The organism is Citrobacter sp. Igbk 14, from assembly GCF_028069825.1.
In the GTDB taxonomy this organism is placed as follows: domain Bacteria; phylum Pseudomonadota; class Gammaproteobacteria; order Enterobacterales; family Enterobacteriaceae; genus Citrobacter.
Map to the genome: position 1 here is coordinate 1 of NZ_JANEWM010000012.1, position 92520 is coordinate 92520.

At 51.5% G+C, this 92520-nt stretch carries 84 protein-coding genes, 2 tRNA genes, 3 other RNA genes, 1 pseudogene, 1 riboswitch and 1 other annotated feature; of the genes and pseudogenes, 45 read left to right on the forward strand and 45 right to left on the reverse strand.

The genetic code is table 11. From position 1 onward, the window contains the following. The first annotated feature begins 113 nt into the window (after window positions 1–113). The 7 genes from hutU (at window position 114) to NNN64_RS06715 (ending at window position 9233) form a co-directional block, all read left to right on the forward strand. Window positions 114–1784: a urocanate hydratase gene (gene hutU / locus NNN64_RS06685; protein WP_271440898.1), complete on the forward strand. Its 1671-nt coding sequence runs from the start codon at window positions 114–116 to the stop codon at window positions 1782–1784. A 74-nt stretch (window positions 1785–1858) separates the two neighbouring features. Continuing rightward, window positions 1859–3037 carry a CaiB/BaiF CoA transferase family protein gene (locus tag NNN64_RS06690; RefSeq protein WP_271440899.1) on the forward strand — a complete coding sequence of 393 codons (1179 nt, stop codon included), beginning with the start codon at window positions 1859–1861 and terminating at the stop codon, window positions 3035–3037. Further along, window positions 3027–4166 (forward strand): acyl-CoA dehydrogenase family protein, encoded by a 1140-nt coding sequence (locus NNN64_RS06695; RefSeq protein WP_271440900.1) that lies wholly within the window; start codon window positions 3027–3029, stop codon window positions 4164–4166. The genes NNN64_RS06690 and NNN64_RS06695 overlap by 11 nt, the downstream gene beginning before the upstream one ends. A gap of 125 nt (window positions 4167–4291) precedes the next feature. Further along, entirely contained in the window at window positions 4292–5728 is a 1437-nt protein-coding gene (locus NNN64_RS06700; RefSeq protein ID WP_271440901.1) for a purine-cytosine permease family protein, read from the forward strand. 34 nt (window positions 5729–5762) lie between these two features. Further along, on the forward strand, window positions 5763–6521 hold the full coding sequence (locus NNN64_RS06705; RefSeq protein WP_271440902.1) for an electron transfer flavoprotein subunit beta/FixA family protein: 759 nt from the start codon (window positions 5763–5765) through the stop codon (window positions 6519–6521). 18 nt (window positions 6522–6539) lie between these two features. Next, window positions 6540–7493 (forward strand): electron transfer flavoprotein subunit alpha/FixB family protein, encoded by a 954-nt coding sequence (locus tag NNN64_RS06710; protein ID WP_271440903.1) that lies wholly within the window; start codon window positions 6540–6542, stop codon window positions 7491–7493. A gap of 42 nt (window positions 7494–7535) precedes the next feature. Next, window positions 7536–9233, forward strand: coding sequence for an electron transfer flavoprotein-ubiquinone oxidoreductase (locus NNN64_RS06715; RefSeq protein WP_271440904.1), 1698 nt, complete (start codon window positions 7536–7538; stop codon window positions 9231–9233). A 111-nt stretch (window positions 9234–9344) separates the two neighbouring features. Here the strand turns inward: NNN64_RS06715 and ychF are convergent, their stop codons facing one another. Together ychF and pth are read right to left on the reverse strand one after the other, a co-directional pair. Beyond that, window positions 9345–10439: a redox-regulated ATPase YchF gene (ychF, locus tag NNN64_RS06720; RefSeq protein WP_005122324.1), complete on the reverse strand. Its 1095-nt coding sequence runs from the start codon at window positions 10437–10439 to the stop codon at window positions 9345–9347. A gap of 115 nt (window positions 10440–10554) precedes the next feature. Then, the gene (pth, locus tag NNN64_RS06725; RefSeq protein WP_003020814.1) at window positions 10555–11139 is read right to left on the reverse strand and encodes an aminoacyl-tRNA hydrolase; all 585 of its coding nucleotides are present in this window, start codon (window positions 11137–11139) and stop codon (window positions 10555–10557) included. Between the two features lie 274 nt (window positions 11140–11413). Here pth and ychH point away from each other — a divergent pair, with 274 nt between their 5' ends. Next, a complete protein-coding gene (gene ychH, locus NNN64_RS06730) occupies window positions 11414–11692 on the forward strand; it encodes a stress-induced protein YchH (protein ID WP_048211449.1) in 279 nt (92 codons plus the stop codon). Window positions 11693–11738: 46 nt separating this feature from the next. Here the strand turns inward: ychH and NNN64_RS06735 are convergent, their stop codons facing one another. The 12 genes from NNN64_RS06735 to lolB all read right to left on the reverse strand — a co-directional run bounded on the left by NNN64_RS06735 (window position 11739) and on the right by lolB (window position 23517). Next, the gene (locus NNN64_RS06735) at window positions 11739–12548 is read right to left on the reverse strand and encodes a cytochrome c1 (RefSeq protein ID WP_271440905.1); all 810 of its coding nucleotides are present in this window, start codon (window positions 12546–12548) and stop codon (window positions 11739–11741) included. Window positions 12549–12552: 4 nt separating this feature from the next. Continuing rightward, window positions 12553–13725 carry a cytochrome b gene (locus NNN64_RS06740; RefSeq protein ID WP_271440906.1) on the reverse strand — a complete coding sequence of 391 codons (1173 nt, stop codon included), beginning with the start codon at window positions 13723–13725 and terminating at the stop codon, window positions 12553–12555. 1 nt (window position 13726) lies between these two features. Next, window positions 13727–14278 (reverse strand): ubiquinol-cytochrome c reductase iron-sulfur subunit, encoded by a 552-nt coding sequence (petA, locus tag NNN64_RS06745; RefSeq protein WP_271440907.1) that lies wholly within the window; start codon window positions 14276–14278, stop codon window positions 13727–13729. 24 nt (window positions 14279–14302) lie between these two features. Continuing rightward, window positions 14303–14743 (reverse strand): pseudoazurin, encoded by a 441-nt coding sequence (locus tag NNN64_RS06750; protein WP_202038479.1) that lies wholly within the window; start codon window positions 14741–14743, stop codon window positions 14303–14305. 18 nt (window positions 14744–14761) lie between these two features. Next, window positions 14762–15541, reverse strand: a complete 780-nt coding sequence (locus NNN64_RS06755; RefSeq protein ID WP_271440908.1) for an ABC transporter ATP-binding protein — start codon at window positions 15539–15541, stop codon at window positions 14762–14764. After that, entirely contained in the window at window positions 15538–16602 is a 1065-nt protein-coding gene (locus tag NNN64_RS06760) for a FecCD family ABC transporter permease (RefSeq protein WP_271440909.1), read from the reverse strand. Before NNN64_RS06760 ends, NNN64_RS06755 begins: the two co-directional genes overlap by 4 nt. Before the next feature lie 65 nt (window positions 16603–16667). Continuing rightward, entirely contained in the window at window positions 16668–17720 is a 1053-nt protein-coding gene (locus NNN64_RS06765; protein ID WP_271440910.1) for an ABC transporter substrate-binding protein, read from the reverse strand. Window positions 17721–17931: 211 nt separating this feature from the next. Next, window positions 17932–18161, reverse strand: a riboswitch (cobalamin riboswitch). A gap of 242 nt (window positions 18162–18403) precedes the next feature. Beyond that, window positions 18404–18919 carry a GNAT family N-acetyltransferase gene (locus tag NNN64_RS06770; RefSeq protein WP_271440911.1) on the reverse strand — a complete coding sequence of 172 codons (516 nt, stop codon included), beginning with the start codon at window positions 18917–18919 and terminating at the stop codon, window positions 18404–18406. A gap of 108 nt (window positions 18920–19027) precedes the next feature. Next, complete coding sequence (dauA, locus tag NNN64_RS06775; protein ID WP_137381682.1) at window positions 19028–20707, reverse strand: C4-dicarboxylic acid transporter DauA; 1680 nt, start codon at window positions 20705–20707, stop codon at window positions 19028–19030. A gap of 124 nt (window positions 20708–20831) precedes the next feature. Then, complete coding sequence (gene prs / locus NNN64_RS06780) at window positions 20832–21779, reverse strand: ribose-phosphate diphosphokinase (protein ID WP_001518537.1); 948 nt, start codon at window positions 21777–21779, stop codon at window positions 20832–20834. A 266-nt stretch (window positions 21780–22045) separates the two neighbouring features. After that, on the reverse strand, window positions 22046–22897 hold the full coding sequence (gene ispE, locus NNN64_RS06785; protein WP_271440912.1) for a 4-(cytidine 5'-diphospho)-2-C-methyl-D-erythritol kinase: 852 nt from the start codon (window positions 22895–22897) through the stop codon (window positions 22046–22048). Then, entirely contained in the window at window positions 22894–23517 is a 624-nt protein-coding gene (lolB, locus tag NNN64_RS06790) for a lipoprotein insertase outer membrane protein LolB (RefSeq protein ID WP_271440913.1), read from the reverse strand. The genes ispE and lolB overlap by 4 nt, the downstream gene beginning before the upstream one ends. Before the next feature lie 304 nt (window positions 23518–23821). Between lolB and hemA the strand changes: the two genes are divergently transcribed. From hemA to kdsA, 6 genes are read left to right on the forward strand one after another with little or no spacing between them, the layout of a single operon-like run. Further along, window positions 23822–25078 carry a glutamyl-tRNA reductase gene (gene hemA / locus NNN64_RS06795; protein WP_040233235.1) on the forward strand — a complete coding sequence of 419 codons (1257 nt, stop codon included), beginning with the start codon at window positions 23822–23824 and terminating at the stop codon, window positions 25076–25078. 41 nt (window positions 25079–25119) lie between these two features. Continuing rightward, a complete protein-coding gene (gene prfA / locus NNN64_RS06800) occupies window positions 25120–26202 on the forward strand; it encodes a peptide chain release factor 1 (protein WP_271440914.1) in 1083 nt (360 codons plus the stop codon). Then, the gene (gene prmC / locus NNN64_RS06805) at window positions 26202–27035 is read left to right on the forward strand and encodes a peptide chain release factor N(5)-glutamine methyltransferase (RefSeq protein ID WP_271440915.1); all 834 of its coding nucleotides are present in this window, start codon (window positions 26202–26204) and stop codon (window positions 27033–27035) included. Before prfA ends, prmC begins: the two co-directional genes overlap by 1 nt. Beyond that, window positions 27032–27424, forward strand: coding sequence for an invasion regulator SirB2 (sirB2, locus tag NNN64_RS06810; RefSeq protein WP_271440916.1), 393 nt, complete (start codon window positions 27032–27034; stop codon window positions 27422–27424). Before prmC ends, sirB2 begins: the two co-directional genes overlap by 4 nt. A 3-nt stretch (window positions 27425–27427) precedes the next feature. Further along, window positions 27428–28237 (forward strand): invasion regulator SirB1, encoded by an 810-nt coding sequence (gene sirB1 / locus NNN64_RS06815; protein ID WP_202038490.1) that lies wholly within the window; start codon window positions 27428–27430, stop codon window positions 28235–28237. 35 nt (window positions 28238–28272) lie between these two features. Next, entirely contained in the window at window positions 28273–29127 is an 855-nt protein-coding gene (kdsA, locus tag NNN64_RS06820) for a 3-deoxy-8-phosphooctulonate synthase (protein WP_048211463.1), read from the forward strand. 46 nt (window positions 29128–29173) lie between these two features. Here the strand turns inward: kdsA and bdcA are convergent, their stop codons facing one another. After that, window positions 29174–29887 carry an SDR family oxidoreductase gene (gene bdcA, locus NNN64_RS06825; protein ID WP_137381688.1) on the reverse strand — a complete coding sequence of 238 codons (714 nt, stop codon included), beginning with the start codon at window positions 29885–29887 and terminating at the stop codon, window positions 29174–29176. A 72-nt stretch (window positions 29888–29959) separates the two neighbouring features. Between bdcA and NNN64_RS06830 the strand changes: the two genes are divergently transcribed. Further along, on the forward strand, window positions 29960–30553 hold the full coding sequence (locus tag NNN64_RS06830) for a TetR/AcrR family transcriptional regulator (protein WP_271440917.1): 594 nt from the start codon (window positions 29960–29962) through the stop codon (window positions 30551–30553). A 25-nt stretch (window positions 30554–30578) separates the two neighbouring features. After that, window positions 30579–32270 (forward strand): amidohydrolase, encoded by a 1692-nt coding sequence (locus NNN64_RS06835; RefSeq protein ID WP_271440918.1) that lies wholly within the window; start codon window positions 30579–30581, stop codon window positions 32268–32270. 55 nt (window positions 32271–32325) lie between these two features. Here NNN64_RS06835 and chaA read toward each other — a convergent pair whose 3' ends face one another. Next, complete coding sequence (gene chaA, locus NNN64_RS06840; RefSeq protein WP_061068020.1) at window positions 32326–33426, reverse strand: sodium-potassium/proton antiporter ChaA; 1101 nt, start codon at window positions 33424–33426, stop codon at window positions 32326–32328. A gap of 403 nt (window positions 33427–33829) precedes the next feature. On the opposite strand from chaA, the gene NNN64_RS06845 reads away from it, so the two are divergent. Continuing rightward, on the forward strand, window positions 33830–34525 hold the full coding sequence (locus NNN64_RS06845; protein ID WP_101743259.1) for a gamma-glutamylcyclotransferase: 696 nt from the start codon (window positions 33830–33832) through the stop codon (window positions 34523–34525). A gap of 60 nt (window positions 34526–34585) precedes the next feature. Here the strand turns inward: NNN64_RS06845 and NNN64_RS06850 are convergent, their stop codons facing one another. After that, the gene (locus tag NNN64_RS06850) at window positions 34586–34831 is read right to left on the reverse strand and encodes a DUF1883 domain-containing protein (RefSeq protein ID WP_271440919.1); all 246 of its coding nucleotides are present in this window, start codon (window positions 34829–34831) and stop codon (window positions 34586–34588) included. Window positions 34832–35094: 263 nt separating this feature from the next. Next, the gene (locus NNN64_RS06855; RefSeq protein ID WP_271440920.1) at window positions 35095–35448 is read right to left on the reverse strand and encodes a DsrE/DsrF/TusD sulfur relay family protein; all 354 of its coding nucleotides are present in this window, start codon (window positions 35446–35448) and stop codon (window positions 35095–35097) included. Window positions 35449–35671: 223 nt separating this feature from the next. Between NNN64_RS06855 and NNN64_RS06860 the strand changes: the two genes are divergently transcribed. Beyond that, window positions 35672–37057, forward strand: coding sequence for a YchO/YchP family invasin (locus NNN64_RS06860; protein ID WP_271440921.1), 1386 nt, complete (start codon window positions 35672–35674; stop codon window positions 37055–37057). An 11-nt stretch (window positions 37058–37068) separates the two neighbouring features. Here NNN64_RS06860 and narL read toward each other — a convergent pair whose 3' ends face one another. Then, window positions 37069–37719 carry a two-component system response regulator NarL gene (gene narL, locus NNN64_RS06865; protein WP_061068018.1) on the reverse strand — a complete coding sequence of 217 codons (651 nt, stop codon included), beginning with the start codon at window positions 37717–37719 and terminating at the stop codon, window positions 37069–37071. Further along, window positions 37712–39508 carry a nitrate/nitrite two-component system sensor histidine kinase NarX gene (gene narX, locus NNN64_RS06870; protein ID WP_271440922.1) on the reverse strand — a complete coding sequence of 599 codons (1797 nt, stop codon included), beginning with the start codon at window positions 39506–39508 and terminating at the stop codon, window positions 37712–37714. Before narX ends, narL begins: the two co-directional genes overlap by 8 nt. Window positions 39509–39847: 339 nt before the next feature. On the opposite strand from narX, the gene NNN64_RS06875 reads away from it, so the two are divergent. The 5 genes from NNN64_RS06875 (at window position 39848) to narI (ending at window position 48418) form a co-directional block, all read left to right on the forward strand. Beyond that, on the forward strand, window positions 39848–41239 hold the full coding sequence (locus NNN64_RS06875; RefSeq protein ID WP_271440923.1) for a NarK family nitrate/nitrite MFS transporter: 1392 nt from the start codon (window positions 39848–39850) through the stop codon (window positions 41237–41239). 516 nt (window positions 41240–41755) lie between these two features. Further along, complete coding sequence (locus tag NNN64_RS06880; protein ID WP_271440924.1) at window positions 41756–45499, forward strand: nitrate reductase subunit alpha; 3744 nt, start codon at window positions 41756–41758, stop codon at window positions 45497–45499. Next, a complete protein-coding gene (narH, locus tag NNN64_RS06885) occupies window positions 45496–47034 on the forward strand; it encodes a nitrate reductase subunit beta (protein WP_137381696.1) in 1539 nt (512 codons plus the stop codon). The genes NNN64_RS06880 and narH overlap by 4 nt, the downstream gene beginning before the upstream one ends. Continuing rightward, window positions 47031–47741 (forward strand): nitrate reductase molybdenum cofactor assembly chaperone, encoded by a 711-nt coding sequence (gene narJ / locus NNN64_RS06890; protein WP_271440925.1) that lies wholly within the window; start codon window positions 47031–47033, stop codon window positions 47739–47741. Before narH ends, narJ begins: the two co-directional genes overlap by 4 nt. Continuing rightward, window positions 47741–48418: a respiratory nitrate reductase subunit gamma gene (gene narI, locus NNN64_RS06895; RefSeq protein ID WP_045443634.1), complete on the forward strand. Its 678-nt coding sequence runs from the start codon at window positions 47741–47743 to the stop codon at window positions 48416–48418. The genes narJ and narI overlap by 1 nt, the downstream gene beginning before the upstream one ends. Window positions 48419–48600: 182 nt before the next feature. Here the strand turns inward: narI and NNN64_RS06900 are convergent. From NNN64_RS06900 to NNN64_RS06930, 7 genes are all read right to left on the reverse strand, one after another. Next, a non-coding RNA gene (locus NNN64_RS06900) (RtT sRNA) lies at window positions 48601–48731 on the reverse strand. Between the two features lie 44 nt (window positions 48732–48775). Next, window positions 48776–48907: non-coding RNA, RtT sRNA (locus NNN64_RS06905), on the reverse strand. A 44-nt stretch (window positions 48908–48951) separates the two neighbouring features. Next, a tRNA-Tyr gene (locus NNN64_RS06910) sits at window positions 48952–49036 on the reverse strand. A 34-nt stretch (window positions 49037–49070) separates the two neighbouring features. After that, window positions 49071–49202: non-coding RNA, RtT sRNA (locus NNN64_RS06915), on the reverse strand. 44 nt (window positions 49203–49246) lie between these two features. Beyond that, window positions 49247–49331, reverse strand: a tRNA-Tyr gene (locus NNN64_RS06920). A 157-nt stretch (window positions 49332–49488) separates the two neighbouring features. Then, window positions 49489–50331 carry a formyltetrahydrofolate deformylase gene (purU, locus tag NNN64_RS06925; RefSeq protein ID WP_005126391.1) on the reverse strand — a complete coding sequence of 281 codons (843 nt, stop codon included), beginning with the start codon at window positions 50329–50331 and terminating at the stop codon, window positions 49489–49491. A 55-nt stretch (window positions 50332–50386) separates the two neighbouring features. After that, window positions 50387–50842, reverse strand: coding sequence for a YchJ family protein (locus tag NNN64_RS06930; protein ID WP_271440926.1), 456 nt, complete (start codon window positions 50840–50842; stop codon window positions 50387–50389). A gap of 111 nt (window positions 50843–50953) precedes the next feature. On the opposite strand from NNN64_RS06930, the gene rssA reads away from it, so the two are divergent. The 3 genes from rssA (at window position 50954) to galU (ending at window position 54076) form a co-directional block, all read left to right on the forward strand. Beyond that, entirely contained in the window at window positions 50954–51859 is a 906-nt protein-coding gene (gene rssA / locus NNN64_RS06935; RefSeq protein ID WP_271440927.1) for a patatin-like phospholipase RssA, read from the forward strand. 90 nt (window positions 51860–51949) lie between these two features. Further along, window positions 51950–52963: a two-component system response regulator RssB gene (gene rssB / locus NNN64_RS06940; RefSeq protein WP_271440928.1), complete on the forward strand. Its 1014-nt coding sequence runs from the start codon at window positions 51950–51952 to the stop codon at window positions 52961–52963. 204 nt (window positions 52964–53167) lie between these two features. Beyond that, window positions 53168–54076, forward strand: a complete 909-nt coding sequence (gene galU, locus NNN64_RS06945) for a UTP--glucose-1-phosphate uridylyltransferase GalU (protein ID WP_271440929.1) — start codon at window positions 53168–53170, stop codon at window positions 54074–54076. Window positions 54077–54214: 138 nt separating this feature from the next. On the opposite strand, the gene hns is transcribed toward galU, so the two are convergent. Then, window positions 54215–54628: a histone-like nucleoid-structuring protein H-NS gene (hns, locus tag NNN64_RS06950; protein ID WP_003020723.1), complete on the reverse strand. Its 414-nt coding sequence runs from the start codon at window positions 54626–54628 to the stop codon at window positions 54215–54217. 644 nt (window positions 54629–55272) lie between these two features. Between hns and tdk the strand changes: the two genes are divergently transcribed. Beyond that, on the forward strand, window positions 55273–55890 hold the full coding sequence (gene tdk / locus NNN64_RS06955; RefSeq protein WP_005126397.1) for a thymidine kinase: 618 nt from the start codon (window positions 55273–55275) through the stop codon (window positions 55888–55890). 234 nt (window positions 55891–56124) lie between these two features. Here tdk and adhE read toward each other — a convergent pair whose 3' ends face one another. Beyond that, the gene (gene adhE, locus NNN64_RS06960; RefSeq protein WP_048211477.1) at window positions 56125–58803 is read right to left on the reverse strand and encodes a bifunctional acetaldehyde-CoA/alcohol dehydrogenase; all 2679 of its coding nucleotides are present in this window, start codon (window positions 58801–58803) and stop codon (window positions 56125–56127) included. A 487-nt stretch (window positions 58804–59290) separates the two neighbouring features. On the opposite strand from adhE, the gene ychE reads away from it, so the two are divergent. The 7 genes from ychE (at window position 59291) to NNN64_RS06995 (ending at window position 67330) form a co-directional block, all read left to right on the forward strand. Beyond that, window positions 59291–59938 (forward strand): NAAT family transporter YchE, encoded by a 648-nt coding sequence (ychE, locus tag NNN64_RS06965; RefSeq protein WP_137381703.1) that lies wholly within the window; start codon window positions 59291–59293, stop codon window positions 59936–59938. A gap of 773 nt (window positions 59939–60711) precedes the next feature. Further along, the gene (gene oppA / locus NNN64_RS06970; protein WP_137363867.1) at window positions 60712–62343 is read left to right on the forward strand and encodes an oligopeptide ABC transporter substrate-binding protein OppA; all 1632 of its coding nucleotides are present in this window, start codon (window positions 60712–60714) and stop codon (window positions 62341–62343) included. 233 nt (window positions 62344–62576) lie between these two features. Continuing rightward, entirely contained in the window at window positions 62577–63497 is a 921-nt protein-coding gene (oppB, locus tag NNN64_RS06975; protein ID WP_005126405.1) for an oligopeptide ABC transporter permease OppB, read from the forward strand. Window positions 63498–63511: 14 nt separating this feature from the next. After that, entirely contained in the window at window positions 63512–64420 is a 909-nt protein-coding gene (gene oppC / locus NNN64_RS06980) for an oligopeptide ABC transporter permease OppC (RefSeq protein WP_048211481.1), read from the forward strand. Window positions 64421–64431: 11 nt separating this feature from the next. Beyond that, entirely contained in the window at window positions 64432–65445 is a 1014-nt protein-coding gene (gene oppD / locus NNN64_RS06985) for a murein tripeptide/oligopeptide ABC transporter ATP-binding protein OppD (protein WP_124021107.1), read from the forward strand. Continuing rightward, window positions 65442–66446, forward strand: a complete 1005-nt coding sequence (gene oppF, locus NNN64_RS06990; RefSeq protein ID WP_048211482.1) for a murein tripeptide/oligopeptide ABC transporter ATP-binding protein OppF — start codon at window positions 65442–65444, stop codon at window positions 66444–66446. Before oppD ends, oppF begins: the two co-directional genes overlap by 4 nt. 47 nt (window positions 66447–66493) lie before the next feature. Continuing rightward, window positions 66494–67330 (forward strand): ion transporter, encoded by an 837-nt coding sequence (locus NNN64_RS06995; RefSeq protein WP_137381706.1) that lies wholly within the window; start codon window positions 66494–66496, stop codon window positions 67328–67330. A 37-nt stretch (window positions 67331–67367) separates the two neighbouring features. On the opposite strand, the gene NNN64_RS07000 is transcribed toward NNN64_RS06995, so the two are convergent. Together NNN64_RS07000 and cls are read right to left on the reverse strand one after the other, a co-directional pair. Next, window positions 67368–67697, reverse strand: coding sequence for an HI1450 family dsDNA-mimic protein (locus NNN64_RS07000; protein WP_040233211.1), 330 nt, complete (start codon window positions 67695–67697; stop codon window positions 67368–67370). Window positions 67698–67731: 34 nt separating this feature from the next. After that, window positions 67732–69192, reverse strand: a complete 1461-nt coding sequence (gene cls, locus NNN64_RS07005; RefSeq protein WP_048211484.1) for a cardiolipin synthase — start codon at window positions 69190–69192, stop codon at window positions 67732–67734. A gap of 142 nt (window positions 69193–69334) precedes the next feature. Here cls and NNN64_RS07010 point away from each other — a divergent pair, with 142 nt between their 5' ends. Beyond that, the gene (locus NNN64_RS07010; RefSeq protein ID WP_005126414.1) at window positions 69335–69508 is read left to right on the forward strand and encodes a YciY family protein; all 174 of its coding nucleotides are present in this window, start codon (window positions 69335–69337) and stop codon (window positions 69506–69508) included. Between the two features lie 53 nt (window positions 69509–69561). Here the strand turns inward: NNN64_RS07010 and NNN64_RS07015 are convergent, their stop codons facing one another. Beyond that, a complete protein-coding gene (locus NNN64_RS07015; RefSeq protein ID WP_048211485.1) occupies window positions 69562–69858 on the reverse strand; it encodes a YciI family protein in 297 nt (98 codons plus the stop codon). Window positions 69859–70072: 214 nt separating this feature from the next. On the opposite strand from NNN64_RS07015, the gene tonB reads away from it, so the two are divergent. Further along, window positions 70073–70801, forward strand: coding sequence for a TonB system transport protein TonB (gene tonB / locus NNN64_RS07020; protein WP_271440930.1), 729 nt, complete (start codon window positions 70073–70075; stop codon window positions 70799–70801). Between the two features lie 69 nt (window positions 70802–70870). On the opposite strand, the gene yciA is transcribed toward tonB, so the two are convergent. The 4 genes and pseudogenes from yciA to NNN64_RS07040 form a co-directional block, all read right to left on the reverse strand. After that, on the reverse strand, window positions 70871–71272 hold the full coding sequence (gene yciA, locus NNN64_RS07025; RefSeq protein ID WP_048211486.1) for an acyl-CoA thioester hydrolase YciA: 402 nt from the start codon (window positions 71270–71272) through the stop codon (window positions 70871–70873). 165 nt (window positions 71273–71437) lie between these two features. Continuing rightward, window positions 71438–71977 (reverse strand): septation protein A, encoded by a 540-nt coding sequence (locus tag NNN64_RS07030; protein ID WP_003020667.1) that lies wholly within the window; start codon window positions 71975–71977, stop codon window positions 71438–71440. A gap of 56 nt (window positions 71978–72033) precedes the next feature. Then, a complete protein-coding gene (locus tag NNN64_RS07035) occupies window positions 72034–72777 on the reverse strand; it encodes a YciC family protein (RefSeq protein ID WP_040233207.1) in 744 nt (247 codons plus the stop codon). Window positions 72778–72805: 28 nt separating this feature from the next. Beyond that, a pseudogene (locus tag NNN64_RS07040) lies at window positions 72806–72892 on the reverse strand (YkgJ family cysteine cluster protein); the annotation flags it as partial. 281 nt (window positions 72893–73173) lie between these two features. Here NNN64_RS07040 and ompW point away from each other — a divergent pair. The 3 genes from ompW (at window position 73174) to NNN64_RS07055 (ending at window position 75881) form a co-directional block, all read left to right on the forward strand. Next, the gene (ompW, locus tag NNN64_RS07045) at window positions 73174–73812 is read left to right on the forward strand and encodes an outer membrane protein OmpW (protein WP_040233206.1); all 639 of its coding nucleotides are present in this window, start codon (window positions 73174–73176) and stop codon (window positions 73810–73812) included. Between the two features lie 129 nt (window positions 73813–73941). Next, window positions 73942–74217 (forward strand): hypothetical protein, encoded by a 276-nt coding sequence (locus NNN64_RS07050; RefSeq protein ID WP_271440931.1) that lies wholly within the window; start codon window positions 73942–73944, stop codon window positions 74215–74217. A gap of 191 nt (window positions 74218–74408) precedes the next feature. Further along, window positions 74409–75881 carry a GGDEF domain-containing protein gene (locus NNN64_RS07055; protein WP_271440932.1) on the forward strand — a complete coding sequence of 491 codons (1473 nt, stop codon included), beginning with the start codon at window positions 74409–74411 and terminating at the stop codon, window positions 75879–75881. 32 nt (window positions 75882–75913) lie between these two features. Here the strand turns inward: NNN64_RS07055 and trpA are convergent, their stop codons facing one another. The 6 genes from trpA to trpL form a co-directional block, all read right to left on the reverse strand. Next, window positions 75914–76720, reverse strand: a complete 807-nt coding sequence (gene trpA / locus NNN64_RS07060) for a tryptophan synthase subunit alpha (protein WP_040233200.1) — start codon at window positions 76718–76720, stop codon at window positions 75914–75916. Continuing rightward, window positions 76720–77913: a tryptophan synthase subunit beta gene (trpB, locus tag NNN64_RS07065; RefSeq protein WP_202038508.1), complete on the reverse strand. Its 1194-nt coding sequence runs from the start codon at window positions 77911–77913 to the stop codon at window positions 76720–76722. The genes trpA and trpB overlap by 1 nt, the downstream gene beginning before the upstream one ends. A 10-nt stretch (window positions 77914–77923) precedes the next feature. Then, on the reverse strand, window positions 77924–79282 hold the full coding sequence (trpCF, locus tag NNN64_RS07070; protein WP_271440941.1) for a bifunctional indole-3-glycerol-phosphate synthase TrpC/phosphoribosylanthranilate isomerase TrpF: 1359 nt from the start codon (window positions 79280–79282) through the stop codon (window positions 77924–77926). Between the two features lie 3 nt (window positions 79283–79285). Next, complete coding sequence (gene trpD, locus NNN64_RS07075) at window positions 79286–80881, reverse strand: bifunctional anthranilate synthase glutamate amidotransferase component TrpG/anthranilate phosphoribosyltransferase TrpD (RefSeq protein WP_202038509.1); 1596 nt, start codon at window positions 80879–80881, stop codon at window positions 79286–79288. Beyond that, on the reverse strand, window positions 80881–82443 hold the full coding sequence (locus tag NNN64_RS07080; protein WP_271440933.1) for an anthranilate synthase component 1: 1563 nt from the start codon (window positions 82441–82443) through the stop codon (window positions 80881–80883). Before NNN64_RS07080 ends, trpD begins: the two co-directional genes overlap by 1 nt. 23 nt (window positions 82444–82466) lie before the next feature. Next, window positions 82467–82561: a sequence feature (Trp leader region), on the reverse strand. Then, window positions 82538–82582 carry a trp operon leader peptide gene (gene trpL, locus NNN64_RS07085; RefSeq protein ID WP_212734703.1) on the reverse strand — a complete coding sequence of 15 codons (45 nt, stop codon included), beginning with the start codon at window positions 82580–82582 and terminating at the stop codon, window positions 82538–82540. (Overlaps the previous feature by 24 nt.) Before the next feature lie 135 nt (window positions 82583–82717). Between trpL and rnm the strand changes: the two genes are divergently transcribed. The 3 genes from rnm (at window position 82718) to rluB (ending at window position 85189) form a co-directional block, all read left to right on the forward strand. Then, complete coding sequence (rnm, locus tag NNN64_RS07090; protein ID WP_271440934.1) at window positions 82718–83596, forward strand: RNase RNM; 879 nt, start codon at window positions 82718–82720, stop codon at window positions 83594–83596. Continuing rightward, complete coding sequence (locus NNN64_RS07095) at window positions 83593–84213, forward strand: L-threonylcarbamoyladenylate synthase (RefSeq protein WP_003833336.1); 621 nt, start codon at window positions 83593–83595, stop codon at window positions 84211–84213. The genes rnm and NNN64_RS07095 overlap by 4 nt, the downstream gene beginning before the upstream one ends. A gap of 100 nt (window positions 84214–84313) precedes the next feature. Beyond that, window positions 84314–85189 (forward strand): 23S rRNA pseudouridine(2605) synthase RluB, encoded by an 876-nt coding sequence (gene rluB, locus NNN64_RS07100; protein ID WP_271440935.1) that lies wholly within the window; start codon window positions 84314–84316, stop codon window positions 85187–85189. Window positions 85190–85272: 83 nt separating this feature from the next. Here rluB and cobO read toward each other — a convergent pair whose 3' ends face one another. Together cobO and NNN64_RS07110 are read right to left on the reverse strand one after the other, a co-directional pair. Next, the gene (gene cobO, locus NNN64_RS07105) at window positions 85273–85863 is read right to left on the reverse strand and encodes a cob(I)yrinic acid a,c-diamide adenosyltransferase (RefSeq protein ID WP_271440936.1); all 591 of its coding nucleotides are present in this window, start codon (window positions 85861–85863) and stop codon (window positions 85273–85275) included. Further along, window positions 85860–86621: a YciK family oxidoreductase gene (locus NNN64_RS07110; protein ID WP_271440937.1), complete on the reverse strand. Its 762-nt coding sequence runs from the start codon at window positions 86619–86621 to the stop codon at window positions 85860–85862. The genes cobO and NNN64_RS07110 overlap by 4 nt, the downstream gene beginning before the upstream one ends. 221 nt (window positions 86622–86842) lie before the next feature. Here NNN64_RS07110 and sohB point away from each other — a divergent pair, with 221 nt between their 5' ends. After that, a complete protein-coding gene (gene sohB / locus NNN64_RS07115; protein WP_271440938.1) occupies window positions 86843–87889 on the forward strand; it encodes a protease SohB in 1047 nt (348 codons plus the stop codon). 108 nt (window positions 87890–87997) lie between these two features. On the opposite strand, the gene NNN64_RS07120 is transcribed toward sohB, so the two are convergent. Further along, window positions 87998–88249 carry a YciN family protein gene (locus tag NNN64_RS07120; RefSeq protein WP_003020616.1) on the reverse strand — a complete coding sequence of 84 codons (252 nt, stop codon included), beginning with the start codon at window positions 88247–88249 and terminating at the stop codon, window positions 87998–88000. A gap of 398 nt (window positions 88250–88647) precedes the next feature. Here NNN64_RS07120 and topA point away from each other — a divergent pair, with 398 nt between their 5' ends. Both topA and cysB read left to right on the forward strand, forming a co-directional pair. Continuing rightward, window positions 88648–91245, forward strand: a complete 2598-nt coding sequence (gene topA / locus NNN64_RS07125; RefSeq protein WP_271440939.1) for a type I DNA topoisomerase — start codon at window positions 88648–88650, stop codon at window positions 91243–91245. A gap of 208 nt (window positions 91246–91453) precedes the next feature. Then, on the forward strand, window positions 91454–92428 hold the full coding sequence (gene cysB / locus NNN64_RS07130) for an HTH-type transcriptional regulator CysB (RefSeq protein ID WP_271440940.1): 975 nt from the start codon (window positions 91454–91456) through the stop codon (window positions 92426–92428). The last annotated feature ends 92 nt before the right edge of the window (window positions 92429–92520 follow it).

Below are 92520 nucleotides of genomic sequence, written 5' to 3' on the forward strand. Positions count from 1 at the left end.
ATACAAGTATATATTGATTACATGTTACTCATGTTGCGGAAATGTTGAGCGATATGGGTTGAGCCAACCTGATGTTGATGACCTTACTCATCCGAACACTTAAGGATATCGCTATGACCGCTGAAAACCGTATTCGTCATGTTGATGTACGCGCCCCCCGGGGGACTAAACTCACGGCAAAGAGCTGGCTAACCGAGGCTCCGCTACGGATGCTGATGAATAACCTCGACCCGGAGGTGGCTGAAAATCCTCATGAACTCGTGGTATATGGCGGAATTGGGCGTGCGGCACGTAACTGGGAGTGCTACGACAAAATCGTAGAAACCCTGACTCAGCTAAACGATGATGAGACACTGCTGGTCCAGTCCGGTAAGCCCGTTGGTGTGTTTAAAACCCACAGCCATGCGCCACGTGTCCTGATCGCTAACTCTAACATTGTTCCTCATTGGGCGAACTGGGAATACTTTAACGAACTTGATGCGAAGGGCCTGGCGATGTACGGCCAGATGACTGCGGGTAGTTGGATCTACATCGGTAGTCAGGGCATCGTTCAGGGTACCTATGAAACCTTCGTTGAAGCCGCTCGCCAACATTACAACGGTAGCCTTAAGGGGCGCTGGATCCTCACCGCGGGCCTGGGGGGAATGGGGGGAGCACAACCGCTGGCGGCAACGCTTGCGGGTGCTTGTTCTCTGAACATTGAGTGCCAGCAAAGCCGTATCGATTTCCGCCTTAAGACACGCTATGTCGATGAGCAGGCGACCTCGCTTGACGATGCGTTGGCACGCATCAAACGTTACACCGAACAGGGCAAAGCAATTTCTATCGCGCTGTGTGCTAACGCCGCCGACATTCTTCCTGAACTGGTTCGTCGTAACGTGCGTCCGGATTTAGTCACCGACCAGACCAGCGCGCATGACCCATTGAATGGCTATTTACCACAGGGTTGGCAGTGGTCCGATTATGTAGCACGTGCGAAAACTGAACCTTCTGTTGTTGTTCAGGCAGCCAAACGCTCAATGGCCGAACATGTCAATGCGATGCTGGCGTTCCAGCAACAAGGGATTCCTGTTTTTGACTATGGCAACAACATCCGCCAGATGGCGCTGGAGATGGGGGTGACAAACGCGTTTGATTTCCCCGGATTTGTCCCTGCCTATATTCGTCCGCTGTTCTGTCGCGGGATTGGTCCCTTCCGCTGGGTGGCGCTCTCCGGCGACCCGGAAGACATTTACAAAACCGACGCCATGGTCAAAGAACTCATCCCGGATGACGAACATTTGCACCGGTGGCTGGATATGGCTCGCGAACGTATCAGCTTCCAGGGCTTACCGTCACGTATCTGCTGGGTTGGCCTCGGACAGCGCGCCAAATTAGGTCTGGCATTCAATGAAATGGTCCGCAGCGGTGCGCTTTCTGCGCCTATCGTCATCGGCCGCGATCACCTGGACTCAGGTTCCGTTGCCAGCCCAAACCGTGAAACGGAAGCAATGAAGGATGGTTCTGATGCGGTATCAGACTGGCCGCTACTCAACGCGCTGCTGAATACGGCGAGTGGAGCTACCTGGGTTTCGTTGCATCATGGCGGCGGTGTCGGCATGGGCTTCTCACAACATTCAGGCATGGTGATTGTGTGTGACGGTACAGATGAGGCGGCTGAACGTATTGCGCGGGTTCTGCACAACGATCCGGCTACGGGCGTGATGCGCCATGCTGATGCAGGCTACGAAATAGCGCAACGCTGTGCCCGTGAACAGGGGCTGAACCTGCCAATGGAAAAATAGTGACGTATTTCCCGGTCTGGGCGGAAGTATAAAACGTCCGCTGGAAGCCTCTAACCCACAGGATGCACAGCGATATGAGCAAACAAACACATTATCAGCCGTTATGCGGTGTTCGTGTTCTCGACCTGAGTCGGGTACTGGCTGGACCTTATTGTACGGCGATGCTGGCCGACCTCGGTGCCGAGGTTATTAAAATTGAAGCACCTGGACACGGTGATGATAGCCGCCACCTTGGCCCCTTTGTGAAGGGTGAAAGCGTCTATTACGGCCTGATTAACCGCGGCAAGCGCAGTATTGAACTGGATTTTAAATGTCCGGAGCACCGGCAGCATTTCTATCAACTGGTCGAAGAAGCGGACGTGGTGGTGGAGAACTTTCGCCCGAGCGTGACGCAGCGCCTTGGGATCGATTTTGACACGCTTAAAAAGTATAACGACCGGCTGATCTACGCCAGTATTTCAGGTTTTGGCCAGCACAGCCCGTTGGCCAAACATCCTGCTTACGACATTGTCGCCCAGGCGATGTCCGGCTTGATGAGCGTGACGGGGTTTGCGCAAAGCGGCCCCACACGCAGTGGTGAATCTCTCGGTGATGTCTGTGCCGGGATCTACGCCGCCTGGGCTGTCAGCAGTGCGTTATTTGCCCGCGAACGACATCATCCCGAGGCGCAATATATCGATGTTGCCATGCTGGACGTGTTGGTCAGCATGCAGGTAACAGGGCTATCGAATTTGTTTGCCCACGGGAAAGCGCCGGGATTGATTGGCAATCGCCATCCTGTTTCCACGCCGTTTGATACCTACCGGGCCGCAGATGGGCTGGTGGTGATCGCGGTAGCCAGTCAGCGTCTTTATGCGCGGTTGTGCGAATGCATGGGGCAACCCGCGTTGGCAACGGATAGCCGCTTCATTGATGACATTAGCCGTACGCGAAACGAGCAGCAATTAAAAGCAGCCATTGAGCGCTGGAGCATGACATTTAGCGTGGACGATCTTTGCGAGCTCCTGCTGGAGGCAGGTGTTCCGGCTTCGCCGATTCATAACCTGGAGCAGGTGACACAAAGCGAACATGCACAGGCTCGCCAGTTACTGATTCAGCCATCTGATGAGAGCAACCCTTTAGTTGTACAACCGGTGTTCTTCAATGGCCATAAACCCCATGCGATCGAGAGGGCTCCGGCACTAGGAGAAGCCAACGCGCTCTATGGCGTAGATACCCACTTATTACCAACAGGAGCAGTGCATGAGCTTTGAAATTAATGAAACTGAGCGCGCGATTGTCGACGCGGTGACAAGCGTCGCCCGGGATGTCCTGCAACCACGCGCCCAGCACTATGATGAAACGGAGACTTTCTGCCAGGAGAGTCTTACTGCACTGGGCGAACTCGGCTGCATGGGCATTAACTTACCCGAAGCCTATGGGGGCTTCGGGGTGGGCAGCGTCGCCATGAGTCAGGCGGTTGAAGCGATTGCAGGCGCTTGTGCCTCCACCGCTTCTGCGTTGACCGCCCATTTCCTGGCCACCGACTCTATTCTGATTGGCGGGACAGAAGAACAAAAGCTGCACTGGCTCCCGCGGGCAGCCAGTGGGGAATTGTTGGGGGCGTTTGCGCTAACGGAACCTGCCGCTGGCTCAAACCCCGCTGATATGCGAACGGTTGCAAAGCGTGAGGCTGATGGATGGCGAATTCAGGGGAATAAACACTACATCACGAATGCCCGGGAAGCAGACTTGATTGTGCTGTATGCGAAAACGGCTCCGGCAGAGGGGCATAACGGTATCAGTGCGTTCATTATCCCGAAAGACACCGGCGGCGTCGTGTTCTCCAGCCCGGAAAAAACCATGGGGCTACGTGGCAGTACTATTTATGAACTGTCTTTAGATTGCTGGCTTCCTCAATCCGCGCTGCTGGGTAAAGAAGGCCAGGGATTCGCAACGGCGATGGAAGTGCTTGATCGTGGGCGTGTTGAAGTTGCTGCAATGTCACTGGGTATTGCCAGCGCGGCAATGGAGAGTTGTTTGCAGTGGGTGCATGACAGACAGATCGGTCCGAAACCATTGATGGCCTATCAGGGAACGCAATGGCGACTGGCGGATATGCATACCCAGTTACAGGCGGCACGGATGCTGACCTGGCAAGCGGCGGAAAAGCGCGATAGCGGGCAACGTTTTAGCCTTGATTCAGCGACCGCCAAATTGTTTGCCGCTGAATGCGCCGGTTTTGTCACGGATGCCGCACTTCAGTTACACGGTGGCTATGGCTACATCCGCGATCTTCCCCTGGAACGTTATGTCCGGGATGCCCGCATCCTGCGCATCTTTGAAGGCACGTCGGAAATACAAAAAATCATTATCTCAAGAAGCTTGCTGAACAACCGTTAGGCATGACCAAACGGTAGAGCAAAGTGCGTGCGGGATTGCATGCTCCAGGCTGTTCCCGGCCTGGAAATTCGATGGGTAAAAGCACCATTTCCAGGTTCGTTCTATAACGTGAGGAAGCATGCATCATGAACATTGACGACAGTACACAACAACATGTAAAGCCTGCAGCCGTGGCTCCGCTAATTGAGTCACGCTCCATTGACTACATTCCTGAGGCTGAACGACACGGCAGTTTGTTCAGTCAGTTTACGCTGTGGTTTGGCGCAAACCTGCAAATTACAGCAATTGTTACTGGCGCATTGGCCGTGGTGTTGGGCGGTGATGTGTTCTGGTCGCTGATTGGATTATTCGTCGGGCAGGTACTCGGTGGCGCAGTGATGGCGCTCCATGCTGCGCAGGGACCGAAACTGGGTCTTCCACAGATGATATCGAGCCGGGTGCAGTTTGGCGTATACGGTGCAGTGCTGCCGATAATCCTGGTCTGCATGATGTACGTGGGTTTTTCTGCGGGGGGGACGGTACTCGCCGGCCAGGCCATTGCGCAGCTCGTCAATGTGAGTGACTGGTTTGGTATTCTGATTTTTGGTGTCGTGATTATCACCATTACGGTTTGCGGTTATCGCGTGATCCACGGGCTGGGTAAACTGGCGAGTGTGGTGGGTATCGTCATCTTCTTTTACCTCTTTTTTAAAATTCTCTATGGCTATGATGTCCAGACGTTGCTGGAAAATCGCCACTTTACGCTGACTAATTTCTTGCTGGCGATGTCCCTTTCAGCATCATGGCAGATAGCGTTTGGCCCCTACGTTGCCGACTATTCGCGCTATTTACCGAGCAACACGTCTACAGTAAAAGCATTTTTCGCGGTCGGACTGGGTAGCGTCGTGGGGACTCAGGCATCCATGGTGCTGGGGGTTTTTGCTGCCGCGATAGCAGGGAAACAGTTTGCGGGTCATGAAGTTGCGTATATCGTCGGCCTGGGCAGTACAGGGGTTATTGCCGGTCTGTTATTCCTCGGCATCTTCTTTGGTAAGGTCACTATCACTGCACTGAATGCCTATGGCAGTTTTATGTCACTCGCCACTATTGTCAGCGGCTTCCGTGGAAAACATAACGTATCACCCGGTATGCGTCTGTTTTTCATCATTCTCATGGTGGGGTTCTCTACGCTGATCGGTTTGTTAGGACAGCATGAGTTTCTGAAGTTATTTACAGCATTCTTGTTATTTTTGTTGGCCTTCTTCACCCCGTGGAGTGCGATTAACCTGGTGGATTACTACCTCGTCACTAAAGGGCGCTATGACTTGCCCGCACTCTCTGATCCTAACGGACGCTATGGTCGCTGGAACATGACCGGCATCCTCACTTATCTGTTCGGTATTGTCGTCCAGTTACCGTTTATCGCGACCAGCTTTTATACCGGCTCACTCGTTGAAAGCTTGGGTGGAACTGATATCTCCTGGATTGTTGGCCTGCTGGCAACCGGGGTGGTCTATTTTGTGGCTACGCGGTTTTGGCCGCCCTCTATCGCAGCGGCACTGATTTTGCCTGAAGAGCGCTAGTTTTCTCGCTCATACAAAACAGAAGGAATATGAAATGAAAATCTTAGTGGGCGTGAAACGTGTTATCGACCATAACGTCAAAATACGCATCAAAGCTGATGGAACCGGCGCTGAGCTGGAAAACGTCAAAATGTCGATGAACCCTTTTGACGAAATTGCGCTGGAAGAGGCGGTGCGTCTGAAAGAAGCCGGCGTAGCAAGTGAAGTTGTTGTTGTTTCAGTCGGGGATAATTCCTCTCAGGAAACGCTACGCAATGCGCTGGCCCGCGGCGCTGACAAGGCGCTGTTGGTGGAAACCGAACAGGGGGCGGCATTCGGGTCATTGGACATCGCGAAAATACTCCAGCGACTTGTCGCCCAGCTAGAACCTCAGCTCATCCTGCTGGGCAAGCAAGCGATTGATAATGACGCCAACCAGACCGGGCAAATGCTGGCCGGATTACTGGCGTGCAGTCAGGCAACCTTTGCATCGGCGCTGGATGTGACCGACGACGGACGCATTACTGTCACCCGGGAAATTGACGGTGGTTTAGAGGTGCTCTCCCTGGCATTGCCTGCGGTGGTAACTGCCGATTTGCGCCTGAATCAACCTCGTTACCCAAGCCTGCCGAATATTATGAAAGCGAAGAATAAACCTCTGGAGATTATCTCATTGGCATCTATGGGGTTTCTACCCTCGAAGCAGTTAACCACCCTCAATATCACCGAGCCGAAAAAACGCAATAGCCACTGTCAATGGCTGGAAAATGCGGCCCAACTGGTTGCGGTGCTAAAAGAACACAAAGCCATTTAACTCTTAGAGGATGCCGAAATGAGTCAGACATCAATTCTTGTTATTGCCGAACACGATAATCAGACGCTCAAAAGCAGTACTCTGACTACCCTCACCGCGGCGCAGCACATTGCTGCCGGCAGCGAGGGGAGGGTTCACTTGCTGATTGTGGGCCATCAGTGCCAAAACGTTGTGGATGCCGCGCGAACCCTCGGTGGGATCACGGAAATACTGGTTTGTGACGCCCCTCATTACGCCAGCCTTCTGGCGGAAGAAGTGTGCGCAGCGGTTGTCCCCCTGGTGACTGATTTCACCCATGTACTTTTACCGGCGACCGGATACGGAAAAAATATCGCACCGCGGTTGGCGGCAATGCTGGATGTCGCACAAATTTCTGATATCACCGAAGTCTGCGATGCAAATACGTTTGTGCGTCCAATTTATGCAGGTAATGCCCTGGAAACGGTGCGCAATAATGGCGGACAACTGGTCATTACCGTGCGCGGTTCAGCCTTCACGCCATCGCAACATGCCGGGAATGACGTACGGGTAACGCCGGTTCAACCAACCGCCGCGCTGGCATTGTCACGCCATGTGAGCCAATCACTTACGCCGTTTTCTCGTCCGGAACTGAGTACCTCAAAAATCGTCATTTCGGGGGGGCGCGGACTGAGTGCGAAAGAGAATTTTCAACTTATTGAGACCATTGCCGACAAGCTTGGTGCAGCAATTGGCGCATCCCGTGCCGCCGTTGACGCCGGTTTTGTGCCTAATGATTATCAGGTAGGGCAGACTGGTAAAATTATTGCCCCCGACCTCTATATCGCCGTAGGTATTTCCGGTGCGATACAACATTTGGCGGGCATGAAAGAAAGCAAATTGATTGTCGCCATTAATAAAGATAAAGAGGCGCCGATTTTCCAGATTGCAGATTACGGTATCGAAGGCGATCTGTTCCAGATTTTACCCGAGCTGGAGAAAGCGCTGGCGTAACCCGCCATGCCCCATAACGTTTTTTCTTTCTCAGGAGGAAATATGCATCCAGACAGGTCAGCGCTCGACACCCAAAAGATCCGTGAGGCAATGGAGTTTGATGTCCTGATTGTGGGGGGCGGTCCATCGGGGCTGGCGGCGGCGATTCATCTGAAGCAACTGGCGGCACAGCGCCAGCAAACGCTTTCCGTTTGCCTGATCGACAAAGGAGCCAGCATTGGTGCACATATATTGTCCGGAGCGGTCATTGATCCTGTTGGATTGAATGAACTGCTGCCGGGCTGGCAACAAAAGCTGTCATTACCGCTAACGCCAGTGACGGAAGATCGTTTTTTGTTTTTGGGTGCCCAAAAGCAGATTCGTGTACCGCAAACATTGTTACCTGAATGCTTTAAAAATCATGGCAATGTGATTGGGAGCCTTGGCCTGGTGTGCCAGACACTTGCCCAGCAGGCGGAACAACTGGGCGTCGAAGTCTTTGCCGGATTTACGGGGACTGAGGTGCTTTATGATGAACAGGGTGCAGTAATCGGTGTCGCTACCGGTGATATGGGGCTGGATAAATCAGGTCAGCCAACCGCGCAGTATCAGCAAGGGATCAACCTGCTCGCCAGAACCACGCTTTTTGCTGAAGGATGCCGCGGGCAGCTAGGAAAAACAGTAATTGAGACGTTCGCACTAGACCGGGATAGCGCCCCCCAGACCTACGGACTGGGGTTGAAAGAAGTGTGGCAAGTTCCCCCAGAGCAGCATCAACCGGGGCTGGTGGTGCATTGTGCCGGTTGGCCGTTGGGTGCAGCAACCTACGGCGGTGGCTTTGTCTACCATTATGGCGATAACCTGGTCGCGGTGGGATTGGTTGTTGGGCTGAATTACAGTAATCCGTGGTTGTCACCGTTTGAAGAGTTTCAACGTTTGAAAACGCATCCGGCCATTTCTGCGCATCTGCAACAGGGGAAGCGCCTCAGTTATGGTGCCAGAACGATGGTTGCGGGAGGATTGTCTTCACTGCCGATACTGAGCTTTAAAGGGGGGGCGCTTCTCGGTGATAACGCTGGGTTTTTAAACGCCGCACGAATCAAAGGCAGCCACTGCGCGATTAAAAGTGGAATGTTGGCCGCCCGGGCGACTCTCGAGGCTTTAGACATCGCACAGGCTCAGGGGCAATATCTGGCAGATGAAGCGACTCTGGCCGCGGTTTATCAGCAGGGCTTCCAGGACAGTTGGCTGTACCGCGAACTATACCAAACGCGTAACTTTAAACCCTATATGAAGAAGGGACTGTATACAGGCTCTCTCTTATTTGGTGCGGAACAACTGTTATTGAAAGGCCATACACCATGGACGTTAGCACTGAAACAAAGCGATCATCAGGCTCTCAAACCCGCTTCCAGCGAGGCGAAGATTAACTATCCAAAGCCTGACGGCGTGCTGACATTCGACCGCTCTTCATCGGTGTTTTTGTCGAATACTAACCATGAAGAAGATCAGCCCTGTCATTTGAGGTTGAAAGATGAGCGTATCCCGCTCACGGTCAATCTGCCGTTGTACGCGGCCCCGGAGACACGTTACTGTCCGGCGGGTGTCTATGAAATAGTTGAGTTTGAGCAGCAACCTCATCTGCAAATTAATGCGCAGAACTGCCTGCACTGTAAGGCCTGTGATATTAAGGACCCAACGCAAAATATCACCTGGACGGCTCCTCAGGGAGGAGAAGGTCCACTGTATCAGGGGATGTAAAACGGCTGTTCTGAGTAAACCAGAGAGACAAAAAAACCACGCAATCGCGTGGTTTTTTGTCTCTCTGGACTGATGAGGTTCGATGGAACCTCATCAGACAACAGAAATGATTTAGACGTTGAACAGGAAGTTCATCACATCGCCATCTTTAACGATGTAATCTTTACCTTCTGCACGCATCTTGCCGGCTTCTTTCGCACCTTGCTCACCTTTATAGGTGATGAAGTCTTCAAATGCGATGGTTTGTGCGCGGATAAAGCCTTTCTCGAAGTCGGTGTGGATCTTACCGGCTGCCTGCGGGGCAGTTGCGCCGACAGGGATGGTCCACGCACGAACTTCTTTCACGCCAGCGGTGAAGTAGGTCTGCAGGTTCAGCAGTTCGTAGCCTGCGCGGATAACGCGGTTCAGGCCAGGCTCTTCCAGGCCCAGTTCAGCCATAAATTCGTCACGGTCAGCATCGTCGAGTTCAGCGATGTCCGCTTCAACAGCGGCACAAACGGCAACCACGACAGAACCTTCAGCGTCGGCGATTTCGCGAACTTTATCGAGGTACGGGTTGTTTTCAAAACCGTCTTCGTTCACGTTGGCGATATACATGGTTGGCTTCAGCGTCAGGAAGCTCAGGTATTTGATGGCTGCCTTGTCTTCGTCAGTCAGGTTTTTCAGCGCACGCAGCATACCGGCGTTTTCCAACTGCGGCAGGCATTTTTCCAGTGCAGCCAGTTCAGCTTTAGCGTCTTTATCACCGCCTTTGGCTTTCTTCTGTACGCGGTGGATAGCACGTTCGCAGGTGTCGAGGTCGGACAGCGCCAGTTCGGTGTTGATAACATCGATATCGTCAGCCGGATCCACTTTGTTGTTAACGTGGATAATGTTGTCGTTTTCGAAGCAGCGAACAACGTGACCGATAGCTTCTGTTTCACGAATGTTGGTCAGGAACTGGTTACCCAGGCCTTCACCTTTGGATGCGCCTTTTACCAGGCCCGCGATATCCACGAATTCCATTGTGGTTGGCAGGATACGCTGCGGTTTGACGATTTCGGCCAGTTGATCCAGACGAGGATCGGGCATCGGGACAACACCCGTGTTCGGCTCGATAGTACAGAACGGGAAGTTTGCCGCTTCAATACCCGCTTTTGTGAGCGCGTTGAACAGGGTGGATTTGCCTACGTTTGGCAAACCGACGATACCGCATTTGAATCCCATGTTTAAATCACCTTAATCTTTTGATATTCAACCTGTTATGGAAAACAGATTGTAGAAATGTAAATAACTCTGCCTATTATACACAGCACGCGAGAAAAATGCCGCACATCGCTGCTTATTGCGCTTTAAAGGTGTGTAACCGGCTCGTTGCTTTGGTCAGTCCATCTTTGAATAAAATCTCGGTACAACGTGCCGCTTCGTCAATGGCTTCATCAATTAACTTCTGTTCTGAAACAGGCGGTTTGCCTAAAACAAAACCGACAACTTTATTTTTATCGCCCGGATGGCCGATTCCAACGCGTAAACGATGAAAGTTAGGGTTATTGCCTAACTTGCTGATGATGTCTTTCAGGCCATTATGTCCGCCATGACCACCGCCCAGCTTAAATTTGGCGACGCCAGGTGGCAGATCTAATTCATCGTGGGCGACCAGAATTTCATCAGGGTTAATGCGATAAAAGCTGGCCATCGCGCCAACGGCTTTGCCGCTCAGATTCATAAATGTGGTCGGTACCAGCAGGCGGACATCTTCACCTTCAAGCGTGACTCTGGAGGTGTAACCGAAGAACTTCGGCTCATCGCGCAGGGGCGCACGGAGTCTCTCTGCCAGTAAATCGACGTACCATGCGCCTGCATTATGTCGCGTTGCCGCATACTCTGCGCCGGGGTTCGCCAGGCCGACAATCAATTTAATCGCCACGTAATTTGTCCTGAGTGTGTCTATAACCGGCGTGTAGTTTACTGTTTGCCGACGCGCTTGACAAAAAACTGCGTGCGCCGCCTCGAAAACTGAATAATTGCAGGAATGGACTATTAGAAATTGAGGGTGTTCAGTAGCTTATTTGTAAAGTTTTGTTGCGGTGGTGTTTGTATTTGTGATCACAGGCGCACTTGCGAATGGCAGTGTTGTCTATACTTTACACATAAGGATTAGGGGTATTCCCTGTAACAACCCAAAGTTCCGGAGGTGACACATGAAACGCAAAAACGCTTCGTTACTCGGTAACGTGCTCATGGCTTTAGGGTTGGTGGTGATGGTCGGCGGTGTTGGTTACTCTATTTTAAACCAGTTACCGCAATTTAATCTGCCACAGTTTTTCGCACATGGTGCCGTGCTTAGTATTTTTGTTGGCGGTGTTCTCTGGCTGGCGGGTGCCCGCGTCGGGGGACATGAACAAATCAGCGATCGTTATTGGTGGGTTCGCCATTACGACAAACGCTGCCGTCGTAATGATAGCCAACGCCACAGCTAAGAGCTGACATAACCTGCAGACCAGCCAGCGTTTCGCTGACTGGTCGTTAGTTTTTCTCGTTGCTGCGCGAGCGGGATCGCCTGCGCTGTAACAGTGCTAATAACGCCAGCATACTCGCCAGATATCCCATAACGACCGCTCCCTGATGTTTTCTACTTTCAAGCTGCGGGTCAGCGGCCCACGCCAGAAACGCGGTGACATCTCGTGCGTACTGTTCTTCCGTTTGGGGAACATGCGTTTGCATAGCCCAGGTGATGTCATTGTCAGCCAACGGTTTGGGCATATTAATCATCCCGCCAGGGAAAAAACGGTTGGTTTTCATCTCAGGGTCATCGGTTGCATACCCGGTCAGCAGCGCATAAACGTAATCAGCGCCTTGCTCGGTGTAGGGGGTGAACGCATCCAGTAAAAATCGCGGAAACCCGCGGTCGTAGGTCCGTGCTCGAACGATATAGCTCAGGTCAACCGGCAGCGCGCCATTATTAAGGTATTTTGCTTCCTGTTCATTCAGATAAGGTGACGCGAAAACATCGTTCAGATTGCCTTCCCGTTCGCCGGGTTGACCGTCGTCTTCAATTGTCGCAAAGACGTAGCCGCTGGCCAGTGTTTTGGCCTCCGCCTCACTGAGTTGTGGCCCTCCAGCTTTAGTTAACGTTTTGAAAGTGAGATATTTCATACCGTGGCAGGCCCGGCATTTCTCTTCATAGACCTGCAGCCCGCGTCGCAGTTGTTCGCTATCGTGTTTACCGTTCATGCCGCTAAACGACCATGTCTGCGCGGTGGGTAGCTGTGCGCAAATCGCGTTGCTCAAGAAAAGAGCCAGAGTCAGAGTTACAGTGGTTAGAAATCGCGCCATGATGTCAGTCCTGTCGTTCCAGTAAACGTCGGCACGGCAGCACAAGCAGAAACCATGCAAAATAAATAACTGTTGAAAGCTGAGACGCCGCGCGTGTCCAGCCATCGTCATTGCTAAAACCCTCAACTAAGTCCGGTCCAACCAATGCTTTTGAACCCAACCAACCCAAAAAGAGCGCATTGGCGACCCAAAGCCAAAAAAAGGTTTTAACCAGCCGACTGTTATTGCGAAACCGCGCGTGTGACGTATCCAGCCAGGGGAGAAAATAGAAAATCAGTACCGCAGCGCACATCGCAGTGATGCCTGCCAGTTCATTGGGGAAGCAGCGCAAAATGGAGAAGAAAGGCAGGAAGTACCATTCAGGTGCGACGATAGCCGGTGTGAGTGTCGGGTCTGCTGGAATAAAGTTATCGGCGCTGCTGAGATAGTGCGGCGCGAAAAACAGAAACCAGGCGAACAGCATTAAAAAGAGGGTGAGTTTGATAGCATCGCTTTCGGTGATGCGAAAATCGAACAACAAACGCTGAGACTCTTTGGGCGAAAATGTTTTCTTCCGCGCGTGGGCAAACGCCGACTGGACGGTACGGATGTGCCATATCGTGACCACGACAATGGCGAAGGGAATGATAAAGTGAAGGACATAAAAACGGCCTAATGTCGGCGTGCCGGGCATATAGCCACCGACTAAAAAGGTATATAGCGTATCGCCAATAAACGGTATCGCCCGGGCGAAACTGGTGATGACCGTAGCGGCCCAGTAGCTTTTTTGCCCCCAAATCAGGCTATAGCCGAGAAATGCAGTGATCATCAACAGCACATACAGCGTCACGCTGATTGCCCACATCTTCAGATAGGGTTTGCGGTAAACGTTGTAATACATTGCCCGGAAAATATGCAGATAACAGGCGAAGAAAAAAAGCGACGCGCCAATAGCATGCAGATTGCGCACCAGCTCACCGTGTCTGACCGCGCGCAGAATATGAACAATAGAGTCAAAAGCGGATCCCGCTGTAGGCACATAGAACATAGCCAGCACGATTCCGGAGAGCATTTGCACGCCCAGCATGACCAGCAATATGAGACCGATAGCAAAGATCCACACTCCAGCGACTGAGCGGGGGACGGGAAGACGAAACTGCAGGTGATACCAGGGGGCTGACGGATAAGCGGATTTCATCTCAGGCATCCTTCGTACCAATTCGCAGACTCAGGCCGTCAGCTGACACGCTAAAGTCAGGGATGGCCAGATTCGCCGTCGCCGGGCCTCGCGTTACGCGCCCGGAGGTATCGAACTCGGAACCATGACACGGGCAGACCCAGCCTTGGCCGTTGGGGTTGGCATTGGGTACACAACCAGCGTGGGGGCAGTAACCTTGTACTACCAGCCACTGGGGATGTGCCGCTGCCACCCGCTCGCTATCCGCCTGTGGATCGGTCAGTAGACGCAGGTCAGCTTGCCGCGCCGCGGCGATCTCCTCCGCCGTGCGGTGGCGAATCAGGATCAGTTTTCCCTGCCAGATACGCTTCACCGTCTGGCCTGCTGTTACGCCAGCGAGGGAGACATCAACAGGTTCATTTTCCGCCACCGTTTTATCATCCGGACCCAGCGCGGAAATGAGTGGCCAGACGGCGGCGGTCACGCCCGCTGCGCCGACAAATTTCGTCAGCTTGCACAGGCAATCGCGTCGCTGAGTTTGGATTGTTTCGCTAAGCGTTTTTTTATCCACCACCGTTATTCTCCCTTTATGACCGCGTTACTGTTTATCGAGGCGGGTATAAATTTCCTGAAAACGCTTATCGGCAAGACCAGGGGCTTTGAACGCGCGGTAGCTGTCGGGTAACACGGCGTCGCCGACTTTAATCAGCATGATCATGCCCTGCGCGTAGTGCGGTGAACATTTGATGCCGTAGAAACCTGCATTGTCGTATTTCACTTCAATCTCTTCATCGATTTTTCCAATAAAACCGGGGTATCCGGCGGGAGAGAGTTCGGCAATCGACGCGGCATTGTGGCTCTTATGTTTGCGGATAAACTTCACGCTATCACCAGGCTGGATCGCCAGATAGTCCGGCTCATAAACCATCGGGCCGCCTGTACCGCGGTTTTTCATCAGCACTTCGTAGGTTTGTGCAAAAGCCGTCGAGGTGAAGGCTAACAGGCATAAGATTTGCAAACTTTGCTTAACACGTTTCATTGTGGTTCCTTTCAGTGTTTACGCGGGGCGTTGGTAACGGATAAAACAGCTCATGTCGTCGGGGGCGTGTTCGACAATCGCGTCGATGCCAAACCAGCTGTTAAGATTTTCACGGGTAAAAATGGCGGCAGGATGCCCCTGCATCGCCAGTTGTCCAGCCTTCATCACCATGATGCGATCGCAGAACATCGCCGCATGATTCAGGTCGTGTAGGGCGGCGATGACGGTGAGTTTTTCACGTTTAACCAGATTGAGCAGGCCAATCTGATGCTGGATATCAAGATGGTTTGTCGGCTCATCCATCAGCAGTACCTGCGGCTGCTGTGCCAGCGCTCTGGCGATGTGCAGACGTTGACGCTCTCCGCCGGAGAAGGTATGCCAGCAGCGATGCTGCATGTTTTGTAGGGAGACTTTTTCCAGCATCGTCTGCACAATATCGTCGTCTTTCCTCGACCACGGCGACAGCAGGCTCAGCCATGGCGTGCGACCAAGCGAAACCGCCTGAATAGCGGTAAGACGCTCGCTGGTTTCAGCCTGTTGTTCAACCAGTGCCACCTTTTGCGCCAGATGGCGGCGTGAATAGCGACGAATATCCTGGTGATTTAGCGTAACGTGCCCGGAAGACGGTTTCAGTAATCCCGCCAGGAGCGAAATCAGCGACGTTTTCCCGGAACCATTGGGGCCGATAATACCGACAAACTCACCGTGCGAGACCTGAAAAGAGACATCATTGACGATGGCTTTGCCTTTAACCTCCCAGTACAGATGCTGGGCGTTTACCACAGGATTAGCGGTCATTTCCCCGGATTCCCTCGTATCAAAATGATGGCAAATGCAGGTGCGCCGACCAGTGCGGTAATCACGCCGATCGGCAAGACCTGTCCTGGAAGCAAGGTGCGTGAAATAACATCCGCGACGATAAGGAAAATGGCGCCAATAAGAGCGCTGACGGGCAATAGGCGATGGTGCTGATTTCCCACCAGTAACCGCGCAGCATGGGGAATGACCAGCCCGACAAAGCCAATGGCGCCGACGATTGACACCATGATGGCCGTCATCCCTGTCACGGCGGCAATCAGTACGCCACGGGTGCGTTTAACGGGAATGCCCAGCGATGCCGCCGATTCCGCGCCAAATGAGAATGCATCCAGATGGCGGGCGTAGCAAAAGCAAACGACGATGCCAATCAGCGCAGTAGGGATGGCCAGCACGACATCTGGCCAGCGTACCCCGCTGAGATTGCCCAGCAGCCAGAACATGATGCCCCGAGCCTGTTCGGCATTGGCTGAACGCGTAATGATGAGTGAGGTAATGGCATTGAATAGCTGCGAACTGGCAATCCCGGCGAGAATGATTTGCGTGGTGGCCGAGCCGCTTTTGCCCCTTGCCGCCATGGCTAATAGCGCGACAAACAAAAATGCCGTCAGCGCGCCAATAAACGCGCCAAGCGACATGGAAATGATCCCTGCGCCAAGTCCGGTCAGAGCAATGAGCACCGCGCCCGTTGAGGCTCCGGCAGAAATCCCCAGCAGGTAAGGTTCGGCCAGCGCATTGCGCAGCAGCGATTGGAGAACCACGCCTGAGACCGCCAGACAGGCTCCGCAGCAGGCGGAAACCAGCGCACGGGTCAGGCGGTAGTTCCAGATAATCCCGGCATCAAGCGCATCCACCGTATACTGTGTATCAAACAAGCGGTTTGCCAGCGTATGGCTGACATGCCGCCACGGGATAACCGTCTCACCGATTGAAATGCCCGCCAGAAGGACGCCGCACATCACCATGCTGACCCATAGCGCGTGGAACAGCGTCCGGCCAGCAAGCTGGCTCATGGCATGGCGCGTCCTGCGTAATTCGCTCATTATTTACGACTTCCCGGGATACGAAAGGGCGCTATGCCCGCATAAGGCATAACGCGCGACGAGAGTTAGTGAGTCGTCTGAGGGTGCGCCAGGCCATATTGCACCAGCGCATCGGCGAGTTTTTCCAGCCCGTCAATGGTTCTGATACCCGCGTTCATGGTCTGCACGTCGATCACCGGCAGGTGGTTTTCTTTCACTGCCGGGATCAGCCGGGTAACAGGATCGGATGTGAGGTATTCCATTTTGACTTTCCAGTCATCGGCCGGGAAGCGGCGACGGCCCATCTCGCCGAGGACGATGACCGATGGGTTGGCTTTGGCAATGGTTTCCCAACCTACCGTTGGCCACTCCTCAGCGGAATCAATGACATTTTTCACCCCAAGAGATTGCGCTATCCACGCCGCGGGGCCAAATTTCCCGGCGACATAGGGGTCAAGCTGCAGGTCGGCGCTGGAGAACCAAAAGACGGCAGATACGTGGTTGTCCATACCGGCAATCTTCGCTTTCGCGGCGGCTTCACGTGCTTTCAGGCTGGCAATCAGCTCATTGCCTTTATCCTGTACATCAAAAATTTTCGCCAGGTCGGCAATTTCCTGATAGACCATGGCGATATCAAACATGCTCTTACGCACGCCGTCACCGCCGTCTTCGTTGTCTTTGGCGCAATCGGCTGGGGCGGTATAAACCGGAACGTGTAATTCGCTAAATTGTTCGTAAGAGGCAACTGTGCCCGCAGGGCCAATCTGCCATTCAAACTGACTGGCCACCAGATCCGGTTTTTTCGCAATAATCCCTTCGAAACTCGGGATGTTTTGTGCAATGACCGCAATCTTGTCATTCGCCGCTTTGTACTGTTCAGGTACCGGACCAAACCACAGTGATGTCCCAACAACACGATCGGCAAGACCCAGGGAATAGAGGATTTCAGTACTGTTTTGTCCAACGGTAGTCACGCGTTTTGGCGCATGATTAAACGTAATATCCCTACCACAGTTTTTGATCGTCAGTGGATATTCTGTTTTAGCCGCAGAAGCCATATTGCTGGTCAGGAAGAGTGCTGCGCCAGTCAGTGCCAGAAGTGAAAGTTTGCAATAAGCAGAAGTTATTTTTGCGTGCATTAGTGTTGTCCCGTTCATACCAGAATCTGAACGTCTGGTCATGGTTCATTTCGTTCCATAAATTCGGGACAGGCACATGACGATAGATGACATCTAATCGTGAACTGCGGGCAAGATAATATGAAAATAAAGCATATTGTTGCCAATTTGTTCAGAAATTATATTATACATTCGTCAAATAAATCACCCCATGGACCATCCCGTCCACTCAATGTATACAACCTTGACAGCAGGTCTCCTGGCTCGCGGCAATCTGAATATCGGCCTTCCCATAAATGCGTTCTTTACAGTGACCGGTCGTGGATAATCCACGACACAGTGATATTCAGTTTCCGCTTACAGTTGCGGGGGCAGCTATGGCATAAGATTAAAATAATCCGCACCATATTCCGTTTCAAAATGATCAATAGATTCTGAAATACTGTCGGTGGGGACTTTATCGGTATCGAATAGCCCCGTCAACCGCTTGAATAAGTAGGGTTGATATCACTTTTAGTTTTTAATTCAATAAAATCAATGCGTTGATTTTATGCTTGTGACATTAATTATGTGGAAAACACAAATGTCGATAAACTAAATGAGAATTGTTTGATGTTGATCAATTAATGTTTTCTTTGCCGAGAAGACTACGATTAATAACGAAATTAATTGTGGTATTTAATTATTTGCGCGGCGTCACATTTTTATTGATGTTTTTCCATGTGCACGATTTGCTGTTCTCCACCTTCATCAAAATAGACGGTAAAGTGATTTCGCAACCAAAATTGATAGCCGCCAGGTAAAAAATGATGGGTGTGCAGATAGCGTGTTTTATATTGTTGTCGGTCGCAAAATTGTTCCGCCAGCAGGACAAGTTGGCTGCCTATGCCTTGCCGACGATATTCCTGTGCGACATAGCAGCGACAAATTTCAGCGGTTGAGGATAATTGATAGCGTCCACGCAGTGCCGGTATTCGGTCATCGTATTGGCAGACCGCCAGCGTAGCGATAAGTTGCTGTCGGTTATTCCATGCACCGATCAACAGATTTCGCGGTTGATGGAGGTAGTGTGAGCGCAGATTTAATACATCTGTATGCGGTTCAGGTGCCGGTCGGTTAGCGTTAAAATAGAGATTTAAATGGTGGATAATAAACGACTGAACGGCCGAAATATCAGCCTCGGTTATCTCACGGAATATAAATGTAGTATCAGCGTTCATCGTTGCAGATATCATCAGAACCAGGGAAACTGGATAATAGCAACTCAGACACGTTTACAGAAGAGAAGTGTTACCGGCAAGCCTGCGCAAGCCGGTAACATAGTATGATTAAATATCTGCCAGCGCGGCATCGCGGTTCGGGAAGAACGTCAGACGACCTGGGATGGGTTGGATACCCGCGCGCGCCATGGTGCGTAGCGGCTGAAACTCCAGGTTACTGATACGCAGCTCACAACCTTCCGGCAGACGTTTAACAAAACGCTGGAAGGCGTCCAGACCACCGGCATCCAGTACCGGGACCGCGTCCCACTTCAGCACCACAATGCGTTTGCCTGCTATACGCGACTCGAGATCGGTAAATAATCCTTCCGCAGCGGCAAAGAACAGCGGCCCAATAACGCGTAGTACCAGTACGTCGTCTGGTACGTCTACGTTGACCGGAGCCAGACGCGTCATGCGCGCAATACGGCGCATAAACAGCAGCGAAGCGAGAACAATACCGACGCTGATGGCGATAACCATATCGAACAGCACCGTCAAAGACATACACATCAGCATGACGATGATGTCGTCTTTCGGCGCGTGGCGCAGCAGATCCACAACTTTATGCGCTTCGCTCATGTTCCATGCCACCATCAGCAGCAGGGCAGCCATTGCCGAAAGGGGTAGCCAGGAGAGCAGCGGGGCCAGCACCAGCAGTGCAAGGATCACCAGAATCGCGTGAATGACCGCAGAAATTGGCGAGGTCGCCCCGGCACGAACGTTAGCTGCTGAACGGGCAATCGCGGCGGTGGCGGTAATACCACCAAAGAACGGGGCGACAATATTACCCAGGCCCTGACCAATCAGTTCACTATTGGCTTTATGCTTCGTCCCTGTCATTCCATCAAGCACGACAGCACACAGCAGGGATTCAATCGCCCCCAGCATCGCCATCGAGAAGGCGGCTGGTAGCAGCGCCTGCAATGAACTCCAGCTCAGCGTAAAGTTTGATTCTGGCATATTCCACGGCAATACCAGTTGGGGTAGCAACTGCGGAATACCGTTGCCTTGCGAACCATCGGCCAGAATGTAGTGAAACTGGGAACCGATAGTGGCGACATGCCCACCGCTCAGGTTAACAATACCCATTACCGCACAGCCAGCCAGCAGCGCCGGAAGGTGGCCTGGCAGACGGATCCCCAGCCGCGGCCAGAAAATCAGTATCCCCAGCGTGACCACGCCAATGGCGGCGTCGCCGAAGTTAATGGTTGGCAATGCCATAAACAGTGCACCGACCTTCTGCAGGTAGTGCTCCGGGACATGAGCCATCTGTAAACCGAGAAAATCTTTAATCTGCATGGTACCGATGGTAATACCAATACCCGATGTAAAGCCTAACGTGACTGACACGGGAATATATTCGATCAGGCGGCCAAAGCGAGCGAGGCCGAAAAGGATCAGGAATATCCCGGACATTAGCGTGGCGACCAGCAGACCTGCCAGCCCAAACTGTTGCGACACCGGATACAAAATCACCACGAAGGCGGCGGTAGGGCCAGATACGCTAAAGCGTGAGCCCCCGGTGAGGGCGATAACAATCCCAGCCACGGCCGAGGTGTACAGGCCGTACTGTGGTGCAACGCCACTACCGATTGCCAGTGCCATTGCCAGCGGAATCGCAATGATCCCAACGGTAATCCCGGCGATCAGGTCACGAGTAAAACGTGAGGCGGTATACTTTTCTTTCCAACAAGCGTCGATGAGGGCGCGGAAAGGCATCACATGTGAGGAAAATAGTCTGTTCACAATAATGTTTCATCCATGAGCGCATCATCTATCTAAAAAACGATAGTTGAAGTTGGCATAAATCATACAAATAAATAAAACGGATAAAAAAACCCGCCGCAGCGGGTTTTTGAGCCGGGCTCGATTAATGCTCGAACATAGCAGAGATGGATTCTTCGTTGCTGATACGACGAATCGCTTCGGCCAGCATACCCGACAGAGTCAACGTACGCACGTTTGGCAGTGCTTTGATTTCGTCGGTCAGTGGAATGGTGTCACAGACAACGACTTCATCAATTACTGAGTTGCGCAGGTTGTTTGCCGCATTACCTGAGAAGATCGGGTGAGTTGCATAAGCAAATACGCGTTTGGCACCACGTTCTTTCAGCGCTTCAGCTGCTTTACACAGCGTACCGCCAGTATCGATCATGTCATCAACCAGCACGCAGTCACGGCCCGCAACGTCACCAATGATGTGCATCACCTGAGAAACGTTCGCACGTGGGCGACGTTTATCGATGATAGCCATATCGGTATCGTTCAGCAGTTTAGCGATAGCGCGGGCACGCACGACGCCACCGATGTCTGGAGAAACCACAATCGGGTTGTCCAGATTCAGCTGCAGCATGTCTTCTAACAGAATCGGGCTACCGAATACGTTATCAACCGGCACATCAAAGAAGCCCTGGATCTGTTCAGCATGCAGGTCAACGGTGAGGACGCGGTCAACGCCAACGCTGGACAGGAAGTCCGCGACGACTTTAGCGGTAATCGGAACACGAGCAGAACGTACGCGACGATCCTGACGTGCATAGCCGAAGTAAGGGATAACGGCGGTGATACGGCCTGCGGAAGCACGGCGCAGCGCATCAACCATAACGACCAATTCCATCAGGTTGTCGTTAGTCGGGGCACAAGTGGACTGGATGATGAAAATATCACCACCGCGTACATTTTCATTAATTTGTACGCTGACTTCGCCGTCGCTAAAGCGACCTACAGCGGCGTCGCCGAGTGAAGTGTACAGGCGGTTGGCAATACGTTGTGCTAGTTCCGGGGTGGCGTTACCAGCAAAAAGCTTCATATCAGGCACGAGAAGAACCTCAGGCATGCGTCCATTGGTGGAAAGAATCTGCCGAAAACTGTGCGGGCCAGGCAGTATCCTCTCCAGGCGGTGTATTAAAGAGCGCGATGCAACGTCTGGAACAGGGTGACGTTGTCACCGCAACTCAGCTTGCCCGGCTTACTCGTCATCATTCACGTTTCATGTGCGCTGGCATCAATTTCTCACACCAGTCACATACTTTTGTATGTGTCTGGCGATTCGTCATTTCGCCATCTTCCTGAAACCCAAATGATTTAGAGTAGCGCTCTGTGCAATGGGGAGAGGTTTACACCTTTCGCCACAAAGCCTTTGAGCCAATCCGGGGCTTGCTCAAGCACCTGGCGAGCACGGAACTCAGTGTCAAATTCAGCAAAGACACAAGCCCCTGTACCAGTCAGGCGCGACGGCGCGTATTCTAACAGCCAGGAAAGCGCCGCATCAACCTCGCGAAAACGTTTTCTTGCGATAACCTCGCAATCATTGCCGAATTCACATTTTAGTAACGTTTCTATTGACCTTTTTGGCGTGTTACGGGGGAGGTCTGGATCTTTAAAAATCACCGGCGTTGGAATACTGACTCCCGGATGGGCGACCAGGTACCACTTTTCTGCTGGATTGACCGGCGTCAGGATTTCTCCTACGCCTTCAGCAAAGGCTGCATGACCGCGTACGAAAACCGGTACGTCGGCACCCAGCGTTAAGCCCATTATCGCCAGTTCATCTACAGACAACCCACACTGCCATAGGTGATTCAGTGCCACTAACACGGTGGCGGCATTCGATGAGCCACCGCCCAGACCACCACCCATCGGCAGCCGCTTGAGAATGCTGATGTCTGCACCACTGCCGGCTGGCAGGCGACCGCGTTCCGCGGCGGTTTTCATGAGCAAGCGTGCGGCGCGCACAATCAGGTTGTCTTCATGCTCAACACCATCAACAGGCGTTAACAGGTGAATTTCACCGTCATTGCGTACGTTGATACTCATCTCGTCGCCATAATCGAGAAACTGGAACAGCGTTTGTAGCGTGTGATAACCGTCCGCACGTTGTCCGGTGATGTATAAAAACAGATTCAGTTTCGCCGGAGAGGGCCAGTGGGTCATCATTTCACAATCCAGTTATCCATTTTCAGCTTAATGCGCTGGTCACCGTCGGACAGCTCCATATTTGCAGGCATCGCCGGCTGCGTTTTGCTGTCGTAGGCGCTGTACACGACTTTCCAGCTTTTACCCTCTTTACTGTAATTCACTTCGCTCAGACGGTATTGATCGTCGAGTTTGTAATCTGTTGCATCGCCTGGCAAACCAAGGATCCACTGGCGCAGGCTGTTCAGCGGGATGGGCATTCCGGTCAGTTTGCCGATCATTTCTTCAGCGTCGTCAGCGGTGTAGTGCTTCCCTTTGTTGTCGACGAGCTCCACGTTGCCCGGTTGCGCGTTCAGTTCCAGTTCGGTACTCCCCAGCGGATTGGTCAGCAGAAGGCGATAGCGATCCTGGCCAGTTTGCTGCCAGAAAAAGCGGGCATACACTTTCTGCTGGTCGGAAATATAGGCAAACGCACCGCGTGTCTGATATTGGTTCAGTGCGCGCACTTCCTGCTGGTGCTGGCGCCACTGTGGAGAGTCGGGGCTTTTGCCGGGGCCTTTCGGCGCGTTGAGCGCACAGGCGGTGAGAACCAGGCTTGCCAGCGGCAACAGACGGATCAGGCGAAAATCAGGCAGGGTCATAATGATGACAAATCCTTGTAATACGGTGCATTAATTGCCTGATGGCGCGGCGCTTATCAGGCCTACAAACTGAATCCGCAGGTCGGGTAAGACGCGTTTTTCGCCATCCAGCAAAATCATGCCAGCGGTTGCAGTTATAACCCTTAATGCTAGCGCCGACCGTGAATATCGTCTACGGTCACGTTATCTTAATTTAAACCGTAAGCTATTACTCCAAAAGGGGGCAGTCTCTTTTATTGGCCGCACGCATCCTGTATGATGCACGCAGTCTAACCTTATCAACGCTGGTACTATTCCCGCACACATGACCCTTTTAGCGCTTGGTATTAACCATAAAACGGCACCTGTATCGCTGCGAGAACGCGTAACGTTTTCGCCGGACACGCTCGATCAGGCGCTGGACAGCCTGCTTGCGCAGCCAATGGTGCAGGGCGGGGTAGTGCTGTCGACGTGTAACCGCACAGAGCTGTATCTCAGCGTAGAAGAGCAGGATAACCTGCAGGAAGCGCTGATTCGCTGGCTGTGTGAGTACCACAATCTGAACGAAGAAGATCTGCGCAGTAGCCTCTACTGGCACCAGGACAACGATGCTGTCAGCCATCTGATGCGCGTTGCCAGTGGTCTGGATTCACTGGTGCTCGGTGAACCACAGATTCTCGGTCAGGTGAAAAAAGCGTTTGCGGATTCGCAAAAAGGCCACCTGAACGCCAGTGCGCTGGAACGTATGTTCCAGAAATCATTCTCCGTCGCGAAACGTGTACGCACAGAAACAGATATCGGTGCCAGCGCGGTGTCAGTCGCCTTTGCTGCCTGTACGCTGGCGCGTCAGATCTTTGAATCCCTTTCAACGGTAACGGTGTTGTTAGTGGGTGCCGGCGAGACCATCGAACTGGTGGCGCGACATCTGCGTGAGCACAAAGTGAAGAAGATGATCATCGCTAACCGCACACGTGAGCGTGCGCAGGTGTTGGCCGATGAAGTCGGCGCCGAGGTGATTTCTCTGAGCGATATTGATGCCCGCTTACAGGATGCCGATATTATTATCAGTTCTACCGCCAGCCCGCTGCCGATAATCGGCAAGGGGATGGTCGAACGTGCGCTAAAAAATCGCCGTAATCAGCCTATGCTGCTGGTTGATATTGCGGTACCGCGCGACGTTGAACCGGAAGTGGGCAAACTGTCCAACGCCTATTTGTACAGTGTTGACGACCTGCAAAGCATCATTTCGCATAACCTGGCGCAGCGCAAAGCGGCCGCCGTGGAAGCGGAAACCATCGTGGCGCAGGAAACCAGCGAGTTTATGGCCTGGCTGCGAGCACAAAGCGCAAGCGAGACCATCCGCGATTATCGCAGTCAGTCTGAACAAATCCGTGATGAACTGACCGCCAAAGCGTTGGCTGCTCTGGAACAGGGCGGTGATGCGCAAGCCATTATGCAGGACCTGGCGTGGAAACTGACTAACCGCCTGATCCACGCACCAACCAAATCACTTCAACAGGCCGCCCGTGACGGGGACAGTGAACGCCTGAATATTCTGCGCGACAGCCTCGGGCTGGAGTAGCAGTACACCAATCTCATTTTTTACAGGGTGCATTTACGCCTATGAAGCCTTCTATCGTTGCCAAACTGGAAGCCCTGCATGAACGCCATGAAGAAGTTCAGGCGCTGCTCGGTGATGCGGGAACCATCGCAGACCAGGAACGTTTTCGTGCATTGTCGCGCGAATATGCGCAATTAAGTGATGTTTCCCGTTGTTTTACGGACTGGCAACAGGTTCAGGAAGATATCGAAACGGCACAGATGATGCTCGACGATCCTGAAATGCGTGAAATGGCGCAGGATGAACTGCGCGAAGCAAAAGAAAAATGTGAACAACTGGAACAGCATCTGCAGGTTCTGCTGTTGCCAACCGATCCTGATGATGAACGTAACGCCTTCCTTGAAGTGCGTGCGGGAACCGGTGGTGATGAAGCGGCACTGTTTGCGGGTGATTTGTTCCGCATGTACAGCCGTTATGCTGAATCGCGTCGCTGGCGGGTAGAGATCATGAGCGCCAACGAAGGCGAACATGGTGGCTACAAAGAAATTATTGCTAAAGTCAGCGGCGACGGTGTCTACGGTCGACTGAAATTTGAGTCCGGTGGTCATCGCGTACAGCGCGTTCCGGCGACCGAATCTCAGGGACGTATCCATACTTCTGCCTGTACAGTAGCGGTGATGCCGGAACTGCCGGACGCAGAGCTGCCGGATATCAATCCAGCCGATCTGCGAATTGATACTTTCCGGTCATCGGGGGCGGGTGGTCAGCACGTTAACACCACCGACTCAGCAATCCGTATTACTCACTTGCCAACTGGTATCGTGGTGGAGTGTCAGGACGAACGTTCGCAGCATAAAAACAAAGCGAAAGCGATGTCGGTGTTGGGGGCGCGTATTCGTGCCGCCGAAGTGGCCAGACGTCAACAGGCGGAAGCCTCTGAGCGGCGTAACCTGTTGGGCAGCGGCGATCGTAGCGATCGCAATCGTACCTATAACTTCCCGCAGGGGCGTGTGACCGATCACCGCATCAACCTGACGCTGTACCGTCTGGATGAAGCGATGGAAGGTAAACTGGATATGCTTATTGAGCCGATTGTCCAGGAATATCAGGCCGATCAGTTGGCGGCGTTGTCCGAGCAAGATTAATGGATTATCAGCAATGGTTGCGTGAAGCAATCAGCCAATTACAGGCAAGCGAAAGCCCGCGCCGTGATGCCGAGATCATACTTGAGTTCGTCACAGGCAAAGGGCGAACCTATATTCTGGCTTTTGGCGAAACGCAATTAACCGAAGCGCAGTGTGAACAGCTGAACGCGCTGGTGGCGCGCCGTCAGCGGGGGGAACCCGTCGCGCACTTAACCGGTGTTCGTGAATTCTGGTCGCTGCCGCTGTTTGTTTCACCCGCCACGCTCATTCCGCGTCCGGATACCGAGTGTCTGGTTGAACAGGCATTGGCGCGTTTGCCTGCCTCGCCGTGCCGTATTCTTGATCTGGGCACTGGTACTGGTGCCATCGCGCTGGCGCTGGCGTCTGAGCGTCCGGATTGCACGGTGACAGCAGTTGACCGCATGCAGGATGCCGTAGAACTGGCAAACCGCAATCGACTGAATCTGGCCATCGACAATGTGCGAGTGTTGCAAAGCGACTGGTTCAGCGCCTTGTCGGGACAACAGTTTGAGATGATCGTCAGTAACCCGCCATACATCGATGAGCAGGATCCGCATCTGGCACAGGGCGATGTGCGCTTTGAGCCACTGTCGGCGCTGGTCGCAGGCGAGAATGGTCTGGCGGATATAATGCTTATCATCGACCAGTCCCGCCGTGTGTTGACCACTGGCGGTTATCTGTTGCTGGAGCATGGCTGGCAGCAGGGCGAGGCCGTCCGTGATGCCTTTACCCGCGCGGGTTACCAGGCGGTTGAAACCTGTCGTGACTATGGCGGCAACGAGCGGATTACGCTCGGGCGCATCCCATCATGAATTCGTTCAGCACGCTACTCACTGTTCATCTCGTTAGCATCGTGCTTTCTGTCGGGCTACTCACGTTGCGTTTTTGGTGGCGTTCTACCAATACACGCCTGGCATCAGCGCGCTGGACGCGTATTCTGCCACCGATCATTGATACCGTTTTACTTCTCAGCGGCGTGGCGTTGATCGCTAAAACGCACATCCTGCCATTCACCGAACAGGGGACATGGCTGACTGAAAAGCTGTTTGGGGTTATCATTTACATCGTTTTGGGTTTTATTGCGCTCGATTACCGTCGGGCGCGCAGCCAGCAGGCGCGATTAATCGCATTTCCGCTGGCGCTGGTGGTGCTGTACATCATCATTAAACTCGCCACCACAAAAATACCGTTACTGGGGTAAGTCATGAGGTCGTTAGCTGATTTCGAATTTAATAAAGCGCCGTTATGTGATGGGATGATCCTGGCGTCGGAGTCAATCCGTCTGGATTTTCCAACACAAACTGTCTACGACGAACTGGAACGTCTGGTTAGTCAGGCGCAAGAAGAAATTAGCCAGCTCCTGTCTCAGGATGAGCAACTGGAAAAACTGCTGGCACTTTTTTATGGCGAATGGGGGTTTACGGACACCCACGGCGTCTACCGTCTTTCTGATGCACTATGGCTCGACCAGGTCCTGAAAAATCGTCAGGGCAGTGCGGTTTCACTCGGTGCCATCTTATTGTGGATTGCTAACCGACTGGATCTGCCGTTGGTTCCGGTGATTTTCCCGACGCAGCTGATCCTGCGTATTGAATCGCTGGAAGGTGAGATGTGGTTGATCAACCCGTTCAATGGCGAAACGTTAAATGAACACACGTTGGAAGTGTGGCTGAAGGGTAACATTAGCCCGGTTGCTGAACTGTTCAACGAGGACCTTGACGAAGCGGATAACGCGGAAGTGATCCGTAAACTGCTCGACACGCTGAAATCTTCGCTAATGGAAGAGAGGCAAATGGAACTGGCGCTGCGAGCCAGCGAAGCATTACTGCAGTTTAATCCTGAGGATCCGTATGAAATACGCGATCGCGGATTGATTTACGCGCAGCTGGAATGTGAACATGTTGCGCTGACAGATTTAAGTTATTTCGTTGAGCAATGTCCGGAAGACCCGATCAGCGAAATGATCCGTGCGCAGATTAATACTATTTCGCACAAGCAAATTGTATTGCATTGATTAATAACACTTTACCTACCGTTTAAGGCGATCCTATGAAACAAAAAGTGGTTAGCATTGGCGACATCAACGTGGCAAATGACCTGCCGTTCGTGCTGTTTGGCGGAATGAACGTGCTGGAATCCCGCGATCTGGCGATGCGCATTTGTGAGCACTACGTAACCGTTACTCAAAAGCTGGGTATCCCTTACGTGTTCAAAGCCTCCTTTGATAAAGCCAACCGTTCTTCCATCCACTCTTACCGTGGGCCAGGCCTTGAAGAAGGGATGAAAATCTTCCAGGAACTGAAGCAGACGTTTGGCGTAAAAGTGATCACCGACGTTCATGAAGCCAGCCAGGCACAGCCTGTTGCTGATGTGGTGGATGTGATTCAGCTTCCGGCATTCCTCGCACGTCAGACCGATCTGGTCGAAGCGATGGCGAAAACGGGCGCTGTTATTAACGTGAAAAAACCGCAATTCGTGAGCCCGGGCCAGATGGGCAATATCGTGGATAAATTCCATGAAGGCGGTAACGACAAGGTTATCCTGTGCGACCGTGGTGCGAACTTTGGTTATGACAACCTGGTTGTCGATATGCTGGGCTTTAGCGTGATGAAGAAAGTTTCCGGTAACTCTCCGGTGATTTTTGACGTCACCCACGCGCTGCAGTGCCGCGATCCGTTTGGCGCAGCAAGCGGCGGCCGTCGCGCACAGGTTACCGAACTGGCTCGTGCCGGTATGGCGGTAGGCCTGGCGGGTCTGTTTATTGAAGCGCACCCGGATCCAGCCCATGCCAAATGCGACGGTCCGTCCGCGCTGCCGTTGGCGAAACTGGAACAGTTCCTCACGCAGATTAAAGCAATCGACGATCTGGTGAAAAGCTTCGATGAGCTGGACACTGAAAACTAAGAGCGTTGAACAGGCCGGGGGATATTCCTCCGGCCTGTTATTCCCATCAGGCGCCAAACGCGCCGTCAATAGTATGCATTGCGCCTGTCACAAACCCTGCTTCAGGGCCAGCAAGCCAGGCAACCATTCCGGCAACTTCTTCCGGTCGCCCATGCCGTTTTAGCGCCATAAAGCTGTGCATCAGCTCTTTCAACGGACCTTCTGCCGGATTGGCATCGGTATCAATCGGGCCGGGTTGCACAACGTTCACCGTAATACCACGTGGACCAAAATCACGAGCCAACCCTCTTGCCATTCCTTGTAGTGCCGACTTGCTTAACGCATAAGAAGCCATACCGGCAATGGGCATACGGTCACCGTTTACTGAACCGATAATGATGATTCGTCCACCCTCAGGCATCTGGCGTGCAGCCTCCACCGCGGCGTAGTAGGGGGCGTGAATATTAATGCGGAACAGGCGCTCAACTTCATCAGGATCCTGATCCAGCGCGTCGCCGAACAGGATAATCCCGGCGTTAACGACCAACACATCTAACGGGCCACTTTCCCGCACCCGTGCGATAACGTCCTCGCGTCTGGCGCTGTCGGTTTGCGCCGTGCGGGTGCCAGTCTCATCGGCCAGCGCTTTGGCGGCGTCAGGAGAGCCGGAATACGTGAAGGTGACGGATGCCCCCTCCGCGGCAAAGCGGCGTACAATTGCCGCGCCGATCCCACGACTACCACCAAGAACCAGCACCGATTTACCCTTGAATGAAGACATCAGATACTCCTTGAACAATTATGTAGTGATCGATATATAATGGCCGCATGGTTTTCTGTCAATGGATTTATAATGATCACTACAAAATGTTCGCGTGCGCCGGGGCGACCGCGTAATTTTGACCCGGAACAGGCGGTTGCGACGGTACAACGTTTATTTCACGCCCACGGCTACGATACTGTTAGTGTGGCGGATGTCACTCAGGTTCTGGGTATCAAACCCCCCAGTTTCTACGCGGCTTTCGGGAATAAGCTCGGCCTCTATCAGCGAGTATTGAGCCGTTACGTGCAAACCGATGCGATCCCTTTTGACGATATTTTACGTGCGGACAGGCCCGTTGCTGACTGTCTGGCAACGCTGCTTGAGGAGGCGGCACGTCATTACGCTGCTGATCCTGATGCGGCAGGATGTTTAGTGCTGGAGGGAACACATTGCAATGATCCTGAGGCGCGCAATGCCGCCCGCGCGTTCTACTCGATTGCTGAAAATAAGATCCATAACTTTATTGCCCAGCGTTACCCCGCGGAGGCGAAAAGTATGACTGATTACGTCTGTACCACGATGTTGGGTTTGTCGGGAAAAGCGCGTTGCGGACACTCGCTTGAACAACTGGTATCCAGCGCGCAACTTGCCAGCCTTGCGTTTCGGCACAGGTTTCCTGATTAGCTATGCACAAAAAAGGAAGATAAACATGATGAGTAAAATGGGCCTTTGCTTCAAAACGCCTCCTCCTGCTATTCGTAATATGGCGTTGGCTGCAATGCTGATGGGAACATCCTCTTTGGCTTCTGCACAGGATAAGGCTGATGTTATTTTGTATAACGGCCAGCTTATTACCATGGACGAACAACAGCCAAATGCGCAGGCTCTGGCGGTAAAAGGGCAACACATTATTGCTGTCGGAAATAATGACGAGATTAAAAAATGGTCAGGACAAAATACGCGAAAAATTAATCTGGCGGGTAAAACGGTTATCCCAGGATTAATTGATACCCATCTGCATGGTATTCGCGGAGGAAGGACGTTCTTATTCGAAACCTACTGGTTTGATGCCAAAACGTTACCTGATGCCCTGCGCAAATTGTCGCAATCAGCAGAAGAGAAAAACGCGGCGCAGTGGGTGGCCGTGGTGGGATCGTGGATACCTGAACAATTTGCCGAAAAGCGAGATCCAACCCTTCAGGAACTTAATCAGGCGCTGCCTGCAAATCCTGCGTATGTTCAGAGCCTTTATGACTATGCGTTGTTAAATCAACACGCTATTGATGTTCTCAAGCTTAACAGCCCTACGCCAGCTATCCCCGCTGGGATAGTTATAGAGCGCAACGATAAAGGTTTTGCCACGGGGAAATTACGCGGCACCATTGGCAGTTTTAACCAACTTTTCGCTCAGATCAGTCAGGATAATAATGTAGGAGAAAACCTCAATGCCTTTATTCACTATTTAAATAAACGGGGCGTCGTGGGTTTTATTGACCCTTCAGCTGGGCAAGAACAGGCCTATCGTGATTTCTTTAAATTTCAGCAACAGCCGCCAATGAGGATGCGTGTTGGATATCGCTTGTCTGCACCGCCCGGTAACGAGGCCGAGTGGTTTAAACAGCGTCTGGCGTTTCGTCCGGCAGTGCATGATGATGGGAAAATATCCTTCTTAGGTTTTGGTGAAAGCCTGGTGCTGGAAATGAATGATGGTGTGCGGATGTCATCCGGATTTAGTTCATCGCCAGATGCCAAAAATGAACAATATAAGGTGTTACAGCTGGCGGCGCAGGAAGGAGTTCCCGTTGAAATACATGCTTATACCGATGATAGCGCAGACGCAATTTTGGATGTCATTAGCGAGGTGGCGAAATCACATGATATTTCCCAGCTTCGCTGGTCAATTGCCCATTTAAATACCGGTACGGCAGAGACGATAGCCCGGATGAAGCAATTAGGTTTAGCCTATTCTGTACAGATGGGGCCGTATTTTGAATCTCCCGCCATTGAACGCGCCAATGGCAACGCCGTTGCAGCACAGTCATCCCCCATTCAACCCGCACTTGAGCAAGGCGTGATCGTTGCCGGGGGGACGGATGCGACAAGAATTGGTGTTGCGGGTGTGTGGCACGCCATTGAATACCATGTGACGGGGAAAGCGCTCGGCGGCTCTGTGCGTGACGAGAAACGCCGGGTCAGCCGGGAAGAAGCGTTAAAAATGTATACGCTAAATGCCGCCTGGCTGGCATTTGCCGAACAGCAGAGAGGGAGTTTACGCGCTGGCAAGCTCGCTGATTTTGCCGTTCTGGATCAGGATATTCTGGCCGTTGCAGCAGATAAACTGCACCAGACACAAGCGCTATTCACGTTTGTGGATGGCCAGCAGGTTTATCCAGAGCAATAAGCATGGATAAAAAAACGGCCCTGTAAAGGGCCGTGGGTTGCACCTGAGTCGATTATCAGGCGAATATCGTCATCAGGTAGGCGATAAACAGTGCCAGATGCGCTGCACCGTTGAGCACATTGGTGCGTCCGGTGGAGAAGGAGATATGGCACAGCACCAGCGAAGAAACCATGACAATCATCTCTGGGGCGCCCAGCGCGAACACCAGGTCATTCCCCGTTGCCCACGCAATCAGTGTGACGACAGGTACGGTCAGTGAGATGGTGGCAAGTACCGAGCCGAAGAATAAATTCATCGCTCGCTGCACCTGGTTGTTCAGCACCGCTTTCAGCGCACCTAAACCCTCTGGGGAGAGAATGAGCAACGCTACCAGGAAACCGGTAAATGCCACTGGTGCATTCAACTCAGTGAGTAATGTTTCCAGCGGATTGGCATTCATTTTGGTAACGGCAATAACGGCAATCAAATGGATCACAAGCCAGGCGGCGTGCCACAGATTGCTGTGCGCTGAAGGTTTACCGTGATGTGGGTCGTCGCCGTCCCCCTCATCTTCATGCTCGTAAATGAACAGGCTCTGGTGTGTTTTGGTCTGGATCAGCAAAAATACGCCGTACATTGCTGCTGAAATTAACGCTACCAGCAGTGCCTGCGCGGTGGTGAAATTCGCTCCCGGTAATGCCATCGGGAATACCAGCACGATAATGGCCAGCGGGAATAAAGCGATTAAATACTGCTTAATACCGAACAGGTTCATATACTGGGTAGCAAATTTTCGGCCGCCCAACAGTAATGAAAACCCGACCAGTCCACCGGTGACGATCATAATGATGGAATAGAGCGTATCGCGCATTAGCGTGGGCGCGGCGTCACCGGTTGCCATTAATGCGGAAATTAAACTGACTTCGAGAATAACCACCGAAAGGCTGAGAATCAGCGAGCCATAGGGTTCACCAAGTCGGTGAGCTAATACGTCTGCATGACGGACAACGCTGAATGCGCTACTTAATATACCAATAAGGGCTAGTGCGTTAATGCCGATGACCACTGGTAGTGACTGACTGCTCCCCCAAAAGAACAGTACTACCAGCGCCAAAATCGGAAAGGCGAGTGAGGTCTCCTTGTGGCGGGTTTTTACCGCCTCATGTGCATGTGTCATGTCATTAATTCTCCATCTCTGCAGGTGCTTATAATTATAAATGTATTAAAGAATGTAAAAAATAACAGATCTTTCGGTATTTCCGATCTGATTTTACGTAATTTTACGGCATGGACCATTTTTTGCATCAAAGCGAACAAAATGGTGTGTCTTGTTTAGAGAGCATTTAAATAACAAGATGTTAGGTTTCTGAATCAATCAAAATATCACACGATGATATGCTAACGGTCGCGCCAGATCGGGACATAAAAAGAGGATATAAAGTGCCGTTGAGCCTTTGTTGCCTTGCATGCAGCCGGTGAATTGCCTATTGTCCTGGTATTGGTTTCAAAATGAGCAGTAAAAAAGCCTGGAAGGCGTCAAAAAAGTTGTCGCAGGGAAGTTGCAGTGGCGGAGGTGTAAGGTGTTAACGCGTGATTTTTTATTGAATGCTGACTGTAAGACGGCATTTGGTGATATTGAAGAATCACTACTCTGGTCGGCGGAACAACGGGCAGCCTCACTGGCCGCCACGCTTGCCTGCCGTCCAGATGATGGACCGGTGTGGATCTTTGGTTATGGATCGTTGATGTGGAACCCGGCGTTAGAGTTTGAAGAGTCCTGTACCGGGACGTTAGTCGGCTGGCATCGCGCATTTTGTTTGCGCCTGACGGCAGGGCGAGGAACGGCGTGTCAGCCGGGACGGATGTTGGCCCTGAAAGAGGGGGGGCGCACTACGGGTGTGGCTTACCGTTTACCGGATGCCTCGCTGGAGCAAGAGCTGTCCCTACTGTGGAAACGTGAAATGATCACCGGATGTTATCTTCCAACCTGGTGTCAGCTCACGCTGGATGATGGCCGAACGGTGAGTGCGCTGGTCTTTATTATGGATCCGCGACATCCATTGTTTGAGTCCGATACCCGTGCTCAGGTTATCGCGCCGCTTATTGCTTCTGCCAGTGGACCATTGGGAACCAACGCGCAATATCTGTTCTCGCTGGAACAGGAATTGGTGAAGTTGGGGATGCAGGATGACTGTCTTAACGATCTGGTGATTACGGTCAAAAGATTGTTGGGAGAGAACCTGCCGGAAGGCGTCATGCGACCAGGATTTGCCTAAGCGTTGCCGGGTTATCTGTTGTGTGCCCGATAAGCGTAGCTGCTTTCGGGCATTACATCATCAGGCTGCAATATAACTGATTGAATGCTCCAGAGACTGGCTGTGGCTGTCGATCAGCACGTTCCAGATGCCGGTATACGGTACGGTCAGCCATGCGTTATCACGATTCTGCACGCTTAAAATGTCGGTCTGCGTGTCTTTGACGTGATTTTTCTCGCTCATCAGATGGATGTGACAACGCTCTGAGCAGCGTACCACCACCGTATCTCCACCAAATAATTTCAAACTTGCCTTCACTAATGCCATTTTTCACCCCGTTCTTGAAAACAACGTACTTTCTGTCGAAAGTGCTGCGTGATGTTGTTCACATTTCACTCATTGCATAACACCAAAGGGGAGGGCGTGGGATGCTGATTTTGATCAAAAAATGGCATAACGGTTAAACAAAAATGACAAAATCCCTTAAAAGGGTTGAAAGGGCGAGCTTACGTTTAACGAAACCGCGCCCATCTGAGATTAAATCGGGAAATTTCCGGCACTTTCAGTACGCTTGCCTGAAAGGGTTGGCATCAGAAGGTCAAAACCTTATCTGCTGCCAGCGTCCACTGAGCCAGTTCTACCAGCGTACCGACTTCAACGCCATCAATTAACGGCAGGGCAGTGATCCCGCGGCCATCGGTACAGGTTTTGCAGAGTTTTACCGGAACGTTTTGTGCTGTCAGGATTTCCAGCATTTGCTGAATATTATAACCTTCTGCGGGTTTCTGCCCGCGCAACCCTGCAGTGACGGCATCCGACATTAAAAACAGACGCAGGTCGAGGTTGCCCTCCTGCTCGCGCAGAGCAATGGCCAGACGCAGACTGTTGAATAACGACTCACTTCCATAGGCTGCACCGTTCGCGATGATCACTATCTTTTGCATTTTGACTCCTGTTGTCGAATGGGAGGGATAATTACCAGCGGCTATGTTACTCCGTGTTGTCTGCTGTGGAAAATAACGGAGGGGTAAATCGGTAAGTACCCCTTTTTTTCCGGGTCAGAATAGCCTGAAAACGGGGAAAAGGGCTGTAAATCAGGGCCGAAGGCGTTATGGTTTAGGTTAAGTACTACGCCATAATTTATTGATGTAAGAAACAACTGACGATTTGAGCCGTTATTATCACGCTTTTTGTGCTGTATTCACACTCTTGCTACTGGCAGGAGGTACTGCCAGTGCGCAGTCTTCCTTCATGCAGCGCGCTGAAAACCCTTTCGATAACAACAATGATGGCTTGCCAGACCTCGGTATGGCGCCAGAATCCCGCGCGGGCGAAAAACAGTTTGCTGAAGTGGTCAAAGCCTTTGGTGAAGCCAGCATGATCGATAACGGACTTGATACTGGCGAACAAGCCAAACAGTTTGCATTTGGTCAGGTTCGCGACACGGTCAGTGAGCAGGTAAATCAACAGCTTGAATCCTGGCTTTCTCCGTGGGGGAATGCCAGCGTTGGGCTGCAGGTGGATAATGAAGGCAGTTTTACCGGCAGTCGGGGAAGCTGGTTTATTCCGTGGCAGGATAATCAACGCTTTCTGACCTGGAGTCAGTTGGGGCTCACCCAACGTGACGAAGGGCTGGTGAGTAATGCGGGGATTGGACAACGCTGGGTACGCGACGGTTGGTTGCTGGGCTATAACACCTTTTACGATAACCTGCTGGACGAGAATCTGTCGCGCGGCGGGTTTGGCGCCGAGGCGTGGGGAGAGTATCTGCGGCTATCCGCCAACTACTACCAGCCGTTTTCCTCGTGGCAGAATCGTTCTTCAACACAGGAACAAAGGATGGCGCGGGGCTACGACCTTACCGCGTTGATGCGGCTACCCTTTTATGAGCATCTCAATACCAGCGTCAGCGTCGAGCAATATTTTGGTGATCGGGTGGACCTTTTCCACTCGGGAACGGGCTACCGCAACCCGGTGGCGGTAAATTTGGGACTGAGCTATACGCCAGTACCGTTGATTACGGTGACCGCGCAGCATAAACAAGGCGAAAGCGGGATAAGCCAAAATAATCTGGGATTGACCCTCAATTATCGTTTTGGCGTTCCGCTAAAAAAACAGCTAATGGTGAGTGAAGTCGCAAGCAGCCGATCGCTGCGCGGGAGCCGTTATGACGATCCTCAGCGTAACAGCCTGCCAACGCTGGAATATCGCCAGCGTAAAACCTTATCTGTATTTCTGACGACACCGCCGTGGGATCTGAAACCCGGCGAGACGGTAGCGTTGAAATTACAGGTGCGTAGTCGGTATGGCATCCGCCATCTGACATGGCAGGGAGACACGAAAGCATTGAGTTTAACGGCCGGAAGCCATCCTCGCAGTGCGCAGGGCTGGACGATTATTATGCCGAAGTGGGATAGCAGTGAAGGCGCAACCAACCGTTGGCGGCTGTCCGTCGTCGTGGAAGATGAGCAGGGCCAGCGTGTCTCTTCCAATGAGATCACGCTATCACTGACCGAACCGTTTAATACCGTTTCGGGAAATGATCCTCGCTAATACTCGCGTTATCAGAAGATGCGTTCCTGGTGCACCCATACCGCGGCTTCAACGCGTGATTTAAGCTTCATTTTCTTCAGCATATGCTTCACATGCACTTTTACCGTGCTTTCGGTGATGTCGAGGCGGCGCGCAATCATCTTGTTAGGCAGCCCCTGGGCGATGAGCTTCAGAATATCGCGTTCACGCGGCGTCAACTGAGTCACATCACGATCGGAGGTCGCACGGTTAGCGCGCAGGCTGGCGGCCAGCACAGGGGTTAAGGCTTCACTTAGTACCATTTCGCCGGCGGCAGCTTGTTGCAATGCTTTCAGTAGATCTTCTGGCTCCATGTCTTTCAACAGATAGCCGTCAGCACCGCGTTTCAGGGCGGTCACTACGTCTTCTTCATGGTTGGAAACACTGAAAACGACGATGCGTCCGGACAGAGATTTCTCTCGTAGCTTATCCAGCGTTTCCAGACCGTTCATGCCGGGCATGTTGAGATCTAACAGGATCAGATCGGGATCAAGGGATTCAGCCAGCTCGATACCCTGCTCGCCATTACTGGCTTCGCCGACCACGGTGATATCGGACGCCATGCTGACAAGCTGTTTTACACCGGTGCGCAGCATCGGATGATCGTCGATCAACAGGATGGTTGCCGGTTCCAGATTACTCATGGGTATCTCCTTGGACTTCTGTGAGGTTTGTTTCGGGAATAAAAGTGACAGCAACTTCAGTACCGCCCGTCTCTCGACGGCGTACACGGCAATCGCCGCGCAAGCTCTGCGCACGGTCGCGCATTATAATCATGCCGTAGTGGTTACTGCGTTCGGCGTTTTCCGGTACGCCGCAGCCGTTATCTTGAACGGTCAATTTGACCTGTTTGCCATTTTGCACCACCGTCACGATCACTTCATTGGCCTGAGAGTGTTTAAGCGCATTGCTCAGGGCCTCACGGGCAATCTGCAACAGGTGGATCGCCTGATGGGATGGAACCAGGCGCGGCGGCAGCTGATAATCTAGCTTCACCGTAAAACCAAAGCGAGCGCTGTATTCCTGGCAACTGGCTTCCAGCGCAGGCCGCAACCCAGGCTCAGTCAACTGCAAACGGAAGGTGGTCAACAATTCACGTAGCTGTGCCCAGGAGGCGTTCAGCTCGTTACGAATCTGACTTAGCAACTCACGACTGTTCTCAGGGAGTGCGTCGCCCTGCATCTGCAAACAGCTGACCTGCATTTTCATACAGGAGAGCGATTGTGCAATAGAATCATGCAGTTCGCGAGCAATGGTGGCACGCTCTTCCATGACGATCAACTGCTGCTGACGTTCCTGGTGCCTGTCCAGCGCCAGTGTTGCGGTGAGTTGCTCTACCAGAGTATCGACCAGTTGCTGCTGATCGTGACTGAGATGACGCCCGTACGGCAAGGTGGCGAGCAGAATACCGTACTGGGTATGTGCATCGGTCAGCCGCCATTTCAGCGTAGTGCCACCCTCAATGGCGGGCAGTGTACCTCGAGGACACAGATGACAACCTTTTTCATCGCAACTGGCACTCGACTGGCAGGTAAATTCCTGATGATTATCTTCATCTTCCAGGTCATAAACCCGCAACTCAATATCGTGCAGTAGCGTTAAATTTTGCAACCCGTTGAGTACCGGTGAAAGCCGCTCACACAACGGTATCTGTGAGTGCAGACGGCGGTTGGCTTGCCACAGGAAAGAGAGGATCTGGTTTTTATGTTCCAGACCTGCGGTTTTTTCCTGTACCCGCTGTTCCAGTACGGCGTAACTTTCGGCCAGTTCTTCTGACATATTGTTCAGTGCCGAACCCAGTGCCGCCATCTCATTACGCCCGCTGATATGCGCACGTTGCGTAAAATCACGCTGGCTGACGGCGCGCGCCATCGCCAACAGCTGTTTCCATGGCTGCAGCAGGCGTACGCGCAGCCAGATAATCGTAAAGACCAGCAGCAGAGCCATAAACACCGCCATCAGGCGATGCAGCATAACGACGCGTTCAATACGCAACTCCGTGGTATGGTCAAAGGCGGTAACCAGCTTATCCAGCCCGGTCACAAAGCGCGAAACGTCATCGGCGACCGCATCACCCGTTTGTGCATGTTTAAGCCCCGGTGCCAGTTCGGTGTGCCAGTAATCCTGCAATGCTTTTAACTGGGCCTGCTGGCCGTCGCGTTTTGCGGCGCGAGTCAGTTCAGGGCTAAACGCTGTTTGTTCCATTTCATCCAGCAGCGGTTGATCGCTGGCATCCAGCGGTACGGCAGCCAACAAACGGTAGCTCTGCATACGTAGCGAGCCGGCTTTATTGATTGCGTGAGCGCTACCCTGAATGCCTTGTACCAGCCAGCCGGAGACAGCCATACCCGCCACGCCAAGCGCGGTAGACAGTAAAACAATCAGCGCCACCTGGTTAACCAGCGTAAGCGGGGAAAGACAACGTTTAAACATGTGACTTCTTCCTTCGGGTTTTCAGTGAGCAGAAAACCTTATTGAATGACGAATCTGCTGCAGGCAGTGCCGCTATTCTCAGCGATACACTGGAGTATACCCATACCTCAAACGGGCTACCCCTTAATTGCCGACGGGGGGAGAGATCCCGGACGTTGGGGAGTAGGGTGCGACAGAAGCGTGAAAAACCACATCTTTTTTACCGAAGTTATGTACTCATTTAGGGTAATGATAAATTTTAGGCGTTAATAATGACACCTTTTCCTTTGATTTATATCAACTTACCCCCGGCTGTAAACCCTAATGTTGCAGGCATCGAAACAAGTATCAGAGGTGTCTATGAGTCACTCATCTGCCCCGGAAAGGGCATCTGGAGCTGTAATCACAGAATGGCGGCCGGAAGATCCCGCCTTCTGGGAACAGCGTGGTCAACGAGTTGCCAGCCGTAACCTGTGGATTTCAGTCCCTTGCCTGCTGCTGGCGTTTTGCGTATGGATGTTATTTAGCGCAGTGGCGGTGAACTTACCGAAAGTGGGATTCGATTTTACCACTGAGCAGCTGTTTATGCTGACGGCATTGCCTTCAGTTTCCGGCGCACTGCTGCGCGTACCGTACTCCTTTATGGTTCCTCTGTTCGGCGGTCGTCGCTGGACGGCATTCAGCACAGGTATCCTGATAATCCCCTGCGTGTGGTTAGGCTTTGCTGTGCAGGATACCACCACGCCGTTCAGTACCTTTATTATTATCTCCCTGCTGTGCGGCTTTGCCGGTGCAAACTTTGCGTCCAGCATGGCAAACATCAGCTTCTTCTTTCCAAAGCAGAAGCAGGGTGGTGCGTTGGGGCTGAACGGTGGTTTGGGCAACATGGGCGTCAGCGTGATGCAGTTAGTTGCGCCGCTGGTGGTCTCACTGTCCATCTTCGCCGCTTTTGGCAGCCACGGCGTTGAACAACCGGACGGCACGCAGCTGTATCTGGCCAACGCCGCCTGGATTTGGGTACCGTTCCTTGCGATTTTCACGCTGGCGGCATGGTTTGGTATGAACGAACTGGCAACGTCGAAAGCGTCGCTGAAAGAGCAATTGCCGGTGCTGAAACGCGGACATCTGTGGATTATGAGCCTGCTGTATCTGGCAACCTTCGGCTCTTTTATCGGCTTCTCCGCAGGTTTCGCGATGCTGTCAAAAACGCAGTTCCCGGAAGTGCAGATCCTGCATTACGCCTTCTTTGGCCCGCTGATTGGTGCACTGGCGCGTTCTGCCGGCGGGGCAATTTCCGACCGTCTGGGCGGGACTCGCGTGACATTGGTTAACTTCGTGTTGATGGCCGTCTTCAGCGCCTTACTGTTCCTGACCCTGCCAACCGATGGGGTAGGTGGTAACTTTATTGCCTTCTTCGCGGTATTCCTGGCGCTGTTCCTGACGGCTGGTCTGGGTAGTGGCTCAACTTTCCAGATGATCTCTGTCATCTTCCGTAAGCTGACAATGGACCGGGTGAAAGCGGAAGGCGGTTCTGAAGAGAAAGCGATGCGTGAGGCAGCGACTGACACAGCAGCGGCTTTGGGTTTTATCTCAGCGATTGGCGCGATTGGCGGCTTCTTTATTCCGAAAGCGTTTGGTACGTCTTTGGCATTAACGGGCTCGCCGGTTGATGCAATGAAAGTGTTTCTGATCTTCTATGTCGCCTGCGTGGTCATCACCTGGGTGGTATACGGCCGTCATTCTAAAAAGTAAAAAAGTTGTATACACAAAATCAATCGAGCTGCATCAAGGCAGGCAAGTGAGAAATCCCCAGGCGCTTACTGAAGTGAGTGACTGGGGAGAACGAGCGCAGCCAACGCAGAAGCAGTTTGAATGATGAAGTGTAGGTTGATTATCCATTGCGCGGTGTTAGACCGCGCTTTTTTTTGCCTTAAATTAGTTACAACATACTTTTGTATTGTGACATAACAACAGCCTGTGAGAGTGGTGCCAAGAATATGCTAAGCAGGGGGGATACCCCTTAATACCCACTTGTAAAGAATTTAACATTTGCACGAGAAGTTGTTTTTGGAATCTGCTTATAAATCAATTAATTATATTTAAAATCAATATCCTACTTAAGGGGTATACGAAAATTAACCACCTATTTTCATCCCTGTCTGCCTTGATCGTTATCAATTATCACGCCCTTTCAGAGCGTTACCTTCACTCCCAATCAAGCAATGTCGATTTATCAGAGAGCCGTCAGGCTCCTACAGGAGAAAACCGATGAGTAAATTCCTGGACCGGTTTCGTTACTTCAAGCAGAAGGGCGAAACCTTTGCCGATGGGCACGGCCAGCTTCTCAACACCAACAGGGACTGGGAGGATGGATACCGCCAGCGTTGGCAGCATGACAAAGTCGTGCGTTCAACCCACGGCGTAAACTGCACCGGCTCATGCAGTTGGAAAATCTACGTGAAAAATGGTCTGGTAACCTGGGAAACCCAGCAAACTGACTACCCGCGTACTCGTCCTGATCTGCCAAACCACGAACCTCGCGGCTGCCCGCGTGGTGCGAGCTATTCCTGGTATCTCTACAGCGCTAACCGCCTCAAATATCCGCTGATGCGCAAACGTCTGATGAAGATGTGGCGTGAAGCGAAAAGACTGCACAGTGATCCCGTTGACGCCTGGGCCTCCATCATCGAAGACGCCGATAAAGCAAAAAGCTTCAAACAAGCGCGTGGTCGTGGCGGGTTTGTCCGTTCTTCCTGGCAGGAAGTCAACGAACTGATTGCGGCATCTAACGTCTATACCGTGAAAACCTATGGTCCTGACCGCGTTGCGGGTTTCTCACCGATCCCGGCAATGTCGATGGTTTCTTATGCGTCCGGTGCTCGTTACTTGTCACTGATTGGCGGTACCTGCCTGAGCTTCTACGATTGGTACTGCGACCTGCCGCCTGCCTCTCCGCAGACCTGGGGCGAGCAGACTGACGTGCCGGAATCTGCTGACTGGTACAACTCCAGCTACATCATCGCCTGGGGTTCTAACGTACCGCAGACCCGTACTCCGGATGCGCACTTCTTCACAGAAGTTCGCTACAAAGGGACCAAAACGGTCGCGATTACGCCGGACTACGCAGAAATCGCCAAGCTTTGCGACCTGTGGCTGGCACCGAAGCAGGGGACTGATGCCGCAATGGCGCTGGCGATGGGCCACGTTATGCTGCGTGAGTTCCATCTCGACAACCCAAGCCAGTACTTTACCGATTACGTGCGCCGTTACACCGACATGCCAATGTTGGTCATGCTTGAAGAGCGTGACGGATACTATGCTGCCGGTCGTATGCTGCGTGCGGCGGATTTGGTCGATTCTCTGGGCCAGGAAAACAACCCGGAATGGAAAACTGTCGCGATTAACAGCAACGGTGAGATGGTTGCGCCGAACGGTTCAATCGGTTTCCGCTGGGGCGAAAAAGGTAAATGGAATCTGGAGCAGCGCGACGGTACGTCTGGTGCCGAAACCGAACTGCAACTCAGCCTGCTGGGTAGCCAGGATGACATCGCGGAAGTCGGTTTCCCGTACTTCGGTGGCGAAGGAACTGAACACTTCAATAAAGTCGAACTGGAAAACGTTCTGCTGCATAAACTGCCGGTTAAACGACTGCAGTTGGCTGATGGTTCTACGGCGCTGGTGACCACCGTTTACGATCTGACCATGGCTAACTACGGCCTTGAGCGTGGTCTGAATGATGAAAACTGCGCGACCAGCTACGATGACGTAAAAGCGTATACCCCTGCGTGGGCAGAAAAAATCACCGGTGTTTCACGTTCTCAAATTGTGCGCATTGCCCGTGAATTTGCGGATAACGCCGATAAAACCCACGGACGTTCGATGATCATCGTCGGTGCGGGTCTGAACCACTGGTATCACCTCGATATGAACTATCGCGGCCTGATCAACATGCTGATTTTCTGCGGCTGTGTCGGTCAGAGCGGCGGCGGCTGGGCACACTATGTGGGCCAGGAAAAACTGCGTCCACAGACCGGCTGGCAGCCACTGGCGTTTGCACTTGACTGGCAGCGTCCTGCGCGTCACATGAACAGTACGTCCTACTTCTATAACCACTCCAGCCAGTGGCGCTATGAGACGGTAACAGCGCAAGAATTGCTGTCGCCGATGGCGGATAAATCCCGCTATAGCGGTCATCTGATCGACTTCAACGTGCGCGCCGAGCGTATGGGCTGGTTGCCGTCCGCACCGCAGTTGGGGACTAACCCGCTGTACATTGCGCGTGAGGCGGAAAAAGCGGGGATGACACCCGTCGATTACACCGTTAAATCGCTGAAAGAAGGTTCTATTCGCTTTGCGGCAGAACAACCAGAAAACGGTAAAAACCATCCACGTAACCTGTTTATCTGGCGCTCTAATCTGCTGGGTTCATCCGGTAAAGGCCATGAATACATGCTGAAGTATCTGCTGGGTACTGAGCACGGTATTCAGGGACTGGATCTGGGTAAACAGGGCGGCGTGAAACCAGAAGAAGTGGAATGGCAGGATAATGGTCTCGACGGCAAGCTGGATCTGGTGGTGACACTGGACTTCCGTTTGTCGAGCACCTGTCTGTATTCCGACATCGTGCTGCCAACGGCCACCTGGTATGAAAAAGACGACATGAATACCTCGGATATGCATCCGTTTATTCATCCGCTGTCTGCTGCTGTTGACCCGGCCTGGGAATCGAAAAGCGACTGGGAAATCTACAAAGCCATCGCCAAGAAATTCTCTGAAGTTTGTGTCGGTCACCTTGGCAAAGAAACCGACGTGGTGACACTGCCTATCCAGCACGACTCCGCCGCTGAACTGGCGCAACCGCTGGACGTGAAAGACTGGAAAAAAGGCGAATGCGACCTGATCCCTGGCGTCACCGCACCGCACATCATGACCGTCGAGCGTGATTACCCGGCAACTTACGAGCGCTTCACCTCTATCGGCCCGTTGATGGACAAAGTCGGTAACGGTGGTAAAGGGATTGCCTGGAATACTCAGAGCGAAATGGATCTGCTGCGTAAGCTCAATTACACCAAGGCAGAAGGTCCGGCGAAAGGCCAGCCTTGTCTTAATACAGCCATTGATGCCGCTGAGATGATCCTGACGCTGGCACCGGAAACGAATGGCCAGGTCGCCGTTAAAGCCTGGGCTGCGCTGAGTGAATTTACCGGCCGTGACCATACGCATCTGGCGCTGAATAAAGAAGACGAGAAGATTCGCTTCCGCGATATTCAGGCGCAACCGCGCAAAATCATCTCCAGCCCGACCTGGTCAGGTCTGGAAGATGAACATGTTTCTTATAACGCCGGTTACACCAACGTTCATGAGCTAATCCCATGGCGCACGTTGTCTGGTCGCCAGCAGCTGTATCAGGATCACCAGTGGATGCGTGACTTCGGTGAAAGCTTGCTGGTCTATCGTCCGCCAATCGATACCCGTTCGGTGAAAGAGGTGATGGGCGAGAAGTCCAATGGCAACCCTGAAAAAGCGCTCAACTTCCTGACGCCGCACCAGAAGTGGGGTATCCACTCTACCTACAGTGACAACCTGCTGATGCTGACGTTAGGTCGCGGCGGTCCGATTGTGTGGATGAGTGAAGCCGATGCGAAAGATTTGGGCATCGAAGATAACGACTGGATCGAAGTTTTCAACAGCAACGGTGCCTTAACTGCCCGTGCCGTTGTCAGCCAACGTGTGCCGGCCGGGATGACCATGATGTACCACGCGCAGGAACGTATTGTGAACCTGCCTGGTTCAGAAATTACCCAGCAGCGTGGCGGGATCCATAACTCGGTAACGCGTATTACGCCGAAACCGACCCACATGATCGGCGGCTATGCACATCTGGCCTACGGCTTTAACTACTACGGCACCGTAGGGTCGAACCGTGATGAGTTCGTTGTGGTACGTAAGATGAAGAACATTGACTGGTTGGATGGTGAAGGCAATGACCAGGTACAGGAGAGCGTAAAATGAAAATTCGTTCACAAGTCGGCATGGTGCTGAATCTCGATAAGTGCATCGGTTGCCACACCTGTTCAGTAACCTGCAAAAACGTCTGGACTAGCCGTGAAGGTGCCGAATATGCCTGGTTCAACAACGTTGAAACGAAGCCGGGAACGGGGTTCCCGACTGACTGGGAAAACCAGGAAAAATGGAAGGGCGGTTGGATCCGTAAAATCAACGGCAAGCTGGTGCCGCGCATGGGTAACAAAGCGCTGCTGCTGGGTAAAATCTTTGCTAACCCGCATCTGCCGGGCATTGATGATTACTACGAGCCGTTTGATTTCGACTACCAGACGCTGCACAACGCGCCCGCTGATAGCAAGGCGCAGCCGATCGCCCGTCCGCGCTCGCTGATTACCGGTCAGCGTATGGACAAAATCACCAAAGGTCCGAACTGGGAAGATGACCTGGGCGGTGAGTTTGAGAAGCTGGCGAAAGACCAGAACTTCGAAAATATGCAGAAGGCGATGTACGGGCAGTTTGAAAATACCTTCATGATGTATCTGCCCCGTCTGTGCGAGCACTGTCTGAACCCGGCGTGCGTGGCGACCTGTCCAAGTGGTGCCATCTACAAACGTGAAGAAGATGGCATCGTGCTGATTGACCAGGACAAGTGCCGCGGCTGGCGTATGTGCATCACCGGGTGTCCGTACAAGAAGATCTACTTCAACTGGAAGAGCGGTAAATCTGAGAAGTGCATCTTCTGCTATCCGCGTATTGAAGCTGGCCAACCGACGGTATGTTCTGAAACCTGTGTCGGTCGTATTCGTTATCTCGGCGTGTTGCTGTATGACGCCGATGCTATCGAAAGCGCTGCAAGCACCGAGAACGAGAAGGATCTGTATCAGAGTCAGTTGGACGTATTCCTCGATCCAAACGATCCGGCGGTGATTGAACAGGCACTGAAAGATGGCATTCCGCTGAGTGTCATCGACGCGGCCCAGCAGTCGCCGGTATACAAAATGGCGATGGACTGGAAGCTGGCGCTGCCGCTGCACCCGGAATACCGCACGTTGCCGATGGTCTGGTATGTGCCACCTTTATCTCCGATTCAGTCCGCTGCTGATGCGGGTGAACTGGGTAGCAACGGTATTCTGCCGGACGTGGACAGCCTGCGTATCCCGGTTCAGTATCTGGCGAACCTGCTGACTGCAGGTGATACCCAGCCGGTACTGCGGGCGCTGAAACGTATGCTGGCGATGCGTCACTACAAACGCGCAGAAACCGTAGACGGCAAAGTCGATACCCGCGCGCTGGAAGAGGTCGGTCTGACTGAAGCCCAGGCACAAGAGATGTATCGTTACCTGGCGATTGCTAACTACGAAGATCGTTTTGTGATCCCGAGCAGCCATCGCGAACTGGCGCGTGAAGCATTCCCGGAGAAAAGCGGTTGTGGTTTCACCTTCGGTGATGGTTGCCACGGTTCTGATACGAAATTCAATCTGTTCAACAGTCGCCGCATTGATGCTGTCGATGTGACCAGTAAAACGGAGCCGCACCAATGATTGAACTCGTCATTGTTTCGCGTCTGCTCGAGTACCCGGATGCTGCCTTGTGGCAGTATCAGCAGGAACTTTTCGATGCACTCGCGTCATCTGAAAACCTGGACAAAGAGGATGCCCAGACGCTGGGCGTTTTCCTGCGCGATTTAACTGCGCAGGATATGCTGGATGCGCAGGCAAGCTATAGCGAACTGTTCGACCGTGGTCGTGCGACGTCACTATTGCTGTTTGAACATGTTCACGGTGAATCCCGCGATCGCGGCCAGGCGATGGTTGACCTGATGGCTCAGTATGAGCAGCACGGACTACAACTCGATAGCCGCGAATTGCCTGATCACTTGCCGCTGTATCTGGAATATCTCGCACAGTTGCCAAAAAGCGAAGCGTTAGGTGGCTTGCAGGATATCGCCCCGATTCTGGCGCTGCTCAGCGCGCGACTGCAACAGCGCGAAAGTCGCTACGCGGTGCTGTTCGATCTGCTGTTAAAGCTGGCGAATACCGCTATCGACAGCGACAAAGTGGCCGAAAAAATTGCGGATGAAGTTCGTGACGACACGCCGCAGGCACTGGATGCTGTTTGGGAAGAAGAGCAGGTGAAATTCTTTGCCGACCAGGGATGTGGTGAGTCTGAAATTTCTGCTCATCAACGTCGTTTTGCCGGGGCCGTTGCGCCGCAGTACCTGAACATCACCACCGGAGGACAGAACTAATGCACTTCCTGAATACGTTCTTCTTTGACATCTATCCGTATATTGCGGGTTCTGTCTTTCTGATTGGCAGCTGGTTACGCTACGACTACGGTCAGTATACCTGGCGTGCGGCTTCCAGCCAGATGCTGGATCGCAAAGGGATGAACCTTGCGTCAAACCTGTTTCACATTGGGATCCTCGGCATCTTCGCGGGTCATTTCCTGGGGATGCTGACGCCGCACTGGATGTACGAAGCGTGGTTGCCGCTTGAAGTGAAGCAAAAGATGGCGATGTTTGCCGGTGGTGCCAGTGGTGTGATGTGCCTGGTGGGGGGCGTGCTGCTGCTGAAACGTCGTCTGTTCAGTCCGCGCGTGCGTGCAACGACCACGGGTGCCGACATTCTGGTGCTGTCTGTTCTGGTTATCCAGTGTGCGCTGGGTCTGCTGACCATTCCGTTCTCGGCTCAGCATATGGACGGTAGCGAAATGATGAAGCTGGTGAACTGGGCGCAATCAGTGGTGACCTTCCACGGTGGGGCGTCTCAGTATCTGGATGGCGTAGCATTCATTTTCCGTATGCACCTGGTATTAGGTATGACGCTGTTCCTGTTGTTCCCGTTCTCGCGTCTGGTACATATCTGGAGCGTGCCAGTCGAGTATCTGACACGTAAATATCAGATTGTGCGCGCCCGTCATTAATTTCGCGTTGTAACGCACCAAACCCCGCTTCGGCGGGGTTTTTTTATGCCAGTTCGCCGGATGGCGGCGTAACCGCCTTATCCAGCCTACGTAGGTGTCAGTGGACTTTGTAGGCCTGATAAGCGCAGCGCATCAGGCAAATAAAGGGCATTGAAGATTGATTTTGTGTTGGTACTTTATGAAGTAAGGGGGGGAAGGATGACTCAGCGCTGCGCGCTTCGCCCTTCGGGTCGTTGCCTGCGGCAACGCTTTCTCGCTGCGCTTGAATCGAAACTTAGTCGAAGTTTTTCATCCTTCCCACATGGGCAGAATATAGGGCACTGCGTATTGATTGAGATGTAGTGCTTTAGGATGTGATGGTGGTGGGGGAAGGATTACTCAGCGCTGCGCGCTTCGCCCTTCGGGTCGTTGCCTGCGGCAACGCTTTCTCGCTAACGCTCGAATCGAACCTTAGTCGAAGCTTCTCATCCTTCCCACATCGGAAGAATATGAGGTATTGCAGATTGATTTTGTGTTGGTATTTTATGAAGTGATGGTGGTGGGGGAAGGATTCGAACCTTCGAAGTCGATGACGGCAGATTTACAGTCTGCTCCCTTTGGCCGCTCGGGAACCCCACCAGGGGTAATTCAAATTGTAGGCAGTGCTTGAAGATGGTGGTGGGGGAAGGATTATTCGTCGCTTCACTCCTCACCCTTCGGGCCGTTGCTGTTGGCAACGTTCTCTCGCTTTCGCTCGAGTCGAACCTTAATCGAAAGTTCTCACCCTTCCCCGACAAGTGCAAACTTCTGCATTGCTCACCGGGATAACTACATCGCTGTAGTGAATAATGGTGGTGGGGGAAGGATTCGAACCTTCGAAGTCGATGACGGCAGATTTACAGTCTGCTCCCTTTGGCCGCTCGGGAACCCCACCACGGGGTAATGCTATGTTACTGGCCTGCTTCCTTTGGAAGCGGGGCGCATCATATCAAATGATGCGCCCCTGTAAAGCATTCCGTTGATAAAAAAGAACTGGTTGCCTGATTTTTACGCGTAAAGATGTAAAGGTAACCAATAAAATTATCAATCGATTACAGAATAATCGTTCGATTACCGTAAACAAAGACACGCTGCGCGAGAACCTGATACAGCGCACGGCTTAATACGTTTTTCTCAACGTCACGACCGGCACGCATCATATCCTCTGCGGTATAGGTATGATCTACATGAATCACGTCCTGCATGATGATCGGACCTTCGTCGAGATTGTCATTCACATAGTGGGCTGTCGCTCCGATGATCTTCACGCCGCGCTCATACGCCTGATGGTACGGGCGCGCGCCAATAAAGGCGGGCAGGAATGAGTGGTGAATATTGATAATCTTATTTGGGAAGCGAGAAACAAATGTCGGCGTCAGGACACGCATATATTTTGCCAGCACGACATAGTCTGGCTGATGTGCGTCGATAGCGTCCGCCATTTTTTGGTCATGCTCGTCACGCGTTAGTCCTTCGTGGCTGACCAGCTCAAAAGGAATATCAAAACGCTCAACCAGGGAGCGCAACGTGTCGTGATTGCCGATAACTGCGGCAATTTCAACATCCAGTCCGCCGTAATTGGCCTTCATTAATAGGTCGCCCAAACAGTGAGCTTCTTTGGTGACTAAAATGACAATGCGGCGACGACCCGCTGGCGTAAGTTCACGAATGGAACCTTCTGGTAGTGCGCTGTCCAGATCGGTCAGCAGTGTGACATCGTTAAAAATGCCTTCCAGTTCGGTACGCATGAAAAAGCGCCCGGTACGGTGATCCACGAACTCATTATTCTGCACGATGTTCAGTTCGTGCTTGTAACAGATATTAGTAATGCGCGCGATCAGACCTTTTTGGTCCGGGCAAATAGTACGCAGCACTTTTCGTTGTAATGAATGCATTTGCAGCGGAGATCCTGTTGAGAATGTTTGCATAGTTGATGCTGTCGGGCGTTGATTAGCCGCAGCACTTTTTAAATTTTTTACCGGAGCCACAAGGGCAGGTATCGTTTCGTCCAATTTGCGGGCGTGTACCATCGATATAGTACCACTGACCGTTTTCTTTTAAAAAACGAGAGCGTTCGATAATTGCGCCTGTTTTTCCCTGTTCAGAAAACCGTGCGACAAAACTGACATAACCGATAGTGTCGGTTTCTGCCGTCTGCTGTTCAAAAACGGTCAGCCCCAGCCATTCGGTATGGGTAAATCCTGCAATAATGTCATCCCGGAAATCGGCGGCATGGCAATCTGGATGCCAGGTTTTGATGAGGTAATCTGCGTCTTTCATCACAAAAGCACAGTAACGAGAACGCATGAGATGTGACGGCGTTGGTGCTACTTGTGCACCGGACACATAACGGTAGCAACATAGGCTATACTCGACAGCGCTACCACAGGGACAAAGCTGAGACACAAAGTACTCCCTGGAATAAAAAAACGGCGTAAAAACGCCAGGGTGGCACTATGTTAACTGAGCCGTGGCGATGTTGCTACGTCTGCAAGCCAGGGGAAGTCTGTAGGTATAATGAGAAAAATAAAAATTGGGCTGGCGCTAGGTTCCGGCGCAGCACGCGGCTGGTCGCATATTGGTGTGATCAAAGCCCTGAAACACATGGGCATTGACATTGATATTGTGGCAGGGTGTTCCATTGGCTCACTGGTCGGCGCCGCCTACGCATGTAACAAACTCCCCGCGCTTGAACAGTGGGTTTGCTCCTTCAGTTACTGGGATGTTTTACGCCTGATGGATCTCTCGTGGCGCAGGGGCGGACTATTGCGCGGCGAACGGGTATTCAACCAGTATCGTAATGTCATGCCGGTAGAATCTATCGAGCAATGCTCACGCCGTTTTGCCACTGTCGCAACCAATCTCAGTACGGGCCGTGAACTCTGGTTTACTGAAGGTGATTTGCACCTTGCCGTTAGGGCCTCCTGCAGTATTCCAGGCCTCATGTCACCTGTGGCGCACAATGGTTATTGGCTGGTAGATGGTGCGGTGGTGAACCCTGTGCCTGTCTCTCTGACGCGTGCGTTGGGGGCCGATATCGTTATTGCGGTCGACCTGCAACATGATGCGCACCTGATGCAACAAGATCTGCTCTCCTTCAACGTCAATAGTGAAACCGAATCGAACGATGATGAGCTGTCATGGCATGCCCGCCTGAAAGAGCGCTTGAGCAACATTACGGCCCGGCGTGCAGTCACGGCACCTACGGCGATGGAGATCATGACGACCTCGATTCAGGTTCTGGAAAACCGTCTCAAGCGCAACCGTATGGCTGGGGACCCACCTGATATTCTGATTCAGCCGTTTTGTCCGCAAATATCCACGCTGGATTTCCATCGCGCCGGTGCTGCAATTGCTGCCGGGCAGTTAGCGGTCGAGAAGAAAATGGATGAGCTTCTGCCCCTGGTAAAAACCAACGTTTAACGCATTTTTTATCAACACTTAAGCAAATTCTGACAGGCGTGAGTTGCAATAGCATGCCACTATTTACTAAAGCCAGTCAGGGGGGAGAATATGACGCAGCCATTGGTCGGAAAACAGATTCTTATCGTTGAAGATGAGCCAGTATTTCGCTCGCTTCTGGATTCATGGTTTTCCTCTTTGGGAGCGACAACAGCAGTAGCGGGAGACGGGCTTGATGCGCTGGAGTTACTGGGGCGCTTCACCCCCGACCTGATGATTTGCGATCTCGCTATGCCGAGAATGAACGGCCTTAAACTGGTCGAGTATCTGCGTAATCGTGGCGATCAGACGCCTATTCTGGTGATCTCCGCAACGGAAAATATGGCCGATATTGCCAAAGCATTACGGCTCGGTGTGGATGATGTTCTTTTAAAGCCCGTGAAGGACCTTAACCGCCTGCGAGAAACCGTTTTTGCATGTCTTTATCCCAATATGTTTAATTCTCGCGTGGAAGAAGAAGAACGCCTGTTTCGTGACTGGGATGCGATGGTGGGCGATCCTGCTGCCGCCGCAAAACTGTTGCAAGAATTACAGCCCCCAGTGTCGCAAGTCATCTCGCATTGTCGGGTCAACTACCGCCAGTTGGTCGCCGCTGATCAACCTGGACTGGTATTGGATATTGCCCCTCTGTCGGGCCACGATCTCGCCTTCTATTGTCTGGATGTTACTCGAGCAGGGGATAATGGTGTCCTGGCTGCATTATTACTGCGCGCGCTGTTTAATGGTTTGCTGCAAGAACAACTCACCCATCAGAATCAACGACTGCCTGAGCTCGGTGCGCTATTGAAACAGGTGAATCATTTACTTCGTCAGGCTAATTTACCCGGACAGTTTCCACTGCTGGTGGGGTATTACCACAGCGGATTAAAAAATCTGATTCTGGTATCGGCTGGGCTGAATGCGACATTAAATACCGGTTCACATCACGTACAAATCAGTAATGGTGTTCCGCTGGGCACGTTAGGCAATACGTATCTGAATCAGTTAAGTCAACGCTGTGAATCCTGGCAGTGCCAAATCTGGGGGGCAGGCGGTCGCTTGCGCCTGATGTTGTCTGCGGAATGAACAATCGAGAGGGTAGTGAATAAAATTGGTTCACCTCCCTTACGCTGTGAGTGCTACTATCAGCGCCAGTCTTATTCGTATTTATCTTAATTATACCGACGCGCGTCCTTTTCAGACCTGAAGCTTACTGCGGTACTGATATACTCGGATGCGAAACAGATTGATGAACACGTTCAATACATGAACAGTCCAGGAGAGTTTTAAATGGCTGCCCTTAATTCAAAAGTCAAAAAAGCCGTTATCCCGGTTGCGGGATTAGGAACCAGGATGTTACCGGCTACGAAGGCAATCCCGAAAGAGATGCTACCGTTGGTTGATAAGCCATTAATTCAGTACGTCGTAAACGAATGTATTGCTGCGGGCATCACTGAAATTGTACTCGTGACTCACTCGTCTAAGAATTCAATTGAAAACCACTTTGATACCAGCTTTGAACTTGAAGCGATGCTGGAAAAACGCGTAAAACGTCAGCTTCTGGAAGAAGTGCAATCTATTTGCCCTCCGCATGTCACTATTATGCAGGTGCGTCAGGGGTTGGCAAAAGGTCTGGGTCATGCGGTATTGTGTGCCCATCCGGTTGTTGGCGATGAACCGGTTGCGGTCATCCTGCCGGACGTTATTCTTGACGAATATGAATCTGATTTATCCCGTGACAACCTTGCTGAAATGATCCACCGTTTTGATGAAACGGGCAGCAGCCAGATTATGGTGGAGCCTGTAGCAGACGTAACGGCTTATGGTGTTGTTGATTGCAAAGGCGTTGAATTAGCGCCTGGTGAAAGCGTACCGATGGTTGGCGTGGTAGAAAAACCGAAAGCTGACGTTGCGCCATCTAATCTGGCCGTTGTGGGGCGTTATGTTCTCAGTGCGGATATCTGGCCTCTGCTGGCAAAAACACCTCCGGGAGCAGGTGATGAAATTCAGCTGACCGACGCAATCGATATGCTGATCGAAAAAGAAACGGTAGAAGCCTATCACATGAAGGGCAAAAGCCATGACTGTGGTAATAAGCTGGGCTATATGCAGGCGTTCGTTGAATATGGTATTCGCCATAATACGCTTGGCGCTGAATTTAAAGCATGGCTTGAAGATGAGATGGGTATTAAGAAGTAACCTCGCGGTATTATAAGGACAGAGCGGCGCTGCTAATCCAGCGCCGTTTTTTTATACCTAATTTGGGTAGGGCAATGTGCGAAGTGCGGGTAAAAAAAATCCCGCCAGTGGCGGGATTTTAAGCAAACTATTTCTGAATTATTCCTTGATCAGGAAATCGTCCAGTTGTTTACCTTGTTCTTCCATCGCTTTTTTGATCACTGCCGGTGTACGACCCTGGCCAGTCCAGGTTTTAGTTTCACCGTTTTCGTCAACGTAGCTATATTTAGCCGGACGTGCTGCACGTTTAGCTTTGGTGCCGGACTTAACCGCAGCCATGCTATTCAGCAGTTCGTTCGGATCAATACCATCAGCAATCAGCATTTCACGATATTGTTGCAGTTTACGAGTACGCTCTTCAACTTCAGCAGCGGCAGCGCTTTCTTCTTCGCGACGCTCGCTAACTACAACTTCTAATTTTTCCAGCATTTCTTCAAGCGTTTCCAGAGTACATTCTCTCGCCTGCGCACGAAGAGTACGGATGTTGTTCAGAATTTTAAGTGCTTCGCTCATTGTAGTAATCTCAAACTTATATTGGGGTGGTTTGTTGAGCTAATAATAGAGCGATAAATTCAGTTGTGCAATAGCCAGGAATGTAAGGAATTCAAAATTGCTCTTTATTTAGTGTCTGTATTAATTGTTCAGTCTTAATTTTATGACGATGTCGGGCATAAAAAAGGCTTATTGGTATGCGGGCTTCCCGGCAGCAGAGAGTAAAAATTCAAGATTCAGGTCACATTTCATAGTGTACAAATAGTATCTCTTTGCAGTGATTTCAACCTTTTGTATTAGTTTTGCTTACGGAAATCCTCTATTACAAGGCGGCTATCGTTAGATACAATAACAATAAGGGCAGGGTTTCTTTATTGCGCGGTGATGATAAGTGACGTTGATGAATTTCAGGAGCACTATTTGTGAAAGAATGTGTATATACACATCATACTTCAGGTTGTTTGTGCTTTGGCAGCGTACTTTCACTCTATTGTCCACTTAAGAAAGTACCCAAGGGCACTTCCGTGCTGAGGGGTATTTAGACGAAACAGGGTGGTGTTTGCACGTTCTTTTATACATTCCGAATGTCACGCTGCACCGACTTGTTTGTGAAATATGATACAATCCTGCCCATATTTATTCTCCCCGGTGAGGGCCGACACACAATGGCACAGCTTTATTTTTACTATTCTGCAATGAATGCAGGCAAGTCGACGGCATTGCTGCAATCTTCATACAATTATCAGGAACGTGGGATGCGTGCCGTTGTATATACAGCGGAAATTGATGACCGTTTTGGCGCGGGAAAAGTAAGTTCACGTATAGGCCTGTCGTCACCTGCAAAATTGTTTAACCAAAATTCATCTTTGTTCGAGGAGATTCGTGCGGAGAACGCGCAACAACGAATTCACTGCGTGCTGGTCGATGAGTCTCAGTTTCTGACGAGACAGCAGGTTTATGAATTATCAGAGGTTGTTGATCAACTGGATATTCCAGTTTTGTGTTATGGCTTACGCACTGATTTCCGTGGTGAATTATTTGGTGGTAGCGAATATCTGCTTGCATGGTCTGATAAGTTGGTTGAATTAAAGACCATTTGCTTCTGTGGCCGTAAGGCCAGCATGGTGTTACGCCTTGATCAGGCCGGAAGACCTTATAACGAAGGTGAGCAGGTCGTTATAGGAGGAAATGAACGCTATGTATCGGTGTGCCGCAAGCATTATAAGGAAGCACAGTCTGAAGGCTCTCTGACGGCCATTCAGGAACGCCACAGCCACGATTGACCCTCTGCTCTCCTGCTGAGTTGAATCGCAGGGTAGGCCTCTGCTTTAGCCAGAAGCGTTACCCTGCGGTATTGCCTTCTGGTGTTACTCATACATCTCTTGTTTGCACCTATTTCTCTTACGCCTTTTCACCTCGATGGCTGGTGTCTGCATAGCCTGGTTTTGGCTGAGTATGGCAAAAAAAAACGGCCCCAAAGGGCCGTTTATGAAGATACTAAAACTTATGTGAGTACATTAAGCGGATTTTTTCGCTTTTTTCTCAGCTTTAGGCGCGGCTGCTGGTTCAGTTTTAGCAGCAGTTTCACCTTCGCTGTACTCACGACCGTAGTAAGTATCCAGCAGGATCTGTTTCAGTTCAGAAATCAGCGGGTAACGCGGGTTAGCACCGGTACACTGGTCGTCAAACGCATCTTCAGACAGTTTGTCGACGTGTGCCAGGAAGTCAGCTTCCTGAACGCCAGCTTCACGGATAGATTTAGGAATACCCAGCTCAGCTTTGATTTCTTCCAGCCATGCCAGCAGTTTCTGGATTTTAGCCGCAGTACGGTCGCCCGGTGCGCTTAAACCCAGATGGTCTGCGATTTCGGCGTAGCGACGACGAGCTTGCGGACGATCGTACTGGCTGAATGCAGTCTGTTTAGTCGGGTTGTCGTTCGCGTTATAACGAATGACGTTGCTGATCAGCAGGGCGTTCGCCAGACCGTGAGGAATGTGGAACTGAGAGCCCAGCTTGTGTGCCATTGAGTGACATACACCCAGGAAGGCGTTAGCAAACGCGATACCAGCAATGGTTGCTGCACTGTGAACACGCTCACGCGCTACCGGGTTCTTAGAACCTTCATGGTAGGACGCAGGCAGGTTTTCTTTCAGCAGTTTCAGCGCTTGCAGAGCCTGACCGTCAGAGAATTCAGAAGCCAGTACGGAAACATAAGCTTCCAGGGCGTGAGTCACTGCGTCCAGACCACCGAATGCACACAGTGATTTCGGCATATCCATCACCAGGTTGGCATCGACAATTGCCATATCTGGAGTCAGCGCGTAGTCAGCCAGCGGATATTTCTGACCCGTTGCATCATCGGTAACAACCGCAAACGGCGTTACTTCAGAACCGGTACCGGAAGTGGTGGTGACGGCGATCATTTTCGCTTTCACGCCCATTTTCGGGAACTTATAGATACGTTTACGGATGTCCATAAAGCGCAGTGCCAGCTCTTCGAAATGGGTTTCCGGATGTTCGTACATCACCCACATGATTTTCGCGGCGTCCATCGGGGAACCACCGCCCAGTGCGATGATAACGTCAGGTTTGAAGGAGTTAGCCAGCTCAGCACCTTTACGAACAACGCTCAGAGTCGGGTCAGCTTCAACTTCAAAGAACACTTCGGTTTCAACGCCGGCTGCTTTCAGAACGGAGGTGATCTGGTCAGCATAACCGTTGTTGAACAGGAAGCGGTCGGTCACGATCAGAGCACGTTTGTGACCATCGGTAATCACTTCATCCAGCGCGATTGGCAGTGAGCCACGACGGAAGTAGATAGATTTCGGAAGTTTGTGCCACAACATGTTTTCAGCTCGCTTAGCAACGGTTTTCTTGTTGATCAGGTGCTTAGGACCAACGTTTTCAGAGATGGAGTTACCACCCCAGGAACCACAACCCAGAGTCAGGGAAGGTGCGAGTTTAAAGTTGTACAGGTCGCCGATACCACCCTGTGAAGCCGGGGTGTTAATCAGGATACGCGCGGTTTTCATCATCTGACCGAAGTAAGCAACGCGTTCTGGTTGGTTGTCCTGGTCAGTGTACAGGCAAGAAGTGTGGCCGATACCACCCATCGCAACCAGTTTCTCTGCTTTGTCTACCGCATCTTCGAAATCTTTCGCACGGTACATCGCCAGTGTCGGGGACAGTTTTTCGTGAGCAAACGGCTCGCTTTCATCAACAACTTTCACTTCACCGATCAGGATCTTAGTTGTTTCCGGAACTGAGAAGCCTGCCAGTTCAGCAATTTTATAGGCCGGCTGACCAACGATAGCGGCGTTCAGTGCGCCATTTTTCAGGATAACGTCCTGAACAGCTTTCAGCTCTTTGCCCTGCAGCATGTAGCCGCCGTGGCTAGCGAAACGTTCACGAACTGCATCGTATACAGAGTCAACAACAACAACGGACTGTTCAGAAGCACAGATTACGCCGTTATCGAAGGTTTTAGACATCAGAACGGAAGCAACCGCGCGCTTAATATCCGCAGTTTCGTCAATAACAACAGGGGTGTTACCTGCACCTACACCGATTGCGGGTTTACCGGAGCTGTAGGCTGCTTTAACCATGCCTGGACCACCGGTCGCAAGGATCAGGTTGATGTCCGGGTGATGCATCAGAGCATTAGACAGTTCAACGGAAGGTTGATCGATCCAGCCGATCAGATCTTTCGGTGCACCAGCAGCGATAGCCGCCTGCAGAACGATGTCAGCCGCTTTGTTAGTGGCATCTTTAGCACGCGGGTGTGGAGAGAAGATGATTGCGTTACGCGTCTTCAGGCTGATCAGCGATTTGAAGATAGCAGTAGATGTCGGGTTAGTGGTCGGAACGATACCGCAGATGATACCAATCGGTTCAGCGATGGTGATAGTACCGAAAGTGTCGTCTTCAGACAGAACACCACAGGTCTTTTCATCTTTATAAGCGTTGTAAATGTATTCGGAAGCAAAGTGGTTTTTGATCACTTTGTCTTCGACGATGCCCATGCCGGATTCGGCAACGGCCATTTTCGCGAGAGGGATTCGAGCGTCTGCGGCTGCCAGAGCGGCGGCGCGGAAGATTTTGTCAACCTGTTCTTGAGTGAAACTGGCATATTCACGCTGGGCTTTTTTTACGCGCTCTACAAGTGCGTTAAGTTCAGCGACATTAGTAACAGCCATAATGCTCTCCTGATAATGTTAAACTTTTTTAGTAAATCATCTGCTCGATACGAGAGTATAGACAGATCGACGAAAAATTGTATAACGTTTTGAAAATCAAACGGTTAATTAACGTCCACTTTACTTTGATTTACTAAAAGAGCTTATGCGTTAGCGTCATTTAACTCTAACGCGTTACCTCCAGGTGGCGTAAGCAAGATTACTCACTTCTGAGTAGTAATTGCGTGATCTGGATCAAATTTCCGCAAAGCTGACACCTTTCAGCAGGCCCTTTTAGCGTTTCTTGGTAAGTGTTAAAAAATTGATGTAATGAATGAGGTTAACATTAGCATATTTAATACATATTAATAACACCGAGTAATGGTAGCGTATTTACGTAGATATACGCAGATAGCAGGTGAAGTATGCTGACAAAAGGCGTATCTTCAGCGCGGATTTCATCAATTTTTATGACTCATTTTATCCGGCTAACGCTTCGGAGCTAACCGTGATCCATACGCTATTCGATTTCCCTGTTTATTTTAAATTTTTCATCGGGTTATTTGCCCTGGTCAATCCGGTAGGGATCATCCCTGTCTTTATCAGCATGACCAGCTACCAGACCGCTGCCGCACGCAATAAAACCAACCTTACGGCAAACCTGTCGGTTGCTATCATTCTGTGGACCTCTCTGTTTCTGGGGGATGGAATTCTGCAATTGTTTGGCATCTCAATTGATTCGTTCAGGATTGCTGGTGGTATCCTGGTCGTGACTATCGCGATGTCGATGATCAGCGGAAAACTTGGGGAAGATAAGCAAAACAAGCAGGAAAAGTCGGAGACGGCAATACGCGAGAGCATTGGCGTTGTCCCGTTAGCGCTGCCGTTAATGGCGGGGCCGGGGGCAATAAGCTCAACGATCGTCTGGGGCACGCGTTATCATAGTGCCATTAATCTGTTTGGTTTTTTCGTGGCAATTGCGCTGTTTGCTCTGTGCTGTTGGGGATTGTTTCGAATGGCGCCATGGCTGGTTCGCCTGTTGGGACAAACCGGCATCAACGTCATCACGCGTATTATGGGGTTGTTACTCATGGCGTTGGGTATTGAGTTCATTGTGACCGGTATCAAGTCCATTTTCCCGGGTTTACTTGCCTGAATACACCCATTCAATATAAACGGAGCTGCTCTCTGGCTCCGTTTCCCTCCATTGTCAGTAAAACTTCTCACGAAAGTTGAAAAGTGGCATAGCAATACTAAAAAATGATGATAGCCAACTGCATTTTTATGTATTGATTTTAAACACAATTACCTTTTCCGCAGAACAGATGAAACAGGGCTGCATTGTTATTTTATTAACATCATACTCTGGGGCTTGCTGAAGGATTATCGAAATGATACTAGTTATTTCAGCACCTAATTTAGATGAATGTGCTAATTAATAACCAATTGTTAAATTTATGTGCATTTTGACGTCTCTTCGATGCCGGACAGGGCGATGAACTGGGTGTCTCATGCAATGTATTGAATTAATTGATTTTATTTTTGAAAAATCGCTTTTTTGATGATTTTGTAGTGCGGTTTTTTTTCGATAAAAGAGAATTGGTTAACAAATCTGTAAAATGTATTGGCGGTGAAGAAACGCATTTGATACTTTCCGGCCAAGTATTTAGCAGAAGATTTCACGTTGATGAGAATCATTTTCAGTTAGTTTCTCTCAACAGGATAATAGCGTGCTTCCGGCAGGGGAGGCACGTAGATAATCGACGCAAGGCGATCAAACGAATCGCCAGAATAAATAAAGTCGGTGATAGCGAGCAGTAAACAAAAAAACACCTGACGGTAGAAAATCTCCGGTGCCGTACAGGGATCCTGACAGGATTAACAGTCTGGTTATAAAACCAGCCATAATAATGAGGGAGTACAAACACAATGACTAACATCACTAAAAAAAGTTTAGTAGCTGCGGGGATCCTAACTGCGCTAATCGCTGGAAATGTTGCTACAGCAGCAGTAGTACCAGCAGGTGTACAGTTGGCTGAGAAGCAGACTCTGGTGCGTAATAATGGTTCGGAAGTCCAGTCACTCGATCCGCATAAAATCGAAGGTGTACCGGAATCCAACATTAGCCGTGATTTATTTGAAGGTTTATTAATCAGTGACGTTGATGGCAAACCATCACCGGGCGTGGCTGATAAATGGGAAAATAAAGATTTTAAAGTTTGGACATTCCATCTGCGTAAAGACGCTAAATGGTCTGATGGAACGCCCGTTACCGCACAAGATTTCGTCTATAGCTGGCAACGTCTGGCGAACCCTAATACTGCTTCACCGTACGCCAGCTATTTACAGTACGGACATATTGTCAATATTGATGACATCATCGCCGGTAAGAAGCCAGTTACCGATCTCGGTGTAAAAGCGATTGACGACCATACCTTTGAAGTCACTCTGAGCGAACCTGTTCCTTATTTCTACAAACTACTTGTGCACTCCTCTCTTTCCCCTGTGCCTAAAGCCGTGGTGGAAAAATTCGGTGAAAAATGGACCCAACCCGCTAACATCGTTTCTAACGGCTCTTATAAACTGAAAGACTGGGTTGTCAACGAGCGTATTGTTCTTGAGCGTAATACCCACTACTGGGACAACGCGAAAACCATTATTAACCAGGTTACATACCTGCCAATTTCTTCTGAAGTGACTGACGTGAACCGCTATCGCAGCGGTGAAATCGACATGACCTATAACAACATGCCGATTGAGTTATTCCAGAAACTGAAAAAAGAGATCCCGAACGAAGTTCACGTTGATCCTTACCTGTGCACCTATTATTACGAAATTAACAACCAAAAAGCACCGTTCAACGATGTTCGTGTTCGTACCGCCCTGAAGCTGGCGCTGGATCGTGACATTATCGTCAACAAAGTGAAAAACCAGGGCGATCTGCCTGCCTATAGCTTTACCCCGCCATATACTGATGGCGCTAAACTGGTTGAGCCAGAGTGGTTCAAGTGGTCACAGGAAAAACGTAACGAAGAAGCGAAAAAACTGCTGGCCGAAGCTGGTTTTACCGCGGATAAACCGTTGACCTTTGATCTGCTGTATAACACCTCCGATCTGCACAAGAAGCTGGCTATCGCTGCGGCATCCATCTGGAAGAAAAATCTGGGTGCGAACGTGAAGCTGGAAAATCAGGAGTGGAAGACGTTCCTCGATACGCGTCATCAGGGCAACTATGACGTTTCACGCGCAGGCTGGTGTGCGGATTATAACGAACCGACGTCTTTCCTGAATATGGTGCTGTCTGACAGCTCCAACAACACCGTCCACTATAAGAGCCCTGCATTTGACAAGTTGATTGCTGATACCCTGAAAGCAACTGATGATGCTCAGCGCAGTGAACTGTATTCGCAAGCAGAACAGCTGTTGGATAAAGACTCTGCAATTGTACCGGTGTTCTACTACGTTAACGCCCGTCTGGTGAAACCTTGGGTAGGCGGATACTCCGGTAAAGACCCGATGGATAATATCCACGTTAAAGACTTGTATATTATCAAGCATTAATGGCAAGACGTGGGGCAATCATTTTTGCCCCACAGTGTCTTTTTCTTCGAACTATAAATACCTCTTTAGACAAAGAGAGGTATACCCTAAATAATTCACGTTGCAGGAAGGCGGCAACGCAGCAAATCGCCAGGAGCTTACTTAAGTAAGTGACTGGCGTGAGCGAGTAAAGCCAACGCACCTGCGGCTTGAAGTATGACGGGTATAAAGGCACACGCCAGAAGGTACGGGCAATGTTGAAATTTATATTACGCCGCTGTCTGGAAGCGATTCCGACGCTATTTATTCTTATTACGATTTCATTCTTTATGATGCGTCTTGCACCGGGAAGTCCTTTCACCGGAGAGCGCGCGTTACCGCCAGAAGTTCTGGCGAATATTGAAGCGAAATACCATCTTAATGACCCGATCTCAACGCAGTACTTTAGCTATCTGAAACAGCTGGCGCACGGTGATTTTGGGCCATCCTTTAAATATAAAGACTACACCGTTAATGACCTGGTCGCGTCAAGCTTTCCGGTTTCCGCGAAACTGGGGGCTGCGGCCTTTATTCTGGCGGTGGTGATCGGCGTCAGTGCGGGCGTAATCGCCGCGTTGAAGCAAAACACGCGGTGGGATTACACAGTTATGGGGGTGGCGATGACCGGGGTGGTGATCCCCAGTTTTGTCGTTGCTCCCTTATTAGTCATGATATTTGCAATCACACTGAAATGGCTACCCGGTGGCGGCTGGAATGGTGGGGCGCTGAAATTTATGATCCTGCCAATGGTGGCGCTATCCCTGGCCTATATTGCCAGTATTGCGCGTATTACCCGCGGCTCGATGATTGAAGTGCTGCACTCTAACTTTATTCGGACCGCGCGTGCTAAAGGGTTACCGATGCGACGGATTATTTTCCGCCATGCGTTAAAACCTGCGTTGTTGCCGGTGTTGTCCTATATGGGCCCCGCGTTTGTCGGCATCATTACCGGTTCGATGGTTATTGAAACTATCTATGGTTTACCGGGTATTGGGCAGCTGTTTGTGAATGGCGCATTAAACCGCGATTACTCGCTGGTACTGAGCCTGACTATTCTGGTCGGCGCGCTGACCATCGTGTTTAACGCGATTGTCGATGTGCTGTATGCCGTAATCGACCCGAAAATCCGTTACTGATACTGGAGCTCGCTATGATGTTAAGTAAGAAAAACAGCGAAGCGCTGGAGAATTTCAGTGAGAAGCTGGAGGTCGAAGGCCGCAGCCTGTGGCAGGACGCTCGTCGACGCTTTATGCATAACCGGGCGGCAGTAGCCAGCCTCGTGGTACTGGTGATTATTGCGCTGTTTGTGACGTTGGCACCTATGTTATCGCAGTTTACCTACTTCGATACTGACTGGGGCATGATGTCCAGCGCGCCTGATACGGAGTCCGGGCACTATTTTGGCACTGACTCATCCGGTCGTGATCTGCTGGTACGGGTGGCAATTGGAGGACGGATCTCGTTGATGGTGGGGATTGCGGCGGCGCTGGTGGCGGTGATTGTGGGCACGCTGTACGGTTCACTATCGGGTTACCTGGGCGGTAAAATCGACTCCGTGATGATGCGTCTGCTGGAAATCCTTAACTCCTTCCCGTTCATGTTCTTCGTTATTCTGTTGGTCACCTTCTTTGGGCAAAACATTCTGCTGATCTTTGTGGCGATTGGGATGGTGTCCTGGCTTGACATGGCGCGTATCGTTCGTGGCCAGACGCTGAGCCTGAAGCGCAAAGAGTTTATTGAAGCAGCCCAGGTTGGTGGGGTGTCTACCGTGCGTATTGTTGTGCGCCACATTGTGCCAAACGTACTGGGTGTAGTGGTGGTCTACGCCTCGTTGCTGGTTCCCAGCATGATCCTGTTTGAATCGTTCCTGAGCTTCCTGGGACTTGGTACACAAGAGCCGCTAAGTAGCTGGGGCGCATTACTCAGTGATGGTGCCAACTCGATGGAAGTATCGCCATGGTTACTGCTGTTCCCGGCAGGGTTCCTGGTGGTGACGCTATTCTGTTTTAACTTTATTGGCGATGGCCTGCGTGATGCCCTCGACCCGAAAGACCGTTAAGGAGTGCCGCCATGAGCGTAATTGAGACCTCAACCGCGCCGCTCGCGCAACAACAGGCTAACGCACTGCTGAACGTTACCGATCTGCGAGTGACGTTTGCCACCCCTGATGGTGATGTTACTGCAGTAAACGATTTAAACTTTTCACTACGTGCCGGGGAAACGCTGGGTATTGTGGGTGAGTCTGGTTCAGGTAAGTCGCAGACTGCATTTGCCTTGATGGGCCTGCTGGCCGCAAATGGCCGAATTGGCGGTTCCGCTACATTTAACGGTCGTGAGATCCTGAACTTACCGGAGCGTGAGCTGAACAAACTGCGCGCCGAGCAAATCTCGATGATCTTCCAGGACCCTATGACCTCTCTGAATCCGTATATGCGGGTCGGCGAACAGTTAATGGAAGTTCTGATGCTACACAAAGGTATGAGCAAAGCAGAAGCCTTTGAAGAGTCAGTCAGAATGCTGGATGCGGTGAAAATGCCGGAAGCGCGTAAGCGTATGAAAATGTACCCGCATGAATTCTCCGGCGGTATGCGTCAACGTGTGATGATCGCCATGGCGCTACTGTGCAGGCCAAAGTTACTGATTGCCGATGAACCCACTACTGCGCTGGATGTTACGGTTCAGGCGCAAATCATGACGCTGCTGAATGAGCTGAAAAGTGAATTCAATACCGCAATCATCATGATTACCCACGACCTCGGTGTTGTTGCCGGTATTTGCGACAAAGTATTGGTGATGTATGCCGGACGCACGATGGAATATGGTAGTGCGCGCGATGTCTTTTATAAGCCTGTTCATCCGTATTCAATTGGCCTGCTTAATGCCGTCCCGCGTCTGGATGCCGAAGGGGAAGAAATGCTGACTATCCCGGGTAATCCGCCGAACCTGTTGCGTTTACCGAAAGGCTGCCCGTTCCAGCCCCGTTGCCCGCATGCCATGGAAATCTGTAGCAGTGCTCCGCCACTGGAAGAGTTTAGTCCGGGCCGTCTGCGTGCCTGCTTTAAACCGGTGGAGGAACTGGTATGAATGCGGTAACCGAACAACGAAAAGTACTCCTCGAAATTGCCGATCTGAAAGTCCATTTCGACATCAAAGATGGTAAACAGTGGTTCTGGCAACCGTCGAAAACGCTGAAAGCCGTTGATGGCGTTACACTACGTCTGTATGAGGGCGAAACATTAGGTGTGGTGGGGGAATCCGGCTGCGGGAAATCGACGTTTGCGCGTGCGATTATCGGTCTGGTAAAAGCGACCGATGGTAAAGTCGCCTGGCTCGGCAAAGATTTGCTTGGCATGAAACCCGATGAGTGGCGGGCGGTACGTAGTGACATCCAGATGATTTTCCAGGATCCACTGGCATCGCTAAACCCGCGTATGACCATCGGTGAAATTATCGCTGAACCGTTGAGGACTTATCACCCGAATCTGCCTGGGCAGGAAGTTCGTGACCGCGTAAAGGCGATGATGATGAAAGTGGGGTTACTGCCTAACCTGATTAACCGCTATCCGCACGAGTTTTCCGGTGGGCAGTGCCAGCGTATTGGTATTGCCCGCGCGTTGATCCTTGAGCCGAAGCTGATAATTTGTGATGAGCCCGTATCCGCGCTGGATGTATCGATTCAGGCGCAGGTTGTTAACCTGTTGCAGCAATTACAGCGTGAGATGGGTTTATCATTAATCTTCATTGCCCATGACCTGGCAGTGGTTAAACATATTTCCGATCGCGTGCTGGTGATGTATCTCGGGCATGCGGTGGAATTAGGGACCTATGACGAGGTGTACCATAATCCGCTGCATCCCTATACCAAAGCGCTAATGTCAGCGGTGCCAATTCCCGATCCTGATATGGAGAGGAACAAGGTTATCCAGCTGCTGGAAGGTGAGTTACCGTCCCCGATTAATCCGCCTTCGGGGTGTGTGTTCCGCACGCGTTGTCCGATCGCCGGACCAGAATGCGCGAAAACGCGTCCTGTACTTGAAGGGAGTTTCCGACACGCGGTTTCCTGCTTAAAAGTAGACCCGCTATAATCGAGAGGGCTGACATACTGTCAGCCCTTCTTTTTGGTGAGGTAAATGTGTCAGGCTTAGTCTCTTCTGTTCGCCGTACTCTCTACCGTACATTATTTGATTTAGATACACGCTCGGGGCGCCGTTTTGAAGGCATGTGTGCACTGTTCGCATTGCTGAGCGTGATTGTTATCTTCATTGAGTCTGGGGTTGGGACGCAATACCATTTAACCTATGATGAATGGCATATTTTTGTCTGGCTGGAAGTCTTTATTACACTGGTCTTTACCCTCGAATATCTGCTCAGATTGTGCTGCTGGGCCAATCCTGCAAAATATGTGTTTAGCTTTTGGGGAATTATCGATCTCGCGACGATTCTGCCACTGTATGTGATGTGGCTATGGCCGGAAATTAGTCTGAGTTATGTTTTCGCCTGGCGAGCGATGCGCGTGCTGCGTGTACTGAGAATACTCAAACTGTTGCGATTTATGCCGTCGCTACGTGTGTTCTGGAGCGCAATTAAAAGTGCCCGTCATCAGTTGATGCTGTTTTACTCGTTTATTGCCATTCTGATGATTGTCTTTGGTGCACTGATGTACCTGATCGAAGGCCCGAAATATGGTTTTACCACGCTGAATGCGTCGGTATATTGGGCAATCGTTACGGTTACGACAGTCGGTTATGGTGATATTACCCCGCATACCCCGCTTGGCCGCATGGTTGCGTCAGTACTGATCCTGATTGGTTATTCGGTTATTGCAATCCCGACAGGATTGATAACAACACACATGAGCAGTGCGTTTCAGCATCGGCAAAATCAGCGCAAATGTCCGCAGTGTCAACAAAGCCAGCATGAGCACAGCGCGCAATTTTGTAATCGCTGCGGAAGTAAATTGCCTGACTAGAAATAAAAAAAGCTGCGAGAGCAGCTTTTTGTTTTCATTATTCGCGCCAGAGAATGTGGCAGAGTTTGTGATCTTTTTCGCGACATAACAGAACACGCGCAAAAATATCGTTAATCTCACCGTCTTCTGAGTCTGCCAGACCAATCACTACTTCGGCGAAGAAGTCAGGATTCAGGTCAAAATCGACGTGCTCCTGCCAGTCTTGTGCAGGGTCAAATAACTCTGCACCGCCACGTTCTTCAAACTGCAAATTAAACAGAAGGATGTCGGCCGGATCGAGATTGTCCGCCGCCAGTTCGAGAAAAATGTCATAAGCCTGCTCAAGCGTTTCGTCTTCGGTCAGGCGGTTGTTCAAATCCATATCCATAATGACTACCTGTTTACTGTCTGATGGGCACGTTTTACAGCAACGGGCTAAAGAAGTAAAACAGTCGCTCAGCGATACGCTGCCAGAGTGGTCGTTTTACCCACAAACGTGCATCCAGCAGGCGGGAACGCGAAATATAATCATCCTGTACCGCGGCGAGGTCACCGCCGAATCCGGCATCGTCAATCACCAGTGTTATCTCAAAATTCAGCCACAGGCTGCGCATATCCAGGTTTACGGTACCGACAAGACTCAGTTCGCCATCGACCAGCACGCTTTTGGTATGTAACAACCCGCCTTCGAACTGATAGATTTTCACGCCTGCCGCCAGTAACTCGGTGAAAAAAGCCCGGCTTGCCCAGCCGACCAGCATTGAGTCATTCTTGCGTGGAAGAATGATGCTGACATCTACACCGCGCTGCGCCGCTGTACAGATGGCGTGCAGCAGATCGTCACTGGGGACAAAGTACGGGGTGGTCATGATTAAATATTCACGAGCAGAATATGCGGCGGTCAATAAGGCTTGATGGATCAGGTCTTCAGGGAAGCCAGGGCCGGAGGCAATAGTGTGAATGGTGTGTCCGCTAGCCTGCTCAAACGGCATGATGTTGACATCGGGAGGCGGCGGTAAAATGCGTTTACCGGTCTCAATTTCCCAGTCGCAGGAGTAGACGATCCCCATGGCAGTGGCCACCGGCCCTTCCATTCTCGCCATCAGGTCAACCCATTGTCCGACACCGGCATCCTGTTTAAAGAAACGCGGATCGACCATATTCATGCTACCGGTGTAGGCGATGTAGTTGTCGATCATGATCATTTTACGATGTTGGCGCAGGTCCATACGGCGTAAAAATACACGCATCAGGTTAACCTTTAGCGCTTCGACCACCTCGATACCCGCGTTGCGCATCATCGCCGCCCACGGACTACGGAAGAATGCCACGCTGCCCGCGGAGTCCAGCATCAAACGACAGTGAATCCCCCGTCTGGCGGCGGCCATCAATGATTCCGCGACCTGATCGGCCATACCGCCAGGTTGCCAGATGTAGAACACCATCTCAATGTTGTGACGCGCCAACTGAATATCGCGGATTAACGCCTGCATCACGTCATCAGAGCTGGTGAGAAGCTGTAGCTGATTGCCCTTAACGCCAGCAATGCCCTGGCGACGCTCGCATAACTTAAATAATGATGAGGCAACGCTGCTGTTTTCTTGCGCGAAAATATGTTTGCAGGCTTTGAGATCGTTCAACCATTTAGCTGTTGATGGCCACATCGCTCTGGCACGCTCGGCCCGGCGTTTGCCCAGGTGAAGTTCACCAAAGGACAGATAAGCAATGATCCCTACCAATGGCAGTATATAGATGATCAAAAGCCAGGCCATTGCGGAGGGTACTGCGCGTCGCTTCATCAGAATGCGTAATGTAACGCCAGCAATGAGTACCCAGTAACCCAGAATGACCAGCCAACTCACCACGGTGTAGAAGGTTGTCATAAATTTAAAAATCCTTTTGAAAGCGTATTGTTAAGAGTTTACGCATCAGGAGTCATCTGGCAAATAAAAACACGGGAAAACCACTGGTCTGCATTCGGTCTGGGGGTATAATGCCCGCTCTGTGACTGGAAGAGTAGTTAACATGAAGCGTAGTAGAACGGAAGTGGGACGCTGGCGGATGCTGCGTCAGGCTAGCCGCCGTAAAGCACGTTGGCTTGAAGGGCAATCGCGCCGTAACATGCGTATCCACTCCATCAGAAAATGCATTCTCAATCATCAACGAAATTCGTTGCTGTTTGCGATCTATAGCATTTGATCCAAAAAGGGCACCGCAGGCGGTGCCCAATGTATTCCTGTCCGTTCTGTTTTTTAAAATACTTTTTTGTACGGCTTGACCGAAACCTGCGCATAAACTCCTGCAGCCACATACGGGTCGGCATCTGCCCACGCCTGTGCTGCCTCTAAAGATTCAAACTCCGCAATCACCGTCGAACCGGTAAATCCCGCCGCACCCGGATCGTTACTGTCGACCGCGGGCATAGGGCCTGCCGTCAGTAGACGACCTTCATCATGGAGGAGTTGCAGGCGGGCCAGGTGAGCAGGGCGTACGGAAAGACGTTTTTCGAGAGAATCTGCGATATCTTGAGCATAAATTACATACAGCACGGGTAGAGCTCCTTGATCGGTAAAAGTCGCGTTTACGTTATTGGAAAGCCCTGGTAACTGCAACGTAAAGATAATAGCTTTGTTAAGGCCATATTAAGATAATGGTTTTTTTACATGAAATTGCGTTTTAAATGCGGCTTACTGTCATGGGCTTATTGAATATGATTGCTATTTGCATTTAAAATCGAGGCCTGGTTTTATAACTGAAACGATTATGACTGCAATGACCCTTGATTTACCTCGTCGCTTTCCCTGGCCGACGTTACTTTCCGTCGGCATTCACGGCGCTGTAGTGGCGGGTCTGTTGTATACCTCGGTACATCAGGTTATTGAACTGCCTGCACCCGCGCAGCCGATCTCCATCACGATGGTCGCACCTGCCGATCTTGAGCCACCTCAGGCAGTTCAACCACCGCCGGAGCCTGTCGTTGAGCCTGAACCGGAACCTGAACCTATACCGGAACCGCCAAAAGAGGCACCGGTGGTGATCGAGAAACCGAAGCCTAAGCCAAAACCGAAGCCGAAACCGGTGAAAAAGGTTGAAGAGCAGCCAAAACGTGACGTGAAACCGGCTGAGTCGCGTCCGGCATCGCCGTTTGAGAACACGGCGCCTGCTCGTCCGGCAGCAACCAGTACCGCACCGGCAACCAGTAAACCTGCGGTTAGTGCACCGTCTGGGCCACGCGCCTTAAGTCGTAATCAACCACAGTATCCGGCGCGCGCGCAGGCTCTGCGCATTGAAGGCCGGGTGAAGGTCAAGTTTGATGTCACATCAGATGGCCGTGTAGAGAATGTTGAGGTGCTTTCCGCACAGCCTGCCAATATGTTTGAGCGTGAAGTGAAAAATGCGATGCGCAGATGGCGTTACGAGGCGGGCAAACCGGGATCTGGCCTGGTGGTGAATATCGTTTTCCGTCTGAACGGTACGGCGCAGATTGAGTAACTGGCGTGCCGGAGTTGGCGTCAGGCCTTCTCCGGCAAGCAGGTTTGATAACGGTGTTAACGCTGGTTATCAGACCTGTGTTGGTATCGGACGGGGTTTACCGTCTTTATCTACAGCGACGTAGATAAATAGGGCTTCAGTGGCTTTGTAACGCTGGCCAATGGGTTCCGAAGCGACTTTCTTCACCCAGACTTCAATATTAATGCTGATTGACGTCGTTCCGCGTTTTACACAGCGAGCGTAGCAACAGACGACATCACCTACGGCAACCGGGCGCAAAAAGCTCATTCCTTCAACTCGCACCGTCACCACGCGGCCGTGTGCGATCTCTTTGGCCTGAATAGCGCCACCAATATCCATCTGTGACATCAGCCAGCCGCCAAAAATATCACCGTTAGCATTGGTATCGGCAGGCATGGCCAGAGTGCGTAAAACCAGTTCACCCTGGGGGGTGTTATTCGTTGTTGTCATTGTAGAACCGACTGTAGAGAAAGATTACAGGCGCGATGCTACTAGAATTTACGGGCGGAGAACAGAGGGGATGCGGCGCGCGGAGGGGATGTAAGCCAGCTTGTCTGCCACGAAGAACGCAAGCGGATAAAAATTCGCCAGATCCGCAGATCTGGCGAACACATATTACGATTTATCTTCCTGCGGCAGATGGCGGTAGATATAGACTCCGCTCAGCAACGTGAAGAATAAGGTCAGGGCGGTTAATCCGAACACTTTGAAGTTGACCCAAATGTTCTGCGGCAGCCAAAACGCAATGTAGATATTGGCCAGTCCACACAGGATGAAGAAGACAGCCCAGGCCAGATTCAGCTTTGACCATACCGGCTGCGGCAGTGTCAGCTCTTTTCCTAACATGCGCTGAATCAGTGGCTTTTTCATTACCCACTGGCTAACCAGTAGTGCACCGGCAAACAGTCCGTAAATCACCGTAACCTTCCACTTAATGAATTCATCGTTGTGGAAGAAAATCGTCAGGCCACCGAAGACGGCAACCAGAACAAAGGTGATTAACGCCATCTTCTCGACCTTGCGATAGCGAACCCAACTGTAAATCAACACCACAGCCGTTGCGACAATAAGCGCCGAGGTTGCCGCGTAGATGTCATAGAGCTTATAAAAAGCAAAAAAGACAACCAGCGGTAAAAAATCAAGAAACTGCTTCATTCTTCGAGTCCGTAATCAAAAAGTATTGGGTAACACACCCGGCATGCGTTCAGGGTTTATTGACGAATCAGCATATACAGGCGGAACAAATAGATCAGCAGCACAGCAGAGATCATATTGCTCAGCGTATTCGCCAATACCGCGCCTACGTTTGGCGTTAGTACTGCAAAACTTGGCGCAAAAAGCAACAGCAGCGTTTTTGCCAGTAACCAACCGATTACTGCCGGCGCTACCAGTCGCATATTAGACCACGCCAGACGCATACTGTTGCGCATAGCGGCAAAGACGCCCATTTTATCCTGCACGACCATCACTGGCGCGAGGGCCAGCAAGATAGCCAGCAGAATACCTGGCACGACAACCAGCATAATACCGACCTGTACCAGCAGGGTAGTCAGAAAAATCAGAATAAACAATTTAGGTAATACCGGCGCGCTGGCGCCAATGGCGCGTAATGCGCTAACCCGATGACCCGCCGAAATCAGTTGAATCATCAGGATGATGCCTCCTGCAAGGATGGCATTACCAATCAGCCCTGAAAACGTCGATGCTGCAGAAGCGCGTAGCAAAATTTGCTGCTGCTCCGGCGTCATATTCTGTACCAGGTCGAACAAGCCCACACTGCTGGTTAGCTGATCCCCTTCGCTCAGTTGCGCGATTTGCGCGTCGCTGGGAGAAAAGGCATGCCCTAGCACCACTGTGATAAACGCGCACAATAACGATACCAGCAAGATGGTAATGAATTGATTACGGAAAAAGTTTCCCGTGTCACGGTAAACGGATTTCGCCGTGATAGACATGCACTCTCCTTGAGTTTTGCAGGTGTTCATTTGCGCGCAATTGTACCCTGGATAACTCTACAGTGGCAGCATCGTACGATGTATGGAAAGGCATATCTTTGTAAAGCTCCGGTAATTTTTGGCCAGGACTTCAGCATCTTGAAACATCATTGTGTGTTCTCTGTACATCACGTTCAAATAACAAACGCTTCCTGTTGGAGCTAAAGGTACTTGCATAGTGAAAATATATCAAAATTGATCTGAATTAATTTAACCAGGATTTTGAATGCAAGTTCTAACTTAATCTGGATCAATAAATGTTAAATTATCAAACTCAATGTGATCCAGGTTAGATCACTTATTACTCCATTGTGGGTATATTCGTTCCGCTTTTATAACCATAACGATGGAGCGGACATGAAAAAATTAACAGTTGCAGCATTGGCTTTAACAACTCTTCTCTCTGGGAACGCATTTGCGCATGAGGCCGGAGAGTTCTTTATTCGTGCAGGTTCGGCTACCGTCAGACCGACGGAAGGCGCGGGTGGTACGCTGGGAAGCCTGGGTGGCTTTGATGTCAGCAACAATACGCAGTTGGGCCTGACATTCACGTATATGGCAACCGACAATATTGGCGTTGAGTTACTGGCAGCCACGCCGTTCCGCCATAAGATCGGCACCGGGGCAACCGGTGATATTGCCACCGTTCATCATTTACCGCCGACATTAATGGCGCAGTGGTACTTTGGCGACTCCAGCAGCAAACTGCGTCCTTACGTTGGCGTAGGTGTGAACTACACGACTTTCTTCGATGAAGGTTTTAACAACAACGGGAAAGAAGCGGGTTTATCCGATCTGAGCCTGAAAGACTCCTGGGGTGCGGCAGGACAAGTCGGTATGGACTATCTGATCAACCGCGACTGGCTGATTAACATGTCGGTCTGGTACATGGATATCGACACCACCGCGAGCTATAAAATGGGTGGCGTCCAGCAGCGCGACAGCGTACGCCTTGATCCGTGGGTGTTTATGTTCTCCGCGGGTTATCGTTTTTAAGTCAGCGATTCCAGTCTGAAAGGCTGGTCGTTTAGCGGCCAGCTTTTCTCCTCTCTTTTTCCCTTCCCGACTTTCTCCCCTTTGATGTAATGCTACTCTTTAAGCAAACTGGCTTTGAGGGTATTGACGATGATATTGCCCCGTCAGCTGCTACAACAAAAAATTTCCCTTATGGAAGCATCCATAGACGATGATACGAAAGAGTTTGCCGTGTATGCTGCGCGCGAATTATTGAATTACATGAGCAGGGTGGAAGCCCTGGAAAAGGTCATCGCCACACAAATCACACTACCTTATTGCAGCGCCAGTCCGGTTTGTGAAATCGAAGCGGGGTATGCCGCAGGTGTGAGCGACTGTCGGGAGGCGATTCGGCGTGCCGGCTATCCGATAGCCGGGGATGACTAGTTTGCATTTTTGTTAACAAAAATGTTCTTTTGTTGTATAAATCTGTAACTTAGGTACACGGGAGAGACCTTATTTTCATCCATTATCAGGGCCGCAGGACGATCACTATTATTTTTAATACTCAGCGCTGTTATGCAACAACATAAACGGGTAACCGGTTTGGCATTACCGTTAACTATCAGGGTGGACTCGTGAAGATTGTGCAAGATAAGCTCAGGAACAGGCAGGCACTGCTGGTATCGGGGCTGATTACGCTGATATTTACCTCGTTGTTTCTGTTTATCATCTACGAACAGCGTATGGCCACGGCCAGTGAAGGGATTAACCGCCTGCAAGCGCGTATGCTGGATATCTTTAACGATAATGAACTCATCGCCGATGCGATTGGTGAGCGCTACCATCACATTAAAAATGACGATCAATGTGATAATGCAGCGCAGTTTGTTCCGCGAAATGCGGGTGAATGGGGGATTAATGCCGACCCAAAGCGGGTGCATTCGGCAACAGGGACGATTATCGCCCGACAAGCTAACCTTAAAGCTATATGTATGTATACGGCAGCGGAGTTTATTCGCGGCATGGTTAATGAGTTAAATCCTGGCAGTTTTGATGCGCATCGTTACATCATTGCCAAGAATGCGGATTATTTTTACTGGTTTATGCCTTCTGATTCGCGCAATTTTACGTTCTCTGATTCTGAAATGGCGCAGGACATTACCGGATTTTTCTATCCGCCAGTCGATTTTTATACCCGTTTGCTGCAAAAAAACATCAAGAATAAAGCGCTCAGTTCAACGAATTTTTATACCGATAAAATTACCGGTGAAAAAGCCTACAGCGTGGTGAGCTATATCTATGACCTTTCCGGGAAAGAGATATCGGATCAAATCGTCGCCTATCTGGTCTATGACCATTCAAAGCCGGAGTTGCAGGAGGCGTTGGCAAATGCTTTTGACTATCAAATGCCACCAGGCCTAAATGTGGCTCTGGTGAATTTATCCAATAATGAGCGCCTCTGTTTATCTGGCAAATGTACGGGGAAAACGCGCATTATGGTGCGGAAGTTGTCAGAAAAATATGCGCTGTACTACTCAATAGCATTAGGCCGGTTTATGGTGCGCGATACGCACGCCGGAATTGTGATACTGCTGGCACCATTCTTCTTTATTATGATCAGTTTCTCGCTGAAGTCGTGGCTGAATCAAAGCGACCTCAAAGTCTATATTGATTCGCTGACTGGCTGCTTTAATCGGCGAATTCTCGACATTATTAAGCGTCGGGACTTATCACATTGTTCTGTGGTGCTGCTGGATTGCAATAAGTTTAAGGCAGTCAACGACACCTGGGGGCATGCCGCAGGCGATCGCGCGCTGCAAACTATTGCCAACAGAATGTTGTCAAACACTCGTACCAGCCACGATCTCGTGATTCGTACCGGTGGGGATGAATTTATGATCCTGCTGTTTCGCTCCCAGACAAGTGATGCTATCGCGATTGCGCAGCGTATCAGTGGCCAGGTCAACAATCACGTCTTTGTGGTGGATGGCCACACCGTACCGCTGTCAGTGTCATGGGGCGTTGCTGAGGTGAAGGGCGAACTGGATGTGGCCATCCAGAGTGCGGATAACGCCATGTACAAAATGAAGCAGGCGAAAGACGGGTAAAACCGCCAGAAGTCTCTGGCGGTTATTTCAGCTTACTGATGGGTCGCGGCTTTCATTGCACTGACAAAGGCTTTCAGCTCAGCCAGCATTTGCTCTGGTGCTGCAACATTCTTCTCAATGATTTTGACAATCGCCGATCCAGAAATAGCCCCCGCAGCACCTGCTTCAATGGCGCCTGTCACCTGTTCCGGTGCAGAGATACCAAAGCCCTGTAATGAAGGCGGGGCATTAAATTCTTTTAGCTTCTCGACCAGATGATGTAACGGTAACGCTGCACGATTTTCGGCACCTGTAACACCTGCGCGTGACAATAGATAGGTATAACCGCGGCCATGAGCGGCAATCTGGCGCAGCAGTTCTTCATCAGCGTTAGGCGGGCAAATGAAAATTGGTGCGACATTATGGCGTAATGCCGCCGTTCTGAATGGCGCAGATTCTTCAACCGGCACATCGGCGACTAATACCGAATCTACACCGACCTTCTCGCACTGTGCGTAAAATTCGTCAATACCTTTACTGAACACCAGGTTGGCATACATCAGTAAACCAATCGGAATGGTTGGGTGTTTTTGCCGAATCAGTGCCAACATTTCAAAGCATTGTGACGGTGTGACGCCTGCCGCGAACGCACGTAAGGTCGCTTCCTGAATGGTTGGACCGTCGGCCAGCGGATCGGAGAACGGAATACCCAGCTCAAGCGCATCGGCACCCGCTTCGATCAGCGTATCAATGATTTTCAGTGACTGTTCAACAGAAGGATCGCCCAGGGTTACGAAGGGGACAAAAGCGCCTTCTTTGCGGTCCTTCAGTTGTGCAAACAGGTTTTCATAACGTTCCATCAGATTTCCCCTCGCGCTTTCAGAATATCGTGTACGGTGAAAATGTCTTTGTCGCCGCGACCAGAGAGGTTGACCACCAGTAATTGCTCTTTCTCCGGGTTTTCCCGCATCATTTTCAACGCATGTGCCAGGGCGTGGGAAGACTCCAGCGCCGGGATAATCCCCTCATGCAGACACAGTGTTTTGAAGGCTTCAAGCGCTTCATCATCAGTAATCGAAACATAGTCAGCGCGTCCGATACTGTTCAGATAAGCGTGTTGTGGCCCGACTGACGGGAAGTCCAGCCCCGCAGAAATGGAGTAGGACTCTTCGATTTGCCCTTCAGTGGTCTGCATCATTGGCGACTTCATGCCGAAGTAAATCCCGACACGACCATGTTTCAGCGGTGCGCCGTGCTCGCCGGATTCGATCCCGTGACCACCAGGCTCAACGCCAATCAGACCAACGCTGGTTTCATTTATAAAATCGGCGAACATGCCGATCGCGTTTGAGCCGCCGCCGACACAGGCGATCACGGCATCCGGCAGACGGCCTTCTTTTTCCAGAATCTGCGCTTTTGTTTCTTCACCAATCATGCGCTGGAACTCGCGTACGATAGTCGGGAAAGGATGCGGGCCTGCCGCCGTACCCAGCATATAGTGCGCGGTATCGTAACTGCCAGACCAGTCGCGCAACGCCTCGTTACAGGCATCTTTCAACGTGGCAGAGCCGCTGTGTACCGGAATAACTTCAGCACCCATCAGACGCATACGGAAAACGTTCGGAGACTGACGCTCGACGTCTTTCGCACCCATATAAATGCGGCACTTTAAGCCCAGCAGGGCGCTGGCAAGGGCAGACGCCACACCGTGCTGACCCGCACCTGTTTCTGCGATGATTTCTGTTTTCCCCATGCGCTTCGCCAGTAACGCTTGTCCCAGAACCTGGTTCGTTTTGTGCGCGCCGCCGTGCAGCAGATCCTCACGCTTGAGATACAGCGTAGTCCTGGTGCCGTTAGTGATGTTCTGGCATTTGGTCAACGCGGTAGGGCGCCCGGCATAGTTTTTCAGCAGGTCGGTAAACTGGGCCTGAAACTCAGGGTCTTTTTGTGCACTGACGAACGCTTCTTCCAGTTGGCGCAGTGCAGGCATCAGAATCTGTGGCACATACATACCGCCAAATTCACCAAAATACGGATTGAGTAATGTTGTCATGTCCTTTTCCTTAATATGCGCGCAGCGTCTGAAAGACTGAAGCCAGAAGACGTGCATCTTTGATGCCCGGCTGTGACTCTACGCCAGAATTAAAATCGAGCCCGGCACAGCCGGTTTTAGCCGCGTCGACGCAGTTATCTGCACCGAGTCCGCCAGCCAGTAAAACGTTATCCAGCGATTGTCCGCCCAGTAGCGACCAGTCAAAGCGCTTACCGCTGCCACCCTGGCCGTTATCAAAAACGTATTTATCAATATGTTGATAGCGACGAGCAGGCAGTGATTCGCCAACACTCAGTGCCTTCCAAATTTGCACCTGTGCGGGCAGCACCTTGCGCAGAGCATCGACATAGGCCTGATCTTCGCTTCCATGTAGTTGTACGGCGGCCAGCGACAGTGAGGTGACTTTTTCGTGGACGTCAGCGATCTCGGCGTTACGGAACACGCCGACGTACTGTAACGGCGCACCCGTCATAACGTCTCGTGCCTGTTCAACACTGACAGCGCGCGGTGAGGTTGGGACAAAAATTACGCCGCCATAAATGGCCCCAGATTCGTACGCTGCTTTTGCATCCTGTGCACGGGTCAGTCCGCAGACTTTATTTTCGCCAAGCAAAACACGACGCACGGCGGTATGCAGGTCATCATGGGACATCAGCGCCGAGCCTATCAGAAAGCCGTTGGCAAAATGGCTGAGTTCGCGAACCTGGCCATAGGTGTTGATCCCGGATTCACTGATGACGGTGACACCATGGCCCAGACGAGGTGCAAGCAGGCGGGTACGATTGAGGTCAATCGACAGGTCACGTAAATCACGGTTGTTAATGCCGACGACTTTTGCACCCAGCGCAATGGCGCGCTCCAACTCTTCTTCATTGCTGACCTCAGTCAGCACGCCCATTTTCAAACTGTGGGCGACGGCAGCGAGTTGACGATACTGTTCATCATCTAAAACCGACAACATCAGCAGGCAGGCGTCGGCCTGGTAGAAACGTGCCAGATAAATCTGGTAAGGATCGATAATAAAGTCTTTACACAGAATCGGCTGTGGTGCGATGCGACTGACGATGGGCAGGAAATCAAAGCTACCCTGAAAATATTTCTCGTCCGTCAGCACGGAAATTGCGGACGCGTAATGTTTGTACACTCCCGCAATCTGTGCCGGGTCGAAGTCATCACGGATCACGCCTTTTGACGGAGAGGCTTTTTTACACTCCAGAATAAAAGCGGTTCGTGTCCCTTGCAGCGCATCGTAGAAATCACGCGTGCTGGGTTGAACATCATTTTGAAAGCTGGCCAGCGGTTGTTGCTGTTTGCGGGCTTCTACCCAAATCGCCTTGTCAGCGACAATTTTCGCTAAAACGGTTTGCATCATTTACCCTCTTGCGGCCAGTGCAGTGACACGGTCGTAAGCCGCACCGCTGCGCAGCACATTAATCACGGTTTGCGCGTTGGCTTTTAAGTCTTCTTTACCGTGCAGGCGCATTAACATGGCGACATTCGCGGCAACAGCAGCCTCATGAGCGGCCTCACCTTTACCTTGTAACAAGCGACTCAGAATGTCACGGTTTTCTTCCGGCGTGCCGCCAGCCAACTGTTCCTGATGATATGGCGTCAGGCCAAAGTCTTCCGCCGTTAGCTGGTAGCTCTTAATTTCACCATCATGCAGTTCTGCCACTATGGTCGGCGCATGCAGTGAAACTTCATCCATTCCGCCGCTATGTACCACGGCTGCCCGTTGATATCCCAGCACGCGCAGTGTTTCGGCAATCGGCAACACCAGTTCCGGGCTGTAAACGCCGATCAGCGCCAGCGGTGGATGCGCCGGATTTATCAATGGCCCAAGCACATTAAACAACGTGCGGGTTTTCAACTGCTGGCGTACCGGCATCGCATGGCGAAAACCCGTGTGGTATTTCGGTGCAAACAGGAAACACACGCCCAGGTCATCGAGCGCCTGACGGGATTTATCGGCGTTCATATCCAGATTGATACCAAATGCTGCCAGCAGATCCGAAGAGCCTGATTTACTGGAGACGCTGCGGTTGCCGTGTTTGGCCACTTTTAATCCACAGGCCGCCGCGACAAACGCGCTGGCGGTGGAAATATTGATACTGTTACTGCCGTCACCGCCGGTTCCGACAATGTCGGCAAACAGATAATCCGGGCGCGGGAACGGGGCGGCATTTTCCAGTAATGCTGTTGCCGCACCGGCAATTTCATTCGGGTGTTCGCCACGAATTTTCATACTGACCAGCGCTGCAGCCAACTGTTCCGGTTTCAGTTCACCACGGACGACAGCAGAGAACAGCTGGTGGCTTTCCTGTTGTGATAGCGTCTGAGCCTGGTACAGTTTTTCCAGGATCGGTTGCAGCGTATTGGTTTGTTCGAGCTTCTGTTGCGCCCAGGCCAGCGTTTGCTCCAGCAGACGCGCACCCTGAGTGGTCAGAATCGATTCCGGATGGAACTGGAAGCCGCATACGCGGTCGGTATCGTGACGAACTGCCATGACCATACCGTTAAAATGCGCGTTAATGGTCAATCCGGCCGGTACGTTGCTGCCAACCAGCGAGTGATAGCGCGCCACCGGCAGCGGGTTTGCCAGACCGGCGAACATCGCCTGCCCATCGTGTTCAATGCTGGAGGCTTTGCCGTGCAGGATTTCCCCCGCCTGACCGACATATCCACCATAGGCTTCAACAATCGCCTGATGCCCCAGACAAATACCGATAATGGGCAGTTTGCCGCGCAGGCGGGTTAACAGCTCTGGCATGCAGCCCGCTTCACTGGGTGCGCCAGGCCCTGGAGAAAGCATCAGCACAGGGTTTTTCATCGTCGCTAAACGGTCAATTAACGTCTGAGCCGGAATATGGTTACGGTAAATCACTACGTTGTGACCATTAGTGCGCAGCTGATCTGCCAGGTTGTAGGTAAATGAGTCGATATTATCGAGCAGCAGAATGTCAGCCATTAGAAATTCTCCTGTGCATGGTGCGCGGTGGCGATAGCACGCAAAACGGCACGCGCTTTATTACGGGTTTCATCGGCTTCAGACTGCGGAACAGAATCCAGAACAATCCCGGCACCGGCCTGCACGGTGGCGATACCGTCTTCCACCAGGGCTGAACGGATCACAATGCAGGTATCCAGGTCGCCATGGGCGGTAAAGTAACCGACCGCGCCGCCATAGCTGCCCCGACGGCGACCTTCGGCCTCGGCGATCAATTGCATCGCGCGGACTTTTGGCGCACCACTCAGCGTGCCCATGTTCATACAGGCGCGGTAAGCATGAAGCACATCCAAATCGCTACGCAGTTCGCCCACCACACGGGATACCAGGTGCATCACGAAAGAGTAACGGTCGACTTTGGTCAGGTCGGCAACATAGCGGCTACCTGGGGTACAGATACGTGCGAGATCGTTACGAGCCAGGTCTACCAGCATCAGGTGTTCGGAAAGTTCTTTATGGTCGGTACGCATTTCCAGCTCGATACGACTGTCGAGATCGCGATCCAGCGAGCCATCCGCACGGCGACCACGCGGGCGGGTCCCGGCGATCGGGTAAATTTCAATCTGACGGCTGGTGGCATCGTATTTCAACGAGCTCTCCGGCGATGCGCCAAACAGGGTGAAATCATTGTCCTGCATGAAAAACATGTACGGGCTGGGGTTGCTTTTCTTCAGCACATAGTAGGCTGCCAGCGGCGACGGGCAGGGCAGCGAGAAGCGACGAGATGGAACCACCTGGAAAATCTCACCTGCGCGAATCGCTTTTTGCAGGCCACGCACTACTGCACCGAACTCTTCATCGCTCTGATTGCATTCGCATTGCATCTGCGGGATTTCAGTGACGGGCAGCGGCGGTGCGGGTTCGGTGAGCTGTTGGCTCAACTGTGCCAGGCGGGCGTTCAGTCGCTGTTTTTCCTCGTCATTTGGCGTAAAGATGCTGGCCTGAATGCGGGTGCTTTTTTTCTGGTGGTCGATAACCATCAGTGTTTCTGCCAGATAGAAGCAGTAGTCCGGGCAACGGTTGCCCGCTTCAAGCTGGGGTAAATCTTCAAATCCGGCAACCAGGTCGTAGGAAAACAGACCGCCGAAGAACATGGCTTCACGTTCTTGCGCCGGAACATGGACCAGCTCCTGCAACAAACGGAACGCGTCAAATACAGAAAGTGAGCATAAACGGGCGTCTTCATCGAGCAGCGGGCTTACGCTGGGGAAGGTCAACTGACGAACGTTCGGCTGCTTATCGTTTTCAACGCCCGCGGGCAGGGCGGCGTCCAGCAGAGGAAGCAGTGACGCGCCATTTGCCGACAATGCCTGAATAGTGACAGTGTCACCCAGGGCGGTAATACGCAACGCGCTGTCTACCAGCAGCAGGCTCTTGAGATCGTCCTTACTGTCGATATCGGCGGATTCCAGCAACAACGTTGCCGGTCGTGCGCCACACACCTGATGAAACAGCGCCGTTGGGTTCTCACGGTAGGCGGCATCGCAGGCGAGCAGTTCAAGTGTTGGTTTTTGTGTTTGCATCGTTCTTCTCATTAATTTTGTTCAAAAAAAAGCCCGCTCATGTGGCGGGCCGGGTATCTGGTTGCATAGTGCAGACGTAAGACACTGCCCGAAATCAGGAAGTGCGCCACCAACCGTGCAGAACAAAACGTGCTTTCATCTCAGATACCTTCTTCATGTGAACTTGCGTACTAGTTAACTAGTTCAATGGGGTAAAGTCAACACCTGATTTCAGTTAATTTGTCGAAACCGCTATGATGATCGTGATACGACATTTATTGAAACGGGAGACGCCTTGAGCGACACGAATTACGCAGTGATTTATGACCTGCACAGCCATACGACAGCCTCCGATGGGCGATTGACGCCAGAGGCCTTAGTACATCGTGCGGTAGAGATGCGAGTCGGTACACTGGCGATCACCGATCATGACACCACGGCAGGTATTGCGGCGGCAAGAGAAGAAATTTCACGTTCGGGGCTAGCGCTAAATCTAATCTCGGGTGTAGAAATTTCAACGGTCTGGGAAAACCATGAGATCCATATTGTGGGTCTGAATATTGATACCGCACATCCTATGATGCATGCGTTTTTGGCACAGCAAACGGAACGCCGCCAGCAGCGCGCGCGCCTGATTGCAGAACGGCTGGACAAAGCGCATATTCCGGGAGCGTGGGAAGGGGCTTTGCGTTTGGCCGACGGCGGGGCCGTCACGCGGGGCCATTTTGCGCGTTTTCTGGTGGAATGCGGAAAAGCCACAACCATGGCGGATGTCTTTAAAAAATATCTTGCCCGTGGGAAAACCGGTTACGTTCCGCCACAGTGGTGTACAATAGAACAAGCTATTGATGTCATTCATCATTCTGGCGGTAAGGCAGTTCTGGCTCATCCTGGGCGGTACGATCTTAGCGCTAAGTGGCTGAAAAGACTGGTTGCACATTTTGCTGAACATCACGGTGACGCGATGGAAGTGGCACAGTGCCAGCAGTCTCCCAATGAACGCACCCATCTGGCGACGCTTGCGCGCCAGCATCAGTTGTGGGCATCGCAAGGGTCTGATTTTCACCAGCCGTGTCCATGGATTGAACTGGGGCGCAAACTTTGGTTGCCTGCCGGCGTCGAAGGCGTGTGGCAGCTTTGGGAACAGCCCGAGATCACAGAGAGGAAAGTATGAGCCAGTTTTTTTATATTCATCCCGAAAACCCACAGCAGCGGTTGATCAATCAGGCCGTTGAAATTGTGCGTAAAGGTGGGGTGATTGTCTATCCAACCGATTCCGGCTATGCGTTGGGATGCAAAATTGAAGATAAAGGCGCGATGGAGCGTATTTGTCGTATCCGTCATCTGCCGGACGGCCACAACTTTACGCTGATGTGCCGCGATTTGTCGGAGCTGTCTACCTATTCATTTGTCGACAACGTGGCCTTTCGTTTAATTAAAAACAATACGCCAGGCAACTATACTTTTATCCTGAAAGGGACGAAAGAAGTTCCACGCCGACTGCTGCAGGAAAAGCGTAAGACTATTGGCCTGCGAGTTCCGTCGAATCCCATTGCGCTGGCGTTGCTCGAAGCTTTGGGTGAGCCAATGCTTTCTACTTCACTGATGCTTCCGGGCAGCGAGTTTACCGAGTCCGATCCCGAAGAGATCAAAGATCGTCTGGAGAAGTTGGTCGATCTGATCATTCACGGTGGTTACCTTGGTCAACAACCGACGACGGTCATCGATTTAACCGATGATTCCCCGGTGGTATTGCGCGAAGGCGTTGGTGACGTTAAACCTTTCTTATAAAGGCGCGAACCGCTATACTACGCGGCCTTAAAATGGCGCTGACTGGTGCCGTTGATTCTCCTGTTCGACGCCTGTGAAGGCGACACCTAAAGGAAGCTCTATGAGCGAAAAGTTACAAAAAGTGCTGGCGCGTGCTGGCCACGGTTCTCGCCGTGAAATTGAATCCATTATTGCAGCAGGTCGTGTGAGCGTTGATGGCAAAATTGCCACGCTTGGCGATCGCGTTGAAGTGACGCCGGGTCTGAAAATCCGTATCGACGGCCATCTGATTTCGGTGAAAGAATCTGCAGAACAAATCTGCCGCGTTCTGGCCTATTACAAGCCGGAAGGTGAACTGTGTACCCGTAACGACCCGGAAGGTCGTCCAACCGTTTTTGACCGCTTGCCAAAGCTGCGCGACGCGCGCTGGATTGCCGTAGGTCGTCTGGACGTCAATACCTGTGGTCTGCTGCTGTTTACTACAGATGGTGAATTGGCGAACCGTCTGATGCACCCGAGCCGTGAAGTTGAACGCGAGTACGCGGTGCGTGTGTTCGGTCAGGTTGATGAAGCTAAACTGCGTGATCTGAGCCGTGGCGTACAGCTGGAAGATGGTCCGGCTGCGTTTAAAACCATCAAGTTCAGCGGTGGTGAAGGGATTAACCAGTGGTATAACGTCACGCTGACTGAAGGCCGCAATCGCGAGGTTCGTCGTCTGTGGGAAGCGGTAGGCGTGCAGGTAAGTCGTCTTATCCGTGTACGTTATGGCGATATTCCATTGCCGAAAGGTCTGCCGCGTGGCGGCTGGACGGAGCTTGATCTTGCACAGACCAACTATCTGCGTGAACTGGTGGAATTGAAACCGGAAACCACGTCTAAAGTCGCTGTCGAGAAAGACCGTCGTCGCATGAAAGCGAATCAGATCCGCCGTGCGGTGAAGCGTCACTCTCAGGTTGGCAGCAGCCGTCGCCCGGGTGGACGCAACAACAACGGTTAATCATGAACAGGCCTGATAAGCAAAGCGCCATCAGGCGTTAGCGTGGAGCCGGATGCGGCGCAAGCGCCTTATCCGGCCTGCTATTAGTAATCAATCCCCATTTGGGCTTTAATGCCCGCTTCAAAAGCATGCTTGACCGGACGCAACTCGCTGACCGTGTCGGCTAACTCCAGAATATCGCGATGGCATCCACGACCCGTAATAATGACCGTCTGCTGGGCCGGGCGCGCGTTTAAGGCGTTGATCACCTCTTCAAGCGGGAGGTAGTCGTAGGCCACCATATACGTCAGTTCATCCAGCACAACCATATCCAGCTCAGGATCGGCCAGCATTCGTTTACCGTGTTCCCATACGGCCAGACAGGCAGCGGTGTCAGCTTCACGATTCTGTGTTTCCCAGGTAAACCCGGTCGCCATCACCTGAAACTCTACACCATGAGGTTCGAGCAGGTTTCTTTCGCCGTTTGGCCATGTACCTTTAATGAACTGCACTACACCGACTTTTTTACCGTGGCCCACTGCGCGAGTTGCTGTGCCGAACGCAGCGGTAGTTTTACCCTTACCATTACCGGTAAAAACGATGACAATTCCGCGCTCGTCCCTGGCGGCCGCAACACGCGCGTCAACCCGGTCTTTTACGCGCTGTTGGCGCTGCTGATAGCGTTCTTCACTCATTGGGCAATTCCTGGTTTACGGCCCGGTTGGGCATCAAAAGTCATACCGGTTTTACGGCGGCTGTCATCGCCCATCAGCCACAGGTACAGCGGCATAATGTCGGCGGGGGTTTTAAGTTTTTGCGGATCTTCCGTCGGGAATGCGCTGGCACGCATGCCGGTACGCGTGCCGCCTGGATTAATGCAATTTACGCGCAAATGGCGATTCTGGTATTCGTCTGCCAGGACCTGCATCATCCCTTCGGTTGCAAACTTAGAGGTGGCATACGCTCCCCAGTTAGCCCGTCCCTGACGACCGACGCTTGAGGAGGTAAAAACCAGCGATCCTGAATCTGATTTGAGTAACAGCGGCAGCAATGCCTGAGTCAACATAAACGTCGCGTTGACATTGACCTGCATAACATCCTGCCATACCTGCGGATTTTGTTCGCTCATCGGGCAAATATCGCCCAGCAGCCCGGCGTTATGCAACACCCCATCCAGACGCGGATAATGTGCGGCGAGGCGTTGCGCCAACTGGTGACACTCTTCAGCGGTACAGGTCAGCAGATCCAGTGTAAACCATTGTGGTTGTGTTCCGTTTTCATCGGCGACGGTGCGGGCAACCTGACGCAATTTTTCTTCATTACGTCCAAGCAGGATAACGGTCGCACCGTAGCGTGCATAGGTAAGCACGGCTTCACGTCCGATGCCATCACTGGCACCGGTGACCAGAATAATGCGATCCTGTAACAGGTCTTGTTTAGGTTGGTAATGCACGGCTACTCCTCGGCGACGCTTTGGCCATCTCGTTCGCGATAACTTTTCGGCTTTATGCCTTAAACACTGGTGTTTTTCAATCAGCCAAAGGTAATAACACCGCAAAATGAACACTTTGTCATGCTTTTTGCCGATTCAGCATCGGATGGATGAAGCAAGACGGGTTTACACGCCTGTTGTACACTGAGCGAAAGTAGCGTTGTTTAACCAAGGTGGGTCTCGTGGAATTGTTGTCTGAATATGGGCTGTTTTTGGCAAAAATTGTCACTGTTGTGGTGGCTATTGCGGTGATTGTCATGCTGATTGTAAACGCGACACAACGTAAGCGTCAGCGTGGTGAGCTTCGCGTTATTAATCTTAGCGATCAATATAAAGAGATGAAGGAAGATCTGTCGATGGCCTTGCTGGATAGTCATCAGCAGAAGTTATGGCATAAAGCGCAGAAAAAGAAGCATAAGCTAGAGGCCAAAACTGCCAAAGCCAAAGCAAAACTGGGGGACAGTGCGTCATCAGATAAACCTCGTGTCTGGGTACTCGATTTTAAGGGCAGTATGGATGCCCACGAGGTCAGCGCATTGCGGGAAGAGGTCACGGCGGTACTGGCGGTGGTGAAACCGCAGGATCAGGTGGTTGTGCGTCTGGAAAGCCCCGGTGGTGTGGTACATGGTTATGGGCTGGCTGCCTCGCAGTTGCAGCGCCTACGCGATAAAGCGATTCCCTTGACGGTAACGGTGGATAAAGTCGCAGCGAGCGGTGGATATATGATGGCCTGTGTAGCGGATAAAATTGTCTCAGCGCCGTTTGCCATTGTGGGCTCGATTGGCGTGGTGGCGCAGATCCCGAACTTCAACCGTTTCCTGAAAGGCAAGGATATTGATATCGAGCTGCACACGGCTGGACAGTACAAACGTACGCTGACACTGCTTGGTGAAAATACGGAAGAAGGGCGACAGAAATTCCGTGAAGATTTGAATGAAACCCATCATCTGTTTAAAGATTTTGTGCAACGTATGCGTCCAACTCTGGACATCGAACAGGTTGCTACAGGTGAACACTGGTTTGGGCAACAGGCGCTGGCAAACGGGTTGGTCGATGAGATCAATACCAGTGATGAAGTGATTCTCGGGTTGATGGATGGCCGTGAAGTGCTGAGCATCCGCTATATGCAGCGCAAAAAGCTGATGGACCGTTTCACTGGTAGCGCGGCAGAAAGTGCAGACCGCTTACTTATGCGCTGGTGGCAGCGGGGACAGAAGCCCCTGATGTAAAATTGCAATTGCCGGATGGCGATGCTCACGCATCTAATCCGGCCTACAGGTTCGTAACATCGTAGGCCGGATAAAGCAGCGCCGCCATCCGGCAAATCATTTCTCGCGTTAATCGATCAAGTGGTACTTTTCAGAAAGCACATGCGCCAGGTGTTTAAACATATTAAACACCGCAGTGCTTTTGGGCGTCGGTAGCCCTTGCTCGTCTAAAAAGTAATCTCCGCTGAAAACCAGCACGCCGTTTCGCTGCGTTACGCCGGTGGCGACAATCCCCGCCAGCGTGTCCTCATGCTCACGAATGATTTTGTTGGCTTCAATCAGCAGTGTTTCGCGATCGATGGGTTGAGTGTCTTTATGCATTATTTACTCCTTAAACAAGGACATTAGTCTACGCCGAGCCCAGCTTATGGGCAAATATTCCCTGACTTAAATGAAGGCTATAGGATGGGATTGCAACTGGCGAGATTTGTTTTTGCATGCTAATAAAGTTGCGTAACGCATTTTATCAGGTACAGTGTGACGCTTTCGTCAATCTGGCAACAGATTTGCTTGACATTCGACCAATACTCCGTCGCGCCAAAGCGTTTGTGTGCGAAAAAGCCTGTTAACTCAGTTACATGAGAGTTACATTACAAGCGCAAATCAGTTTAAGGGGTTGATATCCGCCGACGCAGAGACCATATCGATGTCTCGTCGCCAGTGGAAGGTGAATCAACGTGCGACGCATTCTGGAAGAATCAAATTAGGTAAAGGTGAATATGGGTAAAGCTCTTGTCATCGTTGAGTCCCCGGCAAAAGCCAAAACGATCAACAAGTATCTGGGTAATGACTACGTGGTGAAATCCAGCGTCGGTCATATCCGTGATTTGCCGACCAGTGGCTCAGCAACTAAAAAGAGCGCCGACTCAACCTCCACCAAAACGGCTAAAAAGCCCAAAAAGGATGAACGTGGCGCTCTCGTCAACCGCATGGGCGTTGACCCGTGGCACAACTGGGATGCGCGCTATGAAGTGCTGCCTGGTAAAGAAAAAGTTGTCTCTGAACTGAAACAACTGGCTGAAAAAGCCGATCACATCTATCTCGCAACCGACCTTGACCGCGAAGGGGAAGCCATTGCCTGGCACCTGCGGGAAGTTATCGGTGGCGACGACACCCGCTACAGTCGCGTGGTGTTTAACGAAATTACTAAGAACGCTATTCGTCAGGCGTTTGAAAAACCGGGCGAGCTGAACATCGACCGCGTAAATGCACAACAGGCTCGTCGCTTTATGGACCGCGTTGTCGGCTATATGGTGTCGCCGCTGCTGTGGAAAAAAATTGCCCGTGGCCTGTCTGCAGGTCGTGTACAGTCGGTTGCCGTGCGTCTGGTTGTTGAGCGCGAGCGTGAAATTAAAGCATTCGTCCCCGAAGAGTTCTGGGAAATTGATGCCAATACCACGACGCCAGCCGGTGATGCATTGCCGCTGGAGGTGACTCATCAGAACGATAAACCGTTCCGTCCGGTAAATCGCGAGCAAACACTCGCGGCAGTAAGCCTGCTGGAAAAAGCACGTTATAGCGTTCTGGAACGCGAAGATAAGCCAACCAGCAGCAAGCCGGGCGCCCCCTTCATCACGTCCACGTTACAGCAGGCTGCCAGCACGCGTCTGGGCTTTGGCGTGAAGAAAACCATGATGATGGCGCAGCGCTTGTATGAAGCGGGTTATATCACCTATATGCGTACTGACTCCACCAACCTGAGTCAGGATGCTGTGGCGATGGTCCGTGATTACATTAGCGATAATTTTGGCAAAAAGTATCTGCCAGAAAGCGCAAACCAGTACGCCAGCAAAGAGAATTCGCAGGAAGCGCACGAAGCTATTCGTCCTTCTGATGTCGCTGTTCAGGCGGAATCTCTGAAAGATATGGAAGCCGATGCTCAAAAACTGTATCAACTGATTTGGCGCCAATTTGTTGCCTGTCAGATGACGCCAGCAAAATACGATTCCACTACGTTAACCGTGGGCGCGGGTGATTTCCGCCTGAAAGCACGTGGCCGTATTCTGCGTTTCGATGGCTGGACAAAAGTGATGCCTGCACTGCGTAAGGGTGATGAAGATCGCATCTTACCGGCGGTGGATAAAGGCGATGTACTGACACTTGTCGAGCTGACACCCGCTCAGCACTTTACCAAGCCACCAGCGCGCTTCAGTGAAGCCTCGTTGGTTAAAGAACTTGAAAAACGGGGTATTGGTCGTCCATCAACGTATGCCTCGATCATCTCTACAATTCAGGATCGCGGTTACGTTCGCGTTGAGAACCGTCGCTTCTACGCTGAAAAAATGGGTGAAATTGTCACCGATCGTCTGGAAGAAAACTTCCGCGAATTGATGAACTACGATTTCACCGCGCAGATGGAAGACAGCCTTGACCAGGTGGCGAACCACGAAGCTGAGTGGAAAGGTGTGCTCGACAACTTCTTCAGTGATTTTACTCAGCAGTTGGATAAAGCCGAGAAAGATCCCGAAGAAGGCGGCATGCGTCCGAACCAGATGGTACTGACCAGCATTGATTGTCCGACATGTGGGCGCAAGATGGGTATCCGTACCGCCAGCACCGGTGTCTTCCTTGGGTGTTCCGGCTATGCGCTTTCACCGAAAGAGCGTTGCAAAACCACGATTAACCTGGTGCCGGAGAATGAAGTCCTGAACGTACTGGAAGGGGATGACGCTGAGACTAACGCCTTGCGCGCAAAGCGTCGCTGCCAGAAGTGTGGTACGGCGATGGACAGCTATCTGATCGATCCAAAACGTAAGCTGCATGTCTGTGGTAACAACCCGACCTGTGATGGTTACGAAATCGAAGAGGGCGAGTTCCGTATTAAGGGTTATGACGGTCCTATCGTTGAGTGCGAGAAATGTGGTTCTGAAATGCACCTGAAAATGGGGCGTTTCGGTAAATACATGGCATGTACTAACGACGAGTGTAAAAACACCCGTAAGATCCTGCGTAACGGTGAAGTGGCTCCGCCGAAAGAAGATCCTGTTCCGTTGCCGGAACTGCCGTGTGAAAAATCGGACGCGTATTTCGTGTTGCGTGACGGTGCAGCAGGTATTTTCCTGGCCGCTAACACCTTCCCGAAATCACGTGAAACCCGTGCACCGTTAGTGGAAGAGTTGTATCGCTTCCGCGATCGTCTGCCGGAAAAACTGCGTTACCTGGCCGATGCGCCGCAGACGGACCCCGATGGTAATAAGTCGATGGTTCGCTTTAGCCGTAAAACTAAGCAGCAATATGTCGCTGCGGAAAAAGACGGTAAAGCAACCGGGTGGTCTGCATTTTTCGTTGACGGTAAATGGGTAGAAGGTAAGAAATAACAGCGTTCTGGCTGAATTTCTCCTCAAAGGGTCGCGTAAGCGACCCTTTTTGTTTGCGACGTATTATTTTTTGTCATACCTATACAGCGTACATATAAATGATATAGTGGTTATAGTTGACAGGCTTTTTATTATTAAATCGTATTAGCAGCGCGTGTGAGTCTGCTTTTAAACGATGTTCTGATGGCACAATTCTGGATGGCTTAACATGAAATTACAGCAACTTCGCTATATCGTTGAGGTGGTAAACCACAACCTTAATGTCTCCTCAACGGCCGAAGGACTCTATACCTCCCAGCCTGGGATCAGTAAGCAAGTTCGTATGCTGGAAGATGAGCTTGGCATCCAGATTTTTGCCCGTAGCGGTAAGCACCTGACGCAGGTGACTCCTGCAGGGCAGGAAGTTATTCGTATTGCCCGCGAAGTCTTGTCAAAAGTGGATGCCATTAAGTCGGTTGCTGGTGAACATACCTGGCCCGACAAAGGTTCGTTATATATTGCTACCACACACACGCAGGCGCGTTACGCGCTGCCCAACGTGATTAAAGGTTTTATTGAGCGTTATCCTCGCGTTTCGTTGCATATGCATCAGGGATCGCCGACGCAAATTGCCGAGGCTGTTTCGAAGGGGAATGCTGATTTTGCCATCGCGACGGAAGCACTGCATCTGTACGATGATCTGGTGATGCTGCCATGCTATCACTGGAACCGTTCGATTGTTGTTACGCCAGACCATCCGTTGGCGGACAAAGCCTCCGTATCCATTGAAGAGCTGGCGCAATATCCGCTGGTGACGTACACCTTTGGTTTTACAGGGCGCTCAGAACTGGATACCGCGTTTAATCGCGCGGGTCTTGAGCCGCGTATTGTTTTTACGGCAACCGATGCTGATGTGATAAAAACCTATGTCCGACTGGGGCTGGGCGTGGGCGTGATTGCCAGCATGGCAGTGGATCCTCTCTCTGATCCGGATCTGGTGCGTGTTGATGCTCATGATATTTTCAGTCACAGCACCACGAAAATTGGTTTTCGTCGCAGCACATTTTTACGCAGCTACATGTATGATTTCATTCAGCGTTTCGCACCGCATCTGACACGCGATGTGGTGGATACGGCGGTGGCGTTGCGTTCCAACGATGACATTGAAGCTATGTTCAAAGATATTAAATTGCCAGAGAAATAATAACGGAAGCTGCCTCGCTGGTATCCTCGTTCTCCAGCCATACCAGCGGGGCGGTTGAATGTATTTATGATTTTCTTTTTGTCTATTATCCC

Bases quoted from the DNA above. Each gene is read 5' to 3' on its own strand.
- ychF (WP_005122324.1), bottom strand. From the start codon at position 10,439: ATGGGATTCAAATGCGGTATCGTCGGTTTGCCAAACGTAGGCAAATCC.
- NNN64_RS06740 (WP_271440906.1), bottom strand. From the start codon at position 13,725: ATGAAATCCGCTTATCCGTCAGCCCCCTGGTATCACCTGCAGTTTCGT.
- NNN64_RS06760 (WP_271440909.1), bottom strand. From the start codon at position 16,602: ATGAGCGAATTACGCAGGACGCGCCATGCCATGAGCCAGCTTGCTGGC.
- bdcA (WP_137381688.1), bottom strand. From the start codon at position 29,887: ATGTCTTCATTCAAGGGTAAATCGGTGCTGGTTCTTGGTGGTAGTCGT.
- oppF (WP_048211482.1), top strand. From the start codon at position 65,442: ATGAATGCGGTAACCGAACAACGAAAAGTACTCCTCGAAATTGCCGAT.
- NNN64_RS07010 (WP_005126414.1), top strand. From the start codon at position 69,335: ATGAAGCGTAGTAGAACGGAAGTGGGACGCTGGCGGATGCTGCGTCAG.
- sirB1 (WP_202038490.1), top strand. From the start codon at position 27,428: ATGAGGTCGTTAGCTGATTTCGAATTTAATAAAGCGCCGTTATGTGAT.
- NNN64_RS07080 (WP_271440933.1), bottom strand. From the start codon at position 82,443: ATGCAAACACAAAAACCAACACTTGAACTGCTCGCCTGCGATGCCGCC.
- hemA (WP_040233235.1), top strand. From the start codon at position 23,822: ATGACCCTTTTAGCGCTTGGTATTAACCATAAAACGGCACCTGTATCG.
- NNN64_RS07030 (WP_003020667.1), bottom strand. From the start codon at position 71,977: ATGAAGCAGTTTCTTGATTTTTTACCGCTGGTTGTCTTTTTTGCTTTT.
- tdk (WP_005126397.1), top strand. From the start codon at position 55,273: ATGGCACAGCTTTATTTTTACTATTCTGCAATGAATGCAGGCAAGTCG.
- rssB (WP_271440928.1), top strand. From the start codon at position 51,950: ATGACGCAGCCATTGGTCGGAAAACAGATTCTTATCGTTGAAGATGAG.
- NNN64_RS06835 (WP_271440918.1), top strand. From the start codon at position 30,579: ATGATGAGTAAAATGGGCCTTTGCTTCAAAACGCCTCCTCCTGCTATT.
- cls (WP_048211484.1), bottom strand. From the start codon at position 69,192: ATGACAACCTTCTACACCGTGGTGAGTTGGCTGGTCATTCTGGGTTAC.
- NNN64_RS06770 (WP_271440911.1), bottom strand. From the start codon at position 18,919: ATGAACGCTGATACTACATTTATATTCCGTGAGATAACCGAGGCTGAT.
- trpB (WP_202038508.1), bottom strand. From the start codon at position 77,913: ATGACAACATTACTCAATCCGTATTTTGGTGAATTTGGCGGTATGTAT.
- oppA (WP_137363867.1), top strand. From the start codon at position 60,712: ATGACTAACATCACTAAAAAAAGTTTAGTAGCTGCGGGGATCCTAACT.
- rssA (WP_271440927.1), top strand. From the start codon at position 50,954: ATGAGAAAAATAAAAATTGGGCTGGCGCTAGGTTCCGGCGCAGCACGC.
- trpD (WP_202038509.1), bottom strand. From the start codon at position 80,881: ATGGCTGACATTCTGCTGCTCGATAATATCGACTCATTTACCTACAAC.
- sirB2 (WP_271440916.1), top strand. From the start codon at position 27,032: ATGAATTCGTTCAGCACGCTACTCACTGTTCATCTCGTTAGCATCGTG.
- purU (WP_005126391.1), bottom strand. From the start codon at position 50,331: ATGCATTCATTACAACGAAAAGTGCTGCGTACTATTTGCCCGGACCAA.
- narX (WP_271440922.1), bottom strand. From the start codon at position 39,508: ATGTTTAAACGTTGTCTTTCCCCGCTTACGCTGGTTAACCAGGTGGCG.
- NNN64_RS07000 (WP_040233211.1), bottom strand. From the start codon at position 67,697: ATGGATATGGATTTGAACAACCGCCTGACCGAAGACGAAACGCTTGAG.
- NNN64_RS06735 (WP_271440905.1), bottom strand. From the start codon at position 12,548: ATGGCGCGATTTCTAACCACTGTAACTCTGACTCTGGCTCTTTTCTTG.
- NNN64_RS06700 (WP_271440901.1), top strand. From the start codon at position 4,292: ATGAACATTGACGACAGTACACAACAACATGTAAAGCCTGCAGCCGTG.
- narJ (WP_271440925.1), top strand. From the start codon at position 47,031: ATGATTGAACTCGTCATTGTTTCGCGTCTGCTCGAGTACCCGGATGCT.
- NNN64_RS06705 (WP_271440902.1), top strand. From the start codon at position 5,763: ATGAAAATCTTAGTGGGCGTGAAACGTGTTATCGACCATAACGTCAAA.
- NNN64_RS06695 (WP_271440900.1), top strand. From the start codon at position 3,027: ATGAGCTTTGAAATTAATGAAACTGAGCGCGCGATTGTCGACGCGGTG.
- chaA (WP_061068020.1), bottom strand. From the start codon at position 33,426: ATGACACATGCACATGAGGCGGTAAAAACCCGCCACAAGGAGACCTCA.
- NNN64_RS06880 (WP_271440924.1), top strand. From the start codon at position 41,756: ATGAGTAAATTCCTGGACCGGTTTCGTTACTTCAAGCAGAAGGGCGAA.
- ychH (WP_048211449.1), top strand. From the start codon at position 11,414: ATGAAACGCAAAAACGCTTCGTTACTCGGTAACGTGCTCATGGCTTTA.
- topA (WP_271440939.1), top strand. From the start codon at position 88,648: ATGGGTAAAGCTCTTGTCATCGTTGAGTCCCCGGCAAAAGCCAAAACG.
- narI (WP_045443634.1), top strand. From the start codon at position 47,741: ATGCACTTCCTGAATACGTTCTTCTTTGACATCTATCCGTATATTGCG.
- NNN64_RS06875 (WP_271440923.1), top strand. From the start codon at position 39,848: ATGAGTCACTCATCTGCCCCGGAAAGGGCATCTGGAGCTGTAATCACA.
- hns (WP_003020723.1), bottom strand. From the start codon at position 54,628: ATGAGCGAAGCACTTAAAATTCTGAACAACATCCGTACTCTTCGTGCG.
- oppC (WP_048211481.1), top strand. From the start codon at position 63,512: ATGATGTTAAGTAAGAAAAACAGCGAAGCGCTGGAGAATTTCAGTGAG.
- oppB (WP_005126405.1), top strand. From the start codon at position 62,577: ATGTTGAAATTTATATTACGCCGCTGTCTGGAAGCGATTCCGACGCTA.
- prmC (WP_271440915.1), top strand. From the start codon at position 26,202: ATGGATTATCAGCAATGGTTGCGTGAAGCAATCAGCCAATTACAGGCA.
- galU (WP_271440929.1), top strand. From the start codon at position 53,168: ATGGCTGCCCTTAATTCAAAAGTCAAAAAAGCCGTTATCCCGGTTGCG.
- tonB (WP_271440930.1), top strand. From the start codon at position 70,073: ATGACTGCAATGACCCTTGATTTACCTCGTCGCTTTCCCTGGCCGACG.
- NNN64_RS06855 (WP_271440920.1), bottom strand. From the start codon at position 35,448: ATGCAAAAGATAGTGATCATCGCGAACGGTGCAGCCTATGGAAGTGAG.
- hutU (WP_271440898.1), top strand. From the start codon at position 114: ATGACCGCTGAAAACCGTATTCGTCATGTTGATGTACGCGCCCCCCGG.
- cobO (WP_271440936.1), bottom strand. From the start codon at position 85,863: ATGAGTGAAGAACGCTATCAGCAGCGCCAACAGCGCGTAAAAGACCGG.
- ispE (WP_271440912.1), bottom strand. From the start codon at position 22,897: ATGATGACCCACTGGCCCTCTCCGGCGAAACTGAATCTGTTTTTATAC.
- NNN64_RS06710 (WP_271440903.1), top strand. From the start codon at position 6,540: ATGAGTCAGACATCAATTCTTGTTATTGCCGAACACGATAATCAGACG.
- kdsA (WP_048211463.1), top strand. From the start codon at position 28,273: ATGAAACAAAAAGTGGTTAGCATTGGCGACATCAACGTGGCAAATGAC.
- NNN64_RS06750 (WP_202038479.1), bottom strand. From the start codon at position 14,743: ATGAAACGTGTTAAGCAAAGTTTGCAAATCTTATGCCTGTTAGCCTTC.
- NNN64_RS06830 (WP_271440917.1), top strand. From the start codon at position 29,960: ATGATCACTACAAAATGTTCGCGTGCGCCGGGGCGACCGCGTAATTTT.
- oppD (WP_124021107.1), top strand. From the start codon at position 64,432: ATGAGCGTAATTGAGACCTCAACCGCGCCGCTCGCGCAACAACAGGCT.
- NNN64_RS06765 (WP_271440910.1), bottom strand. From the start codon at position 17,720: ATGCACGCAAAAATAACTTCTGCTTATTGCAAACTTTCACTTCTGGCA.
- lolB (WP_271440913.1), bottom strand. From the start codon at position 23,517: ATGACCCTGCCTGATTTTCGCCTGATCCGTCTGTTGCCGCTGGCAAGC.
- trpCF (WP_271440941.1), bottom strand. From the start codon at position 79,282: ATGCAAACCGTTTTAGCGAAAATTGTCGCTGACAAGGCGATTTGGGTA.
- narH (WP_137381696.1), top strand. From the start codon at position 45,496: ATGAAAATTCGTTCACAAGTCGGCATGGTGCTGAATCTCGATAAGTGC.
- NNN64_RS06755 (WP_271440908.1), bottom strand. From the start codon at position 15,541: ATGACCGCTAATCCTGTGGTAAACGCCCAGCATCTGTACTGGGAGGTT.
- ompW (WP_040233206.1), top strand. From the start codon at position 73,174: ATGAAAAAATTAACAGTTGCAGCATTGGCTTTAACAACTCTTCTCTCT.
- NNN64_RS07095 (WP_003833336.1), top strand. From the start codon at position 83,593: ATGAGCCAGTTTTTTTATATTCATCCCGAAAACCCACAGCAGCGGTTG.
- yciA (WP_048211486.1), bottom strand. From the start codon at position 71,272: ATGACAACAACGAATAACACCCCCCAGGGTGAACTGGTTTTACGCACT.
- narL (WP_061068018.1), bottom strand. From the start codon at position 37,719: ATGAGTAATCTGGAACCGGCAACCATCCTGTTGATCGACGATCATCCG.
- trpA (WP_040233200.1), bottom strand. From the start codon at position 76,720: ATGGAACGTTATGAAAACCTGTTTGCACAACTGAAGGACCGCAAAGAA.
- NNN64_RS07050 (WP_271440931.1), top strand. From the start codon at position 73,942: ATGATATTGCCCCGTCAGCTGCTACAACAAAAAATTTCCCTTATGGAA.
- NNN64_RS06850 (WP_271440919.1), bottom strand. From the start codon at position 34,831: ATGGCATTAGTGAAGGCAAGTTTGAAATTATTTGGTGGAGATACGGTG.
- NNN64_RS06690 (WP_271440899.1), top strand. From the start codon at position 1,859: ATGAGCAAACAAACACATTATCAGCCGTTATGCGGTGTTCGTGTTCTC.
- rluB (WP_271440935.1), top strand. From the start codon at position 84,314: ATGAGCGAAAAGTTACAAAAAGTGCTGGCGCGTGCTGGCCACGGTTCT.
- adhE (WP_048211477.1), bottom strand. From the start codon at position 58,803: ATGGCTGTTACTAATGTCGCTGAACTTAACGCACTTGTAGAGCGCGTA.
- cysB (WP_271440940.1), top strand. From the start codon at position 91,454: ATGAAATTACAGCAACTTCGCTATATCGTTGAGGTGGTAAACCACAAC.
- NNN64_RS07120 (WP_003020616.1), bottom strand. From the start codon at position 88,249: ATGCATAAAGACACTCAACCCATCGATCGCGAAACACTGCTGATTGAA.
- NNN64_RS06715 (WP_271440904.1), top strand. From the start codon at position 7,536: ATGCATCCAGACAGGTCAGCGCTCGACACCCAAAAGATCCGTGAGGCA.
- prfA (WP_271440914.1), top strand. From the start codon at position 25,120: ATGAAGCCTTCTATCGTTGCCAAACTGGAAGCCCTGCATGAACGCCAT.
- NNN64_RS07035 (WP_040233207.1), bottom strand. From the start codon at position 72,777: ATGTCTATCACGGCGAAATCCGTTTACCGTGACACGGGAAACTTTTTC.